At 33.6% G+C, this 115,343-nt stretch carries 91 protein-coding genes, 1 tRNA gene and 1 riboswitch (1 of these 93 running past the window's edge); of the genes, 49 read left to right on the top strand and 43 right to left on the bottom strand.

Annotation, left to right across the window (positions count from 1 at the left end; genetic code table 11):
* Positions 1 to 356: the 5' end (the start) of an AIR synthase related protein gene (locus tag C6368_RS11575; RefSeq protein WP_107039374.1), read on the bottom strand. The gene continues 1,450 nt to the left of window position 1, outside the view; only the first 356 of its 1,806 coding nucleotides appear in the window; it begins with the start codon at positions 354 to 356; the stop codon falls past the left edge of the window.
* Between the two features lie 204 nt (positions 357 to 560).
* Between C6368_RS11575 and C6368_RS11570 the strand changes: the two genes are divergently transcribed.
* The 5 genes from C6368_RS11570 to C6368_RS11550 all read left to right on the top strand — a co-directional run bounded on the left by C6368_RS11570 (position 561) and on the right by C6368_RS11550 (position 8,849).
* Positions 561 to 851, top strand: a complete 291-nt coding sequence (locus tag C6368_RS11570; RefSeq protein WP_107039373.1) for a hypothetical protein — start codon at positions 561 to 563, stop codon at positions 849 to 851.
* A gap of 229 nt (positions 852 to 1,080) precedes the next feature.
* Positions 1,081 to 3,231 carry a protein-disulfide reductase DsbD family protein gene (locus C6368_RS11565; protein ID WP_234369130.1) on the top strand — a complete coding sequence of 717 codons (2,151 nt, stop codon included), beginning with the start codon at positions 1,081 to 1,083 and terminating at the stop codon, positions 3,229 to 3,231.
* Between the two features lie 208 nt (positions 3,232 to 3,439).
* Complete coding sequence (carA, locus tag C6368_RS11560; RefSeq protein ID WP_199851630.1) at positions 3,440 to 4,555, top strand: glutamine-hydrolyzing carbamoyl-phosphate synthase small subunit; 1,116 nt, start codon at positions 3,440 to 3,442, stop codon at positions 4,553 to 4,555.
* 45 nt (positions 4,556 to 4,600) lie between these two features.
* The gene (gene eno / locus C6368_RS11555; RefSeq protein WP_107039371.1) at positions 4,601 to 5,893 is read left to right on the top strand and encodes a phosphopyruvate hydratase; all 1,293 of its coding nucleotides are present in this window, start codon (positions 4,601 to 4,603) and stop codon (positions 5,891 to 5,893) included.
* A gap of 193 nt (positions 5,894 to 6,086) precedes the next feature.
* Positions 6,087 to 8,849, top strand: coding sequence for a choice-of-anchor L domain-containing protein (locus C6368_RS11550; protein ID WP_159038573.1), 2,763 nt, complete (start codon positions 6,087 to 6,089; stop codon positions 8,847 to 8,849).
* A gap of 129 nt (positions 8,850 to 8,978) precedes the next feature.
* Here C6368_RS11550 and C6368_RS11545 read toward each other — a convergent pair whose 3' ends face one another.
* Positions 8,979 to 10,169: a phosphoglycerate kinase gene (locus C6368_RS11545; protein ID WP_107039369.1), complete on the bottom strand. Its 1,191-nt coding sequence runs from the start codon at positions 10,167 to 10,169 to the stop codon at positions 8,979 to 8,981.
* 331 nt (positions 10,170 to 10,500) lie between these two features.
* Here C6368_RS11545 and recQ point away from each other — a divergent pair, with 331 nt between their 5' ends.
* Together recQ and C6368_RS11535 are read left to right on the top strand one after the other, a co-directional pair.
* Positions 10,501 to 12,693, top strand: a complete 2,193-nt coding sequence (recQ, locus tag C6368_RS11540) for a DNA helicase RecQ (RefSeq protein ID WP_107039368.1) — start codon at positions 10,501 to 10,503, stop codon at positions 12,691 to 12,693.
* Positions 12,694 to 12,835: 142 nt separating this feature from the next.
* Positions 12,836 to 13,897, top strand: coding sequence for a methyltransferase domain-containing protein (locus C6368_RS11535; protein ID WP_107039367.1), 1,062 nt, complete (start codon positions 12,836 to 12,838; stop codon positions 13,895 to 13,897).
* Positions 13,898 to 14,062: 165 nt separating this feature from the next.
* Here C6368_RS11535 and C6368_RS11530 read toward each other — a convergent pair whose 3' ends face one another.
* A complete protein-coding gene (locus C6368_RS11530) occupies positions 14,063 to 15,250 on the bottom strand; it encodes a M20 metallopeptidase family protein (RefSeq protein WP_107039366.1) in 1,188 nt (395 codons plus the stop codon).
* A gap of 153 nt (positions 15,251 to 15,403) precedes the next feature.
* On the opposite strand from C6368_RS11530, the gene C6368_RS11525 reads away from it, so the two are divergent.
* Positions 15,404 to 16,042: an MBL fold metallo-hydrolase gene (locus C6368_RS11525; RefSeq protein ID WP_107039365.1), complete on the top strand. Its 639-nt coding sequence runs from the start codon at positions 15,404 to 15,406 to the stop codon at positions 16,040 to 16,042.
* Between the two features lie 151 nt (positions 16,043 to 16,193).
* Here the strand turns inward: C6368_RS11525 and C6368_RS11520 are convergent, their stop codons facing one another.
* The 6 genes from C6368_RS11520 to C6368_RS11495 all read right to left on the bottom strand — a co-directional run bounded on the left by C6368_RS11520 (position 16,194) and on the right by C6368_RS11495 (position 24,431).
* On the bottom strand, positions 16,194 to 17,750 hold the full coding sequence (locus tag C6368_RS11520; RefSeq protein ID WP_107039364.1) for a hypothetical protein: 1,557 nt from the start codon (positions 17,748 to 17,750) through the stop codon (positions 16,194 to 16,196).
* A gap of 228 nt (positions 17,751 to 17,978) precedes the next feature.
* Positions 17,979 to 18,227, bottom strand: a complete 249-nt coding sequence (locus C6368_RS11515; protein ID WP_107039363.1) for a hypothetical protein — start codon at positions 18,225 to 18,227, stop codon at positions 17,979 to 17,981.
* A 47-nt stretch (positions 18,228 to 18,274) separates the two neighbouring features.
* Complete coding sequence (locus C6368_RS11510; protein ID WP_107039362.1) at positions 18,275 to 21,199, bottom strand: sensor histidine kinase; 2,925 nt, start codon at positions 21,197 to 21,199, stop codon at positions 18,275 to 18,277.
* Positions 21,196 to 21,975, bottom strand: a complete 780-nt coding sequence (locus C6368_RS11505) for a LytR/AlgR family response regulator transcription factor (protein ID WP_107039361.1) — start codon at positions 21,973 to 21,975, stop codon at positions 21,196 to 21,198. The genes C6368_RS11510 and C6368_RS11505 overlap by 4 nt, the downstream gene beginning before the upstream one ends.
* 358 nt (positions 21,976 to 22,333) lie before the next feature.
* Positions 22,334 to 23,104: an alpha/beta fold hydrolase gene (locus C6368_RS11500; protein WP_107039360.1), complete on the bottom strand. Its 771-nt coding sequence runs from the start codon at positions 23,102 to 23,104 to the stop codon at positions 22,334 to 22,336.
* Between the two features lie 34 nt (positions 23,105 to 23,138).
* Positions 23,139 to 24,431, bottom strand: a complete 1,293-nt coding sequence (locus tag C6368_RS11495) for an aminopeptidase P family protein (RefSeq protein ID WP_107039359.1) — start codon at positions 24,429 to 24,431, stop codon at positions 23,139 to 23,141.
* Positions 24,432 to 24,864: 433 nt separating this feature from the next.
* Between C6368_RS11495 and C6368_RS11490 the strand changes: the two genes are divergently transcribed.
* Positions 24,865 to 25,182: a hypothetical protein gene (locus tag C6368_RS11490; RefSeq protein ID WP_107039358.1), complete on the top strand. Its 318-nt coding sequence runs from the start codon at positions 24,865 to 24,867 to the stop codon at positions 25,180 to 25,182.
* A 52-nt stretch (positions 25,183 to 25,234) separates the two neighbouring features.
* Here the strand turns inward: C6368_RS11490 and C6368_RS11485 are convergent, their stop codons facing one another.
* On the bottom strand, positions 25,235 to 26,680 hold the full coding sequence (locus tag C6368_RS11485; RefSeq protein ID WP_107039357.1) for an oligosaccharide flippase family protein: 1,446 nt from the start codon (positions 26,678 to 26,680) through the stop codon (positions 25,235 to 25,237).
* Between the two features lie 142 nt (positions 26,681 to 26,822).
* On the opposite strand from C6368_RS11485, the gene C6368_RS11480 reads away from it, so the two are divergent.
* A complete protein-coding gene (locus C6368_RS11480; RefSeq protein ID WP_107039356.1) occupies positions 26,823 to 28,199 on the top strand; it encodes an aldehyde dehydrogenase family protein in 1,377 nt (458 codons plus the stop codon).
* Positions 28,200 to 28,764: 565 nt separating this feature from the next.
* Here C6368_RS11480 and C6368_RS11475 read toward each other — a convergent pair.
* The 6 genes from C6368_RS11475 to C6368_RS11450 form a co-directional block, all read right to left on the bottom strand.
* Positions 28,765 to 29,172: a PaaI family thioesterase gene (locus C6368_RS11475; protein WP_107039355.1), complete on the bottom strand. Its 408-nt coding sequence runs from the start codon at positions 29,170 to 29,172 to the stop codon at positions 28,765 to 28,767.
* 15 nt (positions 29,173 to 29,187) lie between these two features.
* On the bottom strand, positions 29,188 to 29,670 hold the full coding sequence (locus tag C6368_RS11470; protein WP_107039354.1) for a hypothetical protein: 483 nt from the start codon (positions 29,668 to 29,670) through the stop codon (positions 29,188 to 29,190).
* Positions 29,671 to 29,685: 15 nt separating this feature from the next.
* A complete protein-coding gene (gene nadC, locus C6368_RS11465) occupies positions 29,686 to 30,525 on the bottom strand; it encodes a carboxylating nicotinate-nucleotide diphosphorylase (protein ID WP_107039353.1) in 840 nt (279 codons plus the stop codon).
* Positions 30,526 to 30,584: 59 nt separating this feature from the next.
* The gene (locus C6368_RS11460; protein WP_159038572.1) at positions 30,585 to 31,415 is read right to left on the bottom strand and encodes a hypothetical protein; all 831 of its coding nucleotides are present in this window, start codon (positions 31,413 to 31,415) and stop codon (positions 30,585 to 30,587) included.
* A 17-nt stretch (positions 31,416 to 31,432) separates the two neighbouring features.
* A complete protein-coding gene (locus C6368_RS11455; protein ID WP_107039351.1) occupies positions 31,433 to 33,601 on the bottom strand; it encodes a hypothetical protein in 2,169 nt (722 codons plus the stop codon).
* Positions 33,602 to 33,711: 110 nt separating this feature from the next.
* The gene (locus C6368_RS11450; RefSeq protein ID WP_107039350.1) at positions 33,712 to 34,296 is read right to left on the bottom strand and encodes a ribonuclease HII; all 585 of its coding nucleotides are present in this window, start codon (positions 34,294 to 34,296) and stop codon (positions 33,712 to 33,714) included.
* A gap of 141 nt (positions 34,297 to 34,437) precedes the next feature.
* Between C6368_RS11450 and C6368_RS11445 the strand changes: the two genes are divergently transcribed.
* Entirely contained in the window at positions 34,438 to 34,800 is a 363-nt protein-coding gene (locus tag C6368_RS11445) for a hypothetical protein (RefSeq protein ID WP_107039349.1), read from the top strand.
* A gap of 145 nt (positions 34,801 to 34,945) precedes the next feature.
* Here C6368_RS11445 and C6368_RS11440 read toward each other — a convergent pair whose 3' ends face one another.
* From C6368_RS11440 to C6368_RS11430, 3 genes are read right to left on the bottom strand one after another with little or no spacing between them, the layout of a single operon-like run.
* Positions 34,946 to 36,967 carry a thioredoxin domain-containing protein gene (locus C6368_RS11440; protein ID WP_107039348.1) on the bottom strand — a complete coding sequence of 674 codons (2,022 nt, stop codon included), beginning with the start codon at positions 36,965 to 36,967 and terminating at the stop codon, positions 34,946 to 34,948.
* A 10-nt stretch (positions 36,968 to 36,977) separates the two neighbouring features.
* Positions 36,978 to 37,460, bottom strand: coding sequence for an LEA type 2 family protein (locus C6368_RS11435; RefSeq protein WP_107039347.1), 483 nt, complete (start codon positions 37,458 to 37,460; stop codon positions 36,978 to 36,980).
* Between the two features lie 6 nt (positions 37,461 to 37,466).
* Positions 37,467 to 38,855, bottom strand: coding sequence for a dipeptidase (locus C6368_RS11430; protein ID WP_107039346.1), 1,389 nt, complete (start codon positions 38,853 to 38,855; stop codon positions 37,467 to 37,469).
* A gap of 329 nt (positions 38,856 to 39,184) precedes the next feature.
* Here C6368_RS11430 and C6368_RS11425 point away from each other — a divergent pair, with 329 nt between their 5' ends.
* A complete protein-coding gene (locus C6368_RS11425) occupies positions 39,185 to 41,362 on the top strand; it encodes a choice-of-anchor L domain-containing protein (RefSeq protein ID WP_107039345.1) in 2,178 nt (725 codons plus the stop codon).
* Between the two features lie 137 nt (positions 41,363 to 41,499).
* Positions 41,500 to 42,024: a hypothetical protein gene (locus tag C6368_RS11420; protein ID WP_159038571.1), complete on the top strand. Its 525-nt coding sequence runs from the start codon at positions 41,500 to 41,502 to the stop codon at positions 42,022 to 42,024.
* 80 nt (positions 42,025 to 42,104) lie between these two features.
* Here the strand turns inward: C6368_RS11420 and gpmI are convergent, their stop codons facing one another.
* The 3 genes from gpmI to C6368_RS11405 all read right to left on the bottom strand — a co-directional run bounded on the left by gpmI (position 42,105) and on the right by C6368_RS11405 (position 46,524).
* A complete protein-coding gene (gpmI, locus tag C6368_RS11415; RefSeq protein ID WP_107039343.1) occupies positions 42,105 to 43,625 on the bottom strand; it encodes a 2,3-bisphosphoglycerate-independent phosphoglycerate mutase in 1,521 nt (506 codons plus the stop codon).
* On the bottom strand, positions 43,612 to 44,508 hold the full coding sequence (locus C6368_RS11410) for a sensor histidine kinase (RefSeq protein ID WP_107039342.1): 897 nt from the start codon (positions 44,506 to 44,508) through the stop codon (positions 43,612 to 43,614). The genes gpmI and C6368_RS11410 overlap by 14 nt, the downstream gene beginning before the upstream one ends.
* A gap of 114 nt (positions 44,509 to 44,622) precedes the next feature.
* On the bottom strand, positions 44,623 to 46,524 hold the full coding sequence (locus C6368_RS11405) for an amidophosphoribosyltransferase (RefSeq protein WP_107039341.1): 1,902 nt from the start codon (positions 46,522 to 46,524) through the stop codon (positions 44,623 to 44,625).
* A gap of 180 nt (positions 46,525 to 46,704) precedes the next feature.
* On the opposite strand from C6368_RS11405, the gene C6368_RS11400 reads away from it, so the two are divergent.
* The 4 genes from C6368_RS11400 (at position 46,705) to C6368_RS11385 (ending at position 54,574) form a co-directional block, all read left to right on the top strand.
* Positions 46,705 to 50,586, top strand: coding sequence for a DUF7948 domain-containing protein (locus tag C6368_RS11400; RefSeq protein ID WP_159038570.1), 3,882 nt, complete (start codon positions 46,705 to 46,707; stop codon positions 50,584 to 50,586).
* Positions 50,587 to 51,082: 496 nt separating this feature from the next.
* Positions 51,083 to 52,273, top strand: coding sequence for a glycine C-acetyltransferase (kbl, locus tag C6368_RS11395; protein WP_107039339.1), 1,191 nt, complete (start codon positions 51,083 to 51,085; stop codon positions 52,271 to 52,273).
* A 249-nt stretch (positions 52,274 to 52,522) separates the two neighbouring features.
* Complete coding sequence (locus tag C6368_RS11390) at positions 52,523 to 53,872, top strand: sensor histidine kinase (RefSeq protein WP_107039338.1); 1,350 nt, start codon at positions 52,523 to 52,525, stop codon at positions 53,870 to 53,872.
* Positions 53,873 to 53,878: 6 nt separating this feature from the next.
* Entirely contained in the window at positions 53,879 to 54,574 is a 696-nt protein-coding gene (locus tag C6368_RS11385; RefSeq protein ID WP_234369129.1) for a response regulator transcription factor, read from the top strand.
* Positions 54,575 to 54,638: 64 nt separating this feature from the next.
* Here C6368_RS11385 and C6368_RS11380 read toward each other — a convergent pair whose 3' ends face one another.
* Positions 54,639 to 55,334, bottom strand: coding sequence for a TapB family protein (locus C6368_RS11380; RefSeq protein WP_107039336.1), 696 nt, complete (start codon positions 55,332 to 55,334; stop codon positions 54,639 to 54,641).
* Positions 55,335 to 55,543: 209 nt separating this feature from the next.
* Here C6368_RS11380 and C6368_RS11375 point away from each other — a divergent pair.
* A tRNA-Arg gene (locus C6368_RS11375) sits at positions 55,544 to 55,617 on the top strand.
* A gap of 269 nt (positions 55,618 to 55,886) precedes the next feature.
* Here C6368_RS11375 and C6368_RS11370 read toward each other — a convergent pair.
* The 6 genes from C6368_RS11370 to guaB form a co-directional block, all read right to left on the bottom strand.
* Entirely contained in the window at positions 55,887 to 58,532 is a 2,646-nt protein-coding gene (locus tag C6368_RS11370) for a TonB-dependent receptor (protein WP_107039335.1), read from the bottom strand.
* 63 nt (positions 58,533 to 58,595) lie between these two features.
* Complete coding sequence (locus tag C6368_RS11365) at positions 58,596 to 59,549, bottom strand: AAA family ATPase (protein ID WP_107039334.1); 954 nt, start codon at positions 59,547 to 59,549, stop codon at positions 58,596 to 58,598.
* Positions 59,550 to 59,573: 24 nt separating this feature from the next.
* On the bottom strand, positions 59,574 to 60,947 hold the full coding sequence (locus tag C6368_RS11360) for a peptidylprolyl isomerase (RefSeq protein WP_107039333.1): 1,374 nt from the start codon (positions 60,945 to 60,947) through the stop codon (positions 59,574 to 59,576).
* Positions 60,913 to 61,770 carry a hypothetical protein gene (locus tag C6368_RS11355; protein ID WP_159038569.1) on the bottom strand — a complete coding sequence of 286 codons (858 nt, stop codon included), beginning with the start codon at positions 61,768 to 61,770 and terminating at the stop codon, positions 60,913 to 60,915. Before C6368_RS11355 ends, C6368_RS11360 begins: the two co-directional genes overlap by 35 nt.
* Complete coding sequence (locus C6368_RS11350; RefSeq protein WP_159038568.1) at positions 61,763 to 63,703, bottom strand: peptidylprolyl isomerase; 1,941 nt, start codon at positions 63,701 to 63,703, stop codon at positions 61,763 to 61,765. Before C6368_RS11350 ends, C6368_RS11355 begins: the two co-directional genes overlap by 8 nt.
* 114 nt (positions 63,704 to 63,817) lie before the next feature.
* Entirely contained in the window at positions 63,818 to 65,290 is a 1,473-nt protein-coding gene (guaB, locus tag C6368_RS11345; RefSeq protein WP_107039330.1) for an IMP dehydrogenase, read from the bottom strand.
* A gap of 144 nt (positions 65,291 to 65,434) precedes the next feature.
* Between guaB and C6368_RS11340 the strand changes: the two genes are divergently transcribed.
* From C6368_RS11340 to C6368_RS11280, 11 genes are all read left to right on the top strand, one after another.
* Positions 65,435 to 67,366 carry a Na+/H+ antiporter NhaC family protein gene (locus tag C6368_RS11340; RefSeq protein WP_107039329.1) on the top strand — a complete coding sequence of 644 codons (1,932 nt, stop codon included), beginning with the start codon at positions 65,435 to 65,437 and terminating at the stop codon, positions 67,364 to 67,366.
* A gap of 493 nt (positions 67,367 to 67,859) precedes the next feature.
* Entirely contained in the window at positions 67,860 to 68,438 is a 579-nt protein-coding gene (locus C6368_RS11330) for a hypothetical protein (protein WP_107039327.1), read from the top strand.
* 33 nt (positions 68,439 to 68,471) lie between these two features.
* Positions 68,472 to 68,666, top strand: a complete 195-nt coding sequence (locus C6368_RS11325) for a hypothetical protein (RefSeq protein WP_107039326.1) — start codon at positions 68,472 to 68,474, stop codon at positions 68,664 to 68,666.
* Positions 68,667 to 69,180: 514 nt separating this feature from the next.
* Positions 69,181 to 69,564 carry a CDI toxin immunity protein gene (locus C6368_RS11315; protein WP_107039324.1) on the top strand — a complete coding sequence of 128 codons (384 nt, stop codon included), beginning with the start codon at positions 69,181 to 69,183 and terminating at the stop codon, positions 69,562 to 69,564.
* Positions 69,561 to 70,316 carry a tetratricopeptide repeat protein gene (locus tag C6368_RS11310; protein ID WP_107039323.1) on the top strand — a complete coding sequence of 252 codons (756 nt, stop codon included), beginning with the start codon at positions 69,561 to 69,563 and terminating at the stop codon, positions 70,314 to 70,316. The genes C6368_RS11315 and C6368_RS11310 overlap by 4 nt, the downstream gene beginning before the upstream one ends.
* A 312-nt stretch (positions 70,317 to 70,628) precedes the next feature.
* Positions 70,629 to 72,632: an alpha-ketoacid dehydrogenase subunit alpha/beta gene (locus C6368_RS11305; protein ID WP_107039322.1), complete on the top strand. Its 2,004-nt coding sequence runs from the start codon at positions 70,629 to 70,631 to the stop codon at positions 72,630 to 72,632.
* Between the two features lie 9 nt (positions 72,633 to 72,641).
* Positions 72,642 to 74,009, top strand: coding sequence for an MFS transporter (locus C6368_RS11300; RefSeq protein ID WP_107039321.1), 1,368 nt, complete (start codon positions 72,642 to 72,644; stop codon positions 74,007 to 74,009).
* 381 nt (positions 74,010 to 74,390) lie between these two features.
* The gene (locus tag C6368_RS11295; RefSeq protein WP_234369128.1) at positions 74,391 to 74,846 is read left to right on the top strand and encodes an alpha/beta hydrolase; all 456 of its coding nucleotides are present in this window, start codon (positions 74,391 to 74,393) and stop codon (positions 74,844 to 74,846) included.
* A gap of 292 nt (positions 74,847 to 75,138) precedes the next feature.
* The gene (locus C6368_RS11290; RefSeq protein ID WP_107039319.1) at positions 75,139 to 76,506 is read left to right on the top strand and encodes a glycosyltransferase; all 1,368 of its coding nucleotides are present in this window, start codon (positions 75,139 to 75,141) and stop codon (positions 76,504 to 76,506) included.
* Positions 76,507 to 76,594: 88 nt separating this feature from the next.
* Complete coding sequence (locus C6368_RS11285; RefSeq protein WP_107039318.1) at positions 76,595 to 77,014, top strand: DUF3010 family protein; 420 nt, start codon at positions 76,595 to 76,597, stop codon at positions 77,012 to 77,014.
* 305 nt (positions 77,015 to 77,319) lie between these two features.
* Positions 77,320 to 78,030, top strand: coding sequence for an AAA family ATPase (locus tag C6368_RS11280; protein ID WP_107039317.1), 711 nt, complete (start codon positions 77,320 to 77,322; stop codon positions 78,028 to 78,030).
* 81 nt (positions 78,031 to 78,111) lie between these two features.
* On the opposite strand, the gene C6368_RS11275 is transcribed toward C6368_RS11280, so the two are convergent.
* Complete coding sequence (locus tag C6368_RS11275) at positions 78,112 to 78,828, bottom strand: head GIN domain-containing protein (protein ID WP_107039316.1); 717 nt, start codon at positions 78,826 to 78,828, stop codon at positions 78,112 to 78,114.
* Between the two features lie 90 nt (positions 78,829 to 78,918).
* Between C6368_RS11275 and C6368_RS11270 the strand changes: the two genes are divergently transcribed.
* The 4 genes from C6368_RS11270 (at position 78,919) to C6368_RS11255 (ending at position 82,127) form a co-directional block, all read left to right on the top strand.
* Positions 78,919 to 79,704: a DUF6567 family protein gene (locus tag C6368_RS11270; protein WP_159038567.1), complete on the top strand. Its 786-nt coding sequence runs from the start codon at positions 78,919 to 78,921 to the stop codon at positions 79,702 to 79,704.
* A gap of 99 nt (positions 79,705 to 79,803) precedes the next feature.
* On the top strand, positions 79,804 to 80,592 hold the full coding sequence (locus C6368_RS11265; RefSeq protein ID WP_159038566.1) for a DUF6567 family protein: 789 nt from the start codon (positions 79,804 to 79,806) through the stop codon (positions 80,590 to 80,592).
* Between the two features lie 73 nt (positions 80,593 to 80,665).
* Positions 80,666 to 80,908 (top strand): VF530 family protein, encoded by a 243-nt coding sequence (locus tag C6368_RS11260; protein WP_107039313.1) that lies wholly within the window; start codon positions 80,666 to 80,668, stop codon positions 80,906 to 80,908.
* 142 nt (positions 80,909 to 81,050) lie between these two features.
* Positions 81,051 to 82,127 carry an NADH:flavin oxidoreductase gene (locus C6368_RS11255; RefSeq protein ID WP_107039312.1) on the top strand — a complete coding sequence of 359 codons (1,077 nt, stop codon included), beginning with the start codon at positions 81,051 to 81,053 and terminating at the stop codon, positions 82,125 to 82,127.
* A gap of 458 nt (positions 82,128 to 82,585) precedes the next feature.
* Here C6368_RS11255 and C6368_RS11250 read toward each other — a convergent pair whose 3' ends face one another.
* The 3 genes from C6368_RS11250 to yaaA all read right to left on the bottom strand — a co-directional run bounded on the left by C6368_RS11250 (position 82,586) and on the right by yaaA (position 85,810).
* Complete coding sequence (locus C6368_RS11250) at positions 82,586 to 83,434, bottom strand: formate/nitrite transporter family protein (RefSeq protein ID WP_107039311.1); 849 nt, start codon at positions 83,432 to 83,434, stop codon at positions 82,586 to 82,588.
* Positions 83,435 to 83,597: 163 nt separating this feature from the next.
* Entirely contained in the window at positions 83,598 to 84,842 is a 1,245-nt protein-coding gene (gene rocD / locus C6368_RS11245) for an ornithine--oxo-acid transaminase (protein ID WP_107039310.1), read from the bottom strand.
* Between the two features lie 203 nt (positions 84,843 to 85,045).
* Complete coding sequence (gene yaaA, locus C6368_RS11240) at positions 85,046 to 85,810, bottom strand: peroxide stress protein YaaA (RefSeq protein ID WP_107039309.1); 765 nt, start codon at positions 85,808 to 85,810, stop codon at positions 85,046 to 85,048.
* A 184-nt stretch (positions 85,811 to 85,994) separates the two neighbouring features.
* Between yaaA and C6368_RS11235 the strand changes: the two genes are divergently transcribed.
* The 5 genes from C6368_RS11235 to C6368_RS11215 all read left to right on the top strand — a co-directional run bounded on the left by C6368_RS11235 (position 85,995) and on the right by C6368_RS11215 (position 90,344).
* Positions 85,995 to 86,567: a nucleotide exchange factor GrpE gene (locus tag C6368_RS11235; protein WP_107039308.1), complete on the top strand. Its 573-nt coding sequence runs from the start codon at positions 85,995 to 85,997 to the stop codon at positions 86,565 to 86,567.
* An 8-nt stretch (positions 86,568 to 86,575) separates the two neighbouring features.
* Entirely contained in the window at positions 86,576 to 87,703 is a 1,128-nt protein-coding gene (dnaJ, locus tag C6368_RS11230) for a molecular chaperone DnaJ (protein WP_107039307.1), read from the top strand.
* 211 nt (positions 87,704 to 87,914) lie between these two features.
* Entirely contained in the window at positions 87,915 to 88,388 is a 474-nt protein-coding gene (locus C6368_RS11225) for a nucleoside deaminase (RefSeq protein ID WP_199851632.1), read from the top strand.
* A gap of 166 nt (positions 88,389 to 88,554) precedes the next feature.
* Complete coding sequence (locus C6368_RS11220; protein WP_107039305.1) at positions 88,555 to 89,829, top strand: Glu/Leu/Phe/Val family dehydrogenase; 1,275 nt, start codon at positions 88,555 to 88,557, stop codon at positions 89,827 to 89,829.
* Positions 89,830 to 89,840: 11 nt separating this feature from the next.
* Positions 89,841 to 90,344: a hypothetical protein gene (locus C6368_RS11215; RefSeq protein ID WP_107039304.1), complete on the top strand. Its 504-nt coding sequence runs from the start codon at positions 89,841 to 89,843 to the stop codon at positions 90,342 to 90,344.
* A gap of 90 nt (positions 90,345 to 90,434) precedes the next feature.
* Here C6368_RS11215 and C6368_RS11210 read toward each other — a convergent pair whose 3' ends face one another.
* Together C6368_RS11210 and pruA are read right to left on the bottom strand one after the other, a co-directional pair.
* A complete protein-coding gene (locus C6368_RS11210; protein ID WP_107039303.1) occupies positions 90,435 to 90,722 on the bottom strand; it encodes an FtsB family cell division protein in 288 nt (95 codons plus the stop codon).
* A gap of 192 nt (positions 90,723 to 90,914) precedes the next feature.
* On the bottom strand, positions 90,915 to 92,543 hold the full coding sequence (gene pruA, locus C6368_RS11205; protein ID WP_107039302.1) for an L-glutamate gamma-semialdehyde dehydrogenase: 1,629 nt from the start codon (positions 92,541 to 92,543) through the stop codon (positions 90,915 to 90,917).
* A 201-nt stretch (positions 92,544 to 92,744) separates the two neighbouring features.
* On the opposite strand from pruA, the gene C6368_RS11200 reads away from it, so the two are divergent.
* Complete coding sequence (locus C6368_RS11200; RefSeq protein ID WP_107039301.1) at positions 92,745 to 94,028, top strand: tetratricopeptide repeat protein; 1,284 nt, start codon at positions 92,745 to 92,747, stop codon at positions 94,026 to 94,028.
* A gap of 10 nt (positions 94,029 to 94,038) precedes the next feature.
* Here the strand turns inward: C6368_RS11200 and C6368_RS11195 are convergent, their stop codons facing one another.
* Positions 94,039 to 94,590, bottom strand: a complete 552-nt coding sequence (locus C6368_RS11195) for a CPBP family intramembrane glutamic endopeptidase (RefSeq protein WP_107039300.1) — start codon at positions 94,588 to 94,590, stop codon at positions 94,039 to 94,041.
* A gap of 35 nt (positions 94,591 to 94,625) precedes the next feature.
* Between C6368_RS11195 and C6368_RS11190 the strand changes: the two genes are divergently transcribed.
* The gene (locus C6368_RS11190; protein ID WP_107039299.1) at positions 94,626 to 95,936 is read left to right on the top strand and encodes a mechanosensitive ion channel family protein; all 1,311 of its coding nucleotides are present in this window, start codon (positions 94,626 to 94,628) and stop codon (positions 95,934 to 95,936) included.
* A gap of 1 nt (position 95,937) precedes the next feature.
* Here the strand turns inward: C6368_RS11190 and C6368_RS11185 are convergent, their stop codons facing one another.
* The 6 genes from C6368_RS11185 to C6368_RS11160 all read right to left on the bottom strand — a co-directional run bounded on the left by C6368_RS11185 (position 95,938) and on the right by C6368_RS11160 (position 104,009).
* The gene (locus C6368_RS11185; RefSeq protein ID WP_107039298.1) at positions 95,938 to 97,980 is read right to left on the bottom strand and encodes an OmpA family protein; all 2,043 of its coding nucleotides are present in this window, start codon (positions 97,978 to 97,980) and stop codon (positions 95,938 to 95,940) included.
* Positions 97,981 to 98,147: 167 nt separating this feature from the next.
* Positions 98,148 to 99,134 carry a T9SS type A sorting domain-containing protein gene (locus tag C6368_RS11180; RefSeq protein WP_107039297.1) on the bottom strand — a complete coding sequence of 329 codons (987 nt, stop codon included), beginning with the start codon at positions 99,132 to 99,134 and terminating at the stop codon, positions 98,148 to 98,150.
* Positions 99,127 to 100,179, bottom strand: a complete 1,053-nt coding sequence (locus tag C6368_RS11175; RefSeq protein ID WP_107039296.1) for a YncE family protein — start codon at positions 100,177 to 100,179, stop codon at positions 99,127 to 99,129. The genes C6368_RS11180 and C6368_RS11175 overlap by 8 nt, the downstream gene beginning before the upstream one ends.
* Positions 100,166 to 102,151, bottom strand: a complete 1,986-nt coding sequence (locus C6368_RS11170; protein WP_107039295.1) for a TonB-dependent receptor plug domain-containing protein — start codon at positions 102,149 to 102,151, stop codon at positions 100,166 to 100,168. The genes C6368_RS11175 and C6368_RS11170 overlap by 14 nt, the downstream gene beginning before the upstream one ends.
* A 7-nt stretch (positions 102,152 to 102,158) precedes the next feature.
* Positions 102,159 to 103,124 carry a T9SS type A sorting domain-containing protein gene (locus C6368_RS11165; RefSeq protein ID WP_107039294.1) on the bottom strand — a complete coding sequence of 322 codons (966 nt, stop codon included), beginning with the start codon at positions 103,122 to 103,124 and terminating at the stop codon, positions 102,159 to 102,161.
* 139 nt (positions 103,125 to 103,263) lie between these two features.
* A riboswitch (cobalamin riboswitch) is annotated at positions 103,264 to 103,453 on the bottom strand.
* 100 nt (positions 103,454 to 103,553) lie between these two features.
* The gene (locus C6368_RS11160; RefSeq protein WP_107039293.1) at positions 103,554 to 104,009 is read right to left on the bottom strand and encodes a hypothetical protein; all 456 of its coding nucleotides are present in this window, start codon (positions 104,007 to 104,009) and stop codon (positions 103,554 to 103,556) included.
* A 375-nt stretch (positions 104,010 to 104,384) separates the two neighbouring features.
* Here C6368_RS11160 and C6368_RS11155 point away from each other — a divergent pair, with 375 nt between their 5' ends.
* The 6 genes from C6368_RS11155 (at position 104,385) to C6368_RS11130 (ending at position 109,261) form a co-directional block, all read left to right on the top strand.
* Positions 104,385 to 105,500 carry an ABC transporter substrate-binding protein gene (locus C6368_RS11155; protein WP_107039292.1) on the top strand — a complete coding sequence of 372 codons (1,116 nt, stop codon included), beginning with the start codon at positions 104,385 to 104,387 and terminating at the stop codon, positions 105,498 to 105,500.
* A gap of 80 nt (positions 105,501 to 105,580) precedes the next feature.
* Positions 105,581 to 106,579 (top strand): FecCD family ABC transporter permease, encoded by a 999-nt coding sequence (locus tag C6368_RS11150; protein WP_107039291.1) that lies wholly within the window; start codon positions 105,581 to 105,583, stop codon positions 106,577 to 106,579.
* Entirely contained in the window at positions 106,579 to 107,307 is a 729-nt protein-coding gene (locus tag C6368_RS11145; protein WP_159038565.1) for an ABC transporter ATP-binding protein, read from the top strand. The genes C6368_RS11150 and C6368_RS11145 overlap by 1 nt, the downstream gene beginning before the upstream one ends.
* Before the next feature lie 213 nt (positions 107,308 to 107,520).
* Complete coding sequence (locus C6368_RS11140; protein WP_107039289.1) at positions 107,521 to 108,108, top strand: nitroreductase family protein; 588 nt, start codon at positions 107,521 to 107,523, stop codon at positions 108,106 to 108,108.
* Entirely contained in the window at positions 108,093 to 108,494 is a 402-nt protein-coding gene (locus C6368_RS11135) for a hypothetical protein (RefSeq protein ID WP_107039288.1), read from the top strand. The genes C6368_RS11140 and C6368_RS11135 overlap by 16 nt, the downstream gene beginning before the upstream one ends.
* Positions 108,491 to 109,261 (top strand): outer membrane beta-barrel protein, encoded by a 771-nt coding sequence (locus C6368_RS11130; protein WP_107039287.1) that lies wholly within the window; start codon positions 108,491 to 108,493, stop codon positions 109,259 to 109,261. The genes C6368_RS11135 and C6368_RS11130 overlap by 4 nt, the downstream gene beginning before the upstream one ends.
* 59 nt (positions 109,262 to 109,320) lie before the next feature.
* Here C6368_RS11130 and mtaB read toward each other — a convergent pair whose 3' ends face one another.
* On the bottom strand, positions 109,321 to 110,622 hold the full coding sequence (gene mtaB / locus C6368_RS11125; RefSeq protein ID WP_107039286.1) for a tRNA (N(6)-L-threonylcarbamoyladenosine(37)-C(2))-methylthiotransferase MtaB: 1,302 nt from the start codon (positions 110,620 to 110,622) through the stop codon (positions 109,321 to 109,323).
* Positions 110,623 to 110,819: 197 nt separating this feature from the next.
* On the opposite strand from mtaB, the gene C6368_RS11120 reads away from it, so the two are divergent.
* The 3 genes from C6368_RS11120 to C6368_RS11110 all read left to right on the top strand — a co-directional run bounded on the left by C6368_RS11120 (position 110,820) and on the right by C6368_RS11110 (position 114,918).
* The gene (locus C6368_RS11120) at positions 110,820 to 111,179 is read left to right on the top strand and encodes a BlaI/MecI/CopY family transcriptional regulator (RefSeq protein ID WP_107039285.1); all 360 of its coding nucleotides are present in this window, start codon (positions 110,820 to 110,822) and stop codon (positions 111,177 to 111,179) included.
* A 5-nt stretch (positions 111,180 to 111,184) separates the two neighbouring features.
* The gene (locus tag C6368_RS11115) at positions 111,185 to 112,387 is read left to right on the top strand and encodes a M56 family metallopeptidase (RefSeq protein ID WP_107039284.1); all 1,203 of its coding nucleotides are present in this window, start codon (positions 111,185 to 111,187) and stop codon (positions 112,385 to 112,387) included.
* A 275-nt stretch (positions 112,388 to 112,662) separates the two neighbouring features.
* The gene (locus C6368_RS11110) at positions 112,663 to 114,918 is read left to right on the top strand and encodes a YfbK domain-containing protein (protein WP_107039283.1); all 2,256 of its coding nucleotides are present in this window, start codon (positions 112,663 to 112,665) and stop codon (positions 114,916 to 114,918) included.
* Positions 114,919 to 115,343 lie beyond the last annotated feature (425 nt).

Here is a 115,343-nt window from a genome sequence, read left to right as displayed (position 1 = left end):
GTTGAATCGTTTTCTATGCTGCCGAAACGAAGTAAATTCATTTGAGCTAGTTTTTTATTGTTCTTAGGTTGGTTTAGTATCTTATTAAGATAGTTAGGTTCTACTTTTATTTCATACGTATTTCCATCACCAAGGCTAAAATATTTTTCATCACTGTCTGTTTTGGGAATTGATTTAAGTATATTATCTGCTATTTTAAATGATTTGTGATCGGATAAAATAGCGCTATAAATAACTATTTCTGCAAAAGTGGGTGTTCTTCCAAAGCTATTATTTAAGAAGTCATAATCTTCTAATGATAAGCCATTTTTTTTAGCGTCTTTTTCTGTCCCTTCACGTAAAATTGTATTTTCCATAATTTCTGTTTCTATGGCTAAAATACTGATTTAGCAATTGCTTTATTTTCTATTATAATTTTTTAGCAATTATTCTATTTAATCTAAAAGGTTCAACAGTTATAGATTTAGATTGTGTAATTGTTTTTTTTAATTAAATATTTGCATTTTCTTGGATGTAATAATAATTAATAGTAATTTTTCTAACATTTTAAAATTAAGACCATGCAAGATATATTAAAAGAAAAACCTCAATTGGTTGATAAAGAATCTATTCCAGGATTAAGGTTTGATAAAAACGCTAAGATTAAACAACAAGATGGTCTGATGGGGAACTTAATGGAGGCAACAAAATTGGGAAACTTACACCACGGAAAAGTGGCAATCATTTTTGAAGATGATGAAGCAATTAAACAAGTGGAAACCACGATATGGGCTACGGGTTTGAATTATATTTGTTTAAAAGGTGGAATGTGGATGCCTATAGCCAATATTCATAAAATAGTTTTTCTTTAGGGCAGAAAGATGTTTTAGGAATACAATAATGATATTATAAATCTAGGCTTTTATCTAAAGAGTTTGATTAAATTTGAAGCACGACTAATGTCGTGCTTTTTTTTAATAATTTGTAGACTTGATTATTTAAGATTTAGATTTTTGCAATATTCAAAATTTTTTATCTAGAAATAAGACATTTAAAATACAGAACATTTTATAATTTTAATACAAAGAGTTAACACTCAAGATGAATTTTATATACAATATTATGATGAAATCGATAAGCCTACTTTTAATGATTGTTTTCAGTTTCTATAGTTTTTCTCAGGCAGAATACCCGGAGGATAAAGTGGAATGGAGTTTCAAGGTAAAACAAACTGGCTGTGATGCTGAAATTATTGGTGAGTTTAAGGTGGATGAACATTGGCATATTAATGCTTTGAATCTTCCGGCGGATAATTTTGGGATTCCAACAACTTTTAAAATTCATGAGTCTACAAATTATAAAAAAGTAGGAAAGGTTATCGAACCCAAACCAATTGAGAAATTCGATAAAGTTTCTAAAGAGAGTTTACGCTATCATGAAGGAACTTTCACATTAAAACAAAAGATTAAAATTACAAGTGATAAGGATTTTGATTTGAAACTTGACTTTGGTTTCCAACCCTGTGATTCAGTAAAATGTTTGTTTCCTTTCGAAGAGGTCTTTACTGTTAAGGTTAAAGGTTGTGAAATAAAGGTGGAAAAGGCAGATGATGGATTACTTAAAGCTTCGGACCTAGATCCAGTTGAACCTGGAGAGTCAGAAGAAACCGGTGCTAATACTGAGTCAAATGATGAGCAAAATTCTGCAGTTGTAAATAGTAAAGATGATATTGATAACAGCGATTCAGAGAAAACTTTAGTTGTTACAGCTGATGAAGGAAAGAAGCAAAGTAAAAGTGACCCAACAGGTCGTTCTTTATGGTGGATATTTGGTGTTTCTTTTGTCAGTGGTTTGATTGCTCTGGTTACTCCTTGCGTTTTTCCAATGATTCCTATGACAGTTAGTTTCTTTACGAAACAAAGTAAGACGAAAAAACAAGGGATTAACAATGCTATAAAATATGGAATTTCCATTATTGTAATTTATATTGTTCTTGGTTTGTTAGTAACCGCCATCTTTGGAGCCGACTCCCTAAATAAAATGTCTACCGATCCGGTTTTTAACATTGTTTTCTTCGTTTTATTGGTAGTTTTTGCTATCTCTTTTATGGGAGCGTTTGAGATTGGATTGCCTAGTTCTTGGGCAAATAAAGCAGATTCTAAAGCGGATAAAGGTGGTTTTATAGGTATTTTCTTTATGGCATTAGCTTTGGCTTTGGTTTCCTTCTCATGCACGGGGCCAATTGTTGGGATCTTATTAGTGCAGGCAGCGTCTGAAGGGGGATTAGCCCCTTTTGTAGGGATGTTTGGTTTTTCATTAGCTTTAGCTTTGCCATTTGCTTTGTTCGCAGCTTTTCCAGGTTGGATGAATACACTACCAAAATCAGGAGGATGGTTGAATTCTGTAAAAGTCGTTTTGGGATTCCTAGAATTAGCGCTTGCATTTAAATTCTTGTCAAATGCAGATTTAGCATTGCAATGGCATTTCTTAGAAAGAGAAGTTTTCTTAGCAATTTGGATAGGAATATTCCTTGTGTTGGCTATGTATTTATTTGGAAAACTGAGATTACCTCATGATAGTCCAATGGAAAAACTATCTGTAGGTAGAACTCTTTTTGGGACAACAGTGGTGATATTTGTTATTTACTTAATCCCAGGGTTATGGGGTGCGCCTTTAAAAATAATTAGTGCCTTCCCTCCACCAATGAGTTATAGTGAAGCTCCTCTAGGTTTTGGTGGTGGTGGAATTACAACTGCTAGTCAAGGAGAATTTATAGAAGGAACACATTTAGGACCACAGAATATTATGGTTTTCCATGATCACGATAAAGCTTTAGCTTATGCCAATAAAGTGAATAAGCCACTGATGGTTGATTTTACAGGTCATAATTGTGTGAATTGTAGAAAAATGGAACAGAGTGTTTGGGGAGAACCAGGAATTCTTGAAATTTTAAGAGATGAAGTGGTTATCGTTTCATTGTATGTAGATGAGCGTGTGGCTTTGCCTGAAGAAGAACAAATTACTGTTACCTATCCAAATGGAAGAGAAAAGCACTTGAAAACGGTGGGTGATAAAAACTCATTTAAACAAGTTTCTGAATACCAAGTAACAGCTCAGCCTTACTATATTTTTCAAAATGGGGCAGGTGAAGATCTGAATGTAGGTCCTGCAGATTATGAAAACCATAGTAATCCATCTGATTTCAAAAGATGGCTGGAAGAAGGATTAGAAAGTTACAATGCGTCAAAATAAATAGAATTTAACTCGTTTAATTGATAAAAGCCCGTGAAAAGCGGGCTTTATCTTTTGTGACTTTTCAAGTATATTTCACCTTGGATTTAAGGTAGGTTATTTAGACTCAACAAGTGAGGTTAGCGAAGAGTAAAAAGTATAGGATTCTATTCATTTTTTGAAGGTTTATTTATTATAATTATATTACTTTTGTCAAAACTATATAGAGATGATTGAACGAGCAAATGCAGTTTTAGTTTTAGAAGACGGAACTACTTTTCACGGTAAAGCAATAGGGAAAATAGGTAAAACAGCTGGGGAATTAGCATTCAACACTGGAATGACGGGTTACCAAGAGGTTTTTACAGACCCTTCTTACCTCGGACAGTTGGTGACAATGACCTCACCACACATAGGTAACTACGGAACCACTGGTGATGAATCCGAATCTGACCATATTCAATGTGCAGGAATTATAGTTAAGAAGTTTTCTGAAGTAGCTTCACGAGAAATTTCTGATCTTCCACTTCAAGAATTTTTAGAAAGAGATGGTAAAGTAGGTATCTCTGATATCGATACACGTGCATTGGTGCGTTACATCCGCTCTAAAGGAGCAATGAATGCTATAATTTCTTCTAATCAAGATGATAAGGTTGAAGATTTAATTGAAGAATTAAAAAACGTTCCGTCAATGGAAGGTTTGGAATTAGCAAGTAAGGTTTCTACGAAAGAAGCTTATGTTTCTCCTTCTACTACTGGAAAAAGTCATTATAAAGTAGCGCTTTTAGATTTTGGTTCTAAAAGAAATATCGCTAAATGTTTAAATGAGCGCGATTGTGAAGTAAAAGTTTTTCCAATGAGCTCTTCACTTGAAGATCTGTTAGCATACCAACCAAACGGATTTATGTTATCTAACGGACCTGGAGATCCAGCCGTAATGACTTCTTCTCATGAATTGGTTAAAGATATTATCAATACTGATATTCCTGTTTTCGGAATTTGTATGGGACACCAAATTATTGCGGCGAGTCAAGGTCTAGAAACTGAGAAAATGCACCAAGGGCATAGAGGTTTAAATCACCCTGTCCTGAATCATAAAACAGGCAGAGGAGAAATTACAAGTCAGAATCATGGTTTTGTTGTTTCAAGAGTGAGTGCTGAAGACAATGAAAATATTGAAATCACACATTCTCATTTGAATGACAATACGGTAGCTGGAATTGCATTGAAAAATAAATTGGTTTTTTCAGTTCAATATCATCCGGAATCATCTGCTGGGCCTCACGATTCAAGATATCTTTTTGATGATTTTATATCAAATATGGATACATACAAACAATCATAATCAATCCGATAACTAACGGTAAACTAATATTCTAAAATTAATTCTATGAGTTATATTGCTAAGATTTTTGCACGTCAAATTTTAGATTCAAGAGGTAATCCTACTTTAGAAGTAGATGTATACACAAATACTGGTCACTTAGGAAGAGCAGCTGTTCCATCTGGAGCTTCAACTGGGGTTCATGAGGCGGTAGAATTACGTGATAACGATCCAAAACGCTATTTAGGAAAAGGTGTTGAAAATGCTGTAGCAAATGTAAATACTGTAATTAACGAAGCCTTGAATGGTGCTTACCTTTTAAATCAAAAAGCAATAGATCAAGCGTTAATTAATATTGATGGAACTGAAAATAAAAGTAAACTTGGAGCAAATGCCATTTTAGGTGTTTCTTTAGCTTGCGCAAAAGCAGCAGCTGCGAGTACGGGTCTTTCTTTATTCAAATATATTGGAGGAGTAGGGGCAGTGACAATGCCTGTTCCAATGATGAATATTCTGAATGGTGGTTCTCATGCAGATAATAAAATTGACATTCAGGAATTTATGGTGATGCCATTTGGAGCAAAATCATTTTCTGAAGGATTGAGAATGGGTACTGAGATTTTTCACCATTTAAAAAAGGTTTTACAGGAAAAAGGATATTCTACAAATGTTGGGGATGAAGGAGGTTTTGCACCAAATTTAGGTTCTAACGAAGAAGCGATAGAATTTGTATTAGAGGCAATTACAAAAGCTGGTTATACTCCTGGAAAAGACGTTTGGATTGCTTTAGACGCGGCTAGTTCAGAATTCTACAACAAGGAAACAGGAAAATATGTTTTCGAATCTACTGGTTCAGAAATGACTTCAGAAGAATTTGTTGAATATTGGAAAGTTTGGGCAGATAAATATCCTATTATATCTATCGAAGATGGTTTAGATGAAGACGACTGGAGTGGTTGGAAATTGTTGAATGATGCCATTGGAGATAAAGTTCAATTGGTAGGAGATGATTTGTTTGTAACCAACACAAAAAGATTGTCTCGTGGAATTGAAGAAGGTTCTGCAAATTCTATTCTAATTAAAGTAAATCAAATTGGTACTTTAACTGAAACAATTGAAGCAGTACAAATGGCAACTCAAAACTCTATGACCTCAGTGATGAGTCACAGAAGTGGAGAAACTGAAGATACAACAATTGCAGATTTAGCGGTTGCTTTGGGTTGTGGTCAAATCAAAACTGGTTCAGCTTCTAGAAGTGATAGAACAGCAAAATACAATCAATTGATTAGAATTGAAGAGGAATTAGGTAATAGTGCTTACTATCCAGGTTTGAATTTTAAGTATATTTCAAAGAAATAAATTTTTTATAAAATGCCTTAAAAGTTCTTCCTAGATTTCTAGGAGGAACTTTTTTGTTTTAAGTAATCTTGAATTTTCACTAAAGAATGTAAATTATACTATGTAATAAGGCAACTCTATTCTCTTTTGGTCCGTTTAAGTACAAAATTGATACACTCACATCATGTACACGACAAATAAAACTTATCAAAAAATGAATAAAGCAAAAAATACCTCCCTAAAATCATTGTTTTTTCTGCTGTCTTTCTTTTTAATACAGGGTGGATCAAATGTTTTTTCGCAACTAACATTAACGACTCCAATTAATTCACCAGCAAGTGCTATTACCAATACTTTACTTGGAGGTGGAGTTTCGGTATCAAATATTACCTATAATGGAAGTCCAGTATTGGCAAATAACAATCAAAATTCTGTTAGGGAATTTACTAATGGAACAGCTGCTTTTCCTTTAAATGCAGGAGTTCTGTTGCAAACTAGTAATGCTCCAGGAATTACTGATCCAGATTTAACTGCTATTGCGAATCCATTCCCAACTTCCAATAATAGTATAACCAATGGAACCATAATTGAATTCGATTTTATTCCAGATGGAGATTCATTGTCTTTTAGTTATATTTTTTCCTCATTAGAATACACTAGTTTTACTTGTTCAAATTTTAATGATGTTTTTGGATTCTTTATTTCAGGTCCTGGAATTACAGGTCCCTATACAAATAACGCAAAGAATATTGCAATTATCCCAGGTTCAACAAACGTTCCTGTGGGAATAAATACTGTAAATGCGGGAACAAACGCCGATATTAATCAAAATTGTGTTAATGCAAATCCTAATTGGGTTGCAGATGCAATTTATTTTACTACTGCATATAACACGGTATACAATTCTTCTAATCTTCCAACCTCATACAATGGTAGTACAGTTGAGCTAACAGCAAATGCAACGGTTATTTGTGGACTAACATACCATATTAAGCTGGCAATTTCAAACGTTACAGATACTGGGTTTGACTCAGGAGTATTCTTAAAAGCAGGTTCTTTTGCTTCTACACCTACTATTGATTTAAGCACAAGTAACACATCTTCTAGCTTTTCAGATTCTGTAATTGTAGAAAGCTGTCACCAAGGAAATTTTTGTTTTGAAAGATCTTTAGCGCTTAGCACAGATACTGCTATTGTTCATTATTCTTTGGGTGGATCCGCAATTTTAGGAGTAGACTATAATTTTTTAAATGCTCCTAATTCAGGAGATAGTATAATTCTTTTACCAGGAGACACCTCTTTTTGCCTTGATATTGCACCTGTTGATGATGGAATTGCTGAAGGTCCTGAGAATATAATTCTTTCTACTTTTAATATAAATGAATGTGGGGATACTACCTATAATACAGTAGAGATATGGATAGCAGATTCTCCCGCTGATTTGGTTACTGATGCCGGAGCAGATATTGTAGTCTGTAGTGGTGGGGTAGGTACTTTGGATGGGACTTCCACCACTCCCACAAACCCAGTTGAATGGACTTATTCTGGTCCTGGAACCGTTGCTTTTGCTCCAAATAATTTAGTCGATGATCCGGGAGTTACTTTTGTAACACCAGGTACTTATACCATGTTTTTTACTGAAACGAATGATTCTTGCGCTTTAATTAAGGTTGATTCTATGGTAGTCATTTATGAAGAACTAACTATTTCAACCTCCAATGATACAATCGTTTGTGAAAATGGAACTGCTAACCTATTTGCCAATGCCTTAGGAGGCGTTTCATTCGATTATAATTGGAGTCATACTGCAGATTTAAATCCTGTACAGGCGGTTTTGCCAACTGGTCAAACAAGTTATGATGTTTTTGCGGAATCTAGTAATGGATGTATAACGCAAACTGAAACAATAACTGTTGATGTCTTACCTCCAATAACATTGACAAGTTCAGCTTCACAAACAATTTGTCCTGGTGAATCCATTAACGTGACCGCAACGGCTACAGGAGGAAACGGAGGACCTTATACTTACACTTGGACCAATACGAATGGACCAAACGTTGGGAATGGTAATGTTTATAATGTTACTCCTTCAGTCACCACGGATTACACTGTAACTGTTAGTGATAATTGTGAGAGTACAGTTCAATCGAGTATTTCTGAAGTCGTTGTAGCTATTATTCCACCTATCGAATTTGATGTTGTGGATGGAGAAATATGCACACCTGCTGAATTTGTTTTGTTTAATGAAACTGATTCATCTTTAGTGCAAGAGACGTATTGGTATATTTCTGATGGACAAACCTTCCTAGATAATGATACCATTAATGTATTCATAAGTGAGCCTGGTTCTTACGATGTTAGAATGGTAGTTGTTACACCTGATGGCTGTATTGATTCTGCCCGAGTTGATAATATGTTAACGGTTTATCCAAAACCTGAAGCAGATTTCACTTACTTCCCAAAACCGGCGACTATTCTGAATACTGAGGTGAATTTCCAAAATTATAGCGATGGGGCATTTGCTTATGAATGGTTGTTTGAACAGGGAGACCCTACTTTTTCAACACTAGAAACTCCTAAAATTACTTTCCCTAAGGGTGAAGTTGGAACTTATGACGTGGAGTTAATTGCTATTACAATAAATGGTTGTAGAGATACAATAGTCAAAGAAGTAGTGGTTGTTCCTGAAGTTTTAATTTTTGTTCCAAACACCTTTACGCCTGATGGAGACGAAAACAACCCAACTTGGAAAGCTGTTATTGAAGGGATTGATAAAACAGATGTGACCATAGAAATTTTTAATCGTTGGGGAGAAAAAGTTTGGGAATCACATGATCTTGAAGTAGGATGGGATGGAACCTATGGAGTAGGAGGCTCATTAGTGAAATCAGGTACTTACATTTGGAAAATTAAAGCCAGTAATGCAATAAATGACGAAAAATATGTATGGGACGGCGTGGTAACTGTTCTTTATTAAAAAAAAATACTAATTCGTTGAAGATCTATATATTATAAGTAAGGTCAACAAAAAAGGCGAATCTCAATTGAGATTCGCCTTTATAAATTATGGCCTAATTGAATTCGTAATTACCCAATTCGTAATTGACTAATTCGTAATTGATTTTATACCTGGTAATTCCTTTCCTTCAAGGTATTCTAACATAGCACCGCCGCCTGTGGAAACATAGCTGACTTGGTCTCCAAGATTAAGTTGGTTAATTGCCGCAACTGAATCTCCTCCTCCAATTAGAGTAAAGGCTCCGTTCGAAGTTGCATTAACTAAGGAATTTGCTATAGCTATAGTTCCGTTATTAAAAGATTCCATTTCGAATACTCCCATTGGACCATTCCATAAAATTGTGCGAGATGTTTGAATAACCTTGTTGAAAATTTTAATCGATTCTGTTCCAATATCTAATCCCATCCACCCTGTAGGGATATCATTGATGTTACATGATTTAGCATTGGCATCATTTGCAAATCGATCCGCAATTATTGTGTCTGTTGGTAAATGAATAGTCACGTCTTTGGAATCTGCCATTTCTAGTACTTTTTTTGCAGTTTCTAAAAAATCATCTTCTACTAAAGAGTCACCTACCTTTCCTCCTTTTGCTTTTATAAAGGTGTAGGCCATTCCTCCACCAATAATTATCTGATCTACAGAGTCTAATAAGTTTTCAATTATTGTAATTTTAGAACTTACCTTTGCTCCTCCTATAATCGCCGTTGTTGGTGGTTTAGGGTCATGTAGCAAAATATCAATGTTCTTGATTTCTTTTTCTAAAAGTAAACCAAAATATTTATCATTAGGAAAGTTTTTAGCAATAATTGCCGTACTGGCATGTGCTCTATGAGCAGTTCCAAATGCATCATTGATATAAATATCACCATGATTTGCTAATTTCTTTGCGAAATCTTCATCACCTTCCTTTTCTTCTGGATAGAACCTTAGATTCTCTAGTAAAACTACAGTGCCTTTTTTAAGATTTTTAGTGTATTCAATTGATTCATCACTAACACAATCCTCAAGAAACTTCACCTCATGATCAATTAGCGTTTCCAATTCACCAACGATATGTTTTAAAGAGTACTTTTCTTCAAAACCTCCTTTTGGCCTTCCAAGGTGAGACATTAAGATAACACTGCCTCCATTTTCTAAAATTAGCTTTATGGTAGGAACAGCTGCTTTAATTCTTGTATTGTCTGTAATTTCATTGTTTTCATTTAGTGGAACATTAAAATCAACGCGGATTAAAGAGCGTTTATTTTGAAAGTCAACGTCAGAAATAGTTCTCATAGTCTAGAATTTTTTTTGACAAAAATAATACAATCTTTTATATCAAAAATCTGATTCCCTAATTTTAGGAAATAGCTTGTTCAAGTACGAAATTTCAAATTAATTTAAAATAATTTCAAAAAAAAATAGTTTAGTTTTTGGTGCAAAAAGTTGAATCGTAAAAACGTGATTTTTTGGTGTTTATACACCTTGGGAACTTGTTTGTCTATGGAAATTCAGTTTTCTAAATAGGGTGTTATGTTTATTAAGCCTAAATTTATTTACAATTTAACGATTCTATAAAATCTAATTGCTTATTTTTTGTATATTTATGTGAGAAAATCAGTTAAATATGTCTGTTACAGAAGTATCCGAGTTAAACTTAGCATTGCGAAAATATTTTGGTTATGACCAGTTTCGTGGTGATCAAGAATCTATCATAAAAAGTATTCTCGATAAAAAGAATACATTTGTTATCATGCCAACGGGTGGTGGTAAGTCGATGTGCTACCAACTACCGGCTTTATTGTCGGAAGGAACGGCAATAATCGTATCTCCATTAATCGCACTGATGAAAAATCAGGTGGATGCGATTCGAAATGTGAGTGAAGACGACTCAGTAGCACATGTTTTGAATAGTTCTCTATCTAAAACAGAAGCCAATCTTGTGAAGGAAGATATTAAAGCGGGTAAAACAAAATTGCTTTATGTTGCTCCTGAATCTTTAACAAAACAATCTAATATAGATTTTTTCACCTCAGTGAAGATTTCATTTTTTGCAATTGATGAGGCACACTGTATCTCTGAATGGGGACATGATTTTCGACCAGAATATCGCCGATTAAGAGAGATTTTTGAAGCTATTTCGGACGTGCCAATTATTGCATTGACAGCAACTGCAACTCCAAAAGTTCAACAGGATATTCAGAAAAACTTGAATATGTTGGATGCACACTTATATAAAGCGTCTTTTAATAGAGATAATCTTTATTATGAGGTTCGCCCGAAAAAAGATGTTGAAAAGGAAATCATAAAGTACATCCGAAAGCGTAAAGGTAAATCGGGAATTATTTATTGTCTTTCTCGTAAGAAAGTAGAGCAATTGTCGGAGATTTTACGTGTTAACGGAATTAATGCATTAGGTTATCACGCGGGAATGGATGCTGCAACAAGAGTAAAACATCAAGATGCTTTCTTGATGGAAGAAGCAGATGTGATTGTAGCTACGATTGCATTCGGAATGGGAATTGACAAACCAGATGTTCGTTTTGTAATTCACCATGATATTCCAAAATCCTTAGAAAGTTACTACCAAGAAACTGGTCGTGCAGGAAGAGATGGTGGAGTAGGAGAATGTGTGGCTTTTTATGCTTATAAAGATATCGAGAAGTTAGAGAAGTTTTTACAAGGAAAACCGGTTGCGGAGCAAGAAGTTGGTCGTCAACTATTATTTGAAATTGTTTCCTATGCTGAGACATCAATATGTAGAAGAAAGTATTTGCTACACTACTTTGGTGAGGAGTATGATGATTCCAAATGCTCGGAAATGTGTGATAATTGTAGAAATCCTAAAGAAAAAACAGAAGGTAAAGAAGATGTTCTGAATCTCTTACATTCAGTAGTTGAACTAAAGGAAATGCAGCGTGCAAAACATATTTGTGCATTTTTACATGGTGAAAACACCACTGAAATAAATTCATATAAACATAATTTATTGCCTCATTTTGCCTCGGGTAAAGAAAAGGATGTTGTGTTTTGGAATGCTGTAATTCGTCAATCTTTAGTGGCAGGTCTTATTTCTAAGGATATTGAGTCCTATGGTGTCATTAAAATGACGGAAAGAGGACATGAATTCTTAAAAAAACCGCATTCATTCATTTTAGTAAAGGAGCACGATTATACTATTGATGAGGATTTAAGTGATGACCCTTCAATGGGGGGATTGAAAGATACCTTTGATGAAGAGTTGTTTCAGGCCTTGTTGGATCTGCGTAAGCAAATTTCTAGAGATAAGGATATCCCACCATTCGTTATATTCCAAGAAGCTAGTTTAAAAGATATGTCGTTCCAATATCCTATTAATAAAGAGGAGTTGACAAATATTCAAGGAGTTGGTTTAGGTAAAGCAAAAAGATATGGTGCACCTTTTCTTTCACTGATAAAAGAATATGTTGAGAATAATGAAATTGAACGTCCGCAAGATATGGTCGTGAAATCATTGGTCAACAAATCTGGATTGAAAGTACAGTTGATTCAAAATATAGATCGAAAATTACCTTTGGAGGACATTAGTAATTCGCAAGGAAAATCGATGGAGGAAATAATTGATGAAATCGAAATGATTGTTAATTCGGGAACAAGGGTAAACATTAATTACTATATCGATGAAATCCTTGATGATGATAATCAAGAAGAAATCTATGATTATTTTTCAGAAGCGGAAACAGATTCCCTTCAAGAGGCTTATGACGAGTTTGATGGTGATTATACTGAAGAGGAATTAAGATTGATGCGTATTAAGTTTATGTCTGAAATGGCAAACTAAGAAATACCTAATGTTAAAGTATTAATGTTTAAAGTGGTTAGATGCTGTAGTGATTATTATTGAGTGTGGGTGTGAAAATTTTTCATCCATTCAATTACAACTTCACAAGTTCACGAAAAACCATTTGTTAAAAAAAATATAAATGTCAACAGTTCACGATAGCGTTAAGGATTATTACGGAAAGCAATTACAAAGTTCAACAGATTTAAAAACAAACGCTTGTTGCACAGCTGTTGCTCCTCCTATTGAAATTAAAAATGCTTTGAAGAATATTCATCCAGAAGTTTTGGATAAATATTATGGCTGTGGACTCACAATTCCTTCAGAAGTAAAAGGCTTACGTATTTTGGACCTAGGCTCTGGGAGCGGGCGAGATTGCTATATCGCTGCTCAATTAGTGGGAGAATATGGCGAAATTGTTGGAGTAGATATGACTCAAGAGCAATTGGATGTAGCTAATAAACACTTGGAATATCACCGTGAGAAGTTTGGTTATGCAAAATCTAATGTAGAGTTTGTAAATGGTAATATCGAAAAATTGGACGAATTAAACTTTGCTCCAGAATCTTTTGATTTAATTATCTCTAATTGTGTTATCAATTTGGCATCTAACAAAGTCAAAGTCTTAGCTGATGCATATAATTTGCTTAAACCAGGAGGTGAAATGTATTTCTCTGATGTTTATTCAGATAGAAGAATTTCCAAAGAATTAAAAAATGATCAGGTCCTATGGGGTGAATGTTTAAGTGGTGCTTTGTATTGGAATGATTTTATGAAAGTAGCTAGAAAAGTTGGTTTTTTAGATCCTAGAGTAGCAGAAGATGAGCCAATTACTATAGAGAATAAGGAATTAGAAGATAAAGTTGGGAACATAAAGTTCTTTTCTGTGACTTATCGCTTGTTTAAAATTGATGGTTTAGAACAATATTGTGAAGATTATGGTCAAGCAGTTCGTTATAAAGGAACATTAAAAACCGAAAAAGAAAATTTCTTTTTAGACGGACACCATGAATTTCCAAAGGGGAAAATATTGAGTGTTTGTGGAAATACATTCAGAATGTTGAACGATACTAGGTATCAAAAGCATTTCGATTTCTTTGGAGATTGGGCAACTCATTACGGTATTTATGAAGGTTGTGGAACGGACATTCCTTTTAGCAGTAAGAATGCTGAAGGTGATGGTTTTGGCGGAAGTTGTTGTTAAATTTGAACCGTAAAGACACTAATTTTTTACACTTGTGTAGAGTTTTTCGAAGTAGTGTTTGCTAAGATTCAGTTTCTGTTCTGTATTTGTTTGGTCCCTCGGTTAAACATTGATTCTCTATTGTAGGAACAAACTGCTCTTAACTATCCACGAATTCGTAATTATTTATAAACACGCCATCACCATCATTTGCATCCCTGTTTTTAATGCTTCATGATCGATATCAAATTTCGCATTGTGTACCCCATGAACAATACCTCTTTCTTGGTTTCTAACTCCAATTCTAAAGAAGCAGGTCGGAATTTCTTGGGCATAAAATGAGAAGTCTTCCGCCGTTAAACGAATCGGTAAATCGTGTACATTTTCCTCACCTAGCCAGATGTTTGCTTTTTTTACAAACTTTCGGGTTAGTTCAACATCGTTCTCGAGGAAGGGGTATCCCTTGCTTATTTCTACAATCGCTTTTGCGCCGTGTGCTTCGGCAATAAGTTCGGCTTGTTTTGCTATTTGTTTTAGAGCTTTAGCTCGCCATTCTTCATTCATCGTTCTAAAAGTTCCCTTAATGTGAACTTTCTCTGGAACGACGTTCGTTGTGCCTAATCCTTCAAAATGACCGAAATTCAATACACATGGGATTTTTGGATCACACTTTCTACTCACAATCTGTTGGAGAGATAGAATGATTTCAGCACCAACTAAAATACTGTCAATTGTTTCGTGAGGAGTTGCTCCGTGACCACTTTTACCTATAATATCAATGTAAACCTCGTCGCAAGAAGCCATGTATATGCCTTCTTTTGTACCAACTTGACCAACTTCGAAATCAGGAAATACATGCAGTGCATACATCTCTTTGACTTTTGGATTCTCAAGACAACCTGCTTTAATCATCAGGCTTGCCCCACCAGGATTTTTTTCTTCACCTGGTTGGAAAATTAGTTTTATTGGATCTTTCAATTCATTACGCATTCCGAATAGGATTTCTGCTGCTCCTAATAAAACCGAGCTATGAACATCGTGTCCACAGGCATGCATCACTCCTGGGTTTTGCGAAATATATGGCACGTTGTTTTGTTCCAAAATTGGCAAGGCGTCTATATCTGCTCTTAATCCAATGTAAGGTTGATCTGAATCATGATGATCACCGCAAATGATTCCAATTATTCCAGTGTCAGCAACACCAGTTTCATGAGGGATTCCAATTTTTGTCAACTGCTCAGAAATATATTTCATCGTTTCAAATTCTTGAAAGGATAATTCAGGATTTTTGTGTAAGTGCTGACGATATCCCACAACTTTTTCAAAAAGTTCTTCCGATTTTTTAATTATCGATTCACGTAAATGCTGATCCATGATATTTATATTTGAAGTTGGCAGAATAAAATTTTATAGAATTTATTCCTTTATCAATTACAAAGATGCTAATTTTGTCAGCCAATAGCAATAGGTTCAAATACTAAAAATCAAGTAGCAATTTTATTGTTGCGTTTCTTAATAAGTCAAGACATGAAAATAGTTAAATTCACTTTTAATCCCATTCAAGAAAATACATATTTAGCGATTGATGACAACAAGAATGTTGTGATCATTGATCCAGGTTGTTATTTTGAGGAAGAGCGTCAATTGTTAAGAGACTATATTTCTAAAAATGAATTAACAGTAAAAGCTTTATTAAATACACATGGTCACTTAGATCACATTATGGGAAACGCTTTTATAAAACGTGAATATGATGTGGATTTGTACTTACACGAAGCAGATTTGGTAACGATGAAAATGGGAGGGAGAAGTGCGCAAATGTACGGATTGAATGAATTTGAAGATTCTCCAATGCCAGATAAATTCATTAAAGAAGGAGAAACTTTAACTTTTGGAGACATTTCGTTTGAAGTGTTGTTTTGCCCGGGTCATGCTCCAGGTCATGTTGTATTTTATAGTCCGAAAGAAAAATTGGTTATCAACGGAGACGTTTTATTTAAAGGAAGTTATGGAAGGGTAGATTTGCCAGGAGGTGATATGCAAACGTTAAAAGAATCGATTACTAAAAAAATGTTTGCTCTACCAGATAATACTTTGGTATATACAGGTCATGGTCCGGAAACTACTATCGGAGATGAGAAAAAGAGTAATCCTATTATGTGGTAGGAAGAGTTGTTGACTTCAATTAGATCTTTCACCAAAGAGTAATCTGGTGATATTGCATGTCGAAGGCTTCTAAGTGACACCGGAGAAGGCATCATTATATAGACATGAATCCAGTATCAGTCACTAAATTTGAGGTGTTCAAAAAAAGAAACTAAGCCCTTTTACCTAAATAAACTTCTCTTTTGACCAATTGGAATGATTTGTTTTTCAATTTAGAAATCAACCAAACATGGAAGTCGAAATATTCAAAGGCTACAGACTCAAATGGGTCATTTTTCAATGCTGCGATTTCTTCGTCTACATTTTGAAGAAGGTCTTCAATTTCATAATTGGATTGAGCATTTGAAATTTTTGTGAGCTGTTTCAAGAAAATTGTTTCAAATTTAAATGTCCTTTGTCGTTTTGTTAGAAAGCGCTTCGTGCTCTTAATAGCATAAGGAAGTAAAGTGTCATTTTTTAATTCGAAATGAATCAATAGATTAACGAGGTGAGCGAAAGAAACTATATCTTCTTTTTGATCTAATTCTTTATTGTTGAGAATTAGATTGATCCATTTTAGACTTTGGTTAAAATCTTCGTTTCCAAAAAAGGCAATCGACATATTGAAAGCTAAGTATGCCTTTCTGAAAGGAGTTATTTCGGATTCATATTTTGCCATTCCTTCCTTAATACCATCGGCTAAAAGAGTCGCTTTTTCGAAGTTACCTTCTTGATTAAGTACCTTTAGTTCTATACTGTTTATACTTGAAAATAATTTTATCGCTAAATCGTTTGTAATATTGGAAGAAAGTTGATGTGGAAATGCTTTTAACTCATTCAAATGAGAGTGAATGGCATTTGAATTCCCGAATTTAGATTCTAAGTGAATAATATTTGTAAGAATAGAAAAATACTGATTTGGGTATTCTTTTATTTTAGTAGAGTTCTTTTTGAAATGTTCTAAATTCGCTTTTAAAGTCTTAAGAGATTCATTATTATTTAATATCGCAAAATTATAAGCGCTTTTAATGTGGTGAATCAAGTACTGATTTTTGAACGTAATTTCTTTTGGCTTTTTAATACTTTTGAATGCTTTGAATAAGTTTGTATATTCTTCTACCTCTTCTTGAGATCTGGCTTGCCCAAATTGATTCAAACGAATAAATAATTTACTTTTAATCATCCACAACTCATTGAATAAGTTGTATTGTGCGGTTAAGTCAAATGTTTCCTCAGCGTGCTTTTCAAGGCTTATCGCATCTGCTTTTTTGTATCCTTGAGTTTCTAGAATCTTCTTTTCTTCATTTGCTATTTGAAGTAGAATTGCCAATTTATTGTGTTTTTTGGCAAGTCTTTTTGCTTTTTTTAATTCTCCAACTGCATGGTCATATAACCCCTTACTGTATAGTATATTAATGCTGTGAAGCATTTTAAATAGTTGTGCATCTTGGTTTTTTGAAGAGTGAAAAGCGTCTAGGGAACTAATTATTTGCTCATATAGTCTGTTTTTGGTAATAGGAAATTGATTTAAGAAAGCTTCACCTTTAAAATGATCATATATTGCCTCTTCTTCAAATTCATCCTGCTGATCGATAAAGTCAAAAATGCGGATACCATTGTTTTCTTCACCGATTGTATGTCGGGAAGCATAAATTTTGAAATACCGTTTTTCACTTTTTGTTAAACTTTCTATTAGTTCAAATAGTGCAGGAGATGCAGTTTTAGACATGTTGTTTATATTGTTGTTATACTAAGACATGTTGTTTATATTGTTGTTATACTAATATACAAGTTATTAATGGAGCGTATTATTTTAATTTGTAAAACGTATAATTGATTTACTGACCTGTTAATTATTCTGATTAAAATGAACGTCTAATTTGAGGGTGAACTAGAAAATCATCACAAAAAAAAAGAGCTGCAATTTGCAGCTCTTTTTCATATAAGTTATTATTGATTAATTCTTTGTTTGCTTAGATTTTACTTCTTCGTCTTCATCTCTATTTGGGTCGGTAATTGTTGGATCGTTAGTCCCTCTACTTCCAGTTGACGTGTTTCCAGTACATGACTTGTCATCATCTGTTCCTCCAAAACAAAATTCTCTTGATTCAAAATCTCTATGTTGATTTGGATTGATTTCATCTTTATTACAACTTCCTAAGGAAAGTAAAAGAAATCCAGATATTACGAATATTAATTTTTTCATGACGACTATTTTTATATAGTAACCATAAAACTATGGAATTTATGTTGTTATTCCAAATATTGTTTCATGATTTTGAAGGTTACTATAGTTCCATTGACTAATGTGTCATTTTCTTTGATTTGAAGGGGGCCAACCATTTCTATCGAACGTGCTGAAATTTTTTGAAGTAATTCTATTCTTCCTTTGGCAATCATCATCCCTTGAGATTGGTGATTGCTTGAATCCGGATTTTTATTGGCAAGTGAATCCTCAATTCCTATTCCATTGTCTTTGATTTCAATTCTAATATGATCGAGATGTTCTTTGACATTGATTACAATTTCACCCATTCTATCCTTCATGGGTAAAATTCCATGAATTATACTGTTTTCTACAAAGGGTTGTAAAAACATGGCGGGAACTTTTAGTACTTCTGCTTCAACCTCATGATCAACATTGATTGAGTAAGTAAAACGATCAATAAAGCGCATACTTTCTAAATCTAAATATAGTTTTAAACGATCAATCTCATCAGACAAGGCCACCATTCCGTCTTTATGATATGAACTATCTAGGTTTTTTCTAATTAATTTAGCGAATCTTGATAGGTATTTATTTGCCGACTTGGTATCTGCCACATTAATGTAATATTGAATAGAATTTAAAGCATTAAATATGAAGTGACGGTTCATACTAGCATTCAATGATTGTTGCTCTAATTTTGATAATTTATTTTGAAACTCTAATTTTACTTTATAGTTATTACTTTCCAATTTTTTGTGCCTTGCTTTATCAATAGTGAAAATAAGAAGTAAAACAATAATTGCAACTATAAGGTAAAACCACCAAGTTCTGTAGAATGGAGGAGTCACTTCGATAGGAAGAGAAAAAATGTCGGATGTAGCATAACTTCCGTTGTCAACACGGAATTTAAATAGATACTCTCCAGGTGGTAAATTGGTAAAACTAGCGTTTGAATTGTTATTTGGAGGTGACCAATCGGTTGAAAAACCTTCCAAAAAATAACTATACCTTAAACTTCCAGGATTAGTCATATATATACCATCGAAATTAAAGGAAATATTCTTATCCGTGAATTTCATTGTGAGGGTTTTAGTATCATGATCGGTATTGTATATTTCGACGTTTTTATCGTTCAGTTCTTTATTATTTATAGTGATTCGGGTAAGGTGTAGCTTTGGTTTAGCATTCTTCATTAATGAACTTCTGTTCTCAAGGTCCATTTTCATAAGTCCAGAAGCAGTTCCAAACCACAAGAATCTGTTCTTCTCTAAATAATTAGAATTTAAATTTGTTTCTAAATCAATTAATCCGGAAGTGATTCCATAATGGTAATTATGTTTCAGGTTGGAGCCAACTTCATACAATCCATTATTTGTACCTATAAACATTAATGTATCATAACGCTGGATAAAATTCACGAATTCTAAATTTTCTTCTTTTTCGAGAATTTGACGTTTGTATTTACCATCTTTTTTGATGTAAAGACCATTTTCTGTTCCTATCCATAAATTGCCTAAATGATCTAAAGCTATACTGTTAATTCCTGAATCGAAATAATCTTTTTCGACTACAAAATCTTTGGTGATGGTATAGATACCATTAGGAGAAGCAGCATACAAAAGTTCATTTTTAGTTTCAAAATCTCTAACTCCTTTAATTTCATCTAAGGAAGAATAGCCTTTGTAAATTTGTCTGGTTATGGAATTAAATAAGATACTTCCTTCATTCGTACTGACCAAAAAAATACTATCATTCAACGGGTGAATTCCCTTAACTCTATTTGAAGGCAAATCATCTTCTTCTTTATAGTAACTTTTAAATTGTTTATAATCATAAACATGTAGTCCAAAGTTAGAAGCGAAAAGTACGATTTCATTAAGACAAACTATTTGCCAAACACCGCTGTTTATAAAATCAATTTTAGAAATATTTCCTTTTGGATCTATTTTAAAAACACCTTGATCAAGAGTTGATATCCATTTGTTCTTGTATTTATCCATTTCCAAGGCGATAATTAAATCACTTGGTAAACCGCTGCTTTCATTGTAGTAGGTAAAGACTTCATCAGTAAATCGAATGATGCCTTTTCCATTTGTTCCAATCCAAATGTTTTCCTCTGAATCTTCAAAGATCTCATAAATATCCTCTGTAGGTAATCCTGAAGCCTCTGTTATATCAATTGTGTCGTTTTCTTTCACCAAAAGAATACCGTTTCTAGAGCTTAACCAGAAATTGTTTTTATGATCTATAGTCACGTTTCTAAACATGTGAAAGTCGCTATAAAGTATTTCTTTAATTTCAGACTTATTTACATCAACTTCAAAAAGTGCTCCACTAAAGGAACTAGCATAAATTTTATTTCCTTTGATTTTTATTCCTGAGAATGAAGTTTGTTTTGAGTTTTCTATAACCTTGAAATTAACCCCATCAAATTGATGTAATCCAGTTCGTGTGGCCAAGAATAGTTTGTCCTTGTATTTGATGATGTTTCTAATTCTCGCAGGACTATTTTCTATTTTTTCAATCGATTTTTTTTCGAGATTAAGAATATAAAGTCCACCACCATTTGTAGAAATATAGATCGTTGAATCTAAAGTTGAGAAGCCCGAAACATCATTCAAAACCGTATCTTGCCTGTTTGGAATTGAAGTGAATGAATTGTCAGCGTTTTTAATAGATATTCCTTGTTGATGCCCAATAAATAGACGACCATCAATGACTTCAAGTTTTGTAATTCTATTGTTTAAAAGGCCATTATTTTTCCCATAGTTGGTGAAGTTTTGACCGTCAAAGCGCGCCAAACCACCAAAAGTACCAACCCAGATATACCCAGACTCATCTTGTGTAATCGTATTCACTTGAGATTGGGGTAGTCCTTTACTGGTGTTGTATTGGATAAATGAAAACTTTTGAGCAGTTATTGAACTACAAAAACAGATAAATAAAAGTAATACATAAAATTGCTTCATGCTTTACCTTTAATCGTTTTAAGAAATGCGCTAACACGATTTCTTGCAACTGGAAGTTGAATTCCATTTTTCAATACGATAGTATAGCCGTCTTCACTCACATATTCTTTAATCATATCTAAATTGATAATATGTGACTTATGAATACGGTAAAATTTATTGCTGTTCAGAATTTCTTCATAAACTTTCAATGTTCTTGTATCTAAATAACGCGTTTCATCCTTAAAATAAATCATTGAACAATTTCCGCTTGCTTCGAGGTAAGCTATGTTGTCATCTTCAACAATTTTCACACCTTTTGTATGCGAAATAGCAATTCGATTATTCGTTTTGTTGTGAACTAGTCGATCGGCTAAATTTTGCAATGCATTGAAATAATTGTCATAATTCTCCGGATGCTTGGTGAAAGTTTCCTTTGTTGCAATAAGTTTATCAACTGCCGTTCTTAAATCCTCATCATCAATGGGTTTTAATATGTAATGAACCGCATTGGTTTGAAAAGCACGAATAGCGTAATCTTTAAATGCAGTAACAAATACCACAAGGAAATTTCTGTCCTCAAGACGCTCCAATAAATCAAAACCTTCGGAACCTGATGGCATACGAATATCAAGGAAAACTACGTCCGGTTTTTCACTAATAATGAGACTTTCGGCTTCTTCAATATCACCCGCTTCGCCAATTACTTCGATTTCTGGACAATAATTTTCCAACATAATCATTAGGTTTTTCCTAGCCAGTTCCTCATCATCAACAATAATAGCGCGTAATTCCATATTTTTCTTTTGAACTAAATTAAGAATAAAAAATAAAGGTGCCGAAATTGAGTAGAAAAAAATTTAAACTACACCGCTCTTCAAAACATTATTTATAGCAGAAAAGCGGTTTTGTTTATCAATAAATTTCAATTTAGGGATATTTCGAAAACTGAATAATTTCCAAAATCACCATTTAAATCAATAGAATAGTGGATTCACATTTTAAATTTTTAATCAAGGCAAAATGGATATATATTGTAGTGAATTTAAAAATATACACCATGAAAAAAATATACATTTCTCCAAAAATCGCTGACTTATGGGTGTTTAATGACAATGGAAATTAGTCTGAATACAGATTGTAATCTAGTTGACATTACATCCTTAAGTTTTGCCATAAAAAACCCAATAACCTAGCCACCTCTATTTCATTTTCATGATGCGCCATGTGGCCAATATTCTTGATAAGATGAAATTTGTTATTGTTTTCTTTTGCTTGTTTTTCTAGTTTCTTTGCATCAATAAGGTGGTCAAATTCTCCTTGAATAATATGAATTTTCTCTTTCCAACTTTCTAAAACGTGATTCTTGTCTGAGCGATCTCTCATAGCATAAAGGGATTGAATTATTGCGTCTTCGCCCATAAGATTAGCTTCATCAATCAATTCATTGATTTTAGTTTCATAAAATTCAGCCTTGTAGTACAACCGCGGAATAGCTTCATTTAAAAACAATGACTTATTGTATTCAACTACTCTTGCCGTGCGATGTCGATCATTTTTTTTCGTGACTCCATCTGGCCAAGGATGAGAATTCTGCAAAACAATTTCATTGATTGAGAGTGAAATGTCTTCTGCTAAATGTAAAGCTACATATCCACCAAGTGAATGCCCAACAATGGAAAAAGCTTCATTAGTAATTTCGAGAATGGTGAGCTTTACAGCTTCTGTTATATTATTTAAACTTAATTCTTGTTCAAGTAATTTAGATTTTCCATGCCCAGGCAATTCTATACAAATCGCTTGAATATGTGGAAGATGTTTCAATAAGTTTTCCCACATTTTGTTGGATTCCAAAAATCCATGCAAAAAAACAACAGGATAGCCGTTTCCAACTATCCTGTAATTTAAAATTTGTTCTTTATTCATTTATGATTATAAAGTTCTCATAATATAATTATCATTACTTGTTCATGTACTCTTCTATTTCCTCAATCTCCAAAGGAATACCAGTCATCATGTTCTTTGCAGGTTTCCCATCTTGAATAATTAAATCATCTTCCAAACGGATTCCTAAATTTTCATTTGGAATATAAATTCCTGGTTCACATGTAAAGACCATTCCTGCTTCAATTGGCTTATGGTATAATCCAGAATCATGCGTGTCTAAACCAATAAAGTGAGATGTTCCATGCATAAAGTATTTCTTGTATGCTGGCCAATCTGGATTTTGGTTTTTAATATCTGTTTTGTCTAGTAAATTAAGTTTTACCAACTGCTCTTCCATTAATTTACCAACTTCTTTGTGGTATTCAGGAATCAATGTTCCAGGAACTAGTAATTTTTCTGATTCTTTCTTCACATGTAAAACCGCGTTGTAAACTTCTTTTTGACGATCAGTATATCTACCACTTACCGGAATAGCTCTTGTTTGGTCTGATGCATAATTTGCATATTTCGCTCCAAAATCCATCAAGATTACATCACCGTCTTTACATTCTTGATTGTTTTCAACATAATGTAAAACACATGCGTTTTTTCCGGATGCAATAATCGGAGTGTAAGCAAAACCATTGGAACGGTTACGAATAAATTCATGAATTATTTCAGCTTCAATTTCATGTTCCCAAACTCCTGGTTTAGTAAATTCCAAAACACGTTTAAACGCTCCTTCAGTAATGTCACAAGCCTTTTGCATCAAATTTAATTCGATTTCGTCTTTTACGCTTCTTAATCGATGCATAATTGGTGCGCTCTTGTGTACTTGATGTGCTGGGTATAATTTTTTATATTTTGAAATGAAACGATCTTCTCTTGTTTGTGTTTCTGTGTTAGCACGTAAATGTTCATTTGTGTTGAAGTATATTCCTTCTGCTTCAGCCATCAGTTGATTAAAGATTGTGTCAAATTGTTGGAGCCAATAGACAGTCTTCACTCCCGTACTTTCAAAGGCGGCTTCTTTAGTTAATTTTTCACCTTCCCACACAGCAATATGGTCGTTTGTTTCTTTTAAGAATAAAATTTCACGGTGCTTTTCATCCGAAGCATCAGGAAACATTACTAAAATACTTTCTTCTTGATCTACTCCTGATAAATAAAAAATATCACGGTGTTGTTCAAATGGCATCGAACTGTCTGCACTAATTGGATAAATGTCATTGGAATTGAAAACTGCAACAGTATTTTCTTTCATTGCTTGCATGAAGTTTTTTCTGTTCTTTTCAAATAATCTTTTGTCTATTCTTTCGTATTTCATTGGTTTGAATTTTTTCTTAAATGTTCAAGATAGCGCTTTTTAAAGCATTGTGGCAAGATAGGAATTCTATAGCTTTTTATAAAGGAATTATTGGGATATTAATTTCCGAAGGTATAACCTAAGGATGTCATGCAAAACTTCTATTGTTAATGATAAAGGAGTGATGCATCGGAAATTAATAAACCCGAAAGTATTATTTGCTCGAGAAATATTTTTTTAAAAAATTATGTCACCGAATTAGAAGTTTTACTAGTTAAGAGCACAGAGTTTTAAAATTCAAGGAGTTGACTTATGTTAATGAGATGACCAAAGCAAGTGAATCACTGCTTTTAAAAGTTGGTGTAAGGACACTAATGGAATTTATATATGTTTACTACGTAAATAGATTACGTCCTTCCATTGTAGATTTGTCCTGTAATTAAAAACATAAGTTATGAAAAACGGATTCAACAAGTTAACAGTTCAGCATATTCAAATTGAAGAACGCACACAATTGGCAGAAGTAGAAGTTCAATTTATTCAAGGAAAGATTTTGATTGAAACAGTTTTGATGTTAGGACCAACAGATTTAAATCAATTATTAGCCAAGCTAAATGCCCAAGGCGTTTCAATTTCTTTGATGGAGGATTTTGAATATTATCCTACAGAGGAGGGAATGATTTATACTTTAAATTTCACAAAGAAAGGATGGGATAATATAGAGATTAATGAATTTACACCTTTAAATAGAGTGAAGCAGATTAGAGCATAATAGAGGTGTATGTCATTTAGGCTATTCTTGAAAACTTTCTAGAAGGACTTCGTTATGACTCTGTTCTCGTCCTTAATAAGGCTAAGAGATCTTGAAAATGAACTAGTTTTAAGAAAATCAATAATAAGAATCCTATCCCTACTGTTGCAATTAAACTCCAAATTTGTTGAAAATAATCGTTCATAAAATATGCCAGGGGTGCGTAAACAATTACAAATATTCCTAATTGAGAAATACTTTTCCAATCGATGGAGAATTTGAAAACTCGCATAACGAGTAATAATTGGAGTAAAGCAGTAAAGGATTGTGTTATTATCGTTGCAATTGCAGCACCTTGGGCCTCCATTTTCGGAATGAGAATTAGATTTAACCCTATATTAAGAATAACTCCAAAAATTGCCATTTGATTTAAAAGACGAAGGTTATTGTTGGCAGTAAGTAAGGTTCCAAATACATGAGAAAAGGATAATGGAATAAAACACAAAATCAACCAGAAGAATACATTTGATGATTCACTTAAGTTATTGTTGTAGATACTTTCAATAGTGAGTTTTGAATTCATGGCTAATCCTATTCCCACCACTAAAGAAACTCCAATTAAGAATTTTCCAGCCATTTGTAAAATTGGCTTTATTGAGTTCGATTCACTTAATAATCTTGAGAATATCGGTAAAAGAAGTCCAGCTACAAGGAAAGCGAACATATTAATTACATCAAGTAAACGAAAACCTTGTGCATAAATTCCTGACTGTTCTTTTCCATTAGGTAACATTCTTTCTAGCATCACAGCGTCCATCCTCGTGTACAGCATCATCAGCAAAATTAAAATTGCGAAAGGTGTACTTTTTCTTAAAATGGCCAACGAAAGAACCTTATTTGCTTTAACCTTAATTTTTCCAATTTTGAATCTCGTGAGCAATAAACCAATGATCAATGTAGCACCGTATGCAAAAGTTTGAGCGTAAATGAACCATTCAATTTGAAAAGGTTTTTCGGACCAGTGTCCATAAATTAAGAATGCAGAAATGATAATTAACAATAATCGGTCGAGAACTGAAAGAATGGCATCAACTTTAAACATATGCATTCCTGAAAAATTACTTCTGATGTAAAGAATTAAACCTACAAGTACTTGATTGAGTATAAAGAAGCTTAAGAAATACATTTCCTTATCAGAATAGCCTAGGAATAACGCAAAACCTATGGATATAATGGCATATAAAATTCCGAGCATAATCTTTAACCCGAAAAAAGAACCAATATATTTGGTTAGCATGTTAGGGTTCTGTGCAGTGTTTTTGGTATTGTAGTTGGTGACTCCAATATCTAAAAACATGTTAAGTACTAAGGAGAAATTTAATAATGAGAAGTACAATCCGTAATCTTCTGAACCTACAATATTTTGCACCTGAATGTCAATCCCAAAAACATACAATGGTTTGATGAGGAGATTAAGCAGAATGATGAAAAACAGATTGCTAAAAAAAATCTTTTGCATTGAAATCGTCTTCGTGTTTATTGACTCGGCAAATATAGTAAAACCAATGATTAACTTTTTTAGAATACTTCGATTGATTTAATATCTCTACAACAAATGCTAATCTTGATTTGTTATTCAACTAATATTAATATTTTAGAGCATGGAAAAAGCGAGTTTAAGGCAACTTATTGATGACCAAAATTTATTGTTCAGTACAAACTCCACAAAAGAGATTGGCTATAGGGTCACGAAATTGAAAAAATTAAAATCACTTTTAAAATCAAAAGAGGAAGAACTTTATTCTGCAATTCATAAAGATTTCAAAAAATCAAGATTTGATACTTTTACTACAGAGTTGGCACTTTTGTATTTGGATATTGATGAGGCAGTTTCAAAAGTTCAAAAATGGTCCAAACGTAAAAGGGTAAGAACGAACTGGTTGAATTTTCCAGCGAAAAGTTATATCTATCCAGAACCTTTAGGAACGTGCTTGGTGATTGGCGCTTGGAATTATCCTATCCAACTATCCCTTGCACCAGTAATTGCTGCAATCGCTGCTGGAAATACTGTCGTTTTAAAGCCGAGTGAAATTCCGTCTGGCACAAGTAGTATTATTGCTGATATCGTGAATTCAAATTTCGATAAATCATTTTTACATGTGGTTGAAGGTGGAGTAGAGGTAACAACAAATCTTTTAGCATTAAAATGGGATAAAATATTCTTTACTGGTAGTGTAAATGTAGGTCGAATTGTTTATAAAGCTGCGGCAGAGTATTTAACACCTGTTACCCTGGAGCTTGGGGGGAAAAGTCCTGCTTTTGTAACGGCAAGTTGTAATCTTGATGTTACTGTGAATAGGTTGGTCTGGGGAAAATTTCTAAATGCTGGACAGACATGTATCGCTCCAGATTATGTAATGGTTGAATCTTCAATTAAAGATAAATTCCTTGAAAAATTAAAAAACAGAATAATCGAAATGGAATTTTCATTTGAGAATGACAATTACGTTCAAATTATTGACCAGAAAAACTTTCAACGTTTAAAAGAAATGGTTTCAGAAGATCAAACCTATTTTTCAGGAAAACTTGATGAAACAACTCGCTATTTCCCGCCAACTGTAATGAGTAATGTTTCTTTTTCTGATAAGGTTATGGAAGAAGAAATCTTCGGACCTATATTGCCAGTACTAACATATGATAACTTATCGGAGGCTATTTCGGCAGTGAAGAGATACCCAAAACCTTTGTCATGTTATGTTTTTACGGGTGAAAGTGCTGTGAAAACAAGAATTATTGATGAAATCTCTTTTGGAGGTGGAGCTGTGAATGATGCTATAATGCACATTACTAATAGCAATTTACCATTTGGTGGTGTAGGGAACAGTGGAATGGGAAATTACCATGGAAAAGCTGGTTTCGATGCATTTACACATAAAAAAAGTGTGTTGGATAAAGCAACATGGTTAGATCCTAGTGCTAAATATCCGCCTTATACTTCGAAGAAGTTGAAGGTTATCCGTTGGATCTTGGGAGTTTAGATAATTATGAATTTAAATTACGAATTGCTAGAGCGTGAATTTAGAATTGAAAAGTTTACTTGTGGTTTGTTTACAGCGCCTGGTAATTGAAATTTTCATCTCATCAAAATCTGGAGGCATCTTAATAATTGACTTCCTTTTTTGACTTTAAAATTAGTGGGAGAGTTGAGCTGCACTTTCAGCGCGCAGTGAACAGGAGTTACATTCAACCGAACGCGTTGCATTCTGTTGGAGTAAACTGGGTCTTCAGCCCGTGGTTGGTGAGAAACAAACTGCTCGTCTTGAAAAGTCCTACTGATCTCGCGCTATAACAACGATGTGAGTTTAAAAAAAGTGTCACTAAATCAGTGGAGATTCCAATGCGCTAAAACGCAGGCAGAGCAGGAGTGAAGAGCAGAAAGAGAAAGAGAGGAAAACTTCGAAATGAAATTAATTACTGAATTGAATTTGAAATTGATTGCATCACTTATAGAGACTTTTTACAGCACCTGCTATTGTCATTTTTCATATTAAGAACAGAATAACTTCACACGTGGCATCTAAGAAATTCGTAATTCGTAATTATTTATTTCCAATCACGCTCCGAAATATGGACTGTTCCTTTAAAAAGCGCGATTTTTTTATTTTCTTGGTTCGTTACAATAACTTCGTAAATTCCGATTGTTCTTCCTCGATTTAGTTCTTTACATGTTGCGGTTAGGGTGTCACCAATTTTGGCAGGTCGAGTATGGGAAATGGAAGTTTCAATACTCACACATTGTTTTCCGTGAGCATTGGCAGCAAAAGCGAGTGCGGAATCAGAAAGGCTGTAAGAAATTCCACCATGTGCAATGTTAAATCCATTGACCATTGCCGGAAGAACTTTGGATTGCAGTTTGCAAAACCCAGCTTCTATCTCAATCACTTCAATGTTCATCCACTGTGAAAAGGCATCCTTTTCCATCATTTTTTGAACAATCGCTTTTGCTTCCATTATTTTTTTTATTATTTAGTCTCTCACTATTGCTCTATTCATCAAAGCAATTAAGGCAACACCAACGATAAATACGTGAGATGCTAAATCTTCCTCCATAACTTCACCTGTTTCATCTTCACCCGTTATTTCATGTAGTAAAAATGAAACCATCATAGGTTGATTACACAAACTTCCGATTAAATCTTCATCATCAGTTTCCATGTATTCATCCAATGTCGCAATATATTCTTCTTGAAATTCATCGATCATTGCTTCATCAATCTTATTCATTTTGACACCTTGTAAAGTCAAGGCCTCAGAAAAAATGTTGAAATAATAAATCATGTAGTCTAGTAAATGATCATTTTCATATTCAACTGCTGAAGACAAAATGTAGCCAACGAAAACTTCTTGAGCAAGAACGTGCGCTTCGGATAATTTTTCTAAACCATCTTCATTAAGCCCATCAATTTTTAATGTTGCTTCGGTAATAAATTTCTCTGAAATTTGAGTCATATTTTCTTTTGTAAATTATTTAGTATAAACTGCTTTTAAACTTAAATCCATGGATTTTACAGAATGCGTAAGTGCACCTGAAGAAATAAAATTGATTCCAGTTTCTGCATATCCTTTAATATTGTCTTTTGTAATTCCTCCAGATGCTTCAGTTTCAATATGTGAAGGGATTTTTGGTAAAACAGCTTTGATCTCTTCAGGTGTAAAGTTATCTAGCATAATTCTATCCACTTTCCCAATGGCTAAAACTTCGTTCAACTCTTTTTCATCACGCACTTCAATTTCAATTTTGATATCCAAATTCTTTTCAGAAATGTATTCGTTTGCCTTTAAAATAGCAGGTTCAATTCCTCCAGAATAATCAATGTGATTATCTTTGATCATGATCATATCATAAAGACCGAATCTGTGATTGTGACCTCCACCAATTTTTACAGCCCATTTTTCAATGGCTCTTATTCCTGGAGTGGTTTTTCTAGTGTCTAATAACTTTGCATCAGTATGATCTATTAAATCAACTATTTTTCTCGTTTGCGTGGCAATAGCACTCATTCTTTGCATGAAATTAAGGGCTATTCTTTCTGTTGCCAAAATAGATTGAGATTTCCCTTCTATTTCAAATGCAATATCACCAACTTTGATTTTATCTCCGTCGTTAATGAATTTAGTTATTTTTAATTCTGAATCGTAGTAATTGAAAATACGTTCTGCCAACTCTATTCCTGCAATTATTCCATCCTCTTTAACAAGAAGTTTCGCTTTTCCTAAAGCATTTTCTGGAACACATGAAAGTGAGGTGTGGTCTCCGTCTTGGATATCTTCTTCGAAAGCGAATTTTATTATTTTATCAATCATAATGTAAAATTAGTCAGAATTTTGAACCTAAGTTTTTTTAAATTATTTTGAGCACTTGCTTATTCTTTCCAAGCGATGTCGGTCAAAACTCTGTATTCTGGTAAATTATTTCCGCCAACAACCTTGAAAGTTAAATTGACAGGTCTAAATTTATATTTGTCTAAATTATCTAATAAATCAGTAATAAATGGAGTCATTTCATCCACTCTCACAGCAGTTGTGTATCTTTCTTCAGTTTGTGGTTTAGGTTCACCAAGAATTAAAAACAACTGTTCGCTTTTAACTACGCTTATAAAATGCGGGTCAAATTCGTCAGCTCCTGCTAGAATTTTGTTTACTTTTTCAAGTGAATGGTGTTCTTGACGGATATTTTTCCATTGTTCACCTTCTATTCGGTCTATATTGTCCGCATATCGAACTTGAGTAATTACAGGTTCTAAATCATTGTAAATCGTTCTTTTTTCCGCATAATTTGCAGTAGTGGAATCCAACCAGATACTAGCTCCTTCCATAAAACCTATCATCTTATTGTTCTCTAAATAATAATGTCTTTGGCCATCTGGTTTATAATTTCCTTCGATAAAATATTCAGTTATTTTCATAGGTAGGCCATCCTCATTAAGGTAGGCCACAACTTGAACTGTTTCAGATCCGTTTTTAGTTTGCTTTTGCCAAGCTAAGGATTCAACACTATTCTCAGGATTTAGTCTAGCATCTATTTCCTTCATTTTTTTTGCGTTGGGATATTCCTCTAAGAAAGAATTTCCATCGTCCGTTTTTTGAACAGGTTGTTTGCTAACTTCAGGTAGCTCTTCTTTGACTTTTTGATCACATGAATTAAAAAATATTCCAATTATTAAAACTGTGAAAAGTAATGATATATTCTTCATTTGTTTGATTTTTAGGATCATAATTTACTTTTGAAGCATATTATTGACTGAGAAATAATTGTATAGGTATACAAGTTCTTATCGTATTTATTATATGCAGAAAATGATTGATTACGCCCTTCTTTTGGGTAACCTTCTATTTCTACACCAGTTTTTTGATAGGCATGAATTTTATTCTGCATATAATCAAGTGCTGTAACGATCGATTTTTCTCCAACATAATTGAAGCTACTTACTTCGTTGAAAGGGAATTGTTTGCTGAAAATTATCCTGTGATTGTGATTCAAAACCTTATAATTATTGTTTTTTGCAATAACGATTCGTTCAGCATTAACACTAAATAATTTTCCGTCATCTATAAATTTAACATTCCCACTTGTTCCATTAGATTTTAAAGTTTGACTGTAAACTTTTCTGTCTTTCTCGAAATAGGAAATCACGGTTCCATCATGTTTTATAGAAAATTGCGCACTAGTTTTTCCCAATTTACTTGCTTTGGCTGGAGTTTCTAAATAACCCAATAACTGTTGAGCATCTGAGTTTAAAGCCCAAACACGAAGATTTCCTCTAATGTTTAGTGCGAATGGGGTAGAAGTTATTGCTTCGTTGCCTAATTGAATAACATTTAATTCTTGACCAGAACTATTGAGCATAATGATTTCGCCCTTTGTGTTTCCGAAGAGAAAGCGTTTCGTTCCATTCCAAACAAATTCACTAATACCAGTTGTTATAGCGTGATCAGTCTTAAAAGGAAATCCACCAACACTGTTTCCATTTAAGTCCAATAAGTGAATTTGCTTTTCTGTTCTGAATAAAAATTGAAGCTTATTGTTGTCAAAAATGTCAATTACTTGAACTTCTCCTTTGATTGGTGTTTTTATATCACCTTTCCAAACCGTATTTCCATTCGGACTAACCAATTCATATTTTCCGGAATTACTGTAACTAAAAACAGAAGTTCCTTTTCTTAAATGGTCTGTGATGGTTACTAAATTGAATGGTTCGTGATCTACAGAAGCTGACCAATTTGTTTTGTCTTTAACGCTTAATTGTTCGTTTGGTGGTTGTGTGTTTACCTCAAAAAGTAATTTGTCTTTCCAGGTTAAACTTGCTTTTTTTTCTGCAGAAATATCTCTAAAGTTTACGTGTGATGGTAGTCCACCAAAAAACTGTTCTTGTCTCTCAGGACTCAATGCTAGCGTTTTCCCTAATTGATAATCTACTAATATTTTACGCGCTGTGCTTTTTGAATCGACAAATAATACTTTGTCTTCTATTTCAATCACGTAAATTCGACCGTTTCTTTTTGCTGGAAAATCTTCGGTTAATTGAAATCCACTAAATGAATGCATGTCGTCCATTACATCGACGGAATCTTCCGATATTGATTGTTCAATTAAAATTAAACTGGGCTTTTGCTGAGAGCGATAGTCACTAACAAGAACATCATGACCTTCATAGTCCAAAGTCACAAATCCATTGTCAACCCATAAGTTCATTGGTCCATTTTTGAAAATAGAATCCTTTGCAGCAGCATAAAATCGCTCTTTAAATAAATAAGAAGAACTTGAATAGGGGATAACCGAAGCGAAAAGTGGAATATCTTGAATCGCTTGTCCAAAAACCGCTCTAGGATCACTAGATCTATATTCAAAAAAACCTTTATTCAAATTGTAAACATCAGTTCTTTTCCATTGAGAATCCTCATTAATCCAGAAGTTTGCAGATGCTTTTTTGTCACCTTGAATTAGAAAGGCAATTGGTTCTTCTTGCTTACAAGGAACATAGTTTTGAGAAATCATTAAATGACCTCCTTCATTTTTGTAATCTAAATCATTGAGTTTAAAATGTGATTGAATAAGCTCAATTTCATCTTTCTTCCAACGTGTTTGCTTTTCGAAAATTACAATTGGTCGACTTCCACTTGCATAGACCTTCAAATCTAGATGATTAATAGAGTCTAAGTTAGCTAGAGATAAAGCCAGTGGATTTTCTTGAATGGAAGTAAAATAGTTTGCATCCTTAGTTTCATTGTATTTATTAATCAATAAAATTGACTTGTCTTGATCACAAAATACATGCTCTGGAGTAATTGTGTTGTCGGTGTTTAACCATAGTTCATAACTAGAATAACCTATCCAGATTAATGCGCCAATAACAATGCTAATAAGAAGAAAACGTTTCATTCATCTATTTTTTTCAAAACTAAAGTTTAAAAATAAACAATCGCGAAGCTTTGTGGATATTTATTAACGATTTATTGTTTTATATGATGGGAATTTGATTGAAAATCATTTTACTCAACTTTTGGCAATAATCTAAACGACTTCCTATGGTGTTTTGATATTCCGTTTTCCAAAATTGCTTGTCTGTGAAATTTGGTTGGATAACCTTTGTTTTTTTGCCAATTGTATACCGGTTCTTTTAAATGCAGAGCTCTCATAAAGTCATCACGTGCTTCTTTTGCTAGAATCGAAGCTGCGGCAATGCTTTGATATAAAGAATCTCCTTTGATAATGCATTCATGATTAATACTAGGGTATTCATTGAATCTGTTTCCATCTATTAAAAGAAGTTCTGGTCGAATTTTTAATACATCCACAGCTTTGTGCATTGCCAAAAAGCTCGCATTTAAAATGTTTATTTCATCAATTTTAACCTGATCAACAAATGCAATTCCATATGCAAGTGCTTTTTCTTTAATTAGTGGAACTAGTGCTTGTCGTTTTTTCTCAGTCAATTGCTTTGAGTCATTCAGTGCATCAATACCATGATTTAAGGGAAGAATAACTGCTGCAGCTACCACAGGTCCAGCCAAACAGCCTCTTCCAGCCTCGTCACAACCCGCTTCAATTTTTGTAGGATTAAAAAAAGGATTCATTTTTTGTAATTTTTGCAAATGTGATGAATTTATTTGGCATAGGGTTTGATTATTCACTTATAGAAATAAAAAAAGAAGACTATTTTATTGTAGAAGCAACTTTTTATCCTCATATTTAGTCTTCTTATTAAACGTAGAACTATGAAAAAATTAATTATACTATTCGCAATAACATTATTCGCAAGTATTGGATTCGCTCAAACAGCAATGGTAGAGGGGACAGCAGCAACTTTAAAACAGAAACTTTCTGATAATGTTGTTGAGTTTAAAATGCCAAGTGAAGTAACTAATGAAGTGGTTGAAAAATCTGCTCAGTATTACACTGATTATTTTACTGTAAATTTTAGCACTGATAGTAAGGTAGCAAAAATTAATATTGTTGATCAGGAAGAACAAGCGAGAAGAGTTATAACAAGATTTTTGCTTTCAACTGGTGTTAGAACTGTAAACTTCGAAGGAAAAGATTATACAATTATGGAATTCTATTCTAACTTTTTAGAATAAATCAAATTCAATATATTAATTAAGCTCACCATTTTGGTGAGCTTTTTTTATGCTTTACTCTCAAAGTTAAAGTGGTGTTGCGTTTATTTCGCGTTATCTTCAGCTCAGTTTTTGAGTAATTCTTCCGGAGAATGATAATAAAACCCTATTTTACATTTTTCAACTTTACTAAGGCTTCTAAAACCGATTGGGTTGGTGCTTGGCATGAAAAGTCTTCACACACATAAAAAGTGCTTTCCTTCGTAAATGATTTATCTTGTAAAAATGGGATTGTTATTTCTTTACCGCCGGCAAAAATGGCATTTGGAATATAGCTATTGCCTAATTCAAATCGTTTTTCCTTAGCGTCTTCTCCTGTAATGGCAACTTCAAAGAATGGATTGGTAAAAGAAAGCGCTAACATTCCCCAGTTAGAATAACCAGAGCCGTAAGTTGATAATTGTTCATATAAATTTGAAAGCATCTGTTGAGCCATATCTTTATAGTCTTCTGAATGATAAAGTTTACTCAAACTCAAAAGATTTCTGGCCATAATGCTATTTGAGGCAGGAATGACATTGTCGTTTACTTCAAGTTTTCGTGTAATTAATTCTGTGTCTTTATCTGTAAAGAAAAACATCTTTGAATTTTCATCAAAGAAATTTTCAATTGAAAACTTCATTAATTCAGAAGCTTTCTTAATCCAAACATCTTCAAAAGTGGCTTCATAAAGTGAAATAAATGCATCTATTACATTGGCATAATCTTCTAAGAATCCACTTATTTTTGAAACCCCATCTTTTCGTGTTCTGAACAATTGACCTGTTTCGGTATTCAATTGATGTTTCAATATCCAATTTGCTGTGTTTTTGGCTTCTTGGATATATAAAGGATTTTGAAGAGCGAGTCCAGCATCGATCAGTCCTTTTAAGGCCATGGCATTCCATGCAGTTAATTGTTTATTATCCAATCCTGGGCGAATTCTTTTATTGCGAATAGAGTTCAATTTTTGATGAACTTTCTCTAATTGCTTTATAAAAACGTCTAATTCAATGTTTTTAATTTCACACCATTCTTCTTTGGTATGAGAACGCAATAATATATATACGCCTTCTTCCCAATATCCAATTGGATTCACGTTGTAGAATTCTGAAAACCATTCATAATCATCTCCACATAATTCTATCAATTCATCTTTTGTCCAAGTATAAAATTTTCCTTCTACACCTTCTGAATCTGCATCAAGCGCAGAATAGAATCCATGGTCTAAATGTCTCATTTCTCGCAATAACCAATCAATGGTTTGGTCAATTGTGTCTTTATAGAGTTTATCGCCTGATTGTTGATATGCTTTGGCATAAACAGATAAAAGTTGGCCATTGTCGTAAAGCATTTTTTCAAAATGCGGAACTTTCCAAAGCGTATCTACTGAGTAACGAGAGAATCCACCACCTAGCTGGTCATAAATACCACCCAAAGCCATTTTTCTTATGGTTTTGTGCGCATGTTTAATAACCGTTTGGTCATTGTTCTGAACACCATATCTTAAAAGGAATTCATAGTTGTTGGGCATTGGGAATTTTGGAGCTCGGTTATTTCCACCTTCATCAAAATCAAAGTTTCGTTTCCATTTTTGAACCATTTCCTTAATTCGGATAGGGTCAAATTCTTGAATAGGATCAATGGCTTCAACCAATTCAGAATTGATTACTCCATCAGTTAATTGTTTAGCATAGTCTAAAACACGTTTTTTATCTTTCTTGTAGGTATTCCACAATTGCTCAATGATGTCCATCCATTGCTCTTTCTTAAAATATGTTCCACCAAAAATTGGTCGACCATCTGGCAAAGCGAAACAATTTAGTGGCCAACCCCCTTGTTGTGTCATAAGTTGAACGGCATTCATATAAATTTGATCAACATCAGGACGTTCTTCTCTGTCCACTTTTATGCAGATGAGGTGTTGATTCATTAACGCTGCAACTTCTTCATTTTCGAAGCTTTCACGTTCCATAACATGACACCAATGACAAGCAGAATATCCAACACTAATTAAAATTAGTTTATTTTCTTTCTTTGCCTTGTCAAAAGCAGCCTCGCTCCATTCAACCCAATTGACAGGGTTGTGGGCGTGTTGTAATAAATACGGACTGCTCGAATTAATTAAATCATTGGTGAACCTAGGCATAGTGTAAAATTTAAAAGCCGAGAAGTTGACCAAAATTTATATTTAAATCTTTGAGGTCAAAATCTCGCGTTTGGTCTAATTCTTTTTTTACTGGAATACCAATTGCAGAAGCTTTAAGCGTTCCTTCTAAGCGAAGTTTTACTGTTCCTCCCATTGCAATTTTCATTAATTTCATCATTATTCCAGGCTCTAACAATATCTCCACTGGAACATTATCCAAAGTGGTAGTTTTTCTTTTCATCTTGTATTTTTCCAAAAGAAAAGCCTTTCCAACATATTGGTCATTCATGTATAAATTGAAGTTTGATTTCCTTACTTTTAAGTTGTATCCGTTTGGATTAAAAGCTTCAACATCAACATTGAATGATATTTTTTCTCTATTTATATTTTCGATTTTGAAATTGGAAATACCTTTAAATTGAGGGTTTTCCACACAACTTGTTGCTATGAAAAGTAGCGTAAAAATTGCAAAAATGAATTTTAAATTTCTCATCGGAAATTACTTGTTTAGTTTTGTGAATTCTTCAAAGAAGTAAGGTATTGTTTCTATTCCTTTATAGAAATTAAATAAACCATAATGTTCATTTGGTGAGTGAATAGCATCGCTGTTCAATCCGAATCCCATTAAAACTGTTTTTAACCCTAAAACTTGTTCGAAAAGTGCAACAATAGGAATACTACCACCACTTCTCAATGGAACTGGTTTTTTGCCAAATGTTTTTTCCATTGCGTTGCTGGCTGCTTTATAACCGTTAGAATCAATTGGAGTAACGGCAGGTAGTCCACCATGATGAGGATTTACTTTTACTGTTACAGAATCAGGAGCAATACTTTCAAAATAATCTTTGAATTTCGCTGTAATTTCTTCAGGCGTTTGATGAGGAACTAAACGCATAGATATTTTTGCAAATGCTTTAGATGGAAGAACTGTTTTTGCTCCTTCACCAATATACCCACCCCAAATTCCATTGACGTCTAAAGTTGGTCTAATCGAACCTCTTTCTCGTGTAGTATATCCTTCTTCTCCTTGCACCTCCTTTATTGCAATAGAAGACTTATATTCTTCTTCGTCGTAGGGAGCTCTGGCCATTTCGGCTCTTTCTTCCGCTGAAAGAATTTCAACATTATCGTAAAATCCTGGAATAGTAATTTTGTGCTTATCGTCTTGTAATTGCGAAATCATATTCGAAAGTACGTTGATTGGATTCGCTACAGAACCACCATAAAGACCAGAGTGTAAGTCACGGTTTGGACCAGTCACTTCAACTTCCACATAACTCAGTCCTCTTAACCCAGTTGTAATTGATGGATTATCATTTGAAATAATCCCAGTGTCAGAAACGAGTATGATGTCTGCTGCTAATTTTTCTGTATTTTCTTTAATGAACACACCTAAGTTTTCACTCCCAACTTCTTCTTCACCTTCAATCATGAATTTAACGTTACAAGGCATTTCGTTGCTTTTATTCATAGCTTCGAACGCTTTGATGTGCATAAAGACTTGTCCTTTATCGTCACAAGCTCCTCTAGCGAAGATTGCACCATTAGGATGAATTTCTGTTTTCTTGATAACAGGTTCGAAAGCTGGTGAGTCCCATAATTCAATTGGATCTGCTGGTTGAACGTCATAATGTCCATAAACCAAAACTGTGGGTAAATCAGGATTTATTATTTTTTCTCCATATACAATTGGATGGCCAGCTGTTGCACAAATTTCTACTTTGTCGGCTCCTGCTTCAGTCAAATGTTGAGCAACCAATTCAGCTCCTTTTTTTACATCATCATTATGTGCTGGGTCAGCAGAGACAGAAGGAATTCTTAACAACTCGAAAAGTTCATCTAAAAATCTTTGTTGGTTATTTTTTATAAAGTCTTGTGTGTTTTTCATAGAATTTCTTTTTCCGTAAAGTTAGAAAATTATCCTGATTTGTAAAGTCAATTGGGTGATTCATTATCCCTTCGACTATATGGTATTATAGCATTGTTCTACTTTAGAAACTTGAGTTACTCTAAAAGTTGGAATTCACTTTATAGCGTATGTATTGTTAAGTTAATGCGAACTTAATAGAGGCATATAGAATTGAAAACTCAAAGAATTATTATCGAGTTGGTTTTATTATTATCAATTTTCTATTAAATTTTTAGGAAATATTCTGAATGATGCAACTTTCCTAAGAAAGGAATCGTCTTATACATTATTACCACAAAACTGAAATTATGAAAAATTGGATACTTATAGTTGTGCTTGCTTTTACAAGTACGGGCCTTTTATCTCAACAAATGAATTTGATACAACCTTCTATGACACCTGCTCAAGCCGTGGAGGACGTCTTACTTGGGGCAGGTATTAATGCTTTTAATATTACCTATAATGGTTCGGCACCTAATGCACTTCAGACCCAACAAGGGGTAAAACGCTTTACGAATACTGATCCTGCATTTCCGATTAGTGGTGGGGTTTTAATGCATACCAATGGAACAAATACTGTTAGCGACCCTGATTTAACTATAATTGGAGGGGCTATAACAAATGGTTCAATTATAGAATTCGATTTTGTACCTTCTGGGGATACTTTATCCTTCAATTATATCTTTTCATCAACGGAGTATGCAAGTTATACATGTTCCAACTTTAATGATGCATTTGGATTTTTCATTTCAGGACCTGGAATCAATGGTACTTTCTCAAATAATGCTATTAATATAGCAACTGTTCCTGGCTCTCCAAATATTCCTGTAGCAATTAATTCCGTTAATGGAGGTGTGCCAACAGGTGGAGGAACTGCTGCGAATTGTGCTGCTGTCGACCCTAATTGGACGGCAAATGCTGTTTATTTTACCACGTCATACACGCCTGTTTATACCGCTGCAGGGGCGCCAATGAATTCTTATAACGGGAGTACTGTATTGTTGCCAGCAAATTCATCATTGACGTGCGGAGATACATTTCATATAAAATTGGCAATTTCAAATGTTTCAGATACAGGGTTAGATTCAGGAGTATTCTTAGAAGCAAACTCATTCTCATCTGCAGTTGTTGATATTAATATCGAGACGAATACTGGGTATTCTGATTCATTATTAGTGGAAGGTTGTATGGAAGGAAAAGTTCATTTTACTCGTCCACCAAACCAATTGGCTAATGCTTTGGATGTAGAATACACTTTGTCTGGAACTGCAATTGAAGGTGTAGATTATCCACCCTTATCGGCTACAAATACTTTAACTTTTGCACCAGGTCAAGATTCTATTGAGTTAGTTATTAGTCCTATTCAAGACAATATTGTAGAAGGTCCAGAGTCTGTAATAATAAAAGTGCAAACAGTAACGGTTTGTGGTGATACGATTACTTCCGAGGGAACGATTTGGATAGATGACGCTCCAATTTCTACTGTAACAGCATCCGATACAACGGTTTTATGTGCTAATGATAGTGTCCCAATCTGGGCAATGACTGAAAATGGTTTTCCTCCTTATACGTTCGATTGGAATAATGGACAATCAGGACAATATGTTTTTGGTGAAGCATTAAATAATGGTGACCATACTTATATTGTGACGTCAACGGATAGTTGTGGTTTTCAATTTACTGATACAACAACAATTACGGTAAATCAAACTTTGAAAATCGATTCTTTAGTTCAAACACCAGCAGATTGCGGTGAGGAAAATGGTATTGTGGTAGGCTATGGTCATGTACCTGGTTATACAGGAACTCCACAATTTAAATGGACAGGTCCAGGATCATCAACGGCATTTACCAATGCATCTGTTTGGGGTAATAAACCATCAGGCTGGTATTATTTCTCAATTACGGATAATGTATGTACTACCAGAGATAGTATTTTCTTAGAAGAAACACCGCCACCAAATGCGGATTTTGACGCTACACCGCAATCAGGATTTGCTCCTCTAAATGTTACTTTTACAAATAATTCTGACCCTGCAACTACATATTTCTGGGATTTCGGAAACGGTCAATCGAATATAGTTAATGATTTAAGTGATCAATTTGCAACTTATGTTTCTGAGGGAGTTTATACTGTTACATTAACTACTGAAACAGGATCTTGTACTGATGAGGTTACAAAGCAAATTGTTGTAACTATTCCTTTAGGTTATGAAATGCCAAATGTTTTCACTCCAAATGGGGATGGGCAAAATGACTTCTTTACTTTGAATGCTGAAAATGCACAATCACTAGAAATAGTAATTCTAAATCGATGGGGAAATGTTGTTTTTGAAAGTACAGATGTGGATTTTAAATGGAATGGTCAGGTGCAAAACACAGGTGCTGAATGTAATGACGGAACTTATTTTTACAAATTCCAAATCATTGATTTTAATGGTGAAACCATAGAAGAACATGGTTTTGTTCAATTGGTGAATAAATAAGAATGTTAATTAATAATCATTAAAAGAGGAGCAAGTTGCTCCTCTTTTTTTTGTGAATTTTGTCATAACATTGCTCAAAAATATAGATAATATTGTGCTCAAGACGTTAATAGTAGTTTGAAATGATGTCGAAAATTATGAGGTTGATTATTTTATTATATGTATCGCTTTGTTTAGTAAGTTGTGACAATAAACAAAAAGAGAATGGAGATTCTAAAAAGGAGGAAATAGATTGGGCTGAAACGGATACTATAATAATAACAAGGAGATATATAGACTCATCTTTTCAAAAATCTAGTACTCATAGGCGTTTTATTCTTCAAAAGAATGAGAGTCTAGATCATATAAAAATTTTGAATAAATTTTATAAACAATCTGATAATTTTGTCTTTACCTCTGATTCAAATTCCATTTATGAACTAGGGGAGTATTCAAGTTCAATAAATGGTCTTTTGTTTATTCAGTATAATTTAAATTTTAATATTTATAATAATGATTCTTTAGGAGCAATTTACATTGCTGGAAATAGATTGATAGAAGAGGAGTATTATATAAGTTACCATTCTTCAATAAATAGGATTTGGTTAGATTCAAATGTAAATTCTTTGAGAGCATATAATAAAAGCAGAAACAAAGCCATGTTTCCCTTAGTTGAAGAGTAAATCCACTTTTACAGCGATTTCGAGAACGTTGAAATATCTTGTGAGAATTACTAAATTATAGAATCACAAAGGAAGCAAGCTTAAATAATCAAACTTTTTCCTCCCATCTCATTTGGCTTTTCAATTCCCATTCTACTCAAAATAGTTGGAGCAATATCTGCTAAAATTCCATCGTTAAGTTCTAAATTTTCATTCGTTACGTAAATCACTGGAACTGGATTTAAAGAATGTGCAGTATTTGGTGACCCATCCGGATTAATGACCATGTCTGCGTTTCCATGATCTGCGATAACGATAAATTCATAACCTTTAGATTTTCCTGCTTCAATCACTCTTCCTAAACAAGAGTCTACTGTTTCCACGGCTGTAATAATTGCTTCATATATTCCAGTGTGCCCCACCATGTCGGGATTGGCGAAATTTAAACAAAAGAAGTCGGGTGAATTTTGAATTATTTCATCAGTGATTTGATGGGTAACTTCTAATGCACTCATTTCAGGCTGTAAATCATAGGTTGCAACTTTTGGAGAGGCAACTAAAAGTCTTTTTTCACCTGTGAATGGATTTTCTCTTCCTCCAGAAAAGAAGAAAGTAACATGTGGGTATTTTTCTGTTTCAGCAATACGCACTTGACTTTTTTGATGGTCTGCCAAAACTTCTCCCAATGTTTTTTGAAGATTGTCTTTCTTGAAAATCACACCTATATTTTGGAATGTGTCATCGTATGAAGTCATCGTGAGTAAATCAATTGACAAAGGTTTCATATCATAACCTTCAATGGCATGTTGATTCAAAACTGTAATAATTTCCCTTGGTCTGTCCGTTCTGAAATTGAAACTAATAACTAAATCTCCATCTTCAATCTTAGTATTTTCTTCTCCATGATTGATTACAGATGCTTCGATGAATTCATCCGTGATATTTTCATTGTACCAATAATTAAAAACATTTTCTGAAGAATTGAAACGTTTTCCTTTTTGATGCGTCATCAAATTATAGGCTTGTTCAACTCTTTCCCATCTTTTATCTCTGTCCATTGCGAAATATCTTCCAATAATGCTGGCAATTTTCACGGGACTATCTTCTATGTGTTTTTCTAAATTTTCGAAAAATAACTTTCCACTTTTAGGGTCACAATCTCTTCCATCTGTAAATCCATGTATGTACACCTTTTCTAAATCGTGCTGTTTTGCCATGTCGCAAAGTGCATGCAAATGTTTTTGAGAACTGTGAACACCTCCTTCAGAAACAAGTCCTATAAAATGAACTTTTTGACTTTTGGCTTTGGCTTTTTGAAATGCAGAGGTTAAAATGTCTAATTTGAAAAACTCTCCATCTTTAATGGATTTGTTTATTCTGGTGAGTTCTTGGTAAACAATTCTTCCGGCGCCGATGTTTAAATGACCAACTTCAGAGTTTCCCATTTGCCCTTCCGGTAAGCCAACTTGTTCTCCGAAAGTAACGAGGGTTGAATTTGGATATTTCAATAGTAAATTATCCATGACAAGAGTTTTAGCATTGTGAATGGCATCAGATTTACTCTTGTCACCAATTCCCCAACCATCCAAAATAATTAATCCAACCTTTTTACTTTCTTTCATTTCTTGTGATTTTAAAATGCGCTCCTTGAGGTTTATTCGGCAAATAGTGAATTGTGTCGCCATGAAATACAAGCAGGTTTTTTACAATGTATAATCCTAATCCTGTACCTTTTTGAGCTCGAGTTTCTTCGTTTCCAATGCGAACAAATTTCTTGAAAATATCACTTTTCATGTTGGGATCGATTCCTTTACCGTTGTCTTTAACTCCCCACGTAATTGTTTTATTTGTCTTCGTCATGTAAACCTCAATTTTCGGATTATCTCCCGAATATTTTAAGGCATTCTCAAGAAGGTTATGCAAAACTGTTTCGATTACAAATAAGTCAACTTTTGTAATGATGTTTTCTTCAATTGAAAGTAGAACTGGAACCCGAGATTTGGACCATTTATCAACTATTTGAGTCATTTCTCGACTTAAATTTAACTCTTCAAAATTAAGTTGCAATCTATGGTTTTCAATTCTTGTGGCTGTAAGAATATTTTCAATCATATCCTCCAAGCGCTTGTTTTCAGTTATCGCTTGCGATAGCATTTCTTCTTGTTGACCTCTTTCAAGATTTTTTCGTTTCAGTAATGTTTGAAGATAAAGCTTATTGGAAGTTAAAGGTGTTTTCAATTCGTGAGTAACTGAAAGTAGGAAATTATTTTGCCTTTTAGACATTTTCATTTCTTTCTGAATTGAAGCCCTAATTTTCCATAAACCGAACATGAGTATCACGAAAAATACAAGTCCTTCGCCAATAACCATAACAACCCTCTTGTTAGGAGAGTTGTTTGGATGTATTTCGGATGAAAGTTCTATAAGATGGTAACCCCACCAAATGAATTGCAAAACAACATAAACTCCTAGAATATAGAAAAATACAGCTGTTTGCTTTTTCATAGTTACTGTTTACTTATTGTTTAAGACCTCGCTTAGCATAATTATTCTTTAATTGCTTATGCTCTATTTTGAAATCAACACTTTATTTTTTGATTTTTTCTTTCAAATAAATAATTAGTATGCGCGACCGCCAATACCCTCAATGTAATTTATAAATGCTCTATTTACAACTTTGTTTCCACCTGGAGTTGGATAATTTCCTGTGAAATACCAATCTCCAAGATTATCTGGACAAGCTTTATGAAGGTTTTCTATTGTTTGGTAAACTATTTCAACCTCAGAATTCATGTCTATTGGAGTTAATAGTTCCGCGATTTTTGCAGATATTTCATTGGCAGTAAATGGTTTGTAAATATCTTTTACATAGTTCTTGATTTGTTCTTTAGGGAATGTTTGTTGTTCCTTACATTTTTTATAAACTTCATCAATAATAAATGCTTTTCCTGTTTCTTTTAGCAATTCAATAGCTGCTTCAAAGGCGATAAAGTCACTCATTTTAGCCATGTCAATTCCATAGCAATCTGGATAGCGAATTTGAGGAGCTGAAGAAACAACTACGATTTTCTTAGGTTCCAATCGATCTAATATGCGCAAGATACTTTGTTTCAACGTTGTTCCACGAACAATGGAGTCATCAATAACGACCAAATTATCAACGTTGCGTTTTACCGTTCCATATGTGATATCATAAACATGAGCCACCATTTCATCTCTTGCATCTTCCTGCGTGATGAATGTTCTTAATTTGGCGTCTTTTATTGCTATTTTCTCAAAACGTGTTTTGCGTGTTAGGATTTGAGATAATTTCTCATCAGTCATTTCACTTCCTAATGCTTTGATGGCTTCCATCTTTTCTACATTAAGGAAATCTTCCAAACCTTTCATCATTCCATAGAATGACATTTCTGCAGTGTTTGGAATAAAAGAGAAAACAGAATCGTCTAATTCATTATTGATACTTTCAATAATTTGTGGAATAAGAAACTGACCTAATAGTTTTCTTTCTTTATAAATGTCGTAATCATTTCCCCTTGAGAAATATATACGTTCAAAAGAACAAGCCTTTCTTTCGGTAGGTTCGTTAATTTTGACTTCATCTAATTGTCCTGATTTTTTGATAATTAATGCATGACCAGGTTTCAATTCCTTAATATCTTCTTTCTTGAGGTTGAAGGCTGTTTGAATAACTGGGCGTTCTGAAGTTACAACGCAAATTTCTTCATCTTCATACCAAAAAGCTGGACGTATTCCTGCAGGATCTCTTAAAACGAATGCATCACCATGTCCAAACAATCCAGACATTGTATATCCACCATCCCAATCTTCTGAAGCACGTTTCAATATTTTTTCAATATCAAGGTGTTCAGCTATTTTCGATGTAATTTCTTTGTTATTATATCCTTGAGTCTTATACTGCTTAAATAAACCTTCGTTCTCAACATCTAAGAAATGCCCGATTTTTTCTAAGACTGTTACAGTATCAGATTTCTCTTTTGGATGCTGGCCCAAGTTTGAAAGTACATCGAATAGTTCATCTACATTGGTCAAGTTGAAATTTCCTGCAACAACAAGATTTCTTGTCATCCAATTGTTTTGACGCAAAAATGGGTGACAACTTTCAATTCCGTTTTTTCCAGAAGTTCCATAGCGCAGATGCCCTAAGAATAATTCTCCTGTAAAACCGACATTTTTCTTTAAATAGTCAACATCCTTTAATTTCTCAGGACTGTGCTCCGCGATTTCCTCAAAACGACTATTAATCGTTGTGAAAATATCTTGAATAGGTTTCGGATCAACAGATCTACTTCTAGAAATATAGCGTTCACCTGGTTTCATATCCAGTTTGATATTAGCTAAACCAGCACCATCTTGACCACGATTGTGCTGTTTTTCCATTAATAGATACATTTTGTTCAAGCCGTAAAAGGCTGTCCCATATTTATCTATGTAATATTCTAAAGGTTTTTTTAAACGAAGAAGTGCTATTCCGCACTCATGCTTGATTGCATCACTCATGGACTTGATATTTTTCTTTTGCAAAAATACTTTTAAAAAATCTTTTAACCGCAAAAAAATAGAAGAGTGTTACTAAATCATTAAAAAAAGCAACGAATCACCATAGGAAACAGTCTTACTTATAGATTTTATTTATTTATCGGTAACTTGGAATGTTTTTACATTTCGTATATTTGAATGATGACCAGATTAATACTTTTTTGGCTACTACTTTTATCTCTTGCACCAAATGCTTTTGGTCAAGATGGTGAATCGTGGTTTGAACCCAATAGAGGTCAGTGGGATAGCAAGATTTTATATAAAGTAGGCTTGCTCAAAGGAGATTTCTTCATTGAAAAAGATAAATTTACCTACGCATTAAGTAATCTTGGAGATGTTTATCACGCAGCTCATCATGGAGATTCAGTTGATCTAGTTGAACACCATACGGTTCACAGTCATTTTATAAATTCTTCATGGAAAGGTGAAGTTGTTGAAACCGACAGTTCTACTTTCTATAAGAACTATTTTCTTGGCAATGATCAGTCGAAATGGCAATCTAATGTGTTGTCATATAAGTCTTTGCGTTTTATTGATTATTATCCAGGGATTGATATGGTGTTAGAAAAAACACTAGAAAGTATCAAATATTCTTTTGAAGTTGAAGCGGGGGTTGACCCTTCAATTATTCAGATATTCCATGAAGGAATGGAAAGTTTGGAATTAGACGAAGGTGAAATTAAAATAAATACTCGTTTTGGTCCTATCATTGAGAATGGGTTAGAGGTTTGGAATGAATCTGCTGAAGGTGAAAGTGCAATAGTAAATTCTGAATTTGAACTTAAAGAAGATACAATTAGTTATTATTTTCCAGATGGATATGATACAACTTCGGCATTGGTTATTGACCCAAGTTTGACTTTTTCAACCTTTACGGGGTCAACATCAGATAATTGGGGTTTTACTGCTGCTCCTGATGATGATGCAAATTTATATGCAGGTGGAATTGTATTTGGAACAGGTTATCCAATTTCTACTGGAGCATATGATGGTACTTATAATGGTGGTTTCGGATTATATCAAATAGATATTGGGATCAGCAAGTTTTCAAGTGATGGAACAAATTTAATGTACTCAACCTATATTGGAGGAAATGGAAATGAAACACCAAATTCAATAATTACGAATAGTTTAGGAGAGCTTTATATTTTAGGGGTGACCACTTCAACCGATTTTCCTACTTCTGCAAACGCATATCAAACAACTCATAATGGAGGAACAACGACTTCTCAAATTTCCATTTCTTTTAATGGAACAGACATTGTTGTTGCAAAATTGAATGCCAATGGTTCTGCTTTATTGGCAAGTACGTTAATAGGGGGGAGTGAAAATGATGGGCTAAATGTGAGCAGTTTGAACTATAATTATGGCGATGTTTTTAGAGGTGAAATTATCTTAGATCAAAATGGTGATGTATTAATTACTAGTTCAACTGAATCTGCAGATTTCCCAATAGTAAATGGATATGATAATTCACTTGGGGGGAATCAGGATGCTATTGTCGCTAAATTTAATCCAAATTTATCAACATTAATCTGGTCAACTTACCTAGGTGGTTCAGGTGATGATGCTGGTTATTCGATTCAAGTTTCCTCTACCAATGATATTTATGTTAGTGGTGGTACGCAATCAATAAATTTTCCGGCAACAGGAGGTCATCAAACAACTTTTCAAGGAGGATCGGGAGATGGATATATTGTTAGAATGAACGGAACCACTTCAAATTTAATCAGTGGTACATATATTGGAACATCTTCCTATGACCAGTCATTTTTCGTGCAACTGGATCAAACAGATCGTGTTTATGCTTTTGGTCAAACTGCTGGAGCAATGCCAATCAGTTCAGGAGTGTATAGCAATCCAAATTCCGGTCAGTTTATCCGTCAATATTCAACAAATCTAGCCACTTTAAATTGGTCAACACTGGTTGGTGGTGGAAATAATACTGTTGAGATTTCACCTACAGCTTTTTTGGTTTCCAATTGTAATGAGATTTATTATACTGGATGGGGAGGAAATACAAATCAGACGGTTCAAGCTACTGGTAGTACCTCTAATGGGTTTCCAACCACGGCAAATGCTTACCAATCAAACACCAATGGAAGCAATTTTTATATTGGAGTACTTTCTGAGAATGCGGTTAATTTTAATTATGGAACATTCATGGGGGGAGTTGGAAGTAGTGCTAACCACGTGGATGGTGGAACAAGTAGATTTGATAAGCAGGGTAGAATTTATCATGCTGTTTGTGGAGCGTGTGGGGGAACTACTTTTGGATTTACAACTACTCCAGGTGCGTATTCCGAAACCAACAATAGTTCAAATTGTAATTTAGCTGCATGGAAATTCGATTTGGGTTCGATTCTCTCAGCTTTATCAATACCTGATGTATTAAATTGTGCGAATGACACCACTTTTTTCACTAACAATTCTCAAAATGGAAATGAATTTTTCTGGGATTTTGGTGACGGGACAACCAGTACATTATCGGATCCATTTCACATTTATACATCTGCTGGAACTTATAATATTATGTTAGTAGCAAAAGATCAAAATGGATGTTTTGTACCTGATACGAGTTATTTAGAAATTGAAATTGGAGATTTTAGTGGTGCTGTTGTTCAGCCTGTAGGAGCAATTTGTCCCGGAGATTCCTATCAACTTGAAGCTTCAGGAGGTGCAGTCTATGAATGGTCTCCTGCAATGTTTCTAGATAATCCTAATTCTCCAAATCCTATTGCAACCGTAGATTCAACAACTGTTTTTACAGTCATTATTTCTGACTCATGCGGAGCAGATACCATTTCTGTAACACTTTCTACTTTCTCAGGTAATTCAGCTGCGATTACCGATTTGGAAATTTGTAAGGGAGACACGGTTTCGATATGGGCTAGTGGAGGAGCAACTTATAATTGGACTAGTTCAGAGCCTACATCAATTGTAGGGGTGACAAACGAAGATTCTTTACTTATTTCACCGGATTTCGACGCAACCTATAATGTAGAAATTTATACTGCTCAGGGCTGTACTTTAACCGAGCAAATAAATGTAACTGTTATTCAATCTCCTCCACAGCCCAATGTTATTGATACCGCTTTTGTTTGTGAAGGCGACATTTTGAATTTATCAGTTAGTTATGCGCCTACAATAGAATGGTCACCAAATATAGATATAAGTACTATAACTGGTCAAAGTGTTGTTATTTCCACACCAGTTGACCGATGGTATTATATTGAGTTTTCGAACATTTGTGGAACAGTCAGGGATAGTGTTTATGTTAATGTTATTGGTGTGAATCCAGCTGCCGGAAACGATACGCTCGTTTGTCCAGGTGATACTGTTCAGTTATGGGCGAGTGGTGGAGTTTCTTATCAATGGGAACCATCATTTTCTGTAAATTCTCCTAATTCATCAATGACAACGGCAGCTCCAAATAATCCAACAGTTTATACTGTTTACATTACTGATGATTATGGTTGTGGTTCGACGGCGCAGGTGGTAATTGATCATTTTCCAGAGCCATTTGTTCAAGCGAGTCCTGATTATTATGGTTTTATTGGCGATCCAGTAAATCTATCTGCAAATGGAAGTAATCCTGGTGGGACTTACACATGGTCACCACCAAATGCGCTATCATGTGTTGAATGTCAAAATACGACTGCAAACCCTAATAAATCGACAGCTTACACTGTTACTTTTGTAGATGAAAATGGTTGTATTGCCAGAGATGAGGTTGAAATTCATTATGAAGGAATTATTTATGTGCCTAATTCATTTACTCCAGACGGAGATGGGAATAATGATAATTTCTTTGTTGTAGGAGGAAATGTCACAGATTTTCATTTGTTGATTTTTGACCGTTGGGGCGAGGTGATTTTTGAAAGTTTTGACTTGAATGGCGTTTGGGATGGAACCTATGGTGGGAAAGTTTGTAAGGACGGAACTTATGTATGGAAAATTGTTTATGAGGATACCGAAGGAAATAAAGAAAATTTGGTTGGTCATGTGAATTTGTTGAAGTAGGAAGCTAGAGGCAGGAGAATTGAGTCTGATTTGGTGCTTGTGCACTGCAATGGAGCACGGGCCTTAGTCGCTTTCCATAAGCTCAGTCACCACGACGGATGTTTTGGTAAGCTAAGCAGAACTTCAAACAAAGCGATGTTTCGCGGAATTTTTACCTCACCTGAATTGGAATTATCGCGGATTTCTTGCAATTGATGTTCGAATAGAATTTCGAACATCATCACACTTATTTTGATAGTAATCTCCGCACATTCCGTAGTTATTTAGGAAGTGACTTTAGTCTCGGATTAGAAGAACAAATTTGAAATTCCCTTGATTTAATATAGAGGCTCTTTAAAAATTTTGACTTCTAAAAGAGTTGTCTTAGCATATTTAGTCTTCTTTTTTTAATTTCAGGCAAAGGATAGATTTACATATTTCGTTCTTCATTTATCCGTTATTTCTCATTCAGATACCACTAAAATTCTTAGCTTTGTTAGAAACAAAAAGTAAGCAGATGTACGGAAAGTTAAAAGATCATTTAGCAAAAGAATTAGAAGAAATAAAAGATGATGGCGTTTACAAAAGAGAACGTGTCATTGTCACTCCACAAGGAGCTGCGGTAAAAGTAAAAAGTGGGGATGAAGTTGTTATTATGTGTGCCAATAACTATTTAGGATTATCATCTCATCCTGATGTTGTCCAAGCATCCAAAGATACACTAGATACTCACGGATTCGGAATGTCATCAGTGCGTTTTATTTGTGGAACACAGGATATTCACAAGGAGTTAGAAACCAAAATAGCTGAATTTTACGGAAAAGAAGATACAATCTTATATGCTGCTGCGTTTGATGCAAATGGTGGTGTTTTTGAGCCATTGTTTGGAGCAGAAGATGCAATTATTTCAGATGAATTGAATCACGCTTCGATTATTGATGGAGTTCGTTTGTGTAAAGCACAACGTTACCGTTACAAGCATAGTGACATGGCTGATTTGGAAGAGCAATTGAAGAAAGCGCAAGACCAGCGCCATAGAATAATCGTTACAGACGGAGTATTCTCAATGGATGGAGATTTCGCAAAAATGAATGAAATTTGTGATTTAGCGGATAAATATGATGCACTTGTAATGAGTGATGAATGTCATTCAGCTGGATTTATTGGAAAAACAGGTCGTGGAGTTCCAGAATATTATGACTGTATGGACCGTGTGGATATCATCACAGGAACATTAGGAAAAGCTTTAGGTGGAGCAATGGGAGGTTATACTGTTGCTAATCAAGAAGTGATTGATATGTTGCGTCAACGTTCTCGTCCATATTTATTCTCAAACTCTTTGGCGCCATCAATTGTTGGAGCATCATTAAAAGTTTTTGAGATTTTGAATTCTTCAACTGAGTTGAGAGATACTTTAGAAGAAAATACAACTTACTTCAAAAAAGCTATTCTAGAGGCAGGATTTGACATTGTGAAGGGAGACTCTCCAATTGTTCCAATTATGCTTTATGATGCAGCTTTATCTCAAAAGTTCGCAGACAAATTGTTAGACGAAGGAGTTTATGCAATAGGATTCTTTTATCCTGTTGTACCTAAAGAAAAAGCTAGAATTCGTACGCAAATTTCAGCGGGACATTCTAAAGCACAACTTGATAAAGCCATTGCTGCTTTCATCAAAGTAGGAAAAGAATTAAAAGTGATTGATTAATAGTTCGACATCCACGATACCTTCGATGAATTAGCTTGTCGACGGCAACAATCGCAAGAACACGGATATTGAATTGCTTGAATTTAAATAAAGGGTTTTAGATATTATTCTTAAGCAAGTTTAGAGAGAAAGGAAATTCTTCTATTGGCAAAATCATAGATTTTTCTAACGGTAGAATTTCTTTTTTTAGATTTACAATTTAACTTGACAATAACACTTTATTACTTCAAATCTCTTTATTTTTAGGCCATGAATAGAAGGACCATAAATGCTGTTATCATAATCGGAGTATTATCGATTATTAGTATTTTGATGGTTCAGGTTTTCTGGATAAACCGAACAATTAAGGCACAAAAAGATGCGTTAATTCTTCAAGAACGTCAGGACAGTTTAAATGTTCGACAGTTTGAAGAATCAGTTAGGGTTGCATTGCGTAATGCCGTTGAAGAAATAGGATCTCACCATGTAGATAGCTCATTTTTATATGGTGCAGTAAAACAAAAAAGTTCCAATTACTTTTTAGTGGATATCAACGAAAATTTACATCCTTATTATCTTGAACAGCTCTTAAAGCGCACTTTTTACGAACACAGTATAACCCAGAATTTTCAATATGGTATTTATGACTGTTACAATGACAGCATTGTTTATGGAAATTTAATTCGTTTTAGTAGAGATTCACTTTATGCTCCAGAAACGGATAGTTCTATTGGGGTTACATCACCAGCTTTAGAATGGAAAAGAGACGGTCATTACTTTACTGTTTTCTTTCCTGAAATATTATCTCAACCCAGTGATAAATTAAAGGTAGAAAGTTCTCCATGGCTATATGTTGCGTTTATAGTTGGAGTGCTCTTGATCTTTTTCGCTTTTTCGCTTTCGGTAATAATTAAGCAGAAAAGAACTTCAGAGGTGAAAGCAGATTTTGTAAATAATATGACGCATGAATTAAAAACACCGATTTCAACGATTGGTTTATCAAGTGAAATGTTAATGCAAAACGACTTTTCAAATGACCCCGAACGTTTAAAAAGATATGCCGAGGTAATTTACAAAGAAAATAAGCGTTTAGAAGAGCAAGTAGAGCGAGTTTTAAATATGGCTAAACTTGAGAGCAATGATCTTGAGCTTCGATTAGAGGAAGTAGATTTACATGAATTGATTGGAGAATTAGCTGAGAATTTTAGATTTAATCAGATTAAAAGCGGTGGAGAAATAAAGTTAGAATTGACTGCTTCAAATGCTATATTTAATGTTGATTTAGTGCACATCACCAATGTTATTTTGAATTTATTGGATAATGCTTCAAAATATTCTAAAGAAAATATCAAAGTAAAGGTCAGCTCTAAGAATAAAAATGGAGGTATAGAAATTAGTGTTCAAGACAATGGAATAGGAATAGAAAAAGAACAATTGAAGCAAGTTTTTGATCAATTTTATCGTGTGCCAACTGGAGATATGCATGATGTTAAGGGGTTTGGATTAGGCTTATTCTATGTGAAAATTATTATACATAAACATGGTGGGAAAATGAGTGTCCAAAGTAAAGCTGGGCAAGGAAGTACATTTTCATTTTGGATTCCCCCTCAAACAAATTAAATTAAGATGAAACCTAGGATATTATTAGTAGAAGATGACACAAATTTGGGGTTTGTAATTTCAGACCAATTGAAAATGGAAGGTTATGATGTAACTCTTGCTTCCGATGGAATGGATGGTTTCAAACGATTTAATGAGGAGACTTATGATTTATGCATTTTCGATGTTATGATGCCGAAAAAGGATGGATTTAGTTTGGCAATGGATGTGCGAAAAATAAATTTAACCATTCCTATTTTATTTCTTACAGCAAAGGCAATGACTGAGGATAAAATTAAAGGTTTTAACGCAGGTGGAGATGATTATTTAACTAAGCCATTCAGTTCAGAAGAATTGAAATTGAGAGTTAAGGCATTACTAAAACGAGTGAATATCCACGCAGGAAGTGAGAATGAAGAAAAAGTTCAAATTGGAGACTACACCTTTGATATTTCTAATTACATTTTAACCAATGGAAGTAGTGAAAAAAAATTAACTAAAAAAGAAGCACATATTTTAAAAATCTTATCTAAGTTTCAAAATCAAGTTGTTGCCAGAGAAATGGTATTAAATGCCGTTTGGGGAAAGAATGATTATTTTGTTGGAAGAAGTTTAGATGTATTTATTACAAAACTAAGAAAGTATGTGGCAGCCGATTCAAAAGTTGTCATTGAAAACATTCATGGAATTGGATTTAAGCTCACGGTAGAATCTGATGCTTAAGTATATTTTTCTTTTCTATACCTTTTGGTTGCTCACTTTATTATTTTAGGGAATACGAAATAACTTAAGGTAAGGTCAATGAAGTTAATTCAGAGACTCCAATTAGCTTTCCTTTTTGATTGAAGCTTTCTGTTCTCACAGCGCCAAATGTAGGAAGAAACCATGTGGTAGATTTTAGGGAGCGATTAATGAATCCACTTGTTACTATTGTATTTTGAGTGATTTTTAAACATTTCATACTACCAGCTTCTGTTTCAATGGTTTCTATTCCTTCTATTTTCCTATCTGTGATATTTAATTTTAGGTTCATAACGCTAACCCCTGAAGTTGACGCTGTAATTGTGGCTGTGGCATCTTCTAATTTAGCATTAACATCAAGTATAGATGGAAAATTGATATTGGTATTTTCCATTTCAACTTCCATGTTTTGTAGATTAGCTAAAATTTCTGTAGGTAAAAATTCGGTGAAATCCATTTGATAAGTACCATTTTCACAAACTATAGTAACCATTGATTCAGGAATAAATTCTTCTCCATCAGCATCAACTCCCGTTGTTTTCATAACCCAAATCATACCATTTGCAGTTGTTTCTTCACTTATTGATTCATATTTGTTGATTCCTGTAAGCCTTTCTTTTTTATCAAAATTGGATATTTCCCATTTAGTACCTTCCTTCAGGAGTTTGGAATTTTCACAATCTTGTGCGCTAACATTCATAAAGAAGAAAATTGTTACGATAATTGAGCCAAGTAATTTCATGATATTGAGTGTTTTAATTCGTTGTTTTACACAAACCTATAATATTTTAGTTTATTAGAGGAGGAATTGAAAAATAATTTAATTTTGTCGTGTGATTTATTATTGGGAAATACTTAGAAATTCCCCACAAATCCAAAAATAAAAATGGCTCCGTGGCGCAACTGAATGCTAAAAAACATTTAGTTTCACCCCGAATCCAAAAAAAAAATGGCTCCGTGGCGCAACTGAATAGCGCACTGGATTTCGGCTCCAGCGGTTGTGGGTTTGAATCCCTCCGGGGTCACTAAGAGTGAAAGCCTTCCCTTTAGGGAGGGCTTTTTTAAGTTATAAATCATCTGAAAGTTCCTTAGAGCTGTCAAAGATCTATAATCCTTGAGGGTTCGTGCAGAATAAATGCAAACTTGTCTTTGAAAATTTTCCGTTCCCAGAGAATAATTTCTGAATCATAATTGTGGGATATGGGTAAAAGAATATAAACCAAATAGGTCAACACTATTTAGGGAAGTACAAAGAAAACTACTCAAAACTCAATATTGCCTATTGATTTCTTTGTCAAAACTTCAGAATCAACTTTAAATTAAGCCTTCTTTGCGTTAGATAATTTGGAACAGCTAAATAGTTTCCTTGGGTGTCTTGAACCCATTGCTGTGAAAGGACATTGTTTATTCCTAAAAGATTGAAAACCTCGAAATTTAGTCGAATATCCGTGAATGGTCTAAAAATTTTCTTTCTGTCCTCTTTCTTTTCTTTATTGTAGAGGAAATCATAACCAAACCCTATGTCTACTCGGAAATATGGTTTTTGACGTAAGGTGTCTTTCCTTCGAATGTCGTCTGGTGGACCATATGGAAGTCTAGTTCCAAAGTTGAATCCTAATTGAGCTGTGAACTGCTCAATACCTGGCATCCTGTCTTGAATTAGTGTTGCAAATGTGAACCATTGATCTGTTGGTTTTGGGATAAAGCCTACAGAATTTAAAGCACTATCAACTGGTGTATCATTGAATGTAAAACCAGGGATGATTTCATCGCCATCTGAATTGAAATACGAATAGTAGTCGTCATTTTCAATATCCTCAATACTTCTCATTAATCCAATCTTAAAGAATGAGTAGGTTCCGTCGATAAATTCTCCGTGAATATTCAAATCAATCCCATAAGAATGTCCTACTGCGATGTTCTCAGCTAAGTAGCGAATTCTAACATTGTCAATTCCATAAGGGTTCACATCCCATAAATATTTGTAGTATGCTTCTCCAGTAAATTTGAAAGGCGAATTACGTTCCCACATTTCAAAGGCATAATCTACTCCGGCTACAAAATGAAAAGATTTCTGACTTTTGGTATCTGCGTTCACCGTTCCATCCATTCTTCTTAATTCACGGTAGAAAGGCGGTTGATAATACAGTCCTGAACTTAAATTATATCGAACAAAGCGCTTTTTTAAATCACCTTGACTATTGATATAATATTTTCTTGGATAATAACTTAATTTAGCGCGTGGTGTAACGTAAAATTCATTGTTGAACGCAGTATAACCACCTCTTAATCCCGCATTAAATGTAAACTGAGACCTTGATCTTTCAATGGTGTCATAATGCAGGTATTTTACTTTGTTTCCAAGAGAATCATAAGTCACCATTTTTATTTCAACAGGATAATTATCTATGTATTTATCAAATGATTGTGCGTATTGTGTAAATCCGCTTACTCTCCATGTTGTTAGAACATTATTGGCTTTTATCACTTCTTGAAATCCTATTTCGTCCGGGTTGTCATTGGGTAAGCTGTATCCAGCTGAGTCAATCATACTCCATTCACTCAATACATCGTAGAAATCTTCGTATTGTGCAGACCATCCCCAACTCAATTTTCCTTTTCTATTGTAATCTAGTCCATCTTCGGTTAGTTGCATAAATTGGTAACTTCCTTCGTGTCTTAAAGAATAAATTGTTGCTTGAAGTCTATTTCTCGAATGATCTAGAAAAGCTCCAATTCCAACGGTATTTATCGAATCACCAAATTCTTCTTTAGCAGGATCATTCTCTAATTCATTAATGAAATATTCTCCTAAAATGTCAAAAGTTTCTCTTTCGTCAGTATTGAAAATATTTGCGTAAATGGCTAAATCAGTTCTTTTATTTACCTCCCACTTTAGAGAAGTTGCTCCTGTCATGGTTTGAAAACGAGTTACTTCTTGTCCTTCAAAATATACTTTGAAACTTAATGGTTGACTAATGGTACCTAATTTTGTTTCTTGTGTTTGAGGAGCAAAACGATAATCATTTGAAGAGAAATGCCCCAAAACACTCCATATCAAATTCTCTTTTATATTATAATTTCCAACAAATTGAAAATCCATAAATCGTGGTTTGTAGGCACCTTTTACTGGCAAGGAATTCAAAACATAGCCTTGGTCTTGGTATCTTCCAGCAATCATGTAATTAAAACGGGGATTAACTTCATCTTCAATATGCACTGAAACGCCGAGTAAAGAAGCGTCAAATGAACCTCTAAATCCTGTTGGAGTTCTATAAGTAATATCCAAAACTGAACTCAATCGATCACCATAATTCGAAGTAAATCCTCCCGCACTAAATGCGATATTATCTACCAAGTTTGGATTGATAAAACTCATTCCTTCTTGCTGTCCACTTCTGGTTAAAAAAGGACGATAAATTTGAAATCCGTTTACATAAACAAGGTTTTCATCATAACTTCCACCACGAACATTGTAATTGTTTGTCAATTCATTATTGGATGATGCAGCTGTAGTAAGGACCAGATATCGTTCAACTCCACCATTTGGAGAAGGGATAGAGCCCATATCAATCATTGGTAAATCTCCAATGGTGTTGTCTCCACCTTTTCCTACGACGCTAATACCTGAGAAGTATTGAACATTCAGTTTTACTTTGTCAATTGTTACTGTTTGTCCTTCGAAAACATCAACAGTTCTTTCTTGAACTTCATCATCAAATTGAATAACTATTGTTTGTTTTCCATTAGGTACTTCAAATTCAAAATAACCATCAAGATTGGTTTCAGTGCGGACTTTCACGTCCTCTTTTAAATAAACTCTAATTTCAGGAAATCCTTTGTTTGTTTTATCTACAACCTTTCCAGTAATTGTTCCAGTTTGTGATATCCCATGAATTGCAATGGTTATAAATAAAAGTAAAATGGAAAAAATCCTCATAAAATGACCTTGTTTAATGCAATTAACGTGTTGGAATTGCAAATGGTATAATTACTTCAAAGTTTATAGTAATTCACTTATAATTTTATCCATTGAATAACCTTCTGCCTCAGCTTTATAATTACGTACAAGACGGTGACGAAGAATTGGTTTTGCAACTGCTTGAACATCTTCGATATCTGGCGCATATTTTCCTTTTAGAACGGCATGGCATTTCGCTCCAATAATTAAATATTGAGACGCTCTAGGTCCTGCTCCCCATGTGATAAAGTCTTTGGTTAACTTTGGTGCAGATGTATCGTTAATTCTTGTTTTACCAACTAGTTTTACAGCGTACTCCAAAACATTTTCTGCAACTGGAATTTCACGAATCAATGCTTGAAAACGCATGATTTCTTCACTGCTCATGATTTGATTAACCGTAACGTTTGTGTCTTGAGTTGTTGATCTCACAATGGCCATTTCTTCTTCAAAAGTTGGATAATCTACCCAAATGTTAAACATAAAACGGTCTAATTGTGCTTCTGGAAGAGGGTATGTACCTTCTTGTTCGATTGGATTTTGAGTTGCCAAAACAAAAAATGGTTTCGGTAAATCATATGTTTTTCCAGCTGCTGTAACATGACGTTCTTGCATTGCTTCCAACAAAGCTGATTGTGTTTTAGGAGGAGTTCTATTGATCTCATCGGCTAAAACAATATTGCTGAATAATGGTCCTTTTACAAATTGAAAAGCGCGATTTTCATTTAAGATTTCTGCACCAACAATGTCAGAAGGCATTAAATCTGGTGTAAATTGAATTCTGTTAAAGCTTAAACCTAAAGATTGAGCAATAGTGTTGACCAATAAAGTTTTTGCTAATCCAGGAACACCTACTAAAAGGCAATGACCACGAGAAAACATTGAAATTAAAACTTGATCAACAACTTCTTCTTGTCCAATAATAACCTTATGAATTTCCTTCTTAAGCGCTTTATATTTTTCAACCAGTTGATCTAATTCATTTACATTTGACATAGTGATAAGTGTTTTTTAACGCGTTTAGTTCCAAGAATAACGGAAGTTGCAAGATGAGTAATTTTCATCAAAACGAACATATGTTTTCCCAACTTTACTGTTAACCCATTCAGTGATTTTTTCTTCCTTCTTGCTGTTTTCTGCAGCTTTCTTAATGAAATTATAATCGTCTTTTAAATTGGCTGTATGTGGTTCTGTTCTGTTCTTAATTCTCACTACACGAACACCGTCTTTTCTAGTTTTCATATCAGTATACAACCCGGGGCTTGAAATTTCGCCTGTTTCTAATCCATTAACTAAACCAAAGATTTGAGGATCAATTTGATTAATATTTGAAACATCCCAATATTGATCTCCCGTATAAGGATTTGAAAGATTACCTTGATTTTGTTTGGTATCATCATCTTCGGAATATGCAATTACTGCTTGATCCCAAGTAATTTCATATTTCTTCAATTTTGCATAACATTCATCCATTAAAGTAGCAGCGTCTCTTAATTCTTGACGACCAACTTCTGGAGTTAATAGAATGTGTCTCACAGTATAATCATCACCTTTTCGAGAAAGCAATTCAATAATATGGTATCCATATTGTGTTTCAACTACATCTGATATTTGTCCAACTTCGAGTGCAAATGCTGCCGCTTCAAATGGTTTAACCATCATTCCACGTGTAGCCTCGATTTTACCACCTTCTTTAGCACTTCCTTGATCTTCTGAATGAATAGTTGCTACTGCCGAAAAGGAACGGTTTCCTGCTTCGAAATCTGCACGCCAACCATTCAATTTTTCAATAACATCATTTCTGCTGGATTGAGTGATTTTCGGATAAATAACAATTTGCTGAATAGCAATTTTTTCATTTATGTAAGGTAAACTGTCTTCAGGAATGGAATTGAAAAATGTCCTTACATCTTTTGGACTAACCTCTACATCAGTAATAATTTGACGTTCCATTTCCTGAGAAAGTAATCTGTCTCTAATTATTTCACGAAATTCTTCTTTAATTTGAGTGTAAGTTTTACCATAGAATTGTTCTAATTTCTCACGACTACCAATTTGTTGTTCTAAGGTACGCAAACGATTTTCCATTTCGGCATTGACCTGTGCATCTGACATTTCAATACTATCAATTTTAGATTGGTTTAGCAATAGATTCTGATAAAGTAATTCTTCTAAAATGGAACAATTTGTTTGGTCATTCACATCCATTCCTTCTCCTCTTAATTGAAGCTTTTGGGATTCAAGGTCAGAAAGTAAAATTGGAAGATCGCCAACCTGTGCAACGATTTCATCAATAATTTTTTCTGATGATGTAGAATTAGATAAAATTTGAGTATTTCCTAGAAAGGATAAACCAAAACTAATAATAACTGATAGGATACTTTTCTTTAACATCTTCTAATATTGTTTCTTTTGCTTTATTTCGTAAATCATTCACCCTTCTTTTAAGGATGTGTCTTTTAATTCCAGCTCTTTCAATCTCCATCGGTGAAGATATAGTTTTTGTTCTGAAATCGAGTACGTTTACGTAATGAGTCTCACCATTTTCTTTAAAAATCGCATTTCCACGATTTTTAACTAACTCTTCTTTTTTATTGGCGGAAATTGAAATCTCTCTTACTAAATCATCAAAATAAATCCAACGCTCTTTTTCAAAATAAAAGTTGGTCGCGTAAAGATTTGCAATTTTTTTTACTTCTGTGAGGTCTTTATCATTCTTTAACAAGTAGCTTTTGTCGATTTTCAATGCAGTAGCTAAAGTGTCCGGTATTTTAATATATAACGCCCTGACAATAAAGGATTCACTTTTATAATTTTCTCGATGTGAAGTGTAATAGCTTTGAATTTCTTCTTCACTAATTACAGAATCGAGATGTTGAGTAATAAAATTATTCTCTAATTCAAAAAGATTCAGTTGCATCAATTCATGTCTTACCCTTATTTCATGGGCTTTTTTTACATCTGGTGAAATATGCTCAATTTCTAATGCGATTTGTTGCTCTTGAATCCATTCTTCTATTGCCTTATCCTTGGACTCTTGTTCTGAAAGATCAGAATCTATAAGTTCCATACGATTTATCAATTCTGTTTCATACAAAATTTCATCACCTACTTGGCATATCTTTTCGTCTCCATTTCCTGAACAAGAAAATAAAAACAGAAGAAGGCTGCTCCATAGAACAACCTTCTCAATATGATATGTTTTGAACTTACTCACCAATAGAATATAATGCTTCGTTGTTCACTTTAATTGTGTGTTTTTCACTCAGTTCTCTCAACCAGTTTTCTTCTAAATATTCTTGATAAGACTGAATTACCGAACCTCTTGCTTCTTGCAATTTTTTAGGTCCTGCAGGAAGTTTTTCTTCAACAATAATAAGATAATATTTATCTCCTTCTTTAAAAATGTCGTTTGCGCCAGTGTTTAAAGTTCTGTTGGTCAATAAAGGATTTTCCGATTGAATGAATTTTCCTTTTTCTGCTTCTAGATTTAATTGAGAATCTGCATTTACTTTACTTAAAACATCATACATTGTTAATGTATCGATTTCATTTAGAAGTTGGGCCTCTAATAACATGTCCTTTTTACTTGAAGAATAAATAATTGCTTCTATGCGATCAGGCCATTGGTATTTACTTTGGTTTGATTCGAAATATGCTTTTAAACCAACTGTGTCTTTTATGGCTTTATCCCATACTTTGTCCTTCATTATTTCATACAATAAAACTCCATCATGATATTCTTGCAGTAAAGCTTTATAAGCTGGATATTTCATTTCCAAACTGTTTTTCTCATCGTTCATGATTTCAGCTGATTGCCATTCCTTGTACTTTTGATCTACAAATTTTTGAATTGGCATTTGTGTTGTAGACTTATTACTAGAAATGTAATTCATAAATGAAAGCATGTCATACTTCGTTTCATTGTATTTGAACATCCACTTGTTTTTCTTCAACTCAGGTGTTTCCCAGTTCTTTTTGAAAACTGTGCTGTCGATATTTTCATAAAACCAAGGTAATCTTTTACTTCCTTTATCTTTAAAAGAATTTTCTTCTTTCAATTTTGCGATAAAAGCTTTTTCCGATTGATTAGCTCTATCACCACGACTTAATTTTTGTTGCAGTTCAGGCTTTAAATCTTCTAACGAACCCAATGGGCTAAATTCATTTCTTTGAACGATATGAAAACCATAGTCTGTTTTGAAAGGGCGAGAGTAATCTCCATCATTTTTTAATGCAAATGCAGCGTCTTCAAATTCGGTTACCATTCTTTGATTAGTTCCTGAACCAAAAGCAGGAAGTTTACCTCCTTTGGATTTAGAACCTTGATCATCTGAATATAAACGAGCTAATTTTTCAAAAGAACCACCTTCTTCTAATTCTTTATAAATTTCGTTGATTTTCTTTTCGGCATTTGTAATGTCTTCTTCTTCTGCATCCTTATCTAAAAAAACCATAATGTGAGAAGCTGTAATTGTTCCTCTGGCTTCACGTTTGTCTGTTACCTTTATAAGGTGATATCCATAGCTTGATCTTGATGGCATAGAAACCTCACCAACTTTCAAGTTGTATGCAGCAGTTTCGAAAGGATAAACCATTTGGAAAGCTGTGAAATAACCTAAATCACCTTTATTTACTTTTGCAGAAGGATCTTCAGAACCTTCAACTGCTACTTTTCCGAAGTCTTCACCTTTTTCAATTCGGTTTTTTAAAGCAATCGCTTTGTTGTATGCTTTTAAAGTATCGGCAGGTGAAGCATCTGGTTTCACATTAATTAAAATGTGTGATGCTTTTATTTCATATTTCATTCTGTCATAAGCTTCATGAAGTAATTCACTTGACTTACTAGAATCAATTAAGTAGGGGTGAGATAATTGCTCTTTATAACCTTTTAACTCTCTTTTTAAAGATGGAATTGTATCGTATCCCAAAGCTTCAGCCTCAGCAACTTTTAATTTAAACTTTTTATAAAGTTCCATGTATTCATCCAAACTTTCTTTATCGTATTTTGGATTGTCATTGTTCTTTAAATAAACTTGTAGGAACTCACTTTGAGTTACAGGGTCACCATTGACAGTCATTACAACGACTTCACCATCCTTTTGACTCCATACGTTAATGGAAAATGCTAAAAAAGCGATGAGTGACACTAAAAAATTTTTCAAATACATAATTATAAATACTTTAATTTTAAAAACGTTTACGAAAATAATATTCTAATTAGGTGTTAAACACTTAACATCAAAAAATATTGTGTTCAGATTTTATTTGAAGCTGTAATTTGGAGCTTCTCTTGTAATTGCAACATCATGAGGATGTGATTCTGTCATTCCAGCATTAGTTATTCTTACAAATTCAGCACCCTGCAATGCTTCAATTGTAGCAGCACCACAATATCCCATTCCAGCTCTTAATCCACCAACAACTTGGTACACAACTTCTTCTAGGTTTCCTTTATAGGGCACGCGACCAGCGATTCCTTCAGGAACTAATTTCTTGCTGTCATCTTCTGTATCTTGGAAATAACGATCTTTTGAGCCTTTTTCCATTGCCTCAATTGAACCCATTCCACGGTAAGCTTTGAATTTTCTGCCTTGATAAATGATAGTATCCCCAGGTGATTCTTCTGTTCCTGCGAACATGGAACCAACCATTACTGTATCTGCTCCAGCTGCAATTGCTTTTACAATATCTCCAGTGTAGCGAATTCCACCATCTGCAATAACAGGAATTCCTGTTCCTTCAAGTGCTCTTGCTACGTCATTAATTGCTGTGATTTGTGGAACACCAACTCCTGCAATAATTCTTGTTGTACAAATTGAACCAGGTCCAATTCCTACTTTTACTGCATCAGCTCCAGCGTCAGCTAAATGTTTTGCCGCTTCTGCTGTGGCGATATTTCCAACGATAACGTCGATATCTTTATATTTTGCTTTTACAGCTTTCAATTTTTCGACAACTCCCATTGTGTGACCGTGAGCTGTATCAATAACAATTGCATCAACTCCAGCTTTTACTAGTGCGTCAACTCTATCAATGGTGTCCTCTGTTACACCAACTGCTGCAGCAACGCGCAAACGACCAAATTGATCTTTACAAGAATTAGGGTGTTGTTTTACTTTTATAATGTCACGGTAAGTAATTAAACCGATCAATTTATTGTCTTTATCTACAACCGGAAGTTTTTCAATTTTATGTTCTTGTAAAATTCCTTCAGCTGTTGTAAGGTCTGTTGAATCAGTTGTGACAACCACATTTTCACTGGTCATAACTTCTGTAATCGGCCTTTCCTTTACTTTTTCAAAACGTAAATCACGATTTGTAACTATTCCTTTAAGCACCTTGTTTTCATCAACGACAGGAATTCCACCGATTTTATTTTCTTTCATTAAAAGAAGTGCATCTTTAACCAATGCGTTTTCACGTAAAATAATTGGGTCGATGATCATTCCACTTTCTGAACGCTTTACTTTACGTACTTCTAAAGCTTGTAGCTCGATGCTCATGTTTTTGTGAATCACACCAATACCTCCAGTTTGAGCCATAGCAATTGCCATGCTTGATTCTGTTACGGTATCCATTGCTGCAGAAACGACTGGCGTATTTACAGTAATGTTTTTAGAGATTTTACTTTTAAGAATTACGTTTCGTGGAAGAACTTCTGAAAATGCTGGAACAAGAAGGATGTCATCAAATGTTAAACCTTCTCTTACTTTACTTATATCGCGGAATGCCATGTGAACCTATTTTTTATATGTAAATAAATTCACGCAAATGTACTAATATTTAAAAAAGAATAGACTTTTTTGATGTTTTTATGTTGATAAAATCTGTTAAACAGTCATTATTCTTATATTCGAACACTAAATTCGAAAAAACACATGCTTAGAAAGATCACTACAATTCTTTTTGTCACATTTTTATTTGCTGGACAAATGGCTTTTAGCCAAAATGTAATTTTTCCTGAAGTAGTTCTAAAAAATGTTCCTACTGACATTCAAGTTCAATCTGAAGTTGAATTAGAATATTTGATTTTAAATGGTGATACGCTAAACCTTAATAAAACTGGAGATAATTATGTGATGAATGTGGTTTTGGAAAATGATAACATTCAATTTGAAAACACAAATATTCAATTCGAAAAACCTTTGGTTATTCCCGGTTGGTTGTCCTTGTTACCTCCTTTAATTGCTATTATCTTGGCTTTAATTTTTAAAGAAGTTCTTTCTTCTTTATTCCTTGGGATCTTTATTGGTGCAGCAACAATTGGATTTTACGGAGGAGGAGTTTCAGGAATTTTTGCAGCTTTTTTTACTGTTTTAGATCATTATATTTTAGATGCCTTGCTCGATCCTGGACATGCTTCGGTGATTTTATTCTCCGTTATTATTGGTTCCATTGTCGCCATAATTTCCAAAAATGGAGGAATGCAAGGAGTTGTGAACCGATTAATAAAATTCGCTACGAATCGTAAATCAGGAATGTTAACGGCTTATTTCTTAGGGTTGGCCATCTTTTTCGATGATTATGCAAATACTTTGGTTGTAGGAAATACCATGCGACCTATTACAGACAAGTTGAAGATTTCTAGAGAAAAGTTAGCTTACATCGTCGATTCAACTGCAGCGCCAATTGCAGCCGTAGCATTTATTACAACTTGGATTGGTGCAGAGTTAACGTACATCAGCGATGGAATTTCTAAAATTGAAATGCAGCAAGGTGTTGTAATTGCAGAAAGTGCTTATGGGATTTTTATTAACTCTTTGGCGTATTCTTTTTATCCTGTTTTTACATTATTCTTCGTGTTTTTCTTACTCTATAAGCAACGTGATTTCGGTCCAATGTACAAAGCAGAAGTCAAAACAATTAAAGAAGGAATTACTGCGGATACGGTTACGAATCGTGAGTTGGAAGAGTTTAATCCTGTGAAAAACGCCAAAATTAAAGCCTACAATGCAATCATTCCAATTTTTATCGTGATTTCAGGAACCTTCCTAGGTTTGTTGGTGACAGGAATTTCCGCTTCAAATACCGAATTACTGGCAGCAGGAATAGATTTAAGTAATGGAACTTGGGCTGCGATTGGAACAGAAGGCGGAGATTCAGTTGGGTTCTTTAGAAAACTAGGAATCGTGATTGGAAATGCTGATTCCTATGTTGCATTGTTGTGGTCTTCTATGGCCGGATTAGCAGCAGCAATCGTTATGACCGTTTCTCAAAGAATTATGTCTTTGAAGGAAGCAATGGACGCAATGATTGTTGGAATAAATACCATGATGCCAGCAGTTGTAATTTTGATTCTTGCGTGGTCACTAGCTGGAGTAACTGAAAGTTTAAGTACAGCAGAATACCTGAAAGCCTTCTTTGGTTCCGATTTTTCACATGTTTGGGTAATTCCTGCATTAACGTTTGTATTGTCTGCATTTATTGCATTTTCAACCGGTTCTTCATGGAGTACAATGGCGTTAATGTACCCACTTGTGATTCCGTTATCTTTTGCTGTAGCGGCGGGAGATCCAAATTTCTCTGAAATGGCCATTTTGTACAATACTATTGCTTCAGTTTTAGCTGGTTCCGTGCTTGGTGACCATTGTTCGCCAATTTCAGATACCACAATCTTGAGTAGTTTAGCTACGTCTTGTGATCATATTCAACACGTGAGAACACAAATGCCGTATGCGCTGAGTGTAGGAGCAGTTGCGTTGTTTATTGGTGTGATTCCAACAGCATTTGGAGTTCCGAGTTTGGTGGCTTTTGGAGTTGGGATAGTGTTGTTGTACTTGATTGTGCATTTTGTGGGGAAGAAGGTGTAGAAAACTGCTTTTAAGGTTTTAATACAACCACGAGATGAATCGCGCGGTAGCAAGGATGGAGTATGAAAAGGAAAAGAAGTAGTGTGAGGTTTAATATTTTAGAATTAAAACTTGTTCTTCATGTACTTTCTGTGATTTTAATCCTATTACTAGCGAATTCAGTTAATCATGATGTTTCTTTAAGAAAGACCTTAGAAAGTGGTGAAGTTAAGGTGTTGAATTTTTCAACTTTAGAACAAGCTAAATGCAATCTGCGTAAAGTGTCTAATCGTCATTTAAAATTGAAGAATGATGATGGGGAACTTTATACTGTACTGATGAACAAGTTAAGTTGCCGAAATTACTCCGAGGATAAGATTATTGTGAAATGTAATGGGTTTGATTGTGTGGATTCCGGTTATGAGATAAATAGCGTACTTTTTTATATAAAAATTATCGGTGTAATTATTTTAATAATTGTAAATATATTACTGTTTTTTAATAGAATAAAGCTATGAGGAGAATAGTAAGTTGTTTGCTTTTTATTTGCTTGATAAGCTCTTGTGCAGATAATGAAAAGAAGCAATTGGAATGCTTGGATCGATTGTTATTAGAAGGGGCCAAAACAGAATTCGGGAAACAAGTTTTTGATAGTTTCAAAGATACTTTGTCTAGCTGGAAAAAGATAATGCCAAACGTATTAATTGAAAGATATAACTTTGTTCCAGATGGTTTAATAATTCCAGAAAATAAAAAACAAGGTGTTTTATTTCTTATAATGCAAAGAAAGTTAGCCAGTATTGGAGCTGACCATGTTAAAATGATAGTTTTTGAAGAGGTTAATGGTGGAGTCTCTTTCTATCACAAAGGTAGTTTGAACATGGTATTTTCAAATTATTTGGATGAAACTATTGAAGCCCCATTTAGAATTGACTCATTGAAGATGCTTTATAGAAAAACGGTTATAAAAAATTATCAAATACTTGATGAAGTCAGTTGTAAATTAAATTCAGAGTTTTATGAAGTATGGATAGATAATAACTATTTGGTTAAAAAGCATGAAGATTGGTTAGAAGACCCTAAACATTTTTAGAGTTGATGAGAGTTTTTTATAAAAGAAAATTTAATGAAAAATAAAGAATTCTTAAGCAAATCAGATAAAAAAAGTTTCATAATTATCGCTTTGTCAGCCATGATTCCATTTATGGTTTGCAGTTATTATGGGGTTAGTTTTGTAATCAAATTGATAGTAACTTCACTTTTAGGAATTCTAGGATTTGCATTTTCATGGTATTTAAATAACAATAAAACTTCGAAATAGTTTTTAAGTTAATCAAACATCCTTAAAACTTAAATTTGAAATGAAAAAAATATTTGGAGTTGAAAATTCTTTAAGATATTTCCTAATTTTTATTGGTCTGGTTCCTTTGTTATAATTGCAATCCAAATCAATTTAGAAGTAAAAACGTTTTATTCTTTGGGATATTTAGTCTACTTCTCTATCTATGGGTTGTTTCTATATTTCTACACTAAAATCAATTGCTTCGACTGTAATGTTTATGTCAAAGGAGGAAATGTAATTTTAACTAGGTTCTTAAGTGCTCCGATTAGTATAAGCAATATTGAAAATTTGAAAATTAGGAAAATTGTCATTTTATCATCGCTTTTAAAAGTATACAAATTAGAAGTTAATAGTCAGAAATATATCTTTAAAGCAAATATTCCTTTTGGATTTATAAGGAAGTTATTTCGCCAAGAAAGTATCGTTTTGGAATTAGAGAGGATGCTTAGTCAAGCTAGAAGAAGGTCAATAAACTGTGAAATGAAGAATTGAAATGAAAAATAAAAGCTTTGGACATTGTCTTGAAAAATTAGAATCGTATAAGATTGTTGGTGATCCAGAACAATGGATTCTTATGGAGAAAATGCAAAACATCTTTTCTATCGTTACCTCTGGATTAGAATTCGAGAAATATAATGAAAGATTTGAGCTTAATAATGCAAAAGAGGCTTTAAGTTTAGTTCCTAATGGGGATGCATTTATCGCTTGGGATAATTATGCCATACCACTTGTTAAATCAGACTTTTCAAACATTATTGAAAATATAGATGCTGTATCTAGCGTTTCTAGGGTGTATTACATTTTTGCAACTAATTTTAGTTGGCTTTTGGAACTTCATCATGATGGATCGAAAAGATTGGTTTTTGAAAATAAATGAATTTATTAATAGATAATCTTAAAAGAATGAAAGTTGTTTATGACAGAGCTAATGACTTGTATTTGGATGAAAAGGACAATGCTGCAATTCAATTAATTGAATCTGTTAATTGGTTAGAATCATTAGATTTACTTGTTTTGTATGGTCAGATTTTATTAAATCCCTCAAGAGGTAAGTCAAAAAAAGAAAAATTAATAAAGGGGATAGAAAGTCTTGAAAAAGCATTAGAAATGGGCTCAACTGATGCTGCCGAGGAACTAGGGGATTTATATTTTTATTCTGACCATTTAATAAAGCAAGATATTCCAAAAGCAATTTCATGTTGGGAAAAAGGTTATGGTTTAGGGTCTGTTCTTTGTGTAAATGAACTACTGAAATACTATAAAGATTACGATGAATTAAGCTATAATAAAATAATTGAACTAGCTACTTTTTTAACCAAAGATGACATTTTCAAAACAACAGGTTTTTTTAATCTTGGTAAAGTCTATATGAATACAAAGGTTGAAGTATTCAATGTCGAATTATCCTTGAAATATTATGGTAACGCGTGTGAGTTAGGGAGCGAAATAGCCTGTATGAAAATGATGGAATTGTACTATAATGGGAATGATTTTATTGCAAAAGACATTGCTAAAAGCTTTGAATATTGTAAAAAAGCTTCAAAATCTTCAGAAAATGGGTTTTTTGGAGAGGAAATAGAGTTTTGGATGAAAAAAATAGAGAAAGAATTAAAAATTGTAGATTTTTGAAGGTTACAAAATTGTTTTAAAAATCCTCCCTCTGTATCTCTCCCGATTTTTTCGGGACAGGCTCTCCAAAAAGGGAGAAATGCTTCGAACTATTTTCTAGGGATAAACTAAAGTTAATGAGCTAACCTAAATTATCCGTCTAAATAAAAAATCCGCGACTATCTGCGTTTCCGAAAACTTTCGGAACGGTGTTCCGTCATCCCATCTTGCCAACCTCCCAAACATTTCTCATTATTTTACCCCTCTCCTTATTCATAAATGAAGATTAATGTTAAGTTTGTTTATCAAATTTAAGAAGATATAATTCAAACCATGGAAACCTTATTACAACGACATATAGATTACGACCGTACAAATTTCACTGATGGTGAACTTGTTGATATATACAAACGCATTTTGAAACCTCGTCTTATTGAAGAAAAGATGTTGATTCTTTTACGTCAAGGGAAAATCTCAAAATGGTTTTCTGGTTGGGGACAAGAGGCAATAAGTGTTGGGACAACTTTAGCGATGCAAAAGGATGAGGTAATTCTTCCAATGCACAGGAACTTAGGTGTTTTCACAACACGTGATATTCCTTTGGAGCGACTTTTTGCTCAATTTCAAGGGAAAATGTCTGGTTTCACAAAAGGACGTGATCGTTCTTTCCACTTTGGAACAATGGATTATAATATCGTTGGAATGATTTCTCACTTAGGGCCACAATTAGGAATTGCTGATGGAATTGCACTAGCTTCTAATATCAAAAAAGAAGGGAAAGCAACTTTGGTATTTTCTGGAGATGGTGGAGCAAGTGAAGGAGATTTTCATGAAGCATTAAACGTTGCAGCGGTTTGGCAATTGCCAACGATTTTCACAATTGAGAATAACCAGTGGGGATTGTCAACTCCAAGTAATGAACAGTTCAGGTTTAAACAATTCGTAGATAAAGGAATAGGATATGGAATGGATGCTTTTCAAATCGATGGAAACAACATTTTGGAAGTAATTACTTCGGTAAAGCAAATCGCAGAATCTATCCGTGAGCGTCCAAGACCATTTTTATTGGAATGTTTGACTTTTAGAATGAGAGGTCATGAAGAAGCTTCGGGAACGAAATATTATCCTGAGGGAATTCAAGATGAATGGAGCAAAAAAGATCCTGTTGTTAATTATGAACTTTTCTTGAAAGAAGAAGGCTTATTGACAGATGAGATGATTGCTGATTTCTCTAAAGAGATAAAGGATGAAATTCAAAATGGTTTAGATGTCGCTGGAGCGGAACCTAAAATTATTCCAGATACAGAAACGGAAATTAAAGATTTATTCAAGGAGTACAATCAAGTTGTTGTGGCGCCAGAATCAGAAAATAAAAGTGAAAAACGATTGGTAGACGCCGTTTCTGACGGATTGAGACAATCTATGGAGCGCTTCCCAGAATTAGTATTAATGGGACAAGACATTGGCGATTATGGTGGTGTTTTTAAAGTTACAGAAGGCTTCGTAGAACAATTTGGAAAAGACCGTGTGAGAAATACACCTTTATGTGAATCCGCAATTATTGGAGCTGGACTTGGTTTATCAATTGCTGGAATGAAAGCAATGGTAGAAATGCAATTCTCCGATTTTGTGACAGTAGGTTTTAATCAAATCGTGAATAATCTAGCGAAATTACATTGGCGGTGGGGACAAAATGCTGATGTTGTGGTGAGAATGCCAACAGGTGCTGGAGTAGCAGCCGGACCATTCCATTCACAAAGTACGGAAGCTTGGTTTTTCCATACACCAGGATTAAAGATTGTTTATCCAGCATTTCCAGGAGACGCAAAAGGATTGTTGGCAGCAGCTATTGAAGATCCAAATCCTGTGTTGTTTTTCGAACATAAATTCCTTTATCGTAGTTTGAGAGAAGACATTTATGATGATTATTATACTACTGAAATAGGAAAAGCGGCAGTCTTGAAAAAAGGAACTGACGTAACGATTGTTACTTATGGTTTGGGAGTGCATTGGGCTTTGGAAACATTAGAAAATGACACTTCAATTTCTGCAGATTTAATAGATTTGAGAACTTTAGCGCCTTTAGACATGGAAACTGTCATTGAATCAGTGAAAAAGACAGGACGAGTTATTGTTTTACATGAAGATGTAGAGATTGGTGGAATAGGAGCGGAGATAGTTACTCAGATTAATGAAGCATGTTTCAAATATTTAGATGCGCCAATTCGAAGAGTGGCATCTTTAAATACGCCAATTCCTTTTGAAGCAGATTTAGAGAAAAACTTCTTACCAAATAAGCGTTTCGAAACAGTTTTAACTGAATTATTGAATTACTAAAACAAACCGATGGAAAAAGGAAATAAGCGTGTTATAAAAGGATGGATTTTTTATGACTGGGCAAATTCAGTTTATAATTTGGTGATATCCTCTGCAATATTTCCGGTTTTCTATACGAATGTTACAGAAAGCTATTATTTAAAAACAGTAGGCAGAGATAAGCTATTACCAGACGAAAACGTGATGGTTGAGTTTTTTGGATTCACATTATCGAATTCAGTATTGTTTTCTTATGTTTTAGCGGCTTCTTTTTTGTTGGTAAGTGTTTTATCTCCTTTACTTTCGGGTATAGCCGATGTTACGGGGAGTAAAAAGCGATTTTTGCAGTTTTTCTGTTATGTAGGTGCGCTTTCCAGTATTTCTTTATATTGGTTTGATCCTTCAAATATAGAATGGGGAATGTTGTCTATTTTTCTTGCCAGTATTGGTTTTTGGAACAGTTTGGTTTTCTATAATGCCTATCTTCCAGAAATAGCAGAGCCAAAAAATCACGATAATATCTCAGCAAGAGGATTTTCAATGGGCTATTTTGGAAGTATGATTTTATTGGTTTTATGTTTGGCAATGATCATGCTTGGAGATCCATCCTACACCAAATACAGTTTTATTTTGGTTGGATTATGGTGGATGGGATTTGCGCAATTTACTTTTCGAAGATTGCCACATAACGTTTATAAGCGTGATGTAAAATCAGGGTATATCTTTAAGGGGGTACAAGAATTAAAAGGAGTTTTCAAGGAATTTCGTCAAACCAAAAGGTTACAACGTTATTTGTTGTCCTTTTTCTTTTTTAATACAGGAGTTCAAACCGTAATGTTGATGGCTGTTGTTTTCGCCAAAAAAGAAATTGATTGGGGAGACGCTGGAGGAGATACAGGATTGATTATTGCTATTTTGTTAATACAAATTTTAGGAGCCGGAGGAGCATATTTAATGTCTTACATTTCTAGTTTAATTGGAAATTTAAAAACATTGATTTTTGTAGTGATTGGTTGGATGTTACTGTGTATTTGGGCATATTGGTTAGAATCTACAACTGAATTTTACTTTTTAGCTGCCGGAATTGGATTGGTTATGGGAGGAGTTCAAGCACTTTCTCGCTCTACATATTCTAAATTCTTACCTACTACTGAAGACCATACTTCTTACTTTTCGTTTTATGATGTGTCCGAAAAAATTGGAATTGTTTTAGGATTGTTCTTCTTCGGTTTGATGGAATATTTGACTGGAGATTTAAGGGCTTCTGTACTTTCAATTGTAGCATTTTTCGCTGTAGGATTGGTTTTATTGATTTTCGTTCCGAAAAAAGAAAGCGTGAAAGGAAGAAAGGTTTTGAGCGCTAGTAGATTGAGGAAGTTAGCGGAGAAAGAAAAATAATTACAAATTATCAATTACGAATTATTTAATTTTCCATTAGCAAGGAATAAGTTTTGGAATGTAATAAGGATGAAGTGAATAATTAATTTTTGAGTTTATTTTAGAAATAATGGAACAAACAATATCAAAAAGAATCACTTTAATTGTATTTCTGTTCGTATTTCAATTGTGTCAAGCTCAAAATATAGAAACTATCTATTTTCTTCCCGGTCAGGGTTCTGATCATCGAATTTTTGATTCTTTAGAAATGGATTCAAAATTAGGTATTTAGAATACGACACCATCAGTAAAAAAATATCTTTACAAGAATTAGCCAAGCAACTTTCTACTTCGATTGACACTACTGAAAATTTTGCTCTTATTGGTGTTTCGCTTGGAGGAATGTTGAGTGTAGAATTAAGTGAAGTTTTAAACCCTGAGAAAGTTGTTATTATTTCAAGTGCTAAAAACAGAAAGGAACTTCCGATAAGGTATAGATTTCAACGAGCAATTCCTTTGTTCGAGATTTTTCCAGCACGGTTAGTGTATTGGGGTGCGAAAACCTTACAGCCTATCGTGGAGCCTGACAGAAATACAAATGAAGAAACCTTCAAAAGTATGTTGGAAAGTAAAGATCCAAATTATTTAAAAAGAACAGCGAGAATGATTATTCGATGGAGGCGGAAGTCCAATTCTAAAGAAATCATTCACATACATGGAAGTAATGACCATACAATTCCAATTAGAAATGTGAAAAGTCCAAATTATTTTATTGAAAACGGTTCACATATGATGGTATTAACTAGGGCAAAAGAGATCAGTTCAATTTTGAATAAGATGTTGAGTAACTTAGAATGATTTCGCATCTTTTTACAAATTACGATTCTTAAAAAATGTTATCTAAATCCTCCTGTTTTTAGCCATAAACAATTCTTTTTGATTTTACTAATATCTTGTGTATAAGGTTTTTAATATATTGGATTGCTGTCCTATACATCTCCATTTTTAATAGTTAACGAATGTTATAAGTGGCCAAAATTTGTTATGAACGGTGAATTGAATTGATATTATGCAGTAAGTTTACCACTCTTTTAGGAGAGACTTATCATCTACTAAGCAAACAAATATTCACTGTTCAACACTTTAAAAAATGGTAGTTAAAAATTTAAAATCGTTAAATCCTAAGACAATTTTGTCATTAAAGGATTATGGAATTCTGCTAAATACTCTTCTTTTAATCGTAGGATCAGGTTTTGTACTCTACTTTTTTCAGGATCAATTTGAAGATTTTGGAGCGCTAAAATTTAATTCGACTTTTGGGAGTATTCTTTTTTACTTCACAATGCTCATTCTAGCATTCAAACTATATTTCTTCGCTTTCTTACTATTTCATTATTTGAAATATAAACCGATTGAATCTGTGAAAGATGATGAATTGCCAACCATTACACTTTTAGTTCCCGCCTACAATGAAGGTGCTTTTGTTTACGACACTTTACAAAGTATTGCGAAAAGTAATTATCCAAAAGAAAAAATCCAATTGATTGCCATTGATGATGGTAGTGTAGATGATACATGGGAATGGATGAAAAAAGCGAAAGCTGAGTTAGGTGATTTCTTGACAATTATTCAACAGCCTGAAAACAAAGGTAAAAGGCACGCACTTTACAGGGGTTTTAATTTAGGAACGGGAGATGTATTCGTTACAATTGATAGTGATTCATTAATCTATGTAAACACGCTAAGAAATCTTGTATCTCCTTTTGTTGTAGATAAAAAATGTGGTGCAGTTGCAGGAAACGTGAAAATTCAAAATGCAAATGATGCAATTATTCCAAAAATGTTAAACGTAAGTTTTGCTTTTAGTTTTGGATTTATTCGTGCCGCGCAAGGTCAAATGAAAAGTGTTTTGTGTACTCCTGGTGCTCTTTCGGCTTACCGCAAAGAAGCTGTAATGGGTTGTTTAGAAGAATGGATTGACCAAACTTTTATGGGTGTAAAAACTGACATCGGTGAAGACAGAGCCATGACGAATATGATCATGAAACAAGGATACAATACTTTGTTTCAGAGTAATGCACTTGTTGCAACAAACATTCCAGAAACGTATAGCGTGTTAAGAAAAATGTTTACTAGATGGGAAAGAAGTAATGTTCGTGAGAACATCATGATGTCAAAATTTGCGTTTAGTGATTTTAGAACTAATAATAAGCTAAACCCTAGAATTTTGTTGGTTAATCAGTGGTTGACAATCATAACTGCGTATCCAACTTTAATCTTAATGTTCTTAAGTTTGATCTTCTATCCTGTTCTTTTCCTAAGCACAACAATAATCAGTATTGCGCTATTTTCTTTAATTCCAGCAATATATTACGCTGTAAAAAGCAGTAAAAGAAATGCTTTATGGATTTTTAGTTACAATATATTTTATTTTTTCACTCTTTTCTGGATAACACCTTATGCGATTGTAACAGCAAGTAGAAGAGGATGGTTAACCAGAAGTCCAGTTGTTCAATAATGTAAATTTATTCCACAGTCATTATCCTAATTAGATATGACTGTGGTTTAAAAAAGCAATGTGTATATTGTGAAAGTAAAACTAAACAATGAAAGTACTAGGAATATCTTTAGAAGGAAGCACAGGAATTTTCAGTGGACTAGAAAAAACAGAATCAGGGATTTTTGAAATTTCAGATAAACTAAAGAAAGTTCAATTAAAAGAGCATTTGGATTCTAATGAGGTTCAGTCTATCCATGAAGGGATTCATTCTTTTTTAGAAAGAAATAATTTTGATCAAATCGCAATAATTAAAAGAGGTACGAAAGGAACTTTTGCAGCTTCACCTATCTCATTTAAAATTGAAGGATTGATTCAAATGTATCCTAAAGTGGAAATTGAGTTTATTGCTCCAGCTACTTTGCGCGCTTTTTATAAGAAGAATGAAAATACATTTTCACCAAAGTATGCTTATCAAAAGGCTTCAAATGATTTAGCTTTTTATCTGTTGGAAAGGACAACAAAATAATTACGAATTTGGAATTACAAATTACGAATGGTGTAAGGCGTGAGATTGGACTTAGGTAGGATGAAGGAACGCGGATGACGCGGATCTACGAGTGCGGATAAGCGCGGATTTTAGTTTTAAGTATGATGAAAATCTGCGAAAATCCGCGTTCCATTAAAGCATCCCACGTTAATAATAAAACCTCAAACATTAATTTTTATTCCGCATTCCATTACAGCGCAAATTTAAACAACTATTGAGTCTACTTTTTTTTATTCATAATTGAAATCTCTATTCTTATCTTTGCGCTCAAATTTATTTCAACCATGGATATTCATGACCTTGTAATTAGAGACAAAGAAGTAGTTTCTTTAGAAGACGTTTTTTTGAATCAAGAAAACCGAAAAAAAATTCAAACACTTATCAAAGAGTATAAGTATGTTGAAGAACTCACGAAATATAATCTGCCGGTTAACAACAAGGTGATGTTACAAGGGCATTCAGGATGTGGGAAAACTACAACAGCTAAGGCCATAGCAAATGCTTTAGGAAAAAAGATTTTGATTCTTAACTTGAGTAATATTATTTGTTCTAGAATAGGAGAAACTGCCCAAAACATTAAACTTGTTTTTGACAAGGCAGGTAGAGATAAGTCAGTGCTTTTTTTGGATGAATTTGATCAAATCGGAAAATCCAGAGATGACAGCGATAAAGATGTTGGAGAAATGAGAAGATTGGTAAATACAATTATTCAACTCATCGATTATTATCCAAAAAATGCGGTTTTAATTTGTGCTACTAATCACCCTGAAATTATAGATTCTGCTTTGATGCGAAGATTTCAATTGCGCATTGATTTTGATATGCCATCGGTTGAGGTTCTTGATACTTTCTATGATAAATTGCTTTCTACATTTCCTGAAGAAATGCGAATCATAGAAAGAAAGTATAATTTGTCGTTCGCAGAAGTCAAGGACTATGTGAATACGGAAGTGAAGTCACTTTTGATTTCAAAGTTGGAAGAGGGAATTTTATAAAACAATAAGTCATTAAAAAAGCCAACATATGAGTTGGATTTTTTAGTTTTTTCCTATAAAAGTTGATAGTATAATACTCAACTATTTATCCATGTTTTTGGCTTTCCCTAATCCTGAAATATTGGTGTTTATCTCTTTCGGATTTCCATAATATTCAAGATTTCCTATTCCTGATAATGAAATATCAATGTTTTCAGAAGCGTGAACCGAAATACTTCCTACACCTTCACATTTTACAGTTGTATTTTTTGATTTTAAGTCTTTACTGTCTATCTCGCCAACTCCTTCAGAATTAATAAATGTATTCACAGCAGTTCCCTTAACTTCAACCTTTCCAACACCTTTGGATATTAAGTTCATGGATGTAACATGAATTTCATTGATCTTTATTTCACCAACGCCATTGTTTTCAATGGTTAATTGGTTTCCTTTGAAATTGTTTTCCATAAAAAATGTACCAACACTATTGAAATCAACCAATGAAAGATGAGGTGAACCAACACGAATTGTTAGATCATTTTTCTTGCCAGAATAGTTGTCTTTGTTTTTTAATTCTATTGTAAGTTCGTCATCATCATTTGATATTTTAAGGTCTTCAATTAAGTTAGAACCACCGGTAACATGCATGTAGAAACTATCTGCTTGTTCGAAATAGACTTCACCAACGACTTCTAATTCTAAGTTAGAAAATTCTGATATAGGAAAGGTTTTAGAAATGTTTGGACCAGAATCGTAATTTGAACAAGATGTAAAAGTCAATATGGACAGTAAGCTGATAATGAATATAGAATTTTTCATGCCTTGAAGATACTAAGAAGTTTTTAATTTTGTATTATTGATTCAAAATTGGAAATTATCATTCCTTTATTATCCTTTCTTAATACTACTATGGAAAAAGCTACCCGTATATCATCAATTTTTGCACTGGTTCTAATATTAAATTCGTGTGCCTTTCACACAGGAGTGATGTCAGGAAACGCAGCTTTGAGTGATGCCAATTTTAAGGTGGTAGATTTCGCTATTGGAACATCTGAAACTTTCAAAGTTTTTGGATTGGGAGGAGTAGCGACTGATGCCCTAGTTTTGGAAGCTAAAAGGAATTTATATCACAATTATCCATTAACAGATGGGCAAGCTTTAGCAAATGTTTCTGTAGATTTTAAAAGATCATTCTTCTTAATTGTATCGAAAAATAAGGTTATGGTTTCTGCTGATGTAATTGATTTTAATGAAGGAGCTGTTGTTAAATCAAAAAACACTGATTTTTCAATTAGAGTAGATGAGAAAAGAGAAACACAACTTAACTTGACTAGTGAGGATGTTTATTATGAACGACATGGAGAATTGAAGCTTGGAAGAATTGTTGGGTTTGGAGAAACACAAGTTAAAGTTTTAGGACATAACAATAGAGGGCGCTTAGGAATAAACAGAGTGCCAATAAGTAAACTGTTTTTCCTAAATGAAAAAGATGCGATTTTGGAAACTAATTTTAAAATTGGTGATGAAGTAATTTATCTTGAGCATATCGTTGATAAGGATGGGGGTGTAATGGAAGTTAACCGCTTTGGAAATATTTTCGCTTTCGGTCAAAAAGAAGCTTTGATTGAATATGATCAAGAAGATGTTACTATGTTCTCAAAGATCAAATACAAAGATATAAGTTTAAAAGAATAATTACTCTTGCTGTTTTTTAGGGAGGTGTTATTCGAATTGTTATTTTTAGTGCACAATTACTAATCTTGAAGATTCTAAAATTTTAATTTAAATACTGCTATGAAATTATTCTTTCGCCTTTCGTTACTTTTTGTTCTGCCATTTTTATTTAATTCTTGTGCCTTTCATTCGGGTGTTATGGTAGGAAGTGCATCTTTGAGTGATGAAAATTTCACAGTGATAGATTATGCAATTGGAACCTCAAATACAACCCAAGTTTTTGGAATTGGAGGTATAGGAACGGATGCTCTAGTTTTAGAAGCAAAGAGAAATCTATATGAAAATTATCCCCTATCCAAAGGTCAAGCTCTAGCTAATGTAAGTGTAGATTTTAAGCGTTCTTATGTTATAATTGTTTCTAAGTTAAAAGTTGTTGTTTCTGCCGATATCGTAGATTTCAACGAAGACGCAGTCGTAAAAACAGATATTAATAAATACCCTATAGGATTAGTAAATGAGCCTCCTCGATTTTATGATGTTATAGATGAAATGGTTTTTCTTAAATACAGGGGAGAATATGTAAAAGGGAAAGTTGTTGGATTTGGTGAGTTTAAAGCTAAGGTTATGATGTCAAACAAGCGTGATAGATTTAGAATAAAAAGAATTTCTGTAAATAAAATGTTCTATGAAAATAATATCAAAGGCTTGGTCAATACTGATATTAAAGTTGGCGATGAAGATTACTACCGCGAAGCTGTCGTTAATGAGGAGACTTATAAAACAGAATTTGTGAAACACTATGTTAAAATAGTTGGATTAGGCCATGATTCTGCCTTAATACAATATGAAAAAGATGGAGTATTTAAACGTGTTGTTATGAGTTATAAAGACCTTAGCGTTAAAGAATAATATCTTTTCAAGAAGGATAGCTTTTGATTTTACTATATTAGATGTTTTTAAGAACACAATTCTTTTAGATAAAATGCAAGAAGAAAATACACCTCAAGAACAGCCAAATAATCCACTTCATGGAGTTAAATTGGCGACGATTTTAGAAACCTTGGTTGAACATTATGGATGGGAGGCTTTAGGTGATAGAATTAATATTAACTGTTTTCAAAACAATCCCACAGTAAAATCAAGTTTGAATTTCTTGAGAAAAACACCTTGGGCAAGAGATAAAGTGGAGCAGCTTTACTTGAAAAATTTGAAAAGATTTAAATAGTCAATTACGAATTGATTATTAAGAACAGCTTTTACAATCAGCGAAGTTATTAACGAATTTATCAATTCGTAAACCTATTCCAACAAAATAGATTCAGCTTTGTTATTTAAAAAGTATATAATCGAAAAAGCGCAATAAATCAATGAAAGTATCTCCACAAACTCCAATGGAATTTTCCAATGGTTCTACAATGAAAAATCGTTTCATGTTGGCCCCAATGACGAACACTCAAAGTAATGAGGATGGAACGCTTTCTGACAATGAATTCAAATGGTTGTCAATGCGAGCAGAAGGTCAATTTGGATTGGTGATGACTTGTGCTTCTCATGTTCAGAAAATCGGTCAAGGTTTTCCTGGTCAGCTCGGGATTTTTTCTGATTCACATATAGAAGGACATACGAAATTAGCTGCAGAAATTCAGTCGCACGGAAGTTTGGCGGTAGTTCAATTGCACCATGCAGGTATGCGAACTCCTTCCGAATTGATTGGTGAAGCACCAGTTTGTCCATCGGGTAATGAAGATACTGGAGCGAGAGAATTAACTATTGAAGAGGTTAATCAATTAAAATCTGACTTTATTGATGCTGCAATTCGTTCTAAGAAATCTGGTTACGATGGAGTGGAAGTACATGGAGCACACGGATATATTCTAACACAGTTCTTAAGTTCAGAAATCAATTTTAGAACTGATAAGTATGGTGGAAGTTTAGAAAATAGATCACGTTTACTTTTTGAAATTGTGAATGCAATCAGAGCAACTTGTGGAAAAGAGTTCTTGCTAGGAGTTAGACTTTCACCAGAAAGATTTGGAATGGATTTGCTTGAAGTGAAGCAAGTTTGTCAACGTTTTATAGATGAAGGAATTATCAATTTTCTTGATGTTTCACTTTGGGATGTTTTTAAAATGCCAGAAATTAAGGATTATCAAGAAAAATCTCTGCTTAGTCATTTCACAGAATTAGATTACAAGAATATCAAACTAACTGTGGCTGGGAAAATCATAAATGGATCAGATGTTCAAAAAGTATTGGATTCAGGAGTTGATTTTGTTTCAATAGGTAAATCTGGTATTTTACATCATGATTTCCCTCAAGGAGTAATGGAAAACCCAAATTTCGAATCAACAAAGACTCCAGTTTCAGCTGATTATTTAAAGAAAGAGGGATTAGGTGAGGATTTCATAAAATACATGAAGCGTTGGGAAGGTTTTGTTGAATAAGTGAATTACGCAATGTTGGTTGGTCATGGCAATTTTAAGTTTTTTCAAATATTAAATCCAACTGTCTCAATATTGTATTATATAATTTTTGTAATTTGCAAATTCGTAAATGATTAAAAATGAAAGATAAAGAATTTATTGTTTGGGAGGAATTGGTTGAAAAAACCAAGCTTGAAAACAACAAATTAATAAAGGATTTTCAAGTTTAGGAGATTATTTTATAAGAGTCGCTATATGGTCTACTGAAGCCACGATCAAAGAAAATATTTCTAGTTTTAGAAAATTCTATTCCTTTTTAAATGAACAGGGAAAAGTTCATCAAGCGGAAATGGATGAGATGAAAGAAATTATTAAAGAAGAAAAAGAAGAATGGTTTAGAAGGGTAAAGATGTTTTGAAAAAGTTTTTAATTCATTTATTCCTAGCTATCCTGAAGAGGAAATCCGTTCGCAATTATTTTTAATTTGATCCGGAGTTGGATTCGAAAATTCTATATTTAAATAATCCAACAACAATCGCTCCTCCTACACCATTACCAGTCAAAGTCAAGAGTAGAAACATCAAGTAGTCTGTGATTGAAATGGAGTCTGAATTTATAAAAGCACCAAAAACCTCGATATTTCCTACAATACTATGATGAAACCCAACAAAACCTATCGTTCCTGTAATCATTATTATAATTACAATTCGTGTTAAACTTTTTACTGTACTGTTAAGAAGCCATGTCAATAAGCCCATGAGCCAACCGGCTAAGATAGCACTTACAAAAAGTACCCAATAATCATGGTCAATGACATGAGTTCCTATTTTTACCATGGTTTCTTGATTGAATATTCCCAGCTTAGGAGCGAGTGGAGTGATGGCAAAAATGAAAATTATACCACCAATAATATTTCCGAAAATGACAATTCCCCAAAGTTTAAGCATTTCCCAAATACTTCTTTGACCATTTAAAACAGGTAAAGTTAGTACTGAAGTTTGTTCTGTAAAAAGAGCTGATTTTCCTAGAATTACCAATACAAATCCGACAGGATAAACAAATCCAAATAATCTATAAATAGCAAATTCACCCATCGTTCCTTCTAAGAGGAAATACAATGTGCTCACTAAAACATAACTAAATCCAATTTCTAAACCTGCTATGCAAGAACTTAAGAAAAGGGCTTTTTTCTTAATATTGAAAATTTCCTCGCCTTCGTGTATTACCCGACTGAGAATTTCCGTATATTTTTCTGATGCTGAAATTTCATCGGATTGTTTTTCTAAATTTTTCTGATGTTCTTCTTGTTGCTTTTTTTCTTCCTTCATTAAATGTTGTCTGTAGCACTAAAATAATAAAATTTACAAATTTCGGGCTTGAGAAATTTAGATAATACATTGAACGTCTTAGTCAAAACAAAAAAAGCTGACCTCGATTATTCGAGGTCAGCCTTCAATTCAAATACTTTTGAAATTAGTTTAAATATGTGGACTATTTTTTAAATTCTTTGATTGTCTTTTCGATGATCGCAACACATTCCATTAATTGCTCCTCATTGATTACTAAAGGAGGTGCGAAACGAATAATATTTCCATGTGTTGGTTTTGCTATCAATCCATTTTCCTTCATGGCCATACATAGATCCCATGCCGTTGTACTTTCTTCCGTATCGTTAATTAAAATAGCATTCAATAAACCTCTACCTCGTACTTTATTTACTAAATCTGTATCTTCAATCATTCGGTTCATTTCCTTGCGGAACAATTTCCCCATTTTATCTGCATTTGCTGCTAAGTTCTCATTGGCAATAACTTCCAGAGAAGCAATTGCAACTGCAGCAGCCAAAGGATTTCCTCCGAAGGTAGAACCATGTTGACCTGGTTGGATTACACCCATTATATCATCATTGGCCAAAACAGCAGATACTGGATAAACACCACCAGAAATTGCTTTACCTAAAACAACCATATCTGGTTTTACATTTTCATGATCACAAGCTAACATATTACCTGTACGTGCAATTCCAGTTTGAACTTCATCAGCGATAAATAAAACGTTTGCTTTTGTACACAATTCACGAACTTTAGCTAAATAACCTTCATCAGGAACAAAAACTCCTGCTTCCCCTTGTATGGGTTCAACTAAGAATCCAGCAACATTGTCTTGTTTTAAAGCTTCTTCCAAAGCAGCTGTATCGTTATAAGGGATTTTTATAAATCCTGGAGTGTAAGGTCCAAAGTTATCGCGTGCATTATCATCATTAGAGAATGAAATAATAGTTGTAGTTCTCCCATGAAAGTTGTTTTCGCAAACTATAATCTTCGCTTGGTTTTCCGGAATTCCGTTGCGCTCATATGCGTATTTTCTACAAATTTTAATTGCTGTTTCTACTGCTTCTGCACCAGAGTTCATTGCTAAAATTTTATCAAACCCAAAAGTTTCAGTTGCATATTTCTCAAAAGGGGCCAAAGCATCATTGTAGAAAGCACGAGATGTTAACGTCAATGTTTCTGCTTGTTTCTTTAAAGCTCCAATGATGTGAGGGTGGCAGTGACCTTGATTTACGGCAGAATAAGCAGAAAGAAAATCGTAATAATGTTTTCCTTCAACATCCCAAACGTGAACACCTTCTCCTTTAGCCAAAACAACTGGAAGTGGATGATAGTTATGAGCTCCATATTTCTCTTCCATTTTGATTATGTCTTCTGAAGATAGTTTTTCTGTTGTTGTATTCATATAATTTGTTTTTTGAAATTTATAAAATGTGTTATGTCTGTCAAAACACCAAGGCTCTTGCAAATATAGTTAATCAATACAGAATTAAAAAACTCAATTGTGAGTATTCAGTCTAAGATAAGAAGTATAGAGTATTTAACCAATAAGGACAAGGCTCTTTCCTAAACACTACCCTTTCTCAATGTTCCTTACTAGATGCCGAGTTAACGCACAAACACCCACTCGTCTTCATTTGATAAACTTTCGCTATAACTGTATCCATCCACATTGTATCCTTTCAAGTCCTCAACATTTTTATACTGATTTTGAATAATATCTCTGGTCATAGCTCCTCGTGCATGTTTAGCATACATCATAATGATCTTGAATTTATCTCCTTTTAAATCTTTAAAGACTGGAGTGATAATTCTTGCTTTCAGCACCTTTTTATCTACTGCTTTAAAATATTCGTTAGATGCTAGATTTACAATAACTTCATCTTCATTGGTTTCCTTATTTATAAATTCAGCCAATTTACTTCCCCAATATTCATATAGATTCTTTGTTTTTGGGGTAACATTCCAACTCGTCCCCATTTCTAATCGATAGGGATACATTAAATCTAGCGGTTTAAGAATACCATAAAGACCTGAGAGAATCATCAAATCTTTTTGTGCATTTTCGAAATCTTTAACTGAGAAAGTTGAAACATCTAATCCCTTATATGCTTCCCCTGTGAAAACTGTGACAGCTGGTTTAGAATTTTTATTTTCAGTTTCTGGTTTCTCCCATTCTTGATATCTAGTGTAATTCAAATCAGCCAAATTATCAGAAATATGCATGAGTTTACCCAATTTCTTTTTAGACATCTTTTGAAGTTTTTTTGCTAAGTAATCAGCATTTTCTATGAAATGTGATTTTCCTGTAAATGGAACTTCAATTTCTTGATTATAATCTAAGGATTTTGCAGGGGACAGTAAAATTTTCATTGAGCTTAAATTTGATTCTCAAAATTACAAAATTATCTCTGTCTTGTAATTCAATTTGTCATGGTTTTTTGTCTGCTTAAACTGACATTTTATCAATAAATACTATGCTTCTATGACAGATTGTCCCCATAACCTTAATGGCAATGAATTTGCGTAATGGATTTCAGTTTAAAAATTGACTAAAATGGGAAGAAAAGACAGACAAGAAGCTGCTGAGCAAGAAAAGCATACAGCTGATGAAATAAATAATTCAGCCGAACAAGCTGTAGATACTCAAAATGAAAGCAATCAAGAAGAAGTTCCAGAATTATCTGTGGAAGAACAACTTGAGAATAAAATCACAGGTTTAAATGATAAATATTTACGCCTTTATTCTGACTTTGAGAATTTTAGGAAAAGGACAATCAAAGAAAAAGGAGATCTTATTTCAAATGCTAGTGAAGGTGTTGTAAAAGATATGCTTGCTGTATTGGATGATTTTGAACGTGCTATCGAAAACAATCAAACCTCTGATGATGCAGATGCAATCAAACAAGGTTTCCAATTGATATATAACAAATTCACAAATATTCTTGTAGCAAAAGGAGTGAAAGCTATGGATAGCAAAGGTCAGACTTTCGACATTGATCACCATGAAGCTATAACGAATATTCCTGCCGATAAAAAAATGAAAGGAAAGGTAGTAGATGTAGTTGAGAAAGGATATTTTTTAAATGACAAAGTACTACGATACGCTAAGGTCGTAGTAGGTCAATAAAAACAATTATGAGTCAAAAGAGAGATTATTATGAAGTATTAGGTGTTGGTCGAAACGCGACTGCACCTGAAATTAAAAAAGCATACCGTAAACTCGCCTTAAAGTATCATCCTGACAAGAATCCTGATGATTCAAAGGCAGAAGATAAATTTAAAGAAGCTGCAGAGGCTTATGAAGTTTTGGCAAACGACCAAAAAAAACAGAGATATGATCAATTTGGTCATGCTGGTGTTGACGGTTCTGCTGGAGGTGGCTTCGGTGGAGGAATGGATATGGACGACATATTCTCTCAATTTGGTGACATCTTCGGTGGAGGTGGCGGTGGATTTGGTGGCAGAAGAGGTGGCGGAAATGCACGACAACGAACTGCTAAAGGAACCAATCTACGTGTGAAAATTAAACTGACCTTGGATGAGGTAGCTGATGGCGTGAAAAAGAAAATTCGCGTAAATAAGTTAGTCAATGCTGATGGTGTTACTTTTAAAGAATGTAGCACTTGCCATGGTGCTGGTAGAGTTAATCGCGTAACACAAACTTTCCTTGGAGCAATGCAAACTGCAACGACATGTCCAAATTGTCAAGGAACAGGTAAAATTATTGATAAAAAACCTTCAGGAGCAGACAATCAAGGTTTGGAACGTAAGGAGGAAGTTATCGAATTGGATATTCCATCAGGAGTTGAAGATGGAATGCAACTTTCTGTGAGTGGAAAAGGAAATGCAGGTCCATTTGATGGAATTGCTGGAGATTTATTGGTTGTTATTGAAGTAAAAGAACACGAAGAATTACGCCGTGATGGACAGAATGTGCATTATGAGGCATTCATTAATTTTGCTGATGCAGCTTTAGGAGCTTCAATAGAAGTGCCAACAATAAAAAGTAGAGCAAGAATTAAAATTGAGCCTGGAACACAAAGTGGAAAAATGCTTCGATTGAAAGGTAAAGGTTTGCCAAGTGTTCAAAATTATGGAAACGGAGATCAATTTGTTCATATTAATATTTGGACTCCTCAGAGTCTTTCGAAAGAAGAGCAAGAAGCCATGGAGAAATTGCGTGAGAGTGAAAATTTTCAACCAAATCCAGATGGGAAAGAAAAAGGATTTTTTCAACGCGTGAAAGATATGTTTAGCAATTGATTTAGCATTTTATAATATAATTGAAACACCCATTCTTGATACAGGATGGGTGTTTTTCGTTACATGTTATTTTAATAAATGAAATCAACTTAGCCAATTTAAGGGAAAATCGTTTGCTTCTTACCAAACTGTTTACTAAAGTGTCTATTATATAGTATAAAACTTTTGAATTCTCTGATGTTTTAATACATTTATGAAAAATAGAATTTACATGAATGAGTTACAAAAAGGGTTTATGCGCAAAGCTATTGAGCTTTCAAGAGAAAGCATTTCAAATGGAGGAGGACCTTTTGGAGCTGTAATCGTAAAAGAGGGTAAAATAATTTCCTCAACTTCAAACAGTGTTACAATTGATAAGGACCCTACGGCGCATGCTGAAATTAACGCAATCCGTGCGGCTTGCAAGGCAATAGATTCGAATGAGCTGATAGGATGCGAAATTTATTCTTCATGCGAGCCTTGTCCTATGTGTTTGGGTGCAATTTACTGGTCAAGAATCGATAAGTTATACTTTGCTAATACTAAAAAAGACGCTGCGAATATTGGCTTTGATGATTCTTTTATATATGAAGAAATTGAAAAGCCAATAGAGCATAGAAGTATTAAAACGATTCAGTTTTTGGGAGATGAAGCAATAATTGCTTTTCAAGAATGGGATGAAAAGTTGGATAAAACTGAATATTAAATCCAATATTAAATTAATAGGATTACAATTTTAATGACAATCACTACTTAAAAAGTTAAATAAAATAGGTTTTAGAAATATCAAAATATTATATTTGATAGATAGAGTTAAATAGAAAAGGATTGGAATTGTTTTAATCCTAAAATGATAATTTAAAATAAAGGAGATGGCTGATAAGACCAAAAAATCTAGCATGTATGATAATGTCATGAAACAGTTCAATTATGCTGCAGATGTTATGGGGTTAGATAAAGGAATAAGAAAGATCTTAGCATCAACAAATAGTGAAATAAGTGTTCATTTTCCAGTAAAGATGGATGATGGTAGAATAGAGGTTTTTAATGGTTATCGCGTTCAGCATAACAATTCTTTGGGACCATATAAAGGAGGCTTGCGTTTCCACCCAACTGTTGATATTGATGTTGCAAGAGCTTTAGCAATTTGGATGACATGGAAATCATCACTTGTTGGTCTTCCTTATGGAGGAGGAAAAGGAGGAGTTACAATCGACCCAAGTTTATATTCAATGAATGAATTAGAACGAATTACAAGACGTTTTACTTATTCACTTGGTGAGAATATTGGTCCTGATGTAGATATTCCAGCTCCGGATGTAAACACAAATCCTCAAATTATGGCTTGGATAGCAGATACTTTTGCTTCTACTAAGTCACCTTCTACAAGAATGCTAAATTTGCATGTAGTTACGGGTAAACCTGTTGGTTCTGGAGGATTAAAAGGAAGAGATAGGGCAACTGGTTATGGAGTTGTGGCATCAATTAAATCTTGGGCTAAATTGAAAGGTATAGATCTTTCTGGTAAGAAATTTATTGTTCAAGGATTTGGAAACGTTGGGTTTTGGACCTCTCATTTCATGTTAGAATTAGGTGCTAAGTTAATTGCTGTTCAGGATGCTAGTGGAACTATTTTCAATGAAAATGGAATAGATACAGAAACACTTCATAATCACGTAGGAAATAATAAAGGAAACATAGCTGGTTTTTCAGATGCGGAAAAGATAGACAATGGTAAATTCTTCTCATTAGATTGTGATATAATTATACCTGCCGCATTAGGTAATCAAATTACTGGAGCAAATGCAAATGACATTAAAGCAAGTTTAATTGCAGAAGGAGCAAATGGCCCAATTGATTATGATGGTGAAAGGATTTTGTTAGATAGAGGTATAGATATTATTCCAGATATTTTATGTAACGCTGGAGGAGTGACAGGAAGTTACTATGAATGGTTGCAAAATAAAAGAAGTGAAGACTATAATATCGCCACAGTGCTTAAAATGATTGATGAAAAATTGAGTGAAGCTTTTGAAAGAACAGTAAATACAGCAAATAAATATAATACTGACTGGAGAACTGGAGCTTACATTGCCGCACTTGAAAGAATTGAGCAAACTTATATGGAAAGAGGAGTATTCCCTTAAAATTTTCAACTATGATCAATATTGGAATTGTTAAAGGAGATGTATGTAGTACACTTGCAATGCCTTCACCTGAAGATATGCGAGCTTTAAGTAAACTGGTAGATGTATTCATTCAGTCAAATGCTGGAATAGAATGTGGATATAGTGATAATGAATATGCATTGGAAGGTTGTTTTATTCGTGACAAAAGTGATGATGTAATTCAATCTGCAGACTTAATTCTTTTTCAAAATCCTATTACGTCTCCTTTAAATCCAATAGGTAAAAAGGTAATAATAGCCAATATTGATTTTTTAACTGATAGAGAGCAGCTTAAGCTTTTTATGCATAAAAATATTGATTTGTATAGTTTTGATGTGATTTATGAAAGTGACATCATGGGTGATTTTAAGGATAAATTTATGAATTTTGTTCGCTTTCATTTAGGTGATCCCATCCAGTCAGAATATATATCGCTTTTTGCGAAGTCAAAGATTTTATCAAAAGGGGAAGTTGTTCAAAAGGACATCGGTTAGAACAAACTGTTAGTATAAATATAAAATGCGCAATATTTCGAATGTTGCGCATTTTTGTCTTATAAATTTCATGATTTTGAATCGGCTGGTCTATTCGTTTTTTTTCACAATTACAAAAATATCTTCATTGTCACGTTTAAATAGCTTTTGTTCTCTTGCGAAAATTTCTAATGCGTCTGTATCATCAAGTTGATCAAGAGTCGTTTTTGTTTCAATGAATTTTTCCTGAAGATCTTCCTTTTCATTTTCTAACTTATTGAGTTTTATTTCTTGACGGATAATATTGAAAACATCAACATCATCTAAAAACAAAACATAGACAGAAAATACTACTAATGTAATAACATATTTGTTTTTAAAGTGCTTCAGTCTTTTCATTTACCACAAAAGTAAATATAAATTGGTGATTTTTTATTTGCCTTCCTAGGATTTATAATAGTTGGATTGTTGATAAAAGATAAACTTTTCTTTGGTGTATTGCTTTTGTTAATCGCTTTTCTATTTTTTTTTGGGTAAAAAAAAGTCCAAAATTTAAATTTTGGACTTTTAGACAGTATTTTTTCTATAGTATTATCCCATAAATGGATATTTATGGTCAGTTGCAGGAACAAATGTTTCTTTAACTGTACGTGCAGAAACCCAACGTAATAAATTAAGTTTGGCACCAGCCTTATCATTTGTACCAGATCCACGAGCTCCGCCAAAAGGTTGTTGACCTACTACAGCTCCAGTTGGTTTGTCGTTAATATAGAAGTTTCCTGCAGAGTTTTCTAATCTTCGTAAAGCATGGCTAATTGCATAACGATCTTGACTAATAATTGAACCTGTTAATGCATACTCCGATGTTTCATCAACCAAAGTTAAGGTTTCATCAAATTTATTTTCGTCGTAAACATATATTGTAATCACAGGACCAAAGATTTCTTCAACCATTGATTTGAATTTAGGATCCGTAGTTACTATAATCGTAGGATCAATAAAGTATCCCTTTGATTTGTCATAATTACCACCTACAATGATTTCAGCATCTTTACTTTCTTTTGCATAATCGATATAAGCTGTAATGCTATCAAAAGCTTTCTCATTAATAACTGCTGTAACGAAGTTTTTTGGATTTTCCGGAGAACCTATTTTGAATGAATTCACTTGTTCTACAACGTTTTTCTTGACGTCATCCCAAAGATTATTAGGAATATATGCACGAGATGCTGCTGAACATTTTTGTCCTTGGAATTCGAAAGCACCACGAGCAATTGCTGTAGCTACCATATCTGGTTTTGAAGAAGGGTGAACCATGATGAAATCTTTTCCTCCTGTCTCACCAACAATTCTCGGGTAAGATTTATAATTTTCGATGTTATTGGCAATAGTTTTCCATAAAGTACGGAATACACCTGTTGAACCCGTAAAATGAAGTCCTGAGAAGTCTTTATGTTTGAATACAACATCACTGATGTTTGCACCTCCTGTTGTAACCATATTAATTACTCCATCTGGCACACCTGCCTCTTTGAAAATCTCCATTAAAACATTAGCTGAATATATTTGAGTTTCGGCAGGCTTCCAAACCACAACGTTTCCTAACATTGCAGGTGCTGAAGGAAGATTAGCAGCAATTGCAGTGAAATTAAAAGGAGTAATTGCCAATACGAAACCTTCCAAAGAACGCCATTCTAATCTGTTCCACACACCAGGAGAAGATTCAGGTTGTTCAGCATAAATCTCAGACATATATTGTACATTAAATCTGAAGAAATCAGCGGTTTCACAAGCTGCGTCAATTTCTGTTTGATAAACATTTTTTGATTGACCTAGCATGGTTGCAGCATTAATTTTATCACGATATGGACCTGAAATTAAATCTGCAGCCTTCAAAAAAATACTAGCTCTTTCTTCCCATGGTAAGTTAGACCATTTCTCTTTTGCGGCCATTGCCGCATCGATTGCTTGGGAAACATGTTCTTTTTCACCATAGTTATAATGACCTAAAACTTTTTTATGATCATGAGGTGAAGTTAAAACTCTTTTGTCTGTAGTCGTAACTTCTTTGTTCCCAATATACATTGGAACATCAATCGGTTCCTGATTGTACATCTCTTTATATTTCCCTAGTAAAGAATTTACTTCCGGAGAATTTGGTTCATATGAGTTGACAGCTTCATTAATCGCTACCGGTACTTTGAAATGCGCGTTTGCCATAATAAGATTCTTTTTAAAATTCAGACAAAAATAACCAATCATAAGGTCATATCAAAGTAAAAGTATTATGCTTAATATTAGTCTAAACATTCTTTATGATATTTAATAAATGCTCTTATCTTTATAATAATTAGCTAATTGGTTTTTAGTAATTAGACCAATTCAATCGTATTTAAATTTTAGTTACACTATGTATATTTTATGAAAATTCTCAAATCTGTATTCATTCTTATTTTTCTTTTAACCATTAATAAGGTAATTGGTCAAAAAGATATTCATGAAAAGCTTGTGGCATATGAAACAGCAACGTTAGAGGAGAAAATGGCTTTGTTTTTTTATTTTGCTCCCATTTTTGATCTGGAAAAGAAAGATAGTATTCTTTATTATGTAAATGATCTGACTACTGAGGGGGTAAGGAGTAATAGTCAAGAAGCCATTGCATTATCAAATTATGGAATTGCTACATATTTAATGAACGCTTCGCTTTTCGAAGAAGCTGATGCTAAATTGACTAGGGCAGAAAATTATTATCTCAATATTCATAACGATACAATGCTTGCAATGGTTTATATTGACCTTGGAAATTCAGCTTTTCTACAAGGTAATATTTCTAAAGCAGAAGTTTATTACAACAAATCTTCGGCTTACGCCATCAATTCCGAAGATATAAGGTTTGAGTTATTGTCAATATTTAATTTATCTCGTATTAATTTGTATCGTGGTAAATATGATATTGCTAAAGAAATGATTGAAAAATATATAAATTATTTTTCAATAGAAGAAGATTTAGGTAAGCTAACTTCAGCCTTTGGTTTGATGGGACAGTTGTATTTAGCTCAAAATGATATTGATTCGTCAAGAAACTATTTTACTAAAAGTATGGAGACTGGTATGGCAGCAAACGATCTTCGCGCTATATCAAACGGATATACTAACCTGGCTATAGCCGAATATATATCAGAAAACACTGTAAAATCTGAACAATATTTTAGGGTAGCACTGAATTATCGGATTAAAGAGGGAAACAAGTATTATGTTGCTGAGGGATATTATAATTTAGGGGATTTTTATTTTGGAATTGGTGAGCTTGATTCTGCAATAGTTAATCATTCTATATCCTTGAAAATAGCTGAGGAATCTAATAATTTAATTGGTCAAAAAGATGCGTTAACTGAGATTGCTATTTTACACGACTCATTAAATAATCTTGAAGATCAAATCTCTGCTTTAAATAAGATTATTTTAGTTCAAGAAAAATTAGCAAAGAACCAAAGTTATAAGGAAATAAACGCACTTAAATCAAGCTATTCTCAATCTGAAAAGGAGTATCTAAATTCTTTTGGTACAAGAGAGGATGATCTTCAAGAAACGGTTTTTGACTATGAAAGTGTTTTTAGAAAATGGGCTTGGATGATTGTTATGAGCATAATGTTATTATCGGGAATTATTTATGTTTTCCGACGTTATCAGAAATTTAAAAGCTAATTAAAATGTTTCATTTATTTTGAATAACTCCCATAAACATGAGCAAATCATAAGAAAAGTGAGCCGCTACGCAAAACCAAAGGCCAAACAACTCATAAGTAAACGAAAGAATTAATATAAAAGGTAGTAATAAAACCCCCAACATACTTTTTTTCCATGATTTAGGATTGAAATAACCATGTACAGCAATAAATAAAAATGATGTAAACCATGGACCTAGCCATGTTTGAATTCCCGCGCGAAAAAGAATTTCTTCACCAAACCCAGCACAAAATGACATGAAAATTATATCCAACCAATTTAATTTTAAGCTCTTCAGCATTCTTATTTGTGGTGTTGACATTTCTTCAAAAACTGGTAATTGGGAAACAGCAATTACAAAAAAACCGTACATGAACCCAAATTCTAACCCTATTAAAGTCATAGGACTAAAAACATGGTCAAACTCAAATACAGAAATGAGCTCAATTTCATCAAAAAAATATAACAATGTCAACCCAATTGCTGGAAATAGAATTAGAGTAATCCAGCTTAATATATGGAATTGAACCTTAGGACGCATAGTTTTATTACTTTTGCCTAAAAATAATTAAAAGCATGAAAGAGTTAATTTTTAATTGGATTAAAAGCTTGTATTCTATCAACAAATTAGCACCGATTGAAGAATTATTAAGCAATTCAGAATTTCAAAATCATGAATTTTTATGGATGTTGGGATTACTTTCTGGAATGGCTGTTTTGTCTATTTTAATTTGGTTTTTAACTAAAGAAGTGCTTCTTGTTGTAATAAAATCAATAGCACTTAGAAGTAAAACAAAACTAGATGATTTATTGGTAGAGAAAAAATTCTTCAATGCAATTGCCCATATTCTTCCGTTATTATTTATGGATTATTTGTTTTCAATTGTATTCTTTTCATTTCCTAACGCTTTGGAATTTACAATTAGATTCAATGATTTCTTGATTGTCTTGGTGATTTTAGTAAGTATTCGCAGATTTTTAAATGCAGTTAGAGTTGTTTTAGAAGATAAGCCTTATTTTTCTGATAAACCTATTGGTGCTTATGTTCAAACAGTAAAATTGATTATCTCGATTATTTTTGTAATAATTTTGCTTTCAGTTATTACCAATAAATCTCCATTGGTTTTCTTAACATCTTTGGGGGCAATGACAGCTATTTTGCTCTTAGTATTCAAAGATACTATTCTTGGATTTGTAGGAAGTATTCAAATTTCAGCTAATGATATGCTTCGAATTGGTGACTGGGTGACTATGGAAAAGTTTGGGGCGGATGGAGATGTTGTTGAAATTAACCTAACTACAGTTAAAGTTCAAAATTTTGACAAGACCATTACCACAATTCCAACCTATAGTTTTATTTCTGATAGTTTCAAAAACTGGAGAGGAATGGCAAATTCAGGGGGAAGAAGAATTAAACGATCTTTAAACGTTAAAATTGAATCTATAAAATTTGCTGATGATGCCTTGATTGAAAGGCTGTCCAAAGTGAAACTATTATCTGAATTCATTAAAGAACAAGAGCGAGATGTTGAAGAGTATAATAAAGAACATGGACTTTTGGATGAATATCAAATTAATGCACGTCGTTCAACTAATGTTGGTTTATTTAGGAGATATGTTGAATATTACTTGAAGAATAATATAGATTTGAATCAAGAAATGTCTTTGATGGTGCGTCAACTTCAGCCAGAAACCAAAGGCTTGCCAATAGAATTATATTGTTTTTCTAAAACTAAAGTTTGGGCCGAATATGAAGTTGTTATGGCCGATATTTTCGACCATTTATTCGCTATTGTGGATAGGTTTGAATTACAGCTTCACCAAGAAGTTACAGGTTCAGATCTGAGATCACTCAAAGTACTTAATGAAGATAACCTTAATCAGTAAATTACATTTTCTGAATAACAAAATCTGTACGACGGTTCTTTCGCTTGTTCTCTTCACTTGTATTAGGAACTTTTGGTAGCGATTGGCCATATCCCTTAGCAGATAAACGAGATTTTTCAATTCCATTTGAAACAAGGAAGTCCATCACCTTTTGAGCTCTTCTTTCTGAAAGGTTTAAGTTATTTCCTGCGTTACCTTCATTATCTGTATGCCCCTGAATTAATATAGAAAATTCTTCATTTTCATGTAAAAATCGTACAAATTGTTTTAAAATGAATTTCGCTCGGTCTGAAAGTTCAGCAGATGCAGTGTTGTATAATATATCATTTATCGTATATGGTTCCCCAACTGAAATTTTCCGAACATCCATGTTTTTAGAACGAATTGTTTTTCCTTTTGCTAATTCCTCCTTCGTGATGATTTGAGAGTCGAAAGCATGTCCTTCTTTTTTGACATTTATCATTACGTCTTCTTGGTCTTCAGCCTTAATTATTGCTGCGTACTTTCCATCATTACCGTTGACTTTTATTTTTTCAACCTCGTCAGAGTTGGAGTAGGCAATTTCTATTTCAACATCTTTAATTGGTGTGTTTTCTGTGTTGTTCAATTGTCCCTTTACCACAATAACTGCTTTTGGACGTGCTTCTTCATACAATTCGAAAGAATAAATGTCCCAAATTCCTTTTTGACGTGATGAGAAAAAGGCATTTTTACCATCAATGGATACAAATAACCCAATTTCGTCTCCTTCCGTATTGATAGGATAACCGATGTTTTTTGGTTTTGACCATCCTCCATTGTCTTGTTTTCTCATGTAAAAAATATCTGTACCTCCCAGTCCTTTCCTTTCTTGATTTACACTTGAAACAAAATAAAAAGTTTCACTATCTTGATGGAAGAAAGGACTTTTATCTTTACCTGGAGTATTTATTTCTGTAAAGGGTTGTGCAGGCCCCCATGAACCGTCAGATAATCGTTGTGAAAAGAATATATCGTCGTTTTCCGTACTTGAACGAATAGCCGTAAAATATAAAGTTTTACCATTAGCAGACATTGTCGGTTGTCCTTCCCAACCATCAATTGTGTTAATTCCGTCTCCTAAATTTTCTAATTCTGACCAAACATAATCATTGCCACCTTCACCTGTTCTTTCATAATAAGTAACATATAAGTCGCAATTTCTGTATGTTTGATTTTTTACATTTTCATCTCTACAAGCGCAAATTATCATTTCTTTGTTATCCACTGATAAGGTTGCAGCACCATAACTGTCAAAATAACCATCATTAAAGGGTGGACTCAAAGGATTTCCTCGATCGAATGGGAATGAAGGGTCTTTTCTTTTTGACCAAGTAAACTCTTCTCTGATACTCGAAACGATATCTCCTTTTGCCGTTCTATCTACACGTCTAGTATAGAAAATCAATTCATTATCAGGTGATATCATTGGGAAGTACTCATCTTGTGATGTACTCACATTCTTTACTTTAATTGGAGAAAATGGAACTTCTTCTTCCAAAAAAGATTGCTCCTCCTTGAATTTTGATAAAACTTCAGCAATATCTTTTAGCCTTTTTTCATGATCATTAGAATAACGGCTTACTTCATCATGCTCAAAAGATTGTAATTTTCTAAAATAATCATTTGCTTCTTTATTCTTTGAGAAAGTATAATTAATAACTCCTAAATAATAGTAGCAATTTGAATGATAATCTGAACACCTGTCAATTGTTTGTTTAAATAGTTTTTCAGCAACATTCATGTAAGTATCTCCACGTTTAGGATCGGGGTCTTTTTCATAAATATCCAAGCCTTTATTGTAGGCATACATGGCAAATTCATAATAGGCCATGGCATTATCAGGTTCGGCATCCATAGCCTCTCTAAAAAGTTTAGACGCTTCTGGTGGAGCTTGTTGTTTTGCTTTTTCAATAAGTTTTAATATCTTCTTACTGGGAGGCAAGCAAGCTTCATCCTCTTCTTGAGAAAAAATAATTGCAGGTGCTAAGAAAAGAAAAATGAAAAGTGGATATAGTTTATTCATATGATTGTTCTATAATAAGAAGTGCGAAATATACGTTTTTTTATAACGCTTTTAACCAGCAAATGTTACACTATTAATCAAAAAAAGCGCCACTTTTAAATGACGCTTAATTTGGGGCTGGTAAATAACAGTTACAGCTATTGATGTATGTTTTGTAAATCCTTTTCTTATTGAATCACGATTTTTTGAGTATTCGTTCTGTATTGGCTTGAACCATGGATAAAATAAACTCCTTTGTTTAAGTCTAATGATATAGACTTGTTTATTTCGTTAAGAACAAATTGTTTAATTTGTTGCCCGGTGTTGTTGTAGATTTTGACCTCCATATCATTACTACCTGTGAATTCAATGTTGATAATGCCATTGCTTGGATTCGGAAATAGATTAAAACTAATTTCTTCCTTTGTTAGGCCTAAAGTCTCCTCATTTATTACACCAATTCCATTTAAATCAAAACCTGCTGAGCCGTATGGAGTAGGGAATGGGTCATTGATTTTGTTACCATATGAATCTTTCGTCCCATGTTCGTCGATAGAACCTACAACATCTATGATTTTAACATGGGTGATTGAATTAACATTTAAACCTATACTGTCTTTTAATTCTTCTAAATCAAATGGTGTACCGTAGCCTACTTTATATTTTCCTGCTAAGTTATAAAGGTAGGTTGGGTCTAAAAATCCGAAACCACCAATAGAATTTTCAGTTTGTGTCTCGGAATGTGAAGGAAACCTAAAATAATTTATGCCATCAGAACTGACCTCAACATGTGCTAATTCTAAAAAGTTGTCAGAAAATCCATTTTCAAAAATTGCAAAATCAGGTCCTGTTCCATTAGCAATAGGTGTTGCAAATGTTGCAATTGCTACTCCCTTATCGCCTAATGAAACAACATCCGTTGAGTTATTCGTTGCTGGTCCAATGGCATCTGAAGGTTCACCAAATGTAGCCTTATTAGAATTGTCATAATAAACAGAAGTGTCACTGATATTAACATATCCACGTTCTATTTCTATATTTGTGGCCCACGCAACAAACTTTGAATCGTCAAAAGCTATTGCAGTAGAATTTGGTTCTCCAGCAGCAGGTGCGTATGATTGTCCAAACGCCATACCTGAGCATGTACTTAGTAATAAAAGTATAGTTTTATTCATAATGTATTATTGAATTTGGATTTAATCCAACTTTTAAGCTGTTGGTTAATGTCCCTGTTTGATTAAAAAAACGTAAATAACCTGTATTGGTAAAACTCATTGCATCTAGGCATATCAATTCATCAGTTTTATATGGAATTACACCATAAAGCGTAGTAATATCCTGATTGTTGATGAAATTACTGTTGATGATACTTTGTGAAAAACAGTCAAAGATTGAAACCGCCGATGTTCCTGTGTTAAAATTAAAATAACTAATGTATAATTGATTATCTCTAAGGGCCATTGTGGTTGCTGCGTGTCCAAGATTAGTAACCTCTTTGGTGATGGTATTTATGCGCACCAATTCTGAAGAATTCGATGCGTAGTCTCCCCTTTTTACAACATAAACATTGTTAAAATTATCTGAAATTATTGAACCTGGGTTGTCTCCTACAACAAATGTGTCGATAACTTCTAGTGTGTTTAAATCAATTTCAAAAACCGTAGTATCTACGTTTTGAAAATCTAGTCCGCCTGAATTGGCTACAAAAAGAGACTGATTTGAAATACAAACTCCTTCTGGGTTTCTACCTACTTTTATTCTTTTCGTGATTTGTAAAGACGTAGTGTCAATTACTGAAACATATCCGTCAAAGCTTGATACAAATACTTTTCCATCTGCGGATGCTATACTTCTAGGTTCTTGAGATTGATTATTGTAATCAAATTGAATCTGTTGAATACTTTTTAATGTATTTTTATCTAAAACTTCAACTGTACTTGCTCCAGTAACGGCAATATAAATCTTCCCTCCGTAAAACATCATGTCGTTTCCTGTGTCTCCTATTGGACGTTCGTTTTTTTGAAGGAATATATCGTAAGTTATTTCTCCGGTTTCATTATTAATCCAGGTTAATGTACTATTGTTATGTTGGAAAAGTCCTTCACTCAAAACCAATATTCCATTCGAAAAATTGTCAGACAATACAGCAGGCTCTATTTCATCCTTCTTACATGAAGAGAAAATCAATAGAAAAATGAAAAGGTATTTAATTAAATTCATAACTCAGTTTTATAAAGTAATTTCTTCCAGGCATTACGAAATGTTTAATGAAATTGTAAGATGTATCTCCTAAGTTCTTAACTCCTGTATGTAAAGTTAATTTTTGTTTCTTACTGAATTCAAAGGCGTAATTTGCTGATAAATCCATAATAAAATATGGCTCCAGTAGATTACCAATAGTGTTTTCATTTAAACTGTAACGTTCCCCAATATATAGAGTGGTAAAGTGTAATCCTGTTTTTTTGTAAAAAAGACTAGCCATCGCGTTTCCTGTAATTGATGGAGTATAAGCAATCTGATTTCTATATGTTGGAGATTGGGAATCACTGATATCTAATGCTTCTTGATAGCTTATTCCTGCCTGCATGTTTAGTCTCCAATTTCGGTTTAATTTATATTTTGCATTGATATGAATGTCACCACCTTGAATATCAACTTTTCCTATGTTTTGAATTGACCAAACAAATAAGTTCTGTGTTGGTAAGGCGATAATTTTATTATCTACTCTGTTTTTAAACAAATTTGCTTGAATTTGTATTTCTAATTTTCGATAGGTTTTAATATATCTTGTTCCAAGATTAATTTGAGACGATTCTTCAGGTACTAATTCTTTGTTCCCTACTTGAGAAAAATACAATTCATTGAATGAAGGAGCTCTTGAAGATGGCTTATACCACACAAAGAACTGAACCCCTTTGAAAAGGGAGTCCGAAGTAAAGAAAGAAAATTGAGGATGAAATTTATGATAGTTGTTTCGGTGTGCTTGAATAGAATTTTGATCTATAAAAGTTTGTGAAAAACCACTAGCTTCAATATTGAAATATTTGGTGTTATATTTTAATTTCATCATCGCAGTATTGGTCTGTCTTTCTGGTTCTCCTAAATTTCGAGAACTTTTTAAGGCATCATAGCCAAAATCATTTCCTAAGTGAAAAATAAAATCTTTCCATTTATACCTAAAATGAAATCCTCCTTCTAATGAATTTGTTGTGTATTGATTATCTAAAAAACCATCGGAATTTAGATAAGTTGGGTCATGGTAATGAAGAAAGCGATGAGAATATTGTCCAAATGCTTTAAATGCTATTTTCGTATTGATTAAACTATAATTTAATCCAGCACTCGTGTTCTCTGTTTCTAAAGTTTCTTGTGCTAAGTTATTGTAAAAGATTACCGCTCCAGGTAACTCTTGCTGGATAACATTTCTTTTTCCTGAGAATTTTAATTGATGGCTAGTTAAATGTGTTCTCCATTTAATTCCTGAACCAATGTTGAAATGATAATCCTCTAATTCGTTATTTCTACGATTAACTTCTTGGTTTTGATTTCCAAATGGTAATTTGTAAGGATAATCTCCTTCATATGTTCTAGAGCCTCCATTAAAACTAATAAATGCATTGTCATTAGATTTTTTTATTCCAACAAATGCCTCTTTTTGACCAAAACTTCCCACCGTAATACTACTTTTAAGTGCAAACTTCTTTCGTGAGAATTGTTGGTCAAATGTCTTTAATTGTAACGAACTTCCTTTTATTAATGCAGAAACAGGAATAAGTTGATTTGTCGTTTGATGGCTTAACCCAACTTCTTCTACATTGTTTAGCTGGATGTTAGCAAGATTTGTTTGACCATTTTGAGGATTGCTTACAGGTAATCCGTCTATAATAAGTTGTGTATGTTCTCCTCCCAAGCCTCTATGAGAAAGTGTTTTCATTCCACCAATTCCACCATAGTTTTTTATAGTTACTCCATTAATATATTGGAGTAAAGTACCTAAATCGTTTGGGGCAAGAGTTTTTATTTGGGACTCATTTAAAGTAGTATGTTGATCAATTTTTAAATGTCTACCTTTAATGATGACTTCTTGAAATACTGTAGTGTCGGTTTGACTAGTCACTAAAAAAGGCACAAATATTAAGATACATGTCCTGAAAACATGTAAAACCTTATTATTTGTGCCCAATAAAATCATTCTGGAATTATTGTACAATTAACTTTCTTGTCCCGAAAGAATTTTTAGTAGAAACCTTAACAAGGTATATTCCTGGATTCAAGTCAGAAATATCAACCTTACTGATGTTAGAGTGTTTAAATTCTTTAACGATTGAACCGTTTGTATTGTAAATTTTATAATCTCCTGCATCACCTTCGATATTCAAAGTAGATTGCGCAGGGTTTGGATACATTGCAAAGTTCGCTTTTTCGTTTACAGATAAACTAGAGGTGTTATCATAAACAAGGTTGTCCATTGCAAAATATAAAGGAGTATTTATTCCAAACGAACCAATATCTGTCGATTTAAATCCGAAAGTTAAGTAGTTAACATTATGAAAAGTAGACAGATCTACAGTTGTCCATGAATCGATAATGTAATCATCATTATTGTCGGGAAATCTATAGTCAGCCAAAAAGAATTCTATTGAATCAGTCTTCATTCCCATTTCATCATGGTTATAAATCATAATACTAAAGAAGTCCTCTCCGTTAGTTCCGTCATCAACTCCGCTTGCATCTGTTGTTGAACCAAATTGTTTAGCAAATGCATCACCATCTCTCATTGAAAAGTATCCAACAGTAGTGTTTGTTAAATCAACACTTGTTAAACTAGCATGTGTTCCAGGGAAATAAAGAGTATCTGAACTAAAATATACTGCGTAAATTTCTGATCCATTTGAACCTCCTCCTGGAATAGCACTGTATTGGTTCGCAAAACCTGGAGTTGTTACGTCAGTTACGTTTGAATAACTAAATCCAGTCCAAGAACCCCAAGCTGTAGTGTAAGTGTTTTGAAACGTCACGTTGCCAGAAACGAATTCTCCAGCTTCATCATCACCGTTGTAATAAGATTCTGACGCAAGAGATAAGTCTTCGAAGTCAACAGTAGTTTGCGCTTTTAGAGTTGTTACAGCAAGTAGCGCACTTGCTAAAAAGTAAAATTTCTTCATTTTTTAAGTTTTAATGAATTAAACAATTAATAAAATGAAGACATCAAATTGAGCTTTAGCCCTGAAAGAATAGAAATATCAATACAGCAGACCTAAAATAATGCAGTATATGTGATAAGTCCGACTTTATTCTGAAGTCTCCTTAAACGCATTTTAGACAAGTCTTCTGACTCACTTTTTTTCTTTTCTACCTTCCCAACTGTCGAGTGACATGTAAGTGGTTTAATGAAAAGAACTAATAAAGCTTACAGCTGCAGATACAGTTCTTGATTCTAACAAGATTCCTTATTGTATGATTCTCACATACACCCTAAAACGTGGCACAAAGATAAGTTGATTATTGGATTAAACAAGTGAATGCAATAAAAGAAAAAGTCCGTATTTCAAGATAGAAATACGGACAAAATAAGTAAATATTGTAATGTTGAATTAGAAGTCAGTTAATCTTATAACTCTACATGAATCAGTATCTAATTGTGTTATTCCAGACCAAATTGTTTCTTGATCTTCGTCATCCGCATCTGTTACATAGTAATAAAACGGTTCAAAACTAGCCTTCTCTAATGTTTTAGTGAATCTTATTGAACCACCTTCGTCACATTTTGGAGCTTCTTCCCAGAAAATATCGGTGTTTGAAGTCCCTATATTTTCTTCGTTCAAATAGAACTTTAATTTATCAATTCCAGATCCCATAAGAGCTTGGGATGTTACTTCGTCAAACCAAAAAACAACATCAACACTGTAGGTGCAAGATTTGTCGCTTGTTTTTGCCTTGGCATCATAATTCTCAGCTACTGGGTTTGTACATCCTTCTTTTTTACAACTTGAAAATAGTATTCCACCTGAAAGAAGTAAGCCTAAAGAAAGTAGTTTTATAGTTTTCATATAGTTTTTAAATTAATTTTATAGTCGGTATTTATTTGTAATAAGTTACAATTATTTTATAATCTTGTAAATATCCATATTTTTTTTGTCTTATGAAATTATTCAGTAATCATATTGAATTTTTATTCGATTCATTATTTTAAAAATTATTATTCTAAAGTTGAATAATAGTGGTTTGTGTTTCGTGGAAAGTGTCTAGAAAAGAGAGGTTTAATTATTTGATTTAGGGGGGTGTTGAATCTAGAATTTATAAATAGAATGCAAAATTATTTAGTTTAATCTCAGCTAATAGTTTTTTTAACTATTAATCGAACTATGTATTAATTAAACCGTTTAATTTTGTTATAAATTAATAAATTACTTTTAAAATTAATCATGAAAGAGAAGTTACTACTCATTAAATCTATTTTTATTAGCATGTTGATGCTTGTTATTCTTGGCTCTTGTGCTGCTGAAGAAAAAAAAGAGTTTGCTGAGATCGAGGAAATTTCGGATGAATTTACACTCGAAAATGATTTTGCTCAAGGTTTTCAAATTATTTATCATATATCCTTTATTGAGATCAATATCATAGATCCGGATACTAAAGAAATTGTTGATTCATATAAAATTTCTAAAACTGATCAATCAAGTCCTGATTTGTTTCCAAAGAATATGAGTAGTGTTGTGGCCATGTCTACAACCCAATTGGGAATGATGAGGAAGTTAAGTTTAGAAGAAAAAGTCACTGGCTTTTCAGACTTTAATCTTCTATGCAACCCATTAAGTGAAGCTGCTGTTAAAGAAGTTGGACATTTTGGTATGTCTGATGCTGAAGCATTCATCGCAATTAATCCTGATATTATCTTTTATTCGGGATTCGATGATAGTGCACCTATTCTAAGTAAATTAAAACAAGCCAATTTAAAAACTTTTAAAATTTTGGAATGGAAGGAAACACATCCATTAGGACGAGCCGAGTGGATAAAGGTTTATGGTGCAATATTCCAGAAAGAACAGAAGGCAAGTGCAATATTTGATGAAATAAAAGCTAAGTATTATAATATCAAGGATAAATTAAAAATTCAAGAAAAGGGTTCAACAGCTTTCGCGGGAACTTATTTTGGTGATATATTTAATGTTCCAGCCGGAGATAGTTATATGGCCATATTGTTTGAAGATGCCAACATCGACTACGTTTACGCAAAAACTAAAGGAGTAGGAAGTTTAAATTTAAGCCTCGAAGAAACAATAACTAAAAATGTGGATACGGAGTTTTGGTTAAATGCTGGTGCCTCATCCAAAAAAGAATTACTGAATCAAAGTCAGAAGTTTAAGATGCTAAAAGCCATGAGAACAGGGAAGCTTTACAGTTATTTTGGAAACAACAATTGTTTTTGGGAAAACTCTCCAATTGAACCACATCTGTTATTGGAAGATTTAGGAAAAATTTTTCATCCCGAATTATTTGAAGATGATAAGTTGAATTTTTATGAATTAATTGCAGAATAAAAGTGCTTTATTTTAATAACTATAAAATAGTCAAACTTAAAAGCCCTTTTTTAATTTCGTGTTGATACCTTTGTTTTATAATGAACATCCTAAATAAGAAGTATTGGAAATTGAGTTTGCTATTATTAGCACTTCTTCTAGGGTTAATAATTATTGATCTCACTTTAGGGAGTTTTCATGTAGGTTTCCTAGATATTTTTAATGGTATATTTAATTACGATTCTACATCAACAGCAGAGTTAACTGTTAGGGTTTTTCGTTTTCCACGGGTAATTACAGCTGTTTTAGCAGGTGGAGCCCTTTCAGTTGCAGGTTTGCTAATGCAAACTTTGTTTCAAAACCCATTAGCAGGTCCTTATGTTCTTGGTATCAATTCAGGGTCATCTTTGCTTGTAGCCATAAGTACCATGTCTTCTTTTTATATTTTTGGAAGCGATTTTGGAATTGTGACCGCCGCAATTATTGGTGCGTTAGGAGCTGGTCTGTTTATCCTTTTCTGCTCTGTTTTTGTAAAAAATAAAGTTTCTTTATTATTGGTGGGAATTATGTTTGGAAGTTTTGCAGGCGCCTTGGTTAGTGTGTTGCAAGCTTATGCAGACCCTAATAATCTAAAAACTTTTATGCTGTGGAGTTTTGGTTCTTTACAGGGGGTTGAGTTCAATCAGTTAGGTGTTTTAGCATTCGTTATTACCCTAGGTGCTGTGCTATCAATCGTATTGGTAAAGCCATTAAATCTTTTGCTCCTAGGTGAAAAAAGTGCTTCATTGCTGGGGATTAACGTGAAGACTATTCGTTTTTTAATTATTCTAGCTACTTCTATTTTGACTGGAGTTGTTACTGCATTTTGTGGACCAATTGCTTTTGTCGGACTTGTTGTTCCAAATATGATTAAGATGATTTATAAAACCACAAATCACTATCATTTATTAGTAGGTAGTTTGATAGGTGGAGCAATGTTAATAGTTGTTTGTGATATTGCAATGCAACTTTTAGCTCCTTTTGTAAGTTTACCGCTCAATGCATTAACTGCATTAATAGGAGCTCCGGTAGTAATGTGGATAATTATGAAGAAATTCTAATGCTTAAATTTGAAGAATTACATATAGGTTTCGCTCAAAAGAAACATTCAGAACAAAGGATTCTCTTTGAAGTAGATAGCATGTCATTTAAACCAGGTGACTTTGTCGCTGTGATTGGTCCAAACGGTTCAGGTAAAACAACATTATTCAATTCCATATTAGGTCATCAAGAGATATTGTCCGGTGCGATTAATATTGATGGGGAGAATTGGTCCAACCTCAATAGAATTGAAAAATCCAAGTATTTGAGTTTTGTGCCTTCTAAATTTGATGGTGTTGACCATTTGTCTGTCTTTGATCTTGTGGCAATGGGTAGAGCACCTTATACCAACTTGTTGAATAAATTAACTAAGGATGATCAATTAGTAGTTCAGAAGGTGATTGATCAGTTAGGGCTGTCAAAGTTTGCCGATAAAAACACACTTAATTTAAGTGATGGTGAACGACAAATAGCTATGATTGGTAAAGCACTTGCCCAAGATGCTAAAATCATGATTCTTGATGAGCCAACTGCATTTCTTGATTATATCAATAGGAGGAAAGTATTACAGCTGTTGAAAGAAATTGCACAACTAAATGATCAAATAGTTTTTATTTCTTCACACGATTTAGATTTATGCTTCGAATATTGTAATAGAATAATTGCTATTGATACAAATTCAAAAAAACTACTTCAGTTCATCGAACCATTCCATAAGAATGATGTAATTCAAACAATATTTGAATGAATTCTTCCCTTTTCCTTCACTTTTTATAATTATCAGTAAACTACCAACAAAATAGTTTTCAGCCACAACTGAGAAATCCGCATTTTTTTAGCTGAACGATTATTGTTTCTTTAACAAGATTGCATATATTGGTTTTATAAAAATACTATCCTCTTTATGCCACCTACTCACAATATTCATAATATCTTTACAAATTGAATAAAGCATCAAAAAATGAAATATAATTTAAGTGAGGTAACTGAATTAATTAAGGATAGAAGAACTATTTCTCCAGAATCTTTTAGTGATAGAAAAGTGCATAAGGAACAAATTGAGTTATTATTAAATAATGCGATTTGGGCACCCACTCACGGTTTAACACAGCCATGGAGATTCAAAGTGTTTATGGATGAAGGTAAGAAACGCTTGGGTGAATTTATGCGTGACCTTTATTTAAAAACTGTACCAGAGGATAAACAAATTGCTAAAAAGTTGAACAGAATGACTGAAAGACCTGCAAAGGCTTCTGCGATTATTGCTGTGTGTATGGAAAGGCAAGCTTCTGAAAAGATTCCAGAAATTGAAGAAATTGCAGCAGTCGCTTGTGCCGTTCAAAATATACATCTTACTTGTACAGCGTATGGATTAGGAGGTTTTTGGGCTACTCCAAAAATGGTATACTCTGATGAGATGAAAGAATTTTTAGATATCGGACCAAAAGACCTATGTCTTGGACTCTTTTATGTTGGATACCCTGGGGGAGAATGGCCAAAAGGTCAACGTAAACCAATAGAATATGTAACAGAATGGATTCAAAAGTAGAAAATATAATAGATTTAGGCTTGGTGAATTATATTCGCCATCCTTCCAACCCTAACTACATAGTTTTTCGTTTCGCTAATAAGATAAAAGCTGACGACTTTGAGAAGACGCTAAAAAGTGATCGAATTTGGTTCGAAAAAGGACAAGAAGATACAAGGGGGAAATCCTATATTCTTTTTGGGATCCATAACAGAGATTTCGCTAAAGTTGAACGAATTAATTTTGATGTTGAAGGAAGAAATAGAAGCTTCTTGATTGGCAATAAATTCCTTCGATGGTCGTTAGTTCTTTTCTCAATGGGGGTGATGATTCTTGCTACGGTTGGTTATTGCTCTCGAAATGATTTATTAGAACAACAGTTAGAAATACATCAAATTGAAGAATGAAAATATATAATTTACTTTTCTTACTTATTACACTTCTTGTTTGCAATTCGCAGGTTTTATCCCAAAGCCACAGAAATAAGGCTGAAAACTATTTTGGTGTTCAGGTTAAGCCATTAATTCCAATTAGTGTTGTTGGTGATAGACCATTTGATATTACAGAAGATGGTTTTACTTCTACAATTTCACCAATATTTGGATATTCTTATGGAGGAATTGTCAGAGTGGGCATAACCGATCTTCTTGCTATTGAAACAGGACTGAATTATATCAGAAGAAATTATAGGGCGAATTATAGTGTTGCAGATTCAAATGTATATGCTGAAGATGAACTGGGTTATGTAAGTTTTGAAGTGCCAGTTAACTTTTTGGTTTATATAAAATTAGGTCAACAAATGTTTATGAATGTAAGTATTGGTGCGTCTGGAAACTTTAATGCATCCAATATTAGATCTCAAATTAATCCAGAAGGAAAGCATTTATTTATCTTCGAAGGTAGGAGGTCTAGGTTTTTTGACTTTAACGCAAACGCAGATGTAGGTTTCGAATATAGAACCGAAAAAAGTGGAACTTTTTATTTAGGGCTTTCAGGTCGAGTTCCTTTTTCTCCAACTCTTGCAATTGCAACAGAATATAGATATGGAACTAATAAAACTGTTGGTTTTGGGGTGGTTGAAGGATCTACCTTCTCCTTGAATCTGAGATACTTCTTTCATAATCAAAATAGAAAAAAAGGCGTTCAGTTTCAGAATGGACCAATTGAACAGTAAATTTTAGAGAAAAGTTTTTAACTCAAGATTACTTTCTAATGTTGGGTAGGTCGCATTAATTAGACAATTTCCGCAAACATCAGTCCATCTGCACCTATCGATAAATAATTAACTTCCATCATTTTATTTTCCAAACTTTCGTCATAAGGGTGTTTTACTTTAATGTAGTTCTCAGTGAATCCGTTAATATAACCATCATCATTTTGACTTTCCCATAAAACTATACCGCTTTTGCCTATTTGAGATTCATAAAAGGCTCTCTTTTTCTTTTCAGACAGAATTCTGAGCATTTTACTTCTTTCCTTTCTGATATTCATTGGAATGACATCGTCCATTTTGTTGGCCGTAGTATTCGCTCGTTCAGAATATGTGAAAACATGTAAATAGGAAATGTTTAATTCATTCAAATAATCGTAAGTTTCCATAAACGCTTCCTCTGTTTCCCCTGGAAAACCAACAATAACATCTACTCCAATACAAGCGTTTGGAGCAATACTTTTGATTTGTTCAACTCTGTCAGTATAAGTTGATCTCAAATATTTACGTCTCATTTTTACCAATAACTCATCAGAACCAGATTGTAAAGGAATGTGAAAGTGAGGAACAAAATGTTTCGAATCATTCAAGCAAAAGTCGATGATTTCATTGCTTAATAAATTTGGCTCAATTGAAGATATCCTAAATCGATCAATTCCTTTTATTTCATCTAATTCTTTTATTAAACCAAAGAAATTCTCTTCTCCTCCTTGGCCAAAGTCACCGATATTTACTCCCGTTAACACTATTTCTTTAACTTCTGTTGCGGCTACTTTATTAGCTTCGTTTAAAGTTTCTTCAATTGAGGCATTTCTACTTTTTCCTCTAGCTAATGGAATGGTACAGAAAGTACAAAAGTAATCACAGCCATCTTGAATTTTAAGGAAAGATCGCGTTCTGTCTCCATAGGAAAATGAAGGTTCGAAATCTTGGACTTCCTTGATTTTTCCATATTCTATAGTCACTCCTTCGTGAAACTCTGTGTTTTCGATGTGCTTTATGATGTCAAACTTCTCATTTGCGCCTAATACCATGTTTACACCATAAATGTTGGCGATTTTTTCTGGTTTCAATTGTGCATAACAGCCAATAATTACAACAAAGCTATCCGGATTAACCTTTTTGGCTTTTTTTACTAATTGAACACATTTTTTATCAGCATTTTCAGTTACTGAACATGTGTTTACTACGAATATGTCCGGATTGTCATCAAAATCGACTTTAGCATAACCAGCTTCTTCAAAGCTTCTTGCAATAGTACTTGTTTCCGAAAAATTCAGTTTGCACCCCAATGTATAAAACGCTACTTTCTTGTATTGACTCATAATAACCGCAAAATTAAGAATAAACCATTAAAAGATTCTATAAATTTTTTAATGTCTGGTAAGAAAGCTTGGGTTTTGAAATATAAGTTGTAAAATTATCTAATTGACTATAGATTTAGTTTTATAACTAAATCTATAGTTGTGTAATTAAATAAATAGTTATACATTTGCTTCAGAACAGAAACACAGACGTATTTATGAATCAAATCGAATTAACAAAAGCAGAAGAACAAATCATGCACATCCTCTGGAAGTTGGAGCGAGCGTTCGTAAAAGATGTGATTAAAGAGTTAAGTAATCCAAAACCAGCGTACAGCACTGTGTCCACAATTATTCGAATTTTAGTCGATAAAAAGGCAGTCAGTTATAAAGCATATGGAAAAACCCATGAATATTTTCCAATCATTAGTAAGGAAGATTATTCGAAACAACAAATGGGGGAGGTGATGAACAAACTGTTTGATGGTTCTCCTCAAAAGATGCTTTCATTTTTAGTGAAAAAAGAAGAATTAAGTATTCAAGACTTAGATGATATTATGAGAACCCTAAAAAAATAGAAATTATGGAATTCCTACTTTTTAATGTTTATTTTCTTGTCCTCGCCGTTATTTATCGCGCACTATTCGATAAGAATGGAAAAATCTTATGGAACCGAAGGTTGTTAATAATGATGCCAATGTTTCTATTGATGGTATTATACATTAATAATGTGTTGACATCTCAATCAGTTGGTTTTTTAGTTGAGTTCGATTTGATTAATGTCACAAACTCCCAGCAAGCCGCTTTGGAAACCTATGCTGAAATTTCAGTAACAAATTGGTTGGGGATTATCTATTTGTCTGGCGTTGTGACTTTCAGTGCAATACACATTTATAATTTCATCAAGCTATTTCAATTAATAAGGCGTTCTAATTTCTTAGAGAAATATAGAGGGAGTAAAGTTTACGTCTCGGATTTTAACGCTTCATTTGGAAATATCATTTTCATCAAGGAAAACTTAACCGATGCGGAAAGGAAAATAATATTGGCTCATGAATTTGCTCACATTCGTCAAATGCACTCAGCTGAACGTGTTTTCGCTCTGATTGTTCAAACAATTTGCTGGTTTAATCCAGGAATTTACCTATGGAAAGCAGATATTGAAAAAAATCATGAGTATTTGGCGGATCAAGAAGTGCTAGCTGATATTAGCAGAGAAGATTACACACTTTTCTTGTTGGAACAACGATTAAATTTAAAATACAACCAATTGCGACTACCCTTAAGTAATATGTCTAATTTAAAATCAAGAGTTATGAGAATGAATCGAAAAACAAGCTCAGTGTTGAGTTATTTAATTCTCCCGGTTTTATCCGTGGGAATGATGAGCAGTAATTTTTTACCTACTGCGGAAACAGAATTAGTAACACCTATTCATGAGCAATTGAATCAAAAAGGAAATGATCCTGTTGAAGATGTAGATGTCATGCCTGAATTTAAAGGAGGAAGTGAAGGATTAATGAAATTTATTTCCAATGAAGTCAAATATCCGAAAGTTTCAATGGAGAATAATTCCCAAGGAAAGGTATTTGTTGAAGCAGTAATTTCAAAAACCGGTGAAGTCACGAAAGTCAAAATTCTCAGAGGAGTAGATGAACACATCGACGCCGAAGCTATAAGAGTTTTTGAGGCTATGCCCGACTGGATCCCTGCAGTTAAGGATGATACAAATGTGGCATGCATAGTTCGAGTGCCGATAAATTTTAACCTCGACAAAAAAGAATAGCACTGTACCAGAACAAAATGTTTAGGTAAAAGTAACCACGTTTCTTCGATTCGTGGTTACTTTTTTTACCACCTTTTTCAATTATCTATTCCCTTCCACCGCCACATTACTTCGCTGTAAACCAATTAGAATCACTTCGCAGAAGAGATTCAAACCCCAACCCACGTTAAACCTTCATCATTGAAGCTTAGCCATTAAAACCTCACAATTTTCCACTAATTTATGAGCCTTTATGGAATTTGATTATCGCTTGCATCTAAATCAAAAAAGAAACCATGAAAAATTTAATTTTATTACTCGGATTAGGGCTATCAACACTCATTAGCGCTCAAGACACAGGCAGTTTATTGATAAAATGTAAAGCAAAGAGCAATCTTGAATCTATTAAAGGACTTGCAATTGAAGTGTTTCAAGATTCATTGTGTTGGGAGGGTGTCACGCAGCCAGATGGAAAAGTGCTTTTCAAAAATTTGAATTCAGGATCAGCTTTGGTCACTTTTATATTTGAAAATCATCTTGAAGAGCAAGAAGTGTATATACAACCCAAACAGTTATTCCAATATACTGTTTTATTGGATTCTTCAAATTTAAAACTGCAGCAACTAAGTGGTAAAGTATCTGAAAAATCAATTAATGGAAAACCAAATGCAAATTTGACGAGGGAAGACCGGATTCAATCAATTCAAAACTTCCCTAGTGCTAATAATTCATCCTTAATTCATATTGAAGAAGTGATGATTGTTGCATACAAAGAACCTTTCATCAGTAAAGATGGAGGTGCTTATTCTCGTGTTATATTAAGACAAGATATTTCACAAATGCCAGTGAGGTCTGCCAATAGAGTTGCGTCAACTGTGGGAGGAGTTAATTTAAATGAAAGTAATGGTGAATTAAGTTTCAGGGGGAGTAGGGAAAATGCGACTCACTATTATGTAGACGGTGTCAAAATTCAAGGTTCTCCTAATTTACCGAATTCTTATATTGGAAGTGTTAAGGTCTACAAAGGATCTATTCCAGCAAACTATGGTGATGTAACAGGCGGAATCATTAGTGTTGAATCTAAGCCAATTGAAATGGATAAATTTTTAATGCATACATCTCCACCAGTTGTCTATGCGGAAACCGTGGACTATTCAGATTTTGATATACCTGAAACAGAGATTATGAATTATGATGAATTCCTTCCGATTTATGAAAACGATTTTCTGTCACCATTAAACCACCCTAATGCGACATTTGGTTTAGATGTGGATCAAGCCGCATGGGAATATTTGAAATATTCTGTGAAATCAGGGAGAAAAATTCAACGAGATGCTGTGAAATTGGAGGAAATGATTAATGCTTTTCAATATAAAGATGTAACTGTGAGCGAAGACGAATTGTTTAATGTTGAACTTTCAAGATCGGAATGCAGTTGGAATAATGCCAATGAACTTGTTACGGTTCACTTAAAAGCGAAAGACTTTCCTGTCAATGAGATTAGAAAACCTCACAATTTTGTTTTTTTACTGGATGTTTCAGGTTCTATGAGTTCTCAGAATCGATTACCTTTAATTGTGAATGGGTTGAAAAGCTTCGTTAAAGATCTTCACCCTAACGATCGCATTTCGATTGTAACGTATTCAGGATATAGTGGAGTGGTTTTGAAATCAACAAGTTGTGAAAATAAAGAGGTTATTTTGAAAGCACTTGCAAAATTATCTTCTGGAGGAAGTACGAACGGAATAGGGGGCATTAAGGAAGCGTATCGTCAAGCGGAGTCCAATTTCGATCCGAGTTACAATAACAGAATCATTCTTGGGACTGATGGAGATTTCAATGTGGGAATCAATAGCCCGGGTGATTTGGAAAACTATATCTCGGAAAAACGTGGTCAAGGGATTTACTTAACTGCTTTGGGTGTTGGAATGGGGAATTATAAGAACAGTACTTTGGAAACATTAGCCAAGAGGGGAGATGGGAATCATTTTTATATCCAATCATTAGCGGATATGAAAAATGTACTGAATAATGCAGGGAACATGATCAATATCGCTAGAGATGTGAAGTTAAATGTTGAATTTAACCCAAGACTCGTCTCTAATTATCGTTTGATTGGATACGAAAACAGGTTATTAAAACCAAAAGATTTTAACGATGATACCAAAGACGGCGGAGAATTAGGTTATGGACATTCTGTAACGGCTGTATTTGAAGTGGAGAGGGGAAAGGCGTCTTCATTGGAAAATCAATTTGTTAAGCAAAAAAGCAAATTAGGATCTTCCCAATTGGCTTATGTAAAGCTTCGTTATAAACCATTTGAGGATTCAGCTAGTGTTCAAAGAGATTTTGAAATATTGGAGAATCATCAGATGGAAGATTATGAATTACTAAATCTCGTAATTTCTCTTGGTTTAGAGCTGCGTGATTCTGCCTTTAAAGGAGATTTAACAAAGGATGTTTTGTTAGATCAAGTGAAAAAATTTAGTGCAACAACAGAAAAAGAGCTTGAACTAAAAAATCTAATCTTACAACTTTTAGATCGAGAATAGGTTTTATCTATTTTACCTCTGACTCTTATTTAACTACCACGAACCTTAGTTTCGTGGTTTTATACCTTATATAGAGATAATATTTTGAGTGCTTTATTGCCTTGAACCTTTGTTCTATGAATTTCAAAAAAATATGTATCTAACTCCAATATTTTAAGCCGATTACGAATTTAAATTAAATTAATTTTAAAATAGTATTACTAAACCCTTGTTAATGAAAAAAAGCTCAGTATCTTTGCACCCCGCAAACGAGCGGTGTTTAGTTAGAAAGGAGTTAGAACTTCTGAATAACATTGAAAAGAAAAAAGATTTAATTTATTTTTAACAAAAGCTTGTTTAAGTAAAAAGTCTCAGTATCTTTGCACCCCGCAAACGAGCAGGGAAACAATTTGAAAGCAAATTGTCAGGATATTGAGAGTTGAAAA

This window comes from Brumimicrobium mesophilum (genome assembly GCF_003025005.1).
Taxonomy (GTDB): Bacteria; Bacteroidota; Bacteroidia; order Flavobacteriales_D; family Crocinitomicaceae; genus Brumimicrobium; species Brumimicrobium mesophilum.
This window is presented reverse-complemented; position numbering and strand designations above follow the sequence as displayed.

What these genes read in the sequence shown, in the direction of transcription:
- C6368_RS11570 (WP_107039373.1), top strand. Translation starts at nt 561, where the DNA reads ATGCAAGATATATTAAAAGAAAAACCTCAATTGGTTGATAAAGAATCT.
- C6368_RS11565 (WP_234369130.1), top strand. Translation starts at nt 1,081, where the DNA reads ATGAATTTTATATACAATATTATGATGAAATCGATAAGCCTACTTTTA.
- carA (WP_199851630.1), top strand. Translation starts at nt 3,440, where the DNA reads ATGATTGAACGAGCAAATGCAGTTTTAGTTTTAGAAGACGGAACTACT.
- eno (WP_107039371.1), top strand. Translation starts at nt 4,601, where the DNA reads ATGAGTTATATTGCTAAGATTTTTGCACGTCAAATTTTAGATTCAAGA.
- C6368_RS11550 (WP_159038573.1), top strand. Translation starts at nt 6,087, where the DNA reads ATGAATAAAGCAAAAAATACCTCCCTAAAATCATTGTTTTTTCTGCTG.
- C6368_RS11545 (WP_107039369.1), bottom strand. Translation starts at nt 10,169, where the DNA reads ATGAGAACTATTTCTGACGTTGACTTTCAAAATAAACGCTCTTTAATC.
- recQ (WP_107039368.1), top strand. Translation starts at nt 10,501, where the DNA reads ATGTCTGTTACAGAAGTATCCGAGTTAAACTTAGCATTGCGAAAATAT.
- C6368_RS11535 (WP_107039367.1), top strand. Translation starts at nt 12,836, where the DNA reads ATGTCAACAGTTCACGATAGCGTTAAGGATTATTACGGAAAGCAATTA.
- C6368_RS11530 (WP_107039366.1), bottom strand. Translation starts at nt 15,250, where the DNA reads ATGGATCAGCATTTACGTGAATCGATAATTAAAAAATCGGAAGAACTT.
- C6368_RS11525 (WP_107039365.1), top strand. Translation starts at nt 15,404, where the DNA reads ATGAAAATAGTTAAATTCACTTTTAATCCCATTCAAGAAAATACATAT.
- C6368_RS11520 (WP_107039364.1), bottom strand. Translation starts at nt 17,750, where the DNA reads ATGTCTAAAACTGCATCTCCTGCACTATTTGAACTAATAGAAAGTTTA.
- C6368_RS11515 (WP_107039363.1), bottom strand. Translation starts at nt 18,227, where the DNA reads ATGAAAAAATTAATATTCGTAATATCTGGATTTCTTTTACTTTCCTTA.
- C6368_RS11510 (WP_107039362.1), bottom strand. Translation starts at nt 21,199, where the DNA reads ATGAAGCAATTTTATGTATTACTTTTATTTATCTGTTTTTGTAGTTCA.
- C6368_RS11505 (WP_107039361.1), bottom strand. Translation starts at nt 21,975, where the DNA reads ATGGAATTACGCGCTATTATTGTTGATGATGAGGAACTGGCTAGGAAA.
- C6368_RS11500 (WP_107039360.1), bottom strand. Translation starts at nt 23,104, where the DNA reads ATGAATAAAGAACAAATTTTAAATTACAGGATAGTTGGAAACGGCTAT.
- C6368_RS11495 (WP_107039359.1), bottom strand. Translation starts at nt 24,431, where the DNA reads ATGAAATACGAAAGAATAGACAAAAGATTATTTGAAAAGAACAGAAAA.
- C6368_RS11490 (WP_107039358.1), top strand. Translation starts at nt 24,865, where the DNA reads ATGAAAAACGGATTCAACAAGTTAACAGTTCAGCATATTCAAATTGAA.
- C6368_RS11485 (WP_107039357.1), bottom strand. Translation starts at nt 26,680, where the DNA reads ATGCAAAAGATTTTTTTTAGCAATCTGTTTTTCATCATTCTGCTTAAT.
- C6368_RS11480 (WP_107039356.1), top strand. Translation starts at nt 26,823, where the DNA reads ATGGAAAAAGCGAGTTTAAGGCAACTTATTGATGACCAAAATTTATTG.
- C6368_RS11475 (WP_107039355.1), bottom strand. Translation starts at nt 29,172, where the DNA reads ATGGAAGCAAAAGCGATTGTTCAAAAAATGATGGAAAAGGATGCCTTT.
- C6368_RS11470 (WP_107039354.1), bottom strand. Translation starts at nt 29,670, where the DNA reads ATGACTCAAATTTCAGAGAAATTTATTACCGAAGCAACATTAAAAATT.
- nadC (WP_107039353.1), bottom strand. Translation starts at nt 30,525, where the DNA reads ATGATTGATAAAATAATAAAATTCGCTTTCGAAGAAGATATCCAAGAC.
- C6368_RS11460 (WP_159038572.1), bottom strand. Translation starts at nt 31,415, where the DNA reads ATGAAGAATATATCATTACTTTTCACAGTTTTAATAATTGGAATATTT.
- C6368_RS11455 (WP_107039351.1), bottom strand. Translation starts at nt 33,601, where the DNA reads ATGAAACGTTTTCTTCTTATTAGCATTGTTATTGGCGCATTAATCTGG.
- C6368_RS11450 (WP_107039350.1), bottom strand. Translation starts at nt 34,296, where the DNA reads ATGAATCCTTTTTTTAATCCTACAAAAATTGAAGCGGGTTGTGACGAG.
- C6368_RS11445 (WP_107039349.1), top strand. Translation starts at nt 34,438, where the DNA reads ATGAAAAAATTAATTATACTATTCGCAATAACATTATTCGCAAGTATT.
- C6368_RS11440 (WP_107039348.1), bottom strand. Translation starts at nt 36,967, where the DNA reads ATGCCTAGGTTCACCAATGATTTAATTAATTCGAGCAGTCCGTATTTA.
- C6368_RS11435 (WP_107039347.1), bottom strand. Translation starts at nt 37,460, where the DNA reads ATGAGAAATTTAAAATTCATTTTTGCAATTTTTACGCTACTTTTCATA.
- C6368_RS11430 (WP_107039346.1), bottom strand. Translation starts at nt 38,855, where the DNA reads ATGAAAAACACACAAGACTTTATAAAAAATAACCAACAAAGATTTTTA.
- C6368_RS11425 (WP_107039345.1), top strand. Translation starts at nt 39,185, where the DNA reads ATGAAAAATTGGATACTTATAGTTGTGCTTGCTTTTACAAGTACGGGC.
- C6368_RS11420 (WP_159038571.1), top strand. Translation starts at nt 41,500, where the DNA reads ATGAGGTTGATTATTTTATTATATGTATCGCTTTGTTTAGTAAGTTGT.
- gpmI (WP_107039343.1), bottom strand. Translation starts at nt 43,625, where the DNA reads ATGAAAGAAAGTAAAAAGGTTGGATTAATTATTTTGGATGGTTGGGGA.
- C6368_RS11410 (WP_107039342.1), bottom strand. Translation starts at nt 44,508, where the DNA reads ATGAAAAAGCAAACAGCTGTATTTTTCTATATTCTAGGAGTTTATGTT.
- C6368_RS11405 (WP_107039341.1), bottom strand. Translation starts at nt 46,524, where the DNA reads ATGAGTGATGCAATCAAGCATGAGTGCGGAATAGCACTTCTTCGTTTA.
- C6368_RS11400 (WP_159038570.1), top strand. Translation starts at nt 46,705, where the DNA reads ATGACCAGATTAATACTTTTTTGGCTACTACTTTTATCTCTTGCACCA.
- kbl (WP_107039339.1), top strand. Translation starts at nt 51,083, where the DNA reads ATGTACGGAAAGTTAAAAGATCATTTAGCAAAAGAATTAGAAGAAATA.
- C6368_RS11390 (WP_107039338.1), top strand. Translation starts at nt 52,523, where the DNA reads ATGAATAGAAGGACCATAAATGCTGTTATCATAATCGGAGTATTATCG.
- C6368_RS11385 (WP_234369129.1), top strand. Translation starts at nt 53,879, where the DNA reads ATGAAACCTAGGATATTATTAGTAGAAGATGACACAAATTTGGGGTTT.
- C6368_RS11380 (WP_107039336.1), bottom strand. Translation starts at nt 55,334, where the DNA reads ATGAAATTACTTGGCTCAATTATCGTAACAATTTTCTTCTTTATGAAT.
- C6368_RS11370 (WP_107039335.1), bottom strand. Translation starts at nt 58,532, where the DNA reads ATGAGGATTTTTTCCATTTTACTTTTATTTATAACCATTGCAATTCAT.
- C6368_RS11365 (WP_107039334.1), bottom strand. Translation starts at nt 59,549, where the DNA reads ATGTCAAATGTAAATGAATTAGATCAACTGGTTGAAAAATATAAAGCG.
- C6368_RS11360 (WP_107039333.1), bottom strand. Translation starts at nt 60,947, where the DNA reads ATGTTAAAGAAAAGTATCCTATCAGTTATTATTAGTTTTGGTTTATCC.
- guaB (WP_107039330.1), bottom strand. Translation starts at nt 65,290, where the DNA reads ATGGCATTCCGCGATATAAGTAAAGTAAGAGAAGGTTTAACATTTGAT.
- C6368_RS11340 (WP_107039329.1), top strand. Translation starts at nt 65,435, where the DNA reads ATGCTTAGAAAGATCACTACAATTCTTTTTGTCACATTTTTATTTGCT.
- C6368_RS11330 (WP_107039327.1), top strand. Translation starts at nt 67,860, where the DNA reads ATGAGGAGAATAGTAAGTTGTTTGCTTTTTATTTGCTTGATAAGCTCT.
- C6368_RS11325 (WP_107039326.1), top strand. Translation starts at nt 68,472, where the DNA reads ATGAAAAATAAAGAATTCTTAAGCAAATCAGATAAAAAAAGTTTCATA.
- C6368_RS11315 (WP_107039324.1), top strand. Translation starts at nt 69,181, where the DNA reads ATGAAAAATAAAAGCTTTGGACATTGTCTTGAAAAATTAGAATCGTAT.
- C6368_RS11310 (WP_107039323.1), top strand. Translation starts at nt 69,561, where the DNA reads ATGAATTTATTAATAGATAATCTTAAAAGAATGAAAGTTGTTTATGAC.
- C6368_RS11305 (WP_107039322.1), top strand. Translation starts at nt 70,629, where the DNA reads ATGGAAACCTTATTACAACGACATATAGATTACGACCGTACAAATTTC.
- C6368_RS11300 (WP_107039321.1), top strand. Translation starts at nt 72,642, where the DNA reads ATGGAAAAAGGAAATAAGCGTGTTATAAAAGGATGGATTTTTTATGAC.
- C6368_RS11295 (WP_234369128.1), top strand. Translation starts at nt 74,391, where the DNA reads ATGTTGAGTGTAGAATTAAGTGAAGTTTTAAACCCTGAGAAAGTTGTT.
- C6368_RS11290 (WP_107039319.1), top strand. Translation starts at nt 75,139, where the DNA reads ATGGTAGTTAAAAATTTAAAATCGTTAAATCCTAAGACAATTTTGTCA.
- C6368_RS11285 (WP_107039318.1), top strand. Translation starts at nt 76,595, where the DNA reads ATGAAAGTACTAGGAATATCTTTAGAAGGAAGCACAGGAATTTTCAGT.
- C6368_RS11280 (WP_107039317.1), top strand. Translation starts at nt 77,320, where the DNA reads ATGGATATTCATGACCTTGTAATTAGAGACAAAGAAGTAGTTTCTTTA.
- C6368_RS11275 (WP_107039316.1), bottom strand. Translation starts at nt 78,828, where the DNA reads ATGAAAAATTCTATATTCATTATCAGCTTACTGTCCATATTGACTTTT.
- C6368_RS11270 (WP_159038567.1), top strand. Translation starts at nt 78,919, where the DNA reads ATGGAAAAAGCTACCCGTATATCATCAATTTTTGCACTGGTTCTAATA.
- C6368_RS11265 (WP_159038566.1), top strand. Translation starts at nt 79,804, where the DNA reads ATGAAATTATTCTTTCGCCTTTCGTTACTTTTTGTTCTGCCATTTTTA.
- C6368_RS11260 (WP_107039313.1), top strand. Translation starts at nt 80,666, where the DNA reads ATGCAAGAAGAAAATACACCTCAAGAACAGCCAAATAATCCACTTCAT.
- C6368_RS11255 (WP_107039312.1), top strand. Translation starts at nt 81,051, where the DNA reads ATGAAAGTATCTCCACAAACTCCAATGGAATTTTCCAATGGTTCTACA.
- C6368_RS11250 (WP_107039311.1), bottom strand. Translation starts at nt 83,434, where the DNA reads ATGAAGGAAGAAAAAAAGCAACAAGAAGAACATCAGAAAAATTTAGAA.
- rocD (WP_107039310.1), bottom strand. Translation starts at nt 84,842, where the DNA reads ATGAATACAACAACAGAAAAACTATCTTCAGAAGACATAATCAAAATG.
- yaaA (WP_107039309.1), bottom strand. Translation starts at nt 85,810, where the DNA reads ATGAAAATTTTACTGTCCCCTGCAAAATCCTTAGATTATAATCAAGAA.
- C6368_RS11235 (WP_107039308.1), top strand. Translation starts at nt 85,995, where the DNA reads ATGGGAAGAAAAGACAGACAAGAAGCTGCTGAGCAAGAAAAGCATACA.
- dnaJ (WP_107039307.1), top strand. Translation starts at nt 86,576, where the DNA reads ATGAGTCAAAAGAGAGATTATTATGAAGTATTAGGTGTTGGTCGAAAC.
- C6368_RS11225 (WP_199851632.1), top strand. Translation starts at nt 87,915, where the DNA reads ATGAATGAGTTACAAAAAGGGTTTATGCGCAAAGCTATTGAGCTTTCA.
- C6368_RS11220 (WP_107039305.1), top strand. Translation starts at nt 88,555, where the DNA reads ATGGCTGATAAGACCAAAAAATCTAGCATGTATGATAATGTCATGAAA.
- C6368_RS11215 (WP_107039304.1), top strand. Translation starts at nt 89,841, where the DNA reads ATGATCAATATTGGAATTGTTAAAGGAGATGTATGTAGTACACTTGCA.
- C6368_RS11210 (WP_107039303.1), bottom strand. Translation starts at nt 90,722, where the DNA reads ATGAAAAGACTGAAGCACTTTAAAAACAAATATGTTATTACATTAGTA.
- pruA (WP_107039302.1), bottom strand. Translation starts at nt 92,543, where the DNA reads ATGGCAAACGCGCATTTCAAAGTACCGGTAGCGATTAATGAAGCTGTC.
- C6368_RS11200 (WP_107039301.1), top strand. Translation starts at nt 92,745, where the DNA reads ATGAAAATTCTCAAATCTGTATTCATTCTTATTTTTCTTTTAACCATT.
- C6368_RS11195 (WP_107039300.1), bottom strand. Translation starts at nt 94,590, where the DNA reads ATGCGTCCTAAGGTTCAATTCCATATATTAAGCTGGATTACTCTAATT.
- C6368_RS11190 (WP_107039299.1), top strand. Translation starts at nt 94,626, where the DNA reads ATGAAAGAGTTAATTTTTAATTGGATTAAAAGCTTGTATTCTATCAAC.
- C6368_RS11185 (WP_107039298.1), bottom strand. Translation starts at nt 97,980, where the DNA reads ATGAATAAACTATATCCACTTTTCATTTTTCTTTTCTTAGCACCTGCA.
- C6368_RS11180 (WP_107039297.1), bottom strand. Translation starts at nt 99,134, where the DNA reads ATGAATAAAACTATACTTTTATTACTAAGTACATGCTCAGGTATGGCG.
- C6368_RS11175 (WP_107039296.1), bottom strand. Translation starts at nt 100,179, where the DNA reads ATGAATTTAATTAAATACCTTTTCATTTTTCTATTGATTTTCTCTTCA.
- C6368_RS11170 (WP_107039295.1), bottom strand. Translation starts at nt 102,151, where the DNA reads ATGATTTTATTGGGCACAAATAATAAGGTTTTACATGTTTTCAGGACA.
- C6368_RS11165 (WP_107039294.1), bottom strand. Translation starts at nt 103,124, where the DNA reads ATGAAGAAATTTTACTTTTTAGCAAGTGCGCTACTTGCTGTAACAACT.
- C6368_RS11160 (WP_107039293.1), bottom strand. Translation starts at nt 104,009, where the DNA reads ATGAAAACTATAAAACTACTTTCTTTAGGCTTACTTCTTTCAGGTGGA.
- C6368_RS11155 (WP_107039292.1), top strand. Translation starts at nt 104,385, where the DNA reads ATGAAAGAGAAGTTACTACTCATTAAATCTATTTTTATTAGCATGTTG.
- C6368_RS11150 (WP_107039291.1), top strand. Translation starts at nt 105,581, where the DNA reads ATGAACATCCTAAATAAGAAGTATTGGAAATTGAGTTTGCTATTATTA.
- C6368_RS11145 (WP_159038565.1), top strand. Translation starts at nt 106,579, where the DNA reads ATGCTTAAATTTGAAGAATTACATATAGGTTTCGCTCAAAAGAAACAT.
- C6368_RS11140 (WP_107039289.1), top strand. Translation starts at nt 107,521, where the DNA reads ATGAAATATAATTTAAGTGAGGTAACTGAATTAATTAAGGATAGAAGA.
- C6368_RS11135 (WP_107039288.1), top strand. Translation starts at nt 108,093, where the DNA reads ATGGATTCAAAAGTAGAAAATATAATAGATTTAGGCTTGGTGAATTAT.
- C6368_RS11130 (WP_107039287.1), top strand. Translation starts at nt 108,491, where the DNA reads ATGAAAATATATAATTTACTTTTCTTACTTATTACACTTCTTGTTTGC.
- mtaB (WP_107039286.1), bottom strand. Translation starts at nt 110,622, where the DNA reads ATGAGTCAATACAAGAAAGTAGCGTTTTATACATTGGGGTGCAAACTG.
- C6368_RS11120 (WP_107039285.1), top strand. Translation starts at nt 110,820, where the DNA reads ATGAATCAAATCGAATTAACAAAAGCAGAAGAACAAATCATGCACATC.
- C6368_RS11115 (WP_107039284.1), top strand. Translation starts at nt 111,185, where the DNA reads ATGGAATTCCTACTTTTTAATGTTTATTTTCTTGTCCTCGCCGTTATT.
- C6368_RS11110 (WP_107039283.1), top strand. Translation starts at nt 112,663, where the DNA reads ATGAAAAATTTAATTTTATTACTCGGATTAGGGCTATCAACACTCATT.